General features: G+C 69.3%; 71 protein-coding genes and 22 pseudogenes. 45 read left to right on the top strand and 48 right to left on the bottom strand.

Features of this window, described 5'->3' with window-relative positions; translation table 11 throughout:
* Positions 1–362: 362 nt before the first annotated feature.
* The 3 genes and pseudogenes from ACFWV2_RS28230 to ACFWV2_RS28220 form a co-directional block, all read right to left on the bottom strand.
* Positions 363–1529 (bottom strand): LGFP repeat-containing protein, encoded by a 1167-nt coding sequence (locus ACFWV2_RS28230; RefSeq protein ID WP_384409065.1) that lies wholly within the window; start codon positions 1527–1529, stop codon positions 363–365.
* 306 nt (positions 1530–1835) lie between these two features.
* Positions 1836–2063: pseudogene (locus ACFWV2_RS28225) on the bottom strand (transposase family protein); the annotation flags it as partial.
* 60 nt (positions 2064–2123) lie between these two features.
* Positions 2124–2893: pseudogene (locus ACFWV2_RS28220) on the bottom strand (transposase).
* Between the two features lie 89 nt (positions 2894–2982).
* Between ACFWV2_RS28220 and ACFWV2_RS28215 the strand changes: the two are divergent.
* Positions 2983–3432, top strand: a pseudogene (locus ACFWV2_RS28215) (IS5 family transposase); the annotation flags it as partial.
* 8 nt (positions 3433–3440) lie between these two features.
* Here the strand turns inward: ACFWV2_RS28215 and ACFWV2_RS28210 are convergent.
* Positions 3441–3611, bottom strand: a complete 171-nt coding sequence (locus ACFWV2_RS28210; protein WP_384409063.1) for a hypothetical protein — start codon at positions 3609–3611, stop codon at positions 3441–3443.
* A gap of 362 nt (positions 3612–3973) precedes the next feature.
* Between ACFWV2_RS28210 and ACFWV2_RS28205 the strand changes: the two genes are divergently transcribed.
* A complete protein-coding gene (locus tag ACFWV2_RS28205; RefSeq protein ID WP_384409077.1) occupies positions 3974–4192 on the top strand; it encodes a GlsB/YeaQ/YmgE family stress response membrane protein in 219 nt (72 codons plus the stop codon).
* Positions 4193–4507: 315 nt separating this feature from the next.
* Here ACFWV2_RS28205 and ACFWV2_RS28200 read toward each other — a convergent pair.
* Positions 4508–4637 (bottom strand): annotated as a pseudogene (locus tag ACFWV2_RS28200) (IS5/IS1182 family transposase); the annotation flags it as partial.
* 75 nt (positions 4638–4712) lie between these two features.
* Here ACFWV2_RS28200 and ACFWV2_RS28195 point away from each other — a divergent pair.
* A pseudogene (locus ACFWV2_RS28195) lies at positions 4713–5105 on the top strand (ATP-binding protein); the annotation flags it as partial.
* A 387-nt stretch (positions 5106–5492) separates the two neighbouring features.
* Here the strand turns inward: ACFWV2_RS28195 and ACFWV2_RS28190 are convergent.
* The 4 genes and pseudogenes from ACFWV2_RS28190 to ACFWV2_RS28175 all read right to left on the bottom strand — a co-directional run bounded on the left by ACFWV2_RS28190 (position 5493) and on the right by ACFWV2_RS28175 (position 8995).
* On the bottom strand, positions 5493–6026 hold the full coding sequence (locus tag ACFWV2_RS28190) for a GNAT family N-acetyltransferase (protein WP_384409060.1): 534 nt from the start codon (positions 6024–6026) through the stop codon (positions 5493–5495).
* 505 nt (positions 6027–6531) lie between these two features.
* Positions 6532–6944: pseudogene (locus ACFWV2_RS28185) on the bottom strand (transposase); the annotation flags it as partial.
* 111 nt (positions 6945–7055) lie between these two features.
* Positions 7056–7598, bottom strand: coding sequence for a GNAT family N-acetyltransferase (locus ACFWV2_RS28180; RefSeq protein ID WP_384409058.1), 543 nt, complete (start codon positions 7596–7598; stop codon positions 7056–7058).
* A gap of 416 nt (positions 7599–8014) precedes the next feature.
* Positions 8015–8995 (bottom strand): MerR family transcriptional regulator, encoded by a 981-nt coding sequence (locus tag ACFWV2_RS28175; protein WP_384409055.1) that lies wholly within the window; start codon positions 8993–8995, stop codon positions 8015–8017.
* A gap of 94 nt (positions 8996–9089) precedes the next feature.
* Here ACFWV2_RS28175 and ACFWV2_RS28170 point away from each other — a divergent pair, with 94 nt between their 5' ends.
* The 7 genes and pseudogenes from ACFWV2_RS28170 (at position 9090) to ACFWV2_RS28140 (ending at position 15564) form a co-directional block, all read left to right on the top strand.
* Complete coding sequence (locus tag ACFWV2_RS28170) at positions 9090–10610, top strand: alpha/beta hydrolase (protein WP_384409053.1); 1521 nt, start codon at positions 9090–9092, stop codon at positions 10608–10610.
* A 226-nt stretch (positions 10611–10836) separates the two neighbouring features.
* Positions 10837–11318, top strand: a pseudogene (locus ACFWV2_RS28165) (IS5 family transposase); the annotation flags it as partial.
* Between the two features lie 610 nt (positions 11319–11928).
* Positions 11929–12285, top strand: a pseudogene (locus ACFWV2_RS28160) (transposase); the annotation flags it as partial.
* 145 nt (positions 12286–12430) lie between these two features.
* Entirely contained in the window at positions 12431–12766 is a 336-nt protein-coding gene (locus ACFWV2_RS28155; RefSeq protein ID WP_384409051.1) for an ArsR/SmtB family transcription factor, read from the top strand.
* Positions 12766–13484: pseudogene (locus ACFWV2_RS28150) on the top strand (cation transporter). The gene ACFWV2_RS28155 and the pseudogene ACFWV2_RS28150 overlap by 1 nt, the downstream one beginning before the upstream one ends.
* A gap of 321 nt (positions 13485–13805) precedes the next feature.
* Positions 13806–14733: pseudogene (locus ACFWV2_RS28145) on the top strand (IS5 family transposase).
* Between the two features lie 471 nt (positions 14734–15204).
* On the top strand, positions 15205–15564 hold the full coding sequence (locus ACFWV2_RS28140) for a hypothetical protein (RefSeq protein WP_384409049.1): 360 nt from the start codon (positions 15205–15207) through the stop codon (positions 15562–15564).
* A 612-nt stretch (positions 15565–16176) separates the two neighbouring features.
* Here the strand turns inward: ACFWV2_RS28140 and ACFWV2_RS28135 are convergent.
* From ACFWV2_RS28135 to ACFWV2_RS28100, 8 genes and pseudogenes are all read right to left on the bottom strand, one after another.
* Positions 16177–16518: a tail fiber domain-containing protein gene (locus ACFWV2_RS28135; protein WP_384409047.1), complete on the bottom strand. Its 342-nt coding sequence runs from the start codon at positions 16516–16518 to the stop codon at positions 16177–16179.
* Positions 16515–16733 (bottom strand): hypothetical protein, encoded by a 219-nt coding sequence (locus ACFWV2_RS28130; protein WP_384409045.1) that lies wholly within the window; start codon positions 16731–16733, stop codon positions 16515–16517. The genes ACFWV2_RS28135 and ACFWV2_RS28130 overlap by 4 nt, the downstream gene beginning before the upstream one ends.
* Entirely contained in the window at positions 16711–17871 is a 1161-nt protein-coding gene (gene amcB, locus ACFWV2_RS28125; protein WP_384409043.1) for a cyclophane-forming radical SAM peptide maturase AmcB, read from the bottom strand. Before amcB ends, ACFWV2_RS28130 begins: the two co-directional genes overlap by 23 nt.
* Before the next feature lie 1000 nt (positions 17872–18871).
* Positions 18872–19264, bottom strand: a pseudogene (locus tag ACFWV2_RS28120) (ATP-binding cassette domain-containing protein); the annotation flags it as partial.
* Between the two features lie 406 nt (positions 19265–19670).
* Complete coding sequence (locus ACFWV2_RS28115) at positions 19671–22283, bottom strand: RICIN domain-containing protein (protein WP_384409041.1); 2613 nt, start codon at positions 22281–22283, stop codon at positions 19671–19673.
* 39 nt (positions 22284–22322) lie between these two features.
* The gene (locus tag ACFWV2_RS28110; RefSeq protein ID WP_384409039.1) at positions 22323–24686 is read right to left on the bottom strand and encodes a non-reducing end alpha-L-arabinofuranosidase family hydrolase; all 2364 of its coding nucleotides are present in this window, start codon (positions 24684–24686) and stop codon (positions 22323–22325) included.
* A 405-nt stretch (positions 24687–25091) separates the two neighbouring features.
* Positions 25092–26672 (bottom strand): sigma-70 family RNA polymerase sigma factor, encoded by a 1581-nt coding sequence (locus tag ACFWV2_RS28105; RefSeq protein WP_384409037.1) that lies wholly within the window; start codon positions 26670–26672, stop codon positions 25092–25094.
* 942 nt (positions 26673–27614) lie between these two features.
* A pseudogene (locus ACFWV2_RS28100) lies at positions 27615–28065 on the bottom strand (IS5 family transposase); the annotation flags it as partial.
* Positions 28066–28151: 86 nt separating this feature from the next.
* On the opposite strand from ACFWV2_RS28100, the pseudogene ACFWV2_RS28095 reads away from it, so the two are divergent.
* The 8 genes and pseudogenes from ACFWV2_RS28095 (at position 28152) to ACFWV2_RS28060 (ending at position 35059) form a co-directional block, all read left to right on the top strand.
* Positions 28152–28959 (top strand): annotated as a pseudogene (locus tag ACFWV2_RS28095) (IS5 family transposase).
* Positions 28960–29177: 218 nt separating this feature from the next.
* Positions 29178–29480 (top strand): hypothetical protein, encoded by a 303-nt coding sequence (locus ACFWV2_RS28090; protein ID WP_384409075.1) that lies wholly within the window; start codon positions 29178–29180, stop codon positions 29478–29480.
* Positions 29481–29519: 39 nt separating this feature from the next.
* Positions 29520–29914 (top strand): annotated as a pseudogene (locus tag ACFWV2_RS28085) (hypothetical protein).
* Positions 29915–30337: 423 nt separating this feature from the next.
* On the top strand, positions 30338–31066 hold the full coding sequence (locus ACFWV2_RS28080) for a TnsA-like heteromeric transposase endonuclease subunit (RefSeq protein ID WP_384409073.1): 729 nt from the start codon (positions 30338–30340) through the stop codon (positions 31064–31066).
* Positions 31067–31154: 88 nt separating this feature from the next.
* Positions 31155–32702 (top strand): hypothetical protein, encoded by a 1548-nt coding sequence (locus ACFWV2_RS28075; protein ID WP_384409035.1) that lies wholly within the window; start codon positions 31155–31157, stop codon positions 32700–32702.
* Positions 32588–33136 (top strand): Mu transposase C-terminal domain-containing protein, encoded by a 549-nt coding sequence (locus tag ACFWV2_RS28070; RefSeq protein WP_384409071.1) that lies wholly within the window; start codon positions 32588–32590, stop codon positions 33134–33136. The genes ACFWV2_RS28075 and ACFWV2_RS28070 overlap by 115 nt, the downstream gene beginning before the upstream one ends.
* Positions 33133–34200 (top strand): AAA family ATPase, encoded by a 1068-nt coding sequence (locus ACFWV2_RS28065; protein ID WP_384409033.1) that lies wholly within the window; start codon positions 33133–33135, stop codon positions 34198–34200. The genes ACFWV2_RS28070 and ACFWV2_RS28065 overlap by 4 nt, the downstream gene beginning before the upstream one ends.
* Positions 34184–35059, top strand: coding sequence for a TniQ family protein (locus tag ACFWV2_RS28060; RefSeq protein ID WP_384409031.1), 876 nt, complete (start codon positions 34184–34186; stop codon positions 35057–35059). Before ACFWV2_RS28065 ends, ACFWV2_RS28060 begins: the two co-directional genes overlap by 17 nt.
* Here ACFWV2_RS28060 and ACFWV2_RS28055 read toward each other — a convergent pair.
* From ACFWV2_RS28055 to ACFWV2_RS28040, 4 genes are all read right to left on the bottom strand, one after another.
* Complete coding sequence (locus ACFWV2_RS28055; RefSeq protein WP_384409029.1) at positions 35056–35640, bottom strand: DinB family protein; 585 nt, start codon at positions 35638–35640, stop codon at positions 35056–35058. The genes ACFWV2_RS28060 and ACFWV2_RS28055 overlap by 4 nt on opposite strands.
* A gap of 433 nt (positions 35641–36073) precedes the next feature.
* Positions 36074–36619, bottom strand: coding sequence for a hypothetical protein (locus tag ACFWV2_RS28050; protein ID WP_384409027.1), 546 nt, complete (start codon positions 36617–36619; stop codon positions 36074–36076).
* 361 nt (positions 36620–36980) lie between these two features.
* Positions 36981–37610 carry a hypothetical protein gene (locus ACFWV2_RS28045; protein ID WP_384409025.1) on the bottom strand — a complete coding sequence of 210 codons (630 nt, stop codon included), beginning with the start codon at positions 37608–37610 and terminating at the stop codon, positions 36981–36983.
* 265 nt (positions 37611–37875) lie between these two features.
* Positions 37876–38943 (bottom strand): erythromycin esterase family protein, encoded by a 1068-nt coding sequence (locus tag ACFWV2_RS28040; protein WP_384409023.1) that lies wholly within the window; start codon positions 38941–38943, stop codon positions 37876–37878.
* A 561-nt stretch (positions 38944–39504) separates the two neighbouring features.
* Here ACFWV2_RS28040 and ACFWV2_RS28035 point away from each other — a divergent pair.
* Positions 39505–40320, top strand: a complete 816-nt coding sequence (locus ACFWV2_RS28035) for a S1 family peptidase (RefSeq protein WP_384409021.1) — start codon at positions 39505–39507, stop codon at positions 40318–40320.
* An 885-nt stretch (positions 40321–41205) separates the two neighbouring features.
* Here the strand turns inward: ACFWV2_RS28035 and ACFWV2_RS28030 are convergent.
* Both ACFWV2_RS28030 and ACFWV2_RS28025 read right to left on the bottom strand, forming a co-directional pair.
* On the bottom strand, positions 41206–41397 hold the full coding sequence (locus ACFWV2_RS28030) for a hypothetical protein (RefSeq protein ID WP_384409019.1): 192 nt from the start codon (positions 41395–41397) through the stop codon (positions 41206–41208).
* Positions 41398–41547: 150 nt separating this feature from the next.
* Positions 41548–41688 (bottom strand): annotated as a pseudogene (locus ACFWV2_RS28025) (AAA family ATPase); the annotation flags it as partial.
* 231 nt (positions 41689–41919) lie between these two features.
* Between ACFWV2_RS28025 and ACFWV2_RS28020 the strand changes: the two are divergent.
* Entirely contained in the window at positions 41920–42183 is a 264-nt protein-coding gene (locus tag ACFWV2_RS28020; protein WP_384409017.1) for a hypothetical protein, read from the top strand.
* A gap of 179 nt (positions 42184–42362) precedes the next feature.
* Here ACFWV2_RS28020 and ACFWV2_RS28015 read toward each other — a convergent pair whose 3' ends face one another.
* Entirely contained in the window at positions 42363–45836 is a 3474-nt protein-coding gene (locus ACFWV2_RS28015) for a colicin E3/pyocin S6 family cytotoxin (RefSeq protein ID WP_384409015.1), read from the bottom strand.
* Between the two features lie 527 nt (positions 45837–46363).
* On the opposite strand from ACFWV2_RS28015, the gene ACFWV2_RS28010 reads away from it, so the two are divergent.
* Entirely contained in the window at positions 46364–48445 is a 2082-nt protein-coding gene (locus ACFWV2_RS28010; RefSeq protein ID WP_384409013.1) for a trypsin-like serine protease, read from the top strand.
* A gap of 244 nt (positions 48446–48689) precedes the next feature.
* Positions 48690–49516: pseudogene (locus tag ACFWV2_RS28005) on the top strand (IS5 family transposase).
* On the opposite strand, the gene ACFWV2_RS28000 reads toward ACFWV2_RS28005, so the two are convergent.
* Positions 49497–49619: a hypothetical protein gene (locus ACFWV2_RS28000; protein WP_384409011.1), complete on the bottom strand. Its 123-nt coding sequence runs from the start codon at positions 49617–49619 to the stop codon at positions 49497–49499. The pseudogene ACFWV2_RS28005 and the gene ACFWV2_RS28000 overlap by 20 nt on opposite strands.
* Positions 49616–49900, bottom strand: a complete 285-nt coding sequence (locus ACFWV2_RS27995) for an Imm10 family immunity protein (RefSeq protein ID WP_384409009.1) — start codon at positions 49898–49900, stop codon at positions 49616–49618. The genes ACFWV2_RS28000 and ACFWV2_RS27995 overlap by 4 nt, the downstream gene beginning before the upstream one ends.
* A gap of 640 nt (positions 49901–50540) precedes the next feature.
* Here ACFWV2_RS27995 and ACFWV2_RS27990 point away from each other — a divergent pair.
* Positions 50541–51281 carry an NUDIX hydrolase gene (locus tag ACFWV2_RS27990; protein WP_384409007.1) on the top strand — a complete coding sequence of 247 codons (741 nt, stop codon included), beginning with the start codon at positions 50541–50543 and terminating at the stop codon, positions 51279–51281.
* 461 nt (positions 51282–51742) lie between these two features.
* Here the strand turns inward: ACFWV2_RS27990 and ACFWV2_RS27985 are convergent, their stop codons facing one another.
* Entirely contained in the window at positions 51743–52333 is a 591-nt protein-coding gene (locus ACFWV2_RS27985) for a TetR/AcrR family transcriptional regulator (protein WP_384409005.1), read from the bottom strand.
* A 122-nt stretch (positions 52334–52455) separates the two neighbouring features.
* Here ACFWV2_RS27985 and ACFWV2_RS27980 point away from each other — a divergent pair, with 122 nt between their 5' ends.
* Together ACFWV2_RS27980 and pip are read left to right on the top strand one after the other, a co-directional pair.
* A complete protein-coding gene (locus ACFWV2_RS27980; RefSeq protein WP_384409003.1) occupies positions 52456–53796 on the top strand; it encodes an erythromycin esterase family protein in 1341 nt (446 codons plus the stop codon).
* Positions 53797–54104: 308 nt separating this feature from the next.
* On the top strand, positions 54105–55067 hold the full coding sequence (gene pip / locus ACFWV2_RS27975; protein WP_384409001.1) for a prolyl aminopeptidase: 963 nt from the start codon (positions 54105–54107) through the stop codon (positions 55065–55067).
* An 85-nt stretch (positions 55068–55152) separates the two neighbouring features.
* Here the strand turns inward: pip and ACFWV2_RS27970 are convergent.
* A pseudogene (locus tag ACFWV2_RS27970) lies at positions 55153–55326 on the bottom strand (IS5/IS1182 family transposase); the annotation flags it as partial.
* A 99-nt stretch (positions 55327–55425) separates the two neighbouring features.
* On the opposite strand from ACFWV2_RS27970, the gene ACFWV2_RS27965 reads away from it, so the two are divergent.
* The 4 genes and pseudogenes from ACFWV2_RS27965 to ACFWV2_RS27950 all read left to right on the top strand — a co-directional run.
* A complete protein-coding gene (locus tag ACFWV2_RS27965) occupies positions 55426–55839 on the top strand; it encodes a hypothetical protein (protein WP_384408999.1) in 414 nt (137 codons plus the stop codon).
* A gap of 476 nt (positions 55840–56315) precedes the next feature.
* Positions 56316–57330: pseudogene (locus ACFWV2_RS27960) on the top strand (transposase); the annotation flags it as partial.
* A 375-nt stretch (positions 57331–57705) separates the two neighbouring features.
* Positions 57706–59421, top strand: a complete 1716-nt coding sequence (locus tag ACFWV2_RS27955) for an ABC transporter ATP-binding protein (protein WP_384409069.1) — start codon at positions 57706–57708, stop codon at positions 59419–59421.
* Positions 59422–59978: 557 nt separating this feature from the next.
* A pseudogene (locus ACFWV2_RS27950) lies at positions 59979–60146 on the top strand (ATP-binding protein); the annotation flags it as partial.
* A gap of 44 nt (positions 60147–60190) precedes the next feature.
* Here the strand turns inward: ACFWV2_RS27950 and ACFWV2_RS27945 are convergent.
* Positions 60191–60487 carry a WhiB family transcriptional regulator gene (locus ACFWV2_RS27945; protein WP_384408941.1) on the bottom strand — a complete coding sequence of 99 codons (297 nt, stop codon included), beginning with the start codon at positions 60485–60487 and terminating at the stop codon, positions 60191–60193.
* Positions 60488–60858: 371 nt separating this feature from the next.
* Positions 60859–63231, bottom strand: a complete 2373-nt coding sequence (locus ACFWV2_RS27940; RefSeq protein ID WP_384408997.1) for an ATP-binding protein — start codon at positions 63229–63231, stop codon at positions 60859–60861.
* A 343-nt stretch (positions 63232–63574) separates the two neighbouring features.
* Between ACFWV2_RS27940 and ACFWV2_RS27935 the strand changes: the two genes are divergently transcribed.
* The 4 genes and pseudogenes from ACFWV2_RS27935 to ACFWV2_RS27920 all read left to right on the top strand — a co-directional run.
* Positions 63575–65023 carry an RICIN domain-containing protein gene (locus ACFWV2_RS27935; RefSeq protein WP_384408995.1) on the top strand — a complete coding sequence of 483 codons (1449 nt, stop codon included), beginning with the start codon at positions 63575–63577 and terminating at the stop codon, positions 65021–65023.
* Positions 65024–65339: 316 nt separating this feature from the next.
* Positions 65340–65546, top strand: a complete 207-nt coding sequence (locus ACFWV2_RS27930) for a hypothetical protein (protein WP_384408993.1) — start codon at positions 65340–65342, stop codon at positions 65544–65546.
* Positions 65547–65755: 209 nt separating this feature from the next.
* Positions 65756–65983 carry a hypothetical protein gene (locus ACFWV2_RS27925; protein ID WP_384408991.1) on the top strand — a complete coding sequence of 76 codons (228 nt, stop codon included), beginning with the start codon at positions 65756–65758 and terminating at the stop codon, positions 65981–65983.
* A 375-nt stretch (positions 65984–66358) separates the two neighbouring features.
* A pseudogene (locus ACFWV2_RS27920) lies at positions 66359–66511 on the top strand (IS481 family transposase); the annotation flags it as partial.
* 47 nt (positions 66512–66558) lie between these two features.
* On the opposite strand, the gene ACFWV2_RS27915 reads toward ACFWV2_RS27920, so the two are convergent.
* The 6 genes from ACFWV2_RS27915 to ACFWV2_RS27890 all read right to left on the bottom strand — a co-directional run bounded on the left by ACFWV2_RS27915 (position 66559) and on the right by ACFWV2_RS27890 (position 75111).
* The gene (locus tag ACFWV2_RS27915) at positions 66559–68484 is read right to left on the bottom strand and encodes an acyl-CoA synthetase (protein WP_384408989.1); all 1926 of its coding nucleotides are present in this window, start codon (positions 68482–68484) and stop codon (positions 66559–66561) included.
* Between the two features lie 175 nt (positions 68485–68659).
* On the bottom strand, positions 68660–69892 hold the full coding sequence (locus ACFWV2_RS27910; RefSeq protein ID WP_384408987.1) for an amidohydrolase: 1233 nt from the start codon (positions 69890–69892) through the stop codon (positions 68660–68662).
* Positions 69889–70671, bottom strand: a complete 783-nt coding sequence (locus ACFWV2_RS27905) for an ATP-binding cassette domain-containing protein (protein WP_384408985.1) — start codon at positions 70669–70671, stop codon at positions 69889–69891. Before ACFWV2_RS27905 ends, ACFWV2_RS27910 begins: the two co-directional genes overlap by 4 nt.
* Before the next feature lie 35 nt (positions 70672–70706).
* Positions 70707–72545, bottom strand: coding sequence for a dipeptide/oligopeptide/nickel ABC transporter permease/ATP-binding protein (locus tag ACFWV2_RS27900; RefSeq protein WP_384408983.1), 1839 nt, complete (start codon positions 72543–72545; stop codon positions 70707–70709).
* 128 nt (positions 72546–72673) lie between these two features.
* Positions 72674–73702, bottom strand: coding sequence for an ABC transporter permease (locus tag ACFWV2_RS27895; RefSeq protein ID WP_384408981.1), 1029 nt, complete (start codon positions 73700–73702; stop codon positions 72674–72676).
* Positions 73699–75111 carry an ABC transporter substrate-binding protein gene (locus tag ACFWV2_RS27890; protein ID WP_384408979.1) on the bottom strand — a complete coding sequence of 471 codons (1413 nt, stop codon included), beginning with the start codon at positions 75109–75111 and terminating at the stop codon, positions 73699–73701. Before ACFWV2_RS27890 ends, ACFWV2_RS27895 begins: the two co-directional genes overlap by 4 nt.
* A gap of 262 nt (positions 75112–75373) precedes the next feature.
* Here ACFWV2_RS27890 and ACFWV2_RS27885 point away from each other — a divergent pair, with 262 nt between their 5' ends.
* Entirely contained in the window at positions 75374–76438 is a 1065-nt protein-coding gene (locus ACFWV2_RS27885) for an Lrp/AsnC family transcriptional regulator (RefSeq protein WP_384408977.1), read from the top strand.
* Between the two features lie 615 nt (positions 76439–77053).
* Here the strand turns inward: ACFWV2_RS27885 and ACFWV2_RS27880 are convergent.
* Entirely contained in the window at positions 77054–77587 is a 534-nt protein-coding gene (locus ACFWV2_RS27880) for an SMI1/KNR4 family protein (protein WP_384408975.1), read from the bottom strand.
* 1635 nt (positions 77588–79222) lie between these two features.
* Here ACFWV2_RS27880 and ACFWV2_RS27875 point away from each other — a divergent pair.
* Positions 79223–80566: a polysaccharide lyase family 1 protein gene (locus ACFWV2_RS27875; protein ID WP_384408973.1), complete on the top strand. Its 1344-nt coding sequence runs from the start codon at positions 79223–79225 to the stop codon at positions 80564–80566.
* Positions 80567–81106: 540 nt separating this feature from the next.
* Here ACFWV2_RS27875 and ACFWV2_RS27870 read toward each other — a convergent pair.
* The gene (locus ACFWV2_RS27870) at positions 81107–81718 is read right to left on the bottom strand and encodes a CGNR zinc finger domain-containing protein (RefSeq protein ID WP_384408971.1); all 612 of its coding nucleotides are present in this window, start codon (positions 81716–81718) and stop codon (positions 81107–81109) included.
* Positions 81719–81804: 86 nt separating this feature from the next.
* Between ACFWV2_RS27870 and ACFWV2_RS27865 the strand changes: the two genes are divergently transcribed.
* The 3 genes and pseudogenes from ACFWV2_RS27865 to ACFWV2_RS27855 all read left to right on the top strand — a co-directional run.
* Positions 81805–82581, top strand: coding sequence for an MBL fold metallo-hydrolase (locus tag ACFWV2_RS27865; RefSeq protein WP_384408969.1), 777 nt, complete (start codon positions 81805–81807; stop codon positions 82579–82581).
* 117 nt (positions 82582–82698) lie between these two features.
* Positions 82699–83784 carry an LLM class flavin-dependent oxidoreductase gene (locus tag ACFWV2_RS27860; protein WP_384408967.1) on the top strand — a complete coding sequence of 362 codons (1086 nt, stop codon included), beginning with the start codon at positions 82699–82701 and terminating at the stop codon, positions 83782–83784.
* 290 nt (positions 83785–84074) lie between these two features.
* Positions 84075–84128, top strand: a pseudogene (locus ACFWV2_RS27855) (hypothetical protein); the annotation flags it as partial.
* Positions 84129–84576: 448 nt separating this feature from the next.
* Here ACFWV2_RS27855 and ACFWV2_RS27850 read toward each other — a convergent pair.
* On the bottom strand, positions 84577–84888 hold the full coding sequence (locus ACFWV2_RS27850; RefSeq protein WP_384408965.1) for a hypothetical protein: 312 nt from the start codon (positions 84886–84888) through the stop codon (positions 84577–84579).
* A gap of 278 nt (positions 84889–85166) precedes the next feature.
* Here ACFWV2_RS27850 and ACFWV2_RS27845 point away from each other — a divergent pair, with 278 nt between their 5' ends.
* Positions 85167–85550, top strand: a complete 384-nt coding sequence (locus ACFWV2_RS27845; protein WP_384408963.1) for a VOC family protein — start codon at positions 85167–85169, stop codon at positions 85548–85550.
* Positions 85547–86422, top strand: a complete 876-nt coding sequence (locus ACFWV2_RS27840; RefSeq protein WP_384408961.1) for a sigma-70 family RNA polymerase sigma factor — start codon at positions 85547–85549, stop codon at positions 86420–86422. Before ACFWV2_RS27845 ends, ACFWV2_RS27840 begins: the two co-directional genes overlap by 4 nt.
* A gap of 360 nt (positions 86423–86782) precedes the next feature.
* Here ACFWV2_RS27840 and ACFWV2_RS27835 read toward each other — a convergent pair whose 3' ends face one another.
* From ACFWV2_RS27835 to ACFWV2_RS27825, 3 genes are all read right to left on the bottom strand, one after another.
* Positions 86783–86920, bottom strand: a complete 138-nt coding sequence (locus ACFWV2_RS27835) for a hypothetical protein (RefSeq protein WP_384408959.1) — start codon at positions 86918–86920, stop codon at positions 86783–86785.
* A 290-nt stretch (positions 86921–87210) separates the two neighbouring features.
* A complete protein-coding gene (locus tag ACFWV2_RS27830) occupies positions 87211–88536 on the bottom strand; it encodes a hypothetical protein (protein WP_384408957.1) in 1326 nt (441 codons plus the stop codon).
* A gap of 657 nt (positions 88537–89193) precedes the next feature.
* Complete coding sequence (locus tag ACFWV2_RS27825) at positions 89194–89334, bottom strand: hypothetical protein (RefSeq protein ID WP_384408955.1); 141 nt, start codon at positions 89332–89334, stop codon at positions 89194–89196.
* A 206-nt stretch (positions 89335–89540) separates the two neighbouring features.
* Here ACFWV2_RS27825 and ACFWV2_RS27820 point away from each other — a divergent pair, with 206 nt between their 5' ends.
* The gene (locus ACFWV2_RS27820; RefSeq protein WP_384408953.1) at positions 89541–89705 is read left to right on the top strand and encodes a HupE/UreJ family protein; all 165 of its coding nucleotides are present in this window, start codon (positions 89541–89543) and stop codon (positions 89703–89705) included.
* A 378-nt stretch (positions 89706–90083) separates the two neighbouring features.
* On the opposite strand, the gene ACFWV2_RS27815 is transcribed toward ACFWV2_RS27820, so the two are convergent.
* Both ACFWV2_RS27815 and ACFWV2_RS27810 read right to left on the bottom strand, forming a co-directional pair.
* The gene (locus ACFWV2_RS27815) at positions 90084–90380 is read right to left on the bottom strand and encodes a hypothetical protein (protein ID WP_384409067.1); all 297 of its coding nucleotides are present in this window, start codon (positions 90378–90380) and stop codon (positions 90084–90086) included.
* 343 nt (positions 90381–90723) lie between these two features.
* Complete coding sequence (locus tag ACFWV2_RS27810; RefSeq protein WP_384408951.1) at positions 90724–93045, bottom strand: Orn/Lys/Arg decarboxylase N-terminal domain-containing protein; 2322 nt, start codon at positions 93043–93045, stop codon at positions 90724–90726.
* A 561-nt stretch (positions 93046–93606) separates the two neighbouring features.
* On the opposite strand from ACFWV2_RS27810, the pseudogene ACFWV2_RS27805 reads away from it, so the two are divergent.
* Positions 93607–94212: pseudogene (locus ACFWV2_RS27805) on the top strand (sigma factor-like helix-turn-helix DNA-binding protein); the annotation flags it as partial.
* A gap of 451 nt (positions 94213–94663) precedes the next feature.
* On the opposite strand, the gene ACFWV2_RS27800 reads toward ACFWV2_RS27805, so the two are convergent.
* Positions 94664–94990: a cupin domain-containing protein gene (locus ACFWV2_RS27800; RefSeq protein ID WP_384408949.1), complete on the bottom strand. Its 327-nt coding sequence runs from the start codon at positions 94988–94990 to the stop codon at positions 94664–94666.
* 623 nt (positions 94991–95613) lie between these two features.
* On the opposite strand from ACFWV2_RS27800, the gene ACFWV2_RS27795 reads away from it, so the two are divergent.
* Positions 95614–95838, top strand: a complete 225-nt coding sequence (locus ACFWV2_RS27795; RefSeq protein WP_384408947.1) for a transposase — start codon at positions 95614–95616, stop codon at positions 95836–95838.
* A 665-nt stretch (positions 95839–96503) separates the two neighbouring features.
* On the opposite strand, the gene ACFWV2_RS27790 is transcribed toward ACFWV2_RS27795, so the two are convergent.
* Positions 96504–97481 carry a LysR family transcriptional regulator gene (locus ACFWV2_RS27790; protein WP_384408945.1) on the bottom strand — a complete coding sequence of 326 codons (978 nt, stop codon included), beginning with the start codon at positions 97479–97481 and terminating at the stop codon, positions 96504–96506.
* Between the two features lie 202 nt (positions 97482–97683).
* Here ACFWV2_RS27790 and ACFWV2_RS27785 point away from each other — a divergent pair, with 202 nt between their 5' ends.
* Positions 97684–98502, top strand: coding sequence for a S1 family peptidase (locus ACFWV2_RS27785; protein WP_384408943.1), 819 nt, complete (start codon positions 97684–97686; stop codon positions 98500–98502).
* A gap of 615 nt (positions 98503–99117) precedes the next feature.
* On the opposite strand, the gene ACFWV2_RS27780 is transcribed toward ACFWV2_RS27785, so the two are convergent.
* On the bottom strand, positions 99118–99414 hold the full coding sequence (locus ACFWV2_RS27780; RefSeq protein WP_384408941.1) for a WhiB family transcriptional regulator: 297 nt from the start codon (positions 99412–99414) through the stop codon (positions 99118–99120).
* Between the two features lie 488 nt (positions 99415–99902).
* Here ACFWV2_RS27780 and ACFWV2_RS27775 point away from each other — a divergent pair, with 488 nt between their 5' ends.
* Positions 99903–100595: a hypothetical protein gene (locus tag ACFWV2_RS27775; RefSeq protein ID WP_384408939.1), complete on the top strand. Its 693-nt coding sequence runs from the start codon at positions 99903–99905 to the stop codon at positions 100593–100595.
* Between the two features lie 81 nt (positions 100596–100676).
* Here the strand turns inward: ACFWV2_RS27775 and ACFWV2_RS27770 are convergent.
* The coding region (locus ACFWV2_RS27770) for a transposase (protein WP_384408937.1) at positions 100677–101069 on the bottom strand (393 nt) is incomplete at its 5' end.

Genomic DNA, 101069 nt, shown 5'->3' with positions numbered 1-101069 from the left:
CAGCACCGGGATTGCAGCCGAGACGGACGATACCTGAGCCCGACCATCACGCCTACCTCACCGCACGCAAAGATCAACTTTCGCAACAGGCCCTAGGACCTGTCCGGCCGATCAAGGTCGCGTCCCAGCAGGCAGAATGCCCTGGGTGGATGCCCTAAATATTGTGGATGCCCTAAATAAGCATTGAGCATTTTCAGCTTCCACCCGGGCGGGTGGAAGCTCGCCCGAAGTTGACGGCCGACCGATCAGCGGGATCGCGCTTGGTTTCGCTGGCTGCTGCCGCAGCTCTGTCACCCGATCGGTGGCCGTTCTGAAAGAGCTCATTCACTACCAGACCGCATCCACAGGGTGCTCGCCGTGCGTCACGGTCGTCGGCAACGCACTCCAGCCGGCTCTACGATGGTCCTATTATTGCCGTCCGTGACCGTGTGCCAACCGGTCTCCTCGCATTTGTAGGGCTCTGGGTCGCCACCGACAAGCAAGGTAAGTGCTGTAAGAGCCCCAACGGCAGGAAGTAGAATTAGCTGTATGAAATCTTGAGCGCCTAGTGCTGTTGTGATTTTATAAGTGAATTCGCACTGTTCCCTCAATTGCGGCCAGCTATTTTTGATTGCGGCGTCAATCCCGGATTCTTTCCAATCTTCGTCGCGAGAGTCGAAGGTCGTAGTGCCACCCACGTGACCTTCATGGATCTTAACAAGGGCCTGATCCGTTCCTGGAATTTTCACGACTATGCCGTAGGTGAGGTGGGTCCCGAGGAACCCACCGTTATGTACATGGCCATGGAAATGGAACGAACCGGCGGCCGTAAGGGTAATTTCAGCCCATCCGTCGAGCGTATCTTGTGTAATCCGAGGGAACCTAAGGATGCGCCGCTCAGGGAACTCGACGGGGGTATCTGAAATCCACGCGATGGCGCCGAACTCAAAATGGCTGATCCGCCCAGTCTCTTGCGTATCCGGGTCTGTCCAGTCCATTTCGTCGGTTACGGGGAATCCCAAGTAGCTCGATTCTCCGCCGAGTTCCAGCCATCGACGCTTTACGCCGCCATAGATTGCGTGAGCATCCGTCGCCGGGGACCAGTAGATGGAAGTGTACTGATCGGCGCCAGCGTCCGGCTTCCAGAAATCGTTGTAGCACCCTCTTCCATGCTGGGTGGAGGTTTCGTTGGTCACTGGGTAGCCGAACGCTTCCGCGCCTAGAGCTTGCCAGTGCGCACGTATCCCGCCGCGCACCTCAAAAGCCCCGGTAAGCGGGTGCCAGTATATGGATCCGAACTCAAAGTGACTAAAACCACCGGTTCCATCTCCAGTGACGGCCCGACCACTCACGGGAAATCCGAGAGGCCCCTCCGCTCCCCCCAGTGCGAGATACCGTTCGTAAATCTCGTCAAATACCCACCACGCCCCCAAATCTAGGCGCCAATATATGGCTCCGCGCTGGTGCTTTTGCACAAAACCTCCGGCCGGGCCCAAAGGCTCAATGTTGCCGACCCTATCGCCCGGTGCGCCGTTCAGAATTGTATACATCTCGGGTATTTTCCGTTCGGCGGTGACGCGCACATTCTCTACTTGTAGGTCAGGTCGCCATGGTCGAATGGTAGGCATTGTGCACGGCCTCCTCTTAACAACTCCCCGTATCTCAACTATCGTCCCGTTCCGCGACCACTGCAAACTGGACACACGTATGTTATGAGTCAACAATATGCGGACACGGATACAGCAGATAGGCATTCGTTTGCCGGGCACCCCCGGCGGGGGGCAAACCTCAACGGCGGCCGCATCTGTGTCCGCTCCCAGCGGTCATGGCGAGGCCCCTCTCTCAGTGAGCCTCTTTCATCCTGAATAGATGCAGGTCAGCAGTGTGTGGACGGCTTGGACGATGGTGCTGATGCGGCGGGTGGAGCATCTGGCTCGTCGGAGGATTCGCCAGGACTTCAGCTGTGCGAAGGCGCGTTCACCGGGAGCTCTCAGCCGTGCGTGGTCGCGGTTGAGCTGCTGGTAGTGCTCGGGCTGTTCGCGGTGGTGGTAGTACGGGGTGCGGACGGTGGCGCCGGCGCCCTGCTAAAGGTTGTTGCAGAAGGTCCGGTTTCGGCAGGCTGAAGTGGCGCCTGACCTGCTGTTTCACCGTGTCATGGCGAGGTTGTGCATGGTGGCGACGGCCTGGACCGCGTGGTGGAGGCCGTCTCCTTTCTGGCGGCAGTCGCGAAGGATCTTCCAGTTCTTCATCCGGGCGAAGGTGTGCTCGACGCGGGCACGGACGCGTCGGTGTTCGGCGTTGTCTTCCTCCTGACCGCGCAGGAGGGGCCGACCGGCTCTCTTGCGGTGCGGGACGATGAGGCCCGTGCCGAGGTAGGCGCCGTCCGCGATCACCGTCGTCCCGGCCGCCGTGGCCGGCAGGCCCGACTCCCGCCATACGTGGGCGTCGGCCTTGTTGCCCGGCGCGGGCCGGGCCGCGGCGATGACCAGGCGGCTGTCCGCGTCGATGATGACCTGCACGTTCGCCGAGACCGGTAATTGCGGGAGGAGGCTCCCACGGTCCGGTCGCGGACCGGGATCAACGTTCCGTCCACGATCCACAGCCGGTCCACGTCGGCGACCGGCCGCGGGGCCGGCTCCAGGGCCAGCAATGGACGCAGGCGGTGGATGACTCGGCAAACGGTGGCCGGGGAGATCCCGAAGAGTGGGGCGAGCTGCCGCATGGTGAGGTTGGTCCGGTAGTAGACGGCCACCAGCAGCACCCGGTCGGCCAGCGGCAGGCACCACGGCCGGCCACCACCGGGACCGTTCCCGCCCCGCTCCTTCACTACTTTCACCAGCTTCGCGAACCGGTCGATCCGCAAGCCCGTGAACGTCTCGACCCACAGCGGCTCAGCCCGCAACACCCCACCCATACCGGGAAAATGCCCGGAACTGAGCCTTCTGCAACACCCTTTAGGCCGTGTATCGAAAGTGGATCTTGAGCTGTGAATGATCACATTTCATGGGTCGGGGAGATCTCACGGATGAGCAGTGGGCGGCGCTGGAGCCGTTATTGCCAAAAGGTGCCAGGGCGGGACGGCCGCCCGTCTGGCCTCGGCGGTGGTTGATCGACGGCATACGGTTCCGGGTCCGGACCGGTGTTCCGTGGCGGGACGTGCCGGTTGAGTACGGACGGTGGGGTCGGGTGTACGACCTCTTCCGCCGGTGGCAACGGGACGGAACCTGGCAGCGGATCTCCACCCGGCTCCAGTCCCTGGCCGACGCGAAGGGCGCGATCATGTGGGATTTGAGCGTCGACTCCACGGTCTGTCGCGCTCATCAGCATGCGGCCGGTGCCCGCAAGCGGGGCGACCTGCAGAAGGAACCGCCGGGCGGTGTCTTCGCCGAGCCCGGAGACCATGGACTGGGAAGGTCGCGCGGCGGGTTCACCACCAAGCTGCACCTGTCCGTCGAGCAGGGTCAGAAGCCCATGTCGACCGTGATGTCGAACGGCACCACATCACCCAGACGCAACTCCCACGACATGACGTCCTGCGCCATCAGACCGGGAAGCGGCAGCGGCAACGCCGTGGTGATCATCGGAACGGCACCGCGGCTTTCCTCATGGTCGATGATCCATGTCTGCTTCACGGGGAGCAGCTCTGCCCCTGTTCACCAGCCCTCCATGCATGACAGGCCGGCACGCCTCACGTACCTCAAGGTCAGACTGTCGATGAGCCCAAGTCTGAAGAACAGACAGCAGGCGTGGCCCTCCCGCTCCCGGGGATCCCCGCGGGGCGTAACCGGGCGCTGTCCGACTTCGCGACGTCCCAGGATGTCTCTCGGACCGTGGACCGGCAGGACTCCGGTGTCGGCAGGGGACGTTTGCCTGGACGAGATCGGCGCAGACGTTGACCTAACACGGTCTTTATGTGACGAAGGAGAGAGGCACCAGGGGCATCATCCCGTGGATCCTCATCGGTCTGATCGCCGGCGCCATCGCCAAGGCTCTGATGCCGGGCAAGGACCCCGGCGGCATCATCATCACGATGCTCATCGGCATCGCCGGCGGCCTGCTCGGCGGCTGGCTCGGCAAGGCCATCTTCGGCGTCGACTCCGTCGACGGCTTCTTCGAGATTTCTACCTGGATCGCCGCGGTCGTCGGTTCCGTCATCCTCCTCGCGCTCTACCGCCTGGTCACCGGCAACCGACACTCGCACCGCCACGCGTAACCCGCCGAAGGCACCAGCCTCCTGCAGCCCTCGACGGCTCCTCTCCTGTTTCAGCGGGATGGGAGCCGTCGGCATGTACAACCCCGCCCCGGACACCGAGGAACGGTTCGACTTCACGGAAGTTGTGCCAGAACCCGTTCTCGTGGACAAAGCCAGGCTGCGCAAATTACGGGGCGGGGGTGTAGTGGACAACGGTCATCTGGCACGGGCCGCCGGCGTAGACGTTGATGGCGTCGATCTCGCTCTGGTCGGCGGTAAGGCCCTAGCGGAGCTTGGTCGCGGTCCACTCGGCGAGGTGGCGTTCGGGGCCGGCGGCACGAGCGGGATGCCGGTGGCGTCCGTGATCAGGTGGTGCTTGCTGCCGTCCTGCCCCGGTCGACAGGGCTTCGTCCCGTCTTGGGGCCCCCTTTAACGCCCTGATGTGGGAGCCGTCGGCCGCCGCTCGCGCCCACTCCGCGAGCCGGTCGACGGCGTCGGCGCCGTAGGCCCGGATCGCCGACTCCCACCATCGTTCGCGCGCAAGTCCCACATGCTTATCGCGCTGGGCACCGAGGCCGCGATGAAGGGCTACCGCGTCCGCTACACGCTCGCCACGAAGCTGGTCAATGAGCAGGTCGAGGCCGCGGACGAGAAGCAGCTGAACAAGACGATCGCCCGCTACGGCCGTGTCGATCTCCTCTGCATCGACGAACTCGGCTACACGGAACTCAGCCGGCACGGCGCCGAGCTCCTCTTGCAGGTCCTGACCGAACGCGAGGAGAAGAACAGCGTCGCGATCGCCTCCAACGAGTCGTTCGGCGGCTGGACGAAGACGTTCACCGACCCCCGACTCTGCGCGGCCATCGTCGACCGGCTCACCTTCAACGGCACCATCATCGAGACCGGCACCGACTCCTACCGCCTCGCCAGCACCCGAGCCCGAGCCGCAGAACCCGCCAAGGCCGGCTCACATCTGCCGCCGCTGCCTGACTCGACGGCCCGCCGCCCCGACGGGCGGCCGGCCGTCCCGTGTCGGCGTGCGAGTCAACGTGTACCCCCGAGTACAGCTGACGTGCACAGCGTCGTGCGGATTGACGATGAGACGGGCGGAGACAGGTGCGACGCTTCAGACGACCGCGATCCGATCACCGGGCTCGGCGAGACCCATGAGAACGGCCCGCCCGGGCACCGTGATGTTCCGTCCCCAGCACCCTGGCGTGGAGTGTGTGCCGCATCCGCTTCTGCCTGCCGACGCGAATGGGAGCACCTGTCGCCAGGCGGCACTGCACGGATCCGTCCGCAAGGTCAAACGTCGGGTGTGTCAGAGCCGTCTCGTGGTGAACAAGGTGGTCCCGTGTACAGCGTCCACTTCCATCCGATCGGTCTCGGTGAACCCGACCTTGGCCAGCACTCTGCGAGAAGCAGTGTTCCAGTCCCAGACGGTGGCCCACAGCCGTTCGTACCCAGACGATCGCGCCCATTCCAGAACCGCCAACGAGGCCTCGGTCGCGTATCCCTGACGCCAATTTCGGCGTAGCAGCTCGAATGCCAGTTCCGGTTCCCCTACCGATCCTCGCCCGCTGTCGACCAGCCCGCAATAGCCGATGACGTCACGAGACGCCTTCCGTTCGACCGCCAGCAACCCGGTCGACCACACCTTGTTGGTGCGGATCGAATCCTCGAGCTCCGCGACCGTGGGGTGTCCGTCCGCGTCGATTCGGCGGTGCGGCGGCACTCGTGGATCACGTTCGGTCCACAGTTCACGCTGGACGACAGCCTCGTCTACCCGCCAAGATCTGAGCAGCAGCCGACTCGTCTCAAGTAGAACCTCGCTGCCCGGCGCGCCAACAGTCATGACAGCAACCATCTCACGGGCGAACGAGCTGTCGTGCCACGGGGCATGGCGCCGATCGTAGACGCTCGATATGCGGGACAACCGAGATCCATCCCTGAGCGTCGCCTTGGGCCTGTGCACGTTCGGCTGTACCCGGTGGGACACCTTGACCTGTTGCGCCGACATCCCGCTTCGCGGACACGGCAATGCCGTCATTTCTCCTCGACATCTCCGAGCTCGTTGATCACTAACTGCCTGCAGAAGCCGTCGGACGAGGACCGAACCTTCGGCGGCGCACTGGACGAGGGCTGCACCGAGACTCCCCGCAGCAGCAACATCGGGGTACAGCTCGGGATCGGGTTGGAGTGGCTGCCGGGACGGGCCAGGTTGTTGAGTCACCCCGACATGATCACTTTTGTTGAGTCCGCAACCAAGTGGGGAGTGAGAGGCGGGCCTGGAGAAGTTCGAATTCCTCATCAGCCGTACATCCTCCGGCACCACTCCGGTGCGCCTATAGGGGCCTGAATCCGTGTCGGTCAACGATCAGGTGGTGCTTGGAGCCGAGGCGGGCGCAGTCGACGGGCGAGGGGCCGACGCGATCCCCCCTTTGAGGGCCCGGACGTGCGACCCGTCCACCGCGCAGTCGTCCCGGTCCAGCAGGTCGGCGCGGCGCAGCTCGGTCAACAGGGCAGCGTGCAGGCGTGGCCAGACGTCGGCCTCGGTCCAGTCCCGCAGTCGGCGCCAGGCCGTGACCCCGGAGCAGCCCACGGTCTCCGCGGGAACGTCGCGCCAGGCGACACCGGTCCGCCGCACCTACAAGACGCCGGCGAGTGCCGCCCGGTCCGGAACGCGAAGTCAGCCGGGATACCGGCGGCGCCATTCCGGAGCGGGCGGCAGCAGCGGTGCCACCCGCTCCCACAGGTCGGAAAAGATCAGCACGCACCCAGCCGAGGGGAACAGCACCGTGCGCGCCCCGCCTGGACGGGGATGGGGGCGGTGGGGACGCGACAGGCCGGGAGGCGGCCGCCTGGCTAGGACGTGTCCGGGCGATCACGAAATTGTCGGCGGCAGCTTCTTCCTGAGGACGATGCTGTCGTAATTGGTGACGTCCCACCGCCAAGTACCGATCGGCGCGTAGCCTCGCCGGCGATACCAGTCGACGAGGTCTGTTGCCTGCGAGGAGGTGTCGATGACGGCCTGTGTGGATCCGAGGGCAGCAATGCGTGACTCTGCCAGAGCCAGCAGCCGTTGTCCGAGACCGGTTCCTCTCTGCGATGGCTCGACAGCCAGTTGCCAGAACGAGCCCCCACCTGCCGGCGCTGGGTATCCGGCCGGAGTGGTGTGCGGAGCTGACACGGTGACGGTACCGACCAATACCTTTCCGTTCATCGCAACCCAGCACTCGCCCTTGCTCAGGCGATGCTGTGTGTCCTGCGCCGATTGGTAGGAGGCGAAGAAGACCCGTCCGGCAGCAGCGTGGTCCGCGTAGGCGCGATGGAGCAGAGACGTGAGCTGCTCCACCGAGTCGCCGTTGCCGAAACGCCTGACCTGCACGGTCGCAGACGGGCGTGCTTCCGTCGAGTTGATGTTCATCCTGGCAGTCAAGCGCACTTCTGGGATCTGTCGAGCTCAGTCACGTGAGTGGTTGATCAGGACGTAGTTCCCAGGCGCCGTCACGGCCCTTGCCACCGGTCTCGACTGCCGGCGGCCAGGCCGACGCCAGAACTTTCAGCAGGGGGCAGTTCTCAACCCTGCACTTTCCCGACAGCCGTCAGGCAGTGGTTCGTAGGGACGGGAAAGTTGCTGGTCAGCCGGGGTAAGGCATAGGGAAGGTCAGGCTGATGCTCTCCGCCTCCGGGCCCTGGGCGACGTCGAACGTCACGGCCTGGCTCTCCTGGAGTGGGCGACCAGCTCGGGCAGGTCCATGCGTTTCGTCGGGGCGTCATGGGTGACTGCCACGCCCGGGCGGTAGCCCCGCCGATCGGCGCCCGGCGACGTGCTGGACCTTGTCAGTAAGTCTGCCCGTCTGAACACCTCGTCGCGAGCGTTGCTCTCAGGTCCGCGTTGAGTGCCTTCAGGAGCCAGTCGTGCGCGGACCCCGGGGTCGGCTCGGGGTGGCTGTCGGGAGCGTTGATCACCTCGGCTGTCAGGTCCCAGTACCGGTCGATGCGCGGATCGGCCGCGAGCTGGCCGACCAACATTCGGCGGAAGGCCGGTGTGTCGTGGGTGCCGTACGTGCTCGCGTACGCGTCTATGAACCCGTCCAGCGCCTCACCGGAGCAGGGCTGCGCACCCTTGCGTATCTCCGCGCTCGCCAGGTCGTACGCGTGGGCCAGCCCCGTGTACAGTGCAGACGCTTCGCGTGCCCCCGCAGCGCTGTGGGCTCTGGGCTGGCATGGGTTGCTCTTGCCGCACGGCTGGGTCACGAAGGCGTGTAGCCGGGCGAAGGCGAGGACCTGGCCCGGCCGTGGGTCGTCGGGCGGATGCGGTATCGCCCTCTCCAGGAATGCGGTGACGGACCGGGCGGGCATCCGGGGCGGCAGCCACGCACGCCAGAAGCGGGCCAGTGAGGCGGTGCTGGGTGGGGTGGTGAGCGACCCGACCAGGCGCAGTATGTCGGGGCGTTCGGTTGGCGGGCATTCGTGTACCAGTCGGAGCGCGGCCTCGCGCCAGCGCAGAGCTGCGAGCTCGGTGCCTAGCACGTTCAGTCGGTCGGTGACGGCGGCCTCCAGCACGTCGGGCGCGCCTCCAGCGTCCTGTTCGTCGAGGATGCGGCGCACGTCGGGAAGCGGCAGGTCGAGGCCCCGCAGGGAGCGGATCAGGCTCAGGCGCTCTGCGGCGTCCGGAGCGTATCGGCGGTGTCCCCCGGTGCTGCGGGACGCCTCCGGCAGCAGTCCGCGGTCCGAGTAGAAGCGGACGGTCTCGACGCTGACGCCCGCGTGTTCGGCCAGTTCACCGATGGTGCACAGGCCGTCGTGCGACGAGAACACTTGAACCTCCCTCAGGGGGAGTTCTTACGGTACCGGCGAGCGCTGCCGGGGAATCAGGGCCGGCGTGCGGAGGACAGCGTGACGAGGAGGGACCATGACTGTATTCGTTTTGGTGGCTGGGGCGTTCACCGGCCCGCACGTGTGGCGGGACACGGTGGCGCGACTGACCGTGGAAGGCACCGAGGTGCACACCGTGGCACTCACCGGGCTCGGTAAGCGCCCGGAAGTTCCCGGTAAGGCCATCGACCTGGAGACCCACATCGCGGACGTACTCGCGGTGATCGACTCGGTGAGGGAGCAGGCCGGCAGGGAGATCGTGCTCGTCGGCCACGACTACGGTATCCACCCGGTGCTCGGCGCGGCTGACAGGCGGGCGGAGTCGATCGCCCGGATCGTCTACCTGGACGCCGGTATGCCGCGGGACGGCGTTCCCGCCCTGGCTGCCGTGCCCGACCGGCGCCTGCGCAAGGAGTTGTCTGAGCGCGCTGCCGGAAGCGGGGAGCGGGTTGCGGCCGGTGAGCTGCCGCCCCCGGCCCGGGATGAGTGGTCCCTCTGGGGAAGCACCGCGGGCCTCTCCGAGGCGGCGCTCGCCGCGCCCCAGCCGCTGGGCACGCTGCTCCAGCCGCTGCGCCTAACTGACGCCGTGGCCGCCGTGCCCGTGACCGGGGTGCTGTGCACCGGCAACGGGCCGGGCATGGAGATGCTTCAGATGATGGTGGACGTGGGTGATCCCGCCCTGCGTGCCCTGGCCGAGGCGCGGGTGCCCTTCCTCGAACTGCCGACTGGGCTCTGGCCGATGCAGTCCTGCCCCGACATGCTGGCCGATGTCTTGATCGAAGCCGCGTCCGGCGGGGGCCGAAGGCTGACCTTCGGCGGGACTGACCGACCGCCCGCCCATCTGCGGCCGTTCCTCCTCGATGTACCAGAACGGCCACGCGAGCGGACCGGGAACACCGATCTGTACCTGCCGGACGGCCCGGGCCCGCACCCAGCGGTCGTGTTCGTGCACGGCGGTCCGGTGCCCGCCGGGGCACGGCCCACGCCCCGGGACTGGCCGACCCTGACGGGATACGCGCGCCACGTTGCCGAGCTGGGAGTCGTTGGCGTGACGCTGGACCACCGCCTGCATGCCGTGACCGATTACGAGACGGCCGCCGCGGACCTGGCCTACGCGGTGGAGCGGGTGCGCGCCGATCCGCGGGTGGACGCGGGCCGGATCGCTCTGTGGTTCTTCTCGGGCGGGGGCCCGCTCACCGCGGACTGGCTGGCGGCGCCGCCGACGTGGCTGCACTGTGTGGCGGCGAACTACCCGATCCTGTCGCCGCTGCCTGGTTGGGGAATGGTCGACACCCGCTTCCACCCGGTCCGGGCGCTCGCCCACGCCGGCCAACTGCCGGTGGTGCTGGTCCGGGCGGGGCGCGAGAGCGGCGAGATCGCCGCTACGGTCGAGGAGTTCCTGACCGAGGCCCGGCGATGCGGGGCGAACGTCGAGATCATCGACGTACCGGACGGACGTCACGGCTTCGAGACGCTCGACCCGACCGACGAAGCGCGCGAGGCCGTGCACCGCGCGGTGGGCTCAGTACTGGCCCGCCTCAAGGCCAAGGGGCCCTGACCGTCTCGGGGGCTTTGGTCTACGGCCACCAAGATGACCGAAGGATCGGACCTGCGCACGAATTCGCCACTGGTCACCCATGCCGAACCACGGGCGCGGCATCGCCGCGGAGGCGAAGGAGAAACCGGCTGCTCAGTCCGGTCGGTGATCACCCGCTGGCGGCCGGTGCCCGCAAAAGGGGGATCTGCAGGTCGAGCCGCCCGGCGGCGTCCTCGCTGAGCCCGAAGACCACGGGCTCGGACGCTCGCGAGGTGGACTGACTACCAAGGTCCACCTCGCGGTTGAGCAGGCCCAGAAGCCGATGTCGCTGGTGATCACGGCTGGGCAGCGCGGGGATTCCCCGCAGTTCCAGGTCGTCCTGGGCCGCATGCGGGTGCCCCGGCTCGGCCCGGGACGGCCGCGCACCCGGCCGGACAGGGTCCGCGCCGACAAGGCGTACGGCTCCCGCGCGAACCGCTTCTACCTGCGCAAACGCAAGATCTTCTGCACGATTCCGGAGAAGCGCGACCAGATCGCCAACCGCAAGAAGCGCGGCTCCCACGGGGCCGGCCGCCGAAGTTCGACCAGGATGACTACAAGGAGCGACACGCGGTGGAGTGTGGGATCAACCGCCTCAAGCGCCACCGCGCGGTCGCCACGAGATACGACAAGCTCGCCGTCCGCTATGAGGCGACCGTACTGGTCGCGGCCATCAACGAGTGGCTCTGATAGGGCCGTCGGTCCTCATGCCGGACCGGCGCCGGGCATGATGAACCCCATGACCACGCCGAGCGCCGACTGGATCACTGTCACCGCCTACGAGAACCTGCCGGGCTGCCTCCGGCCCATGGCGGCTGTCCGCGCTTGACTGCGCGAACGGGGCATCGACTGGATACCCTTCGACCAGACCGAGGTCCGTTGGGATCTGGCCTGTGGTGTCGGTGCCGACGGTCGGTGGCACGGCTGGTTCGACATCCACATCAACGCCGACGCTCTGCGACGCCATGGACTCCACCCCGACCAGCCGACCGCCCGGGTCGCAGCCCCCTGCCCGCCCGGCTGGTGGCACGCTGCAGCCGAACGTCACGCTCGTTGGTGATCCACTTCTGAAACAGGCCCTAAAAGAGCGTTTTGTCCCGGCGAGGGTGCTACATCGCAGTTCAGGTGACGGACTGCTTCGTGTCGGCTGGGGCATTAGAGGCCTCTTGTGGCAGGTGAGGCAGATGACGGCCTTCGAGAGCCCGTTTCGGTCCCTTCGCTCCTGTCTGATCCCAGCACGCCCCCGGTCACGCCGCTTTGCGCCCTGTGGCGGGACGGCGGCCATCGGTACTACAGAAACATGCCTCGTAAGGAGCGGCCCTATCCGAGTGACCTGTCCGATGCCCGTTGGAAACTGCTGGAACCACCTCTGACGGCCTGGCGGGCCGAGCGAAGAGGAAAGGGCCTGGACATCGGTCGGCCGCACGAGCACGATCTGCGCCGGATCATGGACGCCATCCTCTATGTCGACCGGACCGGGATCCCGTGGCGGTACCTGCCGCAAGACTTCCCTCCATGGGAAACCGTCTACGGGTACTTCGCCGCATGGCAGAAGGATGAGGTCTTCGACCAGCTCAGCGGTCTCCTGCGACGCCTGGTCCGGAAGGCCGAAGGCCGGGATGCCGAGCCCAGCGCCTGTGTCCTCGACGCCCAGAGCACCTGACCTGCCCAGACACGACCTTCTGCAACACGCTTTAAAGAGTCTGGACTGATTGCCATCGAAGTTGGACCGCTGCGAAGGCAGCAAACGGCTCTGACAGCTCAAGGTTTCATGAATTCAGCCATCCGTGTACTATCGTGGTGTGCTGACTCTCGCTGCTGACATCGAGGTGCTGGCGCGGTTCGGCCGCGCCCTCGCCGACCCGATCCGCTGCCGGATCCTCCTTGCCCTGAGCGAGGCCCCGGCACACCCCGCCGACCTCGCTGACAGCCTGGAGATCTCCCGGACCCGACTGTCGAACCACCTCGCGTGCCTACGCGATTGCGGATTGGTCGTCGCAGTCCCGGTGGGCCGGCGCACTCGCTACGAGCTCGCCGACGAACGCCTCGGGCACGCGCTGGACGACCTGCGCACCGCCGTGGTCTCCGTTGAAGCCGATAAGACGTGCGTCGACGCGGGCGAGATGGGCTGCTGCTGATGACCGCGGAGATATCCATCGGCATAGGCCCCTCCCCGGCCCGCCGCGACGTCCTCGCCAAGCGGATACGGCTGCTGGTCGCGGCCACCATCACCTACAACGTGATCGAGGCGATCGTCGCCCTCACCGCCGGGACGATCGCCTCCTCCACCGCGCTGATCAGCTTCGGGCTCGACTCGGTCATCGAGGTCTCCTCTGCCGCCGCGGTCGCCTGGCAGTTCTCCGCCCCCGACCATGCCGTACGCGAGGCGCGCGAGCAGCGCACCCTGCGGATCATCGCGGTGTCGTTCTTCGCGCTCGCCACGTACGTCACCGTCGACGCCGTCCGCGCGCTGGCCGGAACCGGGGAGGCGGAGCGGTCGTTCCCGGGCGTCATCATCGCCACCCTCTCGCTGGCGGTCATGCCGTTCCTGTCCGCCGCCCAGCGCCGCGCCGGACGCGAGCTCGGCTCCGCCAGCGCGGTCGCCGATTCCAGGCAGACGCCCTGTGCACATACCTGTCCGCCGTGCTCCTGGTCGGCCTGATCCTCAACGCCACCCTCGGCTGGTCCTGGGCCGACCCGACCGCAGCCCTCGTCATCGCCGCCATCGCCCTCAAGGAAGGCCGCGACGCCTGGCAGGGCAAGGGCTGCTGCGCACCCACCGCCGCCGCGGTCCCGGTCGCCGATGCCGAGGCGGACGCCTGCGGCTGCCGCCCCGGTTGCGACCGCTACAGCTGAACCGCCTGCACCGAACACAGCAAGCCCCCGACGAGTGCCTGGCCGGGGCCCGCCGCCCCCTGGGAGTCCCGGCACGAACCGGCCGGTGATCACTTTGATGGCAATCGGTCCAAGCCCCCTGTCACCGGGCATCCGCGACGCGGAGGCCGGCCAGCTCCGCGAAGCTGGCGGCGCCGATGACCATCGTCATGCCGACGAGGGCAGACAGCCGCTTCGGGGGTGCGGGCCCGCCTCGAAGCTTTGCACCCCAAGGACGGCTCACCTAGGCGATGTTTCTCGGATCTCCTGACGTGCGTGGGGTGTTGGGGTCAGGCTGTCTGTATGGGCCGTGGGGATCTGACGAATGCGGAGTGGGACCGGCTGGAGTCGTTCTTGCCTCCTGGTGGGGCCCGCGGGGGCCGGTGGAGTGACCACCGCCGGGTGATCAACGGGGTGCTCTACCGGGTCCGGACGGGCGTGCAGTGGAGAGATCCTCCGGAGCGGTTCGGGCCGTGGGAGACCGTTTACAAACGCCATCGCCGCTGGTCAGCGGATGGAACATGGACGATGCTGCTGTCGCGGATCCAGGCGGCCGAGGACGCCGCGGGCCAGATCGACTGGGACGTCTCGGTGGACTCGACTGCTGTGCGGGCCCACCAGCACGCCGCCGGCGCGAGGAAGGCGCCGGCGGCCGCGGTCCCTCAAAAGGGGCTCACTGGGGGGACAAACCAGGTCGATCCGGTGTTGAGGAAACTGACGGTCCGGCTGGAGGAAGTGGTCAGATCGGCGAGTGTCTGGGACGTTCCCGCGGCGGATTCACCACCAAAATCCACCTTGCCGCCGACGGGCGATGCCGGCCCCTCGCCCTCGTCCTGACACCCGGACACTACGGTGACGGCCCCCAGTTCGAGCGAGTGCTGGAGCAGGTCTCCGTGCCCCGTATCGGAGTCGGCCGGCCCCGGACCCGGCCCGACCATGTCCTGGCGGACAAGGCCTACACCTCTCGGAAGAACCGTCGTTACCTGCGACGACGCGGCATCCGGCACACCATCCCAGAACGCCTCGACCAGCAGAGACACCGCAAGAATCGCGGTTCCCGAGGCGGCCGTCCCACTGGCTTCGACAGCAATACAAGAAGCGCAACACCGTCGAACGCGCAATCAACCGCCTGAAAGGCTTCCGCGCCGTCGCCACCCGCTACGAGAAACGCGCCTACATCTACCTCGGCACGGTCACCCTCGCAGCCCTCGTCATCTGGCTCCGAACATGATCCGAGAAACAGTGCCTAAGGCAAGATGGGTCGCGTGCTCGGCGTACGCCGTGAAGCGCGCTTACGGCGTACCCTCGCTCGCGCGCCTTGTGTTCATGCGGTTCTCAGCGGCGAGGCCACGCTCCGAGCAACGTCACGCCGTCGGTTGATGCGGCTCGGCCGGACGAGTGACAGCAGCCATCGCGAGCTGCTATCGGAGGGGGTCGGTGTTCCAAGATCAGTACTTTCGCCGTCTCCGGCGAAATGTGCATCGACCACGTCTGTGCCGTGCGATCGAATCGACCACGGCTGTTCGAGGAGTTCCACCCCATGCGTTCACGTGTCATCGCTGTCATGGCCGCCGCGCTTGCGGCCACTGCGGCTTTCGCGCAACCCGCCCACGCCGCCCCACTGGGGAACGGGGTCTATCGGTTCGCGGCTCTCCAGGACGGCAAGTGCTTGGTCTGGCCCAAGACACACGGGAGCATCGGCATGGTGTCGCTGGGCGACTGCACGGACACCGCGTCCACCTCGGCGAACTGGCAGGTACAGCACCTCCCCAGCGGGATGATGGAGATCTCCCCGCAGGGCTCGAACCCACGCACGTGCATGAAGGTGACATCGGAGCACCGTGTGGCGGTCGCCAGCTGCGGTGAGACGTACGCCGAGTGGACCGTCTCCTACGGCTCCGCCGGTCCCGGCAGCGTGGTGTGGGCCGACATCGAGCACACCCCCAACGATCATTCCGGCTCATACGGAAAGCTGGTGGACAGTCCCGACGCGATCGCTCGAATCATCGTCAAGCGGGCCCCCATCGAGCCGCACTACTGGGGATTGCAGCCGCCCAGCTAAGAGCGCGCGGGGATCACCCGCCCCGGCTGACCGGCCGGGCCTGCCCGGCACTACCGAGCGCCACGGAACAAACACCACCAACGAGTACTGCCTACATCAGCCCCTAGCATTCGCCGACCAGGCCCGCCGTGAGCTGCTCGCTCGGCGTCTCTGTTGTCCGGGCCAGGGCGTGAGGGCTGACGGTAGTAACTATGTGCGGGTTGTGGATCTCCTCCCTCTGAGAGAGATGCTCTCGGCGCACATCCCGCAGACAACCCGGGCCCGTACGAACCCAGGTCCGACGAACCTCCGATTCCGGAGCAGCGCCCGGGATGGGTGCAGGGCCAGGCCAAAGACTCTGAGCGAGGCTTTCGCAGTACAGGAGGAATGTCGCCGCCACCCCGAGATCGCCATTGGTGGCGGCCCTCCGGGCCACGTCCATCATCGCCAGCCCGTTCTACAGCGGGCCGCCCTCGGTTAGTGGCAGTGGCCACATCGCCCTCGCCTCCCTGGGCGCGGTGACCGTCACCGCGACTCCCGCAGCCACCTCCTGCGGCTTCTACGAGACCAGCCTCCTGCCCCGGCACGCCGCAGCGCGGGCCGCCTCTGGGCGGCCCGCGCTGAGCAGTGGCTCTACGAGTCGCGGGCGGAACCGTCCCGCAGTCGGGCGACTTCGGTCTGCAACTGGCGTACTTGGCGGTGCAGGGCCTGGATGGCTACCAGCAGGACGCCGGTGGCGTCGACGCCGGGGATGCTGCGGCCGTCGGCGCTGAGGCCGAAGGTTGCTTGCCAGTCCTGGGCCATCGGGCCGAGGTGCCGGACGTCGTCCGGTTCCCAGTGGTAGCGCCAGGTGCTGACCGGCAGCGCTGCCACCTTGTCCAGGATGTCGAAGCCGTTGACCGTGACCGGATCGGCCACCACCCCTTCAGTGGCCTGCCCTTGTCCGGACTGGTCCAGGCGTGGAGCAGTTGTCACCGGGTCCAGTCCACCGCGAGTACGTCCCGCTTGAGGTTGCGGTCGCTGAGACCGCCCAGGAGGCCGCCGCCGAGGCCGCCGACGAGGCTGGCGGTGTCAGGGCAGTCGGCCACCTGCTCGGCAGGAGCGGCGAGTTCCACCCGGCTGGCGTCGATCCGCTCGGTGAGCGAGGTGGTGGGGTCGGTGGGCTGGTCAGCGGCGGGCGTGTTCTGCATGTCGCAGGATTCCTTCCATGAGACTGATCTTGCTGGTTCGGCAGTAGGTGGTCTCGGTGGCATCCAGCCGTCCGGTCTCGAAGTACTTGTTGGCCGCCTGACCGCCGCGGCAGTAGGCGAAGTACTCACAGCTCGAGCGGCAGGCGGAGACACCGTTGAGTGCTTCGGCCACCCACGGCACGTCTGAGGCCTCGGCCATGAGGCGGGCCAGCGGTGTGCGCAGCACGTTGCCGGCGGTGAAGGGGCCGTGGCGGGGTGAGGAGAATCCGGCGAGGTCGGGGGCCATGGGGACGAGTTCGCCGTCGAAGGTCACCATCGGCAGTGCGTTGACCGGTCGGGCGGCCCGCTCGTGGGCGCTGCCGGCCAGTTCGGCGCGGATGTAGCTGTAGGCCTGTTCGAACTCGCGGATGCGGATCACGGGATCGGCCTGCCAGCAGGCGGCCAGCGTCTGCCAGAAGGCGACCACTGCCTGCCCCGGCTGTTGGCCGGCCATGTCGTTGACGCCCTTGTGCTCGGCGAGGTTCACCCCCAGGCTCGCGGCCCCGGTCTCGCGGGCGAACCGGTACAGGGCTACTGCGCTGTCCGGCGTCGGATCGGCGACGACGCAGATGAGGCCGAACTCGATGCCCGCCCGGCGCAGCATGTCCACACCGCGCAGTGCCTTGTCCGTGCTGGCCCGCCCGCCGCGGTCGACACGCGCCGCGTTGGCCTGGCCGGGACCGTCGATGCTCACGCCCACCTGCATGCGGGCCTCGGTGAACAGCGCGCACCAATCGGCGTCGATCAGTGTCGCGTTGGTCTGCACCGCGTGGGTGACCGGATACTCACCGCCCGGGCCGAACCGCTCCATCAACGCCCGCAGGTGCGCCTGCCCGGCTGCCAGCGGCTCACCCCCGTGCCACACCACCGTCACCGGATGCCGCCGGCTCCACTCGCGTACGGCGACGGCGACCGCGTCGGCGACCTCCACCGGCATCAGCCTCGCCACCGCGCGATCGGGCAGGTAGCAGTAGGTGCAGTCCAAGTTGCACAAGGTGGTGGGCTGCATCAGGAGCGCCGGAGCCGTCCGCGCCAGCCGAACCGGACCCCCAGCACCTCCAGCCTGCGGGATACCCGGCACCTCGCCCACAACAGTCATGGCCGACACTGTGACCCAGTACTGCGCGACCCGCACACGTCAGACACCCGTTCACCGCACTCACTCACCCCATCGAGTGGCCCACCAGAACCAACAAAAGGAGATGCGGGCAGGACGGTGGGCTGGAGAAAACCGACCGCCCAACCCAGGCGCGGAAGCGAGATGGCAACGCCGCCCGCCACTTCGCCGGATCCCTCGCGGTGCGGAACTGACCAGGCCACCTGACGGCAGCAGTCCCGCTCTCGGCCCACGTCCACAGCGGAAGCGGGGCCGGCGGGCGGTCCGCAGCAGGCGCGAACGCGGCGGGCCGAGGCGGAGCGTCAGGGGCGGGCGCGTGAGGGACTGCCACGCATTCGCTGGTGAGGAGCGCGGCGAGGGCGGCGAGGAGGATGCGGCGGGGGTGCATGGGGTTCACGCTGCCGCAGCGCGGGGCACGGTCTGGGGACGTCGCGGCTTGGTCCACCGTGACGAGAGAGCGGGGGTGGACTTCCTACGTCAGGACAACGTCGGCTGAGCCAGCCCTTCCCGACGGTCCCTCCGCGGGCACCGCCCTGTACGCCGTGACCATCACCGTGCTCGGCAGCGTCCTGCTCCACGGCCTCGGCTCGACGCCCCACGCCCGCCTGCTCACCGCCCCTGTCTCCGCCTCCCCGGTCAGCCCGGAGAAGGTCCGCTGAGCGACCAGGTGACGCCTCGGCTGCCTGGAGGAGGCCGGCGAAGGTGTTGCGCGCCACCGGCTCGCCGAGGGCCGTCATCGTCCAGGCGCCGCCGGCGCGGGTCACCTCCGCCATGACCAGCGCCGTGTGGGGCCCATGGTCGTCCGCCCTGTTCAGCGGGACCCGCTGGTCCTTGGCCATGGGTATGGGCATGGGGACTCCAGGTGAGGTGGCGTACAGAGCGTGCAGGAGCGAACCGCCTCGTGACGCGGGCGCCGTCCTCAGCCTCACCCGCCCTCTGGTGCGCGCCGGTACCCGACGGCTGTCCGGCGCCACTTCGCCACTCAGCAGGACTGCCCCCGGCGCATGGCGGGGGCAGCCCTGCTGAGCACTCCACTCACACGGCGGGGCGCTCGGCCGGGACCAGGGTGCTGGGTCGCTGCCAGCTGTGCGTACACCTCGTCCCTATCCACCAGTTCCCTATGGGTGCCGATCGCACGGACCGCGCCGGCGTCCATGACGACGATGCGGTCCGCGTCCGTCACCGTGGACAAGCGGTGCGCCACCACCAGGACGGTGGTCTCGCGTGCCGTCTCGGCGATGACGTCCCGCAGCGCCAGCTCGTTGACCGCGTCGAGCTGTGAGGTCGCCTCGTCCAGGAGCAGCAGCCGGGGCCTGCGCGGCAGCGCGCGGGTGATCGCGACGCGCTGGCGCTCACCGCCGGACAGCTTCGAGCCGCCCTCCGTAGTCAGCCGCGTACCTCGCCGGCGACGTGCGGCATCGGCCCGCACGAGGGCCGACGGGCGGGGTTGGGCTCCTTCTCGTGCGTGCGGTGTGTCATGCCACCGGCCTGGAAGTCTGAGCGCTCCGTCGACCATCCGGCGATCGTCGGGTACACCCCCGCCAAGTGGCTGAAGCCGCCTGCACCCCATGTGACCAGAGCGACCAAAACCGGTGAAGAAGGTGGCGAGGATGACTGGACGGACGCCGGGGCCTTGCGCAGCGGAGGCCGCACGCCAGCACTGAGAAGACAGCAGAAAACCGCCCTCCGACCGAGATGTGGCACCGGTCAGGAGAGCGGTTTGCCGATATTGACAGAGCGTCAGCTCGTGCGTCGGACGCGCGTCTGCTCCGGTGTCGGGGTCAGGACGGGTCGCCGTACTGGAGTCCGCGTCCGTTGGTACCGACATACACGCGGCCGAAAGTGTCCGGGTCGCCGGTGACGACGCCGACGCCTCCGATGGCGCCCCACTGGTGGGCGTCATCGTTGACACGGAGCCAGGTGGCGCCCTTGTCGGTGGAGCGGAAGACGCCAGTGACGTCCTTGACGGTGCCGATCAGGTAGAGGGCCTGGTACGAGGCGCCGGGTGCGGCCTTGCCGAAGCCGAGGGCGGAGGCGGACTGCACCGTGGTGAGCGTGGTGAAGGTGCGGCCGCCGTCGGTGGAGTGCAGCAGCCCCTGGCCGCCGCCGGCGATCCACAGGTCTCCGGCGATGCCGGGGACGGCAGTGAGCGGGCCGGCGGGCAGGCCGGTCGCCCGGGCGGTGAAGGTCGCCCCGCCGTCGGTGCTGGCGTGCAGCGTGCCGCGCGACAGGGAGTAGAAGGTCCTGGCCGAGAAGCGGTCGGCGATGACGACGGCGTCGGTGCCCAGTCCGCCGACCCTCGACCAGTTCGCTCCCTTGTCGGTCGATCGGTACGGGACCTGGCCGGCCTGGGTCCAGACGATGGTGGAGCCGTCGGCCGCGAGCGCGACGCGGCCGTCCTGGGCGCCTGTCACCGGCTCGGCCTTGAAGCCGTTCCAGCTGCTGCCGCCGTCGGTGGAGTAGGCGCCGTCCTGCGCGCCGCCGCAGCCGACGCGGACCATCATCGAGGGCGTGGACTGGGCGAAGTCGATATCCGTGCTGTTGGTCATCATCGGATTGCTCAGCCGCCCGGCCGGGACCTTGGTCAGGTCGTCGTGGCGGAAACCGCCTTGGTCGCCCATGGCGGTGACGACAGCGGCACCCCCGGGCGGGGCGATCGCGTCCATCAGCGCGGTCTCCTCAAGGCCCCGAGCCCCCGCGGTCCAGTGGCTGGTGCCGCCGTTGTCGATGGCGTTGGCGTCCTTGCTGCGCCAGATGCCGTTGCCAGTGCCGTACAGCACGTGCCCGGAGTCGAAGGGGTCGATGGCCAGGGCGGTCATCCAGTGCCCGGTGTGGGTACCGACGTACGGAGCGGCGGAGGCGTTCCGCACCGACTTGTCCGCCAGTGCCTTCCAGGTCGTGCCGCCGTCGGTGGTGCGGTAGATCTCGTCCTCGGGCCACCAGCGGTCGAGGGTGGTGACCATCACCGTGGACGGCTGGCGCGGGTCGACGGCCAGGCCGGAGAACCCGTATGAGCCGCGGGACGGAGTGATGTCCTTCCAAGTCCCACCGGACGGCGTGTGCTTCCAGACCGAGCCCGCCGTCACGCCGTTAGGCCCGAGAGCGTTGGTGTACGTCAGGTACAGCGAGCCGTCACCGGAGAGCACGCCGTGCTGCGGCAACTGGCCCGTGGGCTGGCCGGGGACGGCCTGCCAGGTGCTGCCGCCGTCGGTGGAGCGGTACAGGGAGGTGGACCTGTCGGCGACGCCGATGTAGATCGTCCTGCTGCCGCCCGGGCCGTACGTCACGAAGGAGATGCCCGCACCGTCCTTGACGGGGAACGAGGAGACCTGCCGCCACGTCGCACCGCTGTCGGTGCTACGCCACAGTCCGTTCCTACGGGTGCCAAGGAGCAGGGTGCGGTTGTCCGAGGGGTCGATCACGAGCCGTTCGCCCGCCCCGCGGCCGTCCTCGTTGCCGCCCAGCTTGAACGGCAGGTCGGTGCGCTGGAAGGTGCGACCACGGTCGGTGCTGCGCAGGATCGCGCCGTTGCCGGCCCACTCGCTGGTGTAGGTTCCGGCCGCGAGGTAGAGCCGGTCGGGGTCGACGGGGTCGGTGGCCACCGAATCGATGCCCAGCAGGTTCCAGTCCTTCTCGCCGAGCCAGTCGGTCAGCGGGATCCACTGCTCGGCCGCGGCGTCCCAGCGGTAGGCGCCGCCCATGTCGGTACGCGCGTACAGCAGACCCTTCTCCCGGGGATTGAACACCACCCCGGTGACGTAACCGCCGCCGACCACCTGGGCGTTCTTCCACGCGTACGGTCCGGTCCCGTTGACCGGGGCCTCGGACGTCTTCACCAGCTTCCACTGCTGGTTGGTGCTGCCCTTGCCGTGGTACTGGATGACTGCCGCGCCGTCGGCCGGGGAGCCTCCGGAGACGTCCAGGACCTGGCCGCTCCTGCGGGAGGTGAAGGTGACGGCGTCGGAACCGCTCCCCTCGTCGATCCGCCACTCCTGGGAGGTGGAGGAGCTGTCGGTCTGCTGCTCGGCGACAGCCGCCTGGGCGGTCGAGCCGCCCGCTATGCCCAGCACCTTGCCGCTGTTGCGATTCACCAGCTCGTAGTAGCCGTCTCCGGTGGGGCGCAGTCTCCACTGCTGGTTGGCGGTGTTCTGGTCGGTCCACTGTTGGATGCGGGTGCCGTCGGCGGTCGAGAAAGCGTTGACGTCCAGCACCTTGCCGCTGCGCACGGAGACCAGCTTGTAGTGGGCATTGCTGTCGACCGTCGCGGCCTGCGAGTCGTCCTGCACGAACAGGAGGTACGGCACGACGGTGGCGGGCACACCGAGCAGCAGAGCGGTGGCGGTCCTGCGACGGCGGTGACGTCCGCGGCGCCCGCCGTTCGTGAGGTTGTTCATGGGGGGTGTTTCTCCTTGTGCAACCGTGGGTCGGGCAGGTCAGCGCTGCAGGGTCAGGACACCCGGCCGGTACGGCAGCTGGTCGTAGGGTCCGCCCGCGGTGGGGGCCTTGCCCTGGTACAGGAACTGCAGGTTGCAGGGGTCGATGGTCATGGTCTGGTCGGGATCGCTGCGGACCAGGTCTCCGTGGCTGATGTCGTCGGTCCAGGTGGCACCACTGTTGGCCTTGCCCGCGAAGGGGTTGCTTTCGCTGCCGGCCTGCGGGGTCCACGCACCACTCAGGCTGGAGGCGCTGAACGAGCGGAAATAGCGCCGCTCGTTCGCGCCCCGGGCCTCGACGATCATGAGGTACTGGTTCTGGCCCTTGACCTTGTAGACCTGCGGCGCCTCGAAGAGGTTCTTCGCCGTGTCGCTCATGACCGTCGTGTACGACGAGCCGAAGTTGCCGGGGAAGTTCCCGATCGGCATGCTCGCCCGGTAGATCTTGCCGTTGTCACCGGCGAAGAACAGGTACATGTTCTTCTCGTCGCCGATCAGGGTCTGGTCGATGGGGCCGGTCCCGGATTCAGTGCGGGAAATGCTGCCGGTGAACAGTGGCTGCGGCGCGGACCAGCCGTTGGGGTTGGCGGGGTCGCTGGACGTGCGGTAGCTGAAGGGCGAGGCACCCCACTGGTACGCAAGGACCCAGATCTTCTTGGGTGCGAAGTAGAACAGTGTGGGCGCGACCGCGTTCTGGCTCATCCTGGTCTGGCCGGCCGATGCCATGTCGGACCAGTTCGTGAAGGGGCTGAACCCCATCGAGCCGTACGCGGTACCCGACGCGCTCGACGCGTAGACCAGGTGCTTGCCGTTGTGCATCACGTGGGTGAAGTCCTTCACCGCGGCCCACCCGTTCGACGGCTGTGCGAGAGGCCCCGTCGAGCTCCACTTGTACGTCGATGGAAGAGCACACGTGCCGGCTCCCGTCCCGGTCGGGCCGGTCCACTTCTGGTTGCCGACGGACGCGCAGGTGTACAGCTGGATCGTGGTGCCGTTCGCGGTGGCGGCGCCGACGGCGTCGAGGCACAGCCCGGACTGGACGCCGGTGATCGAACCGTCGGTATTGATGTTCCATTGCTGGTTGGCGCCGCCGTTGCAATCCCAGACGATCACCGAGGTGCCGTTGGCGGTGCCCTTGCTCTTGGCGTCCAGGCACTTGTCGCCGTGCACCTTCAGCTGCTTGGCCGCGGTGTAGGTCCAGCGCTGGCCCGCCTGTCCACTGCAGTCCCACAGGCGCGCCCGGGTGCCGTTGGCGGTGGCTGAGCCGGGGATGTCGACACAGCGGCCAGAGGCAACGCCCTTGATCTCCCCCGTACCGTCGGTCGGCTTGCCTGGGGTGGTACCGGAGCCGGACTGGAGAGCGTTCACGACGGCGGTGTACGCCGGCTTGGGCTTGCCGCCGCTGTCGAACAGCAGCGGGCTCTCGCCGCTGCGCCAGGAGTCGCTGTCACGGACGCCCCACACCGTGATGCCGGTGCATCGGGGCACGGACAGGCAGGTGTTGACCGTGTTCGCGTACTGGGTGGGTGATGCCAGGGCGATGTCCAGCTCGGTGATCTGGACGTCGACGCCCAGGGCGGCGAAGCTGGCCAAGGTGGTCTTGAAGCTCGCCGGCGGGCCGCCCGGCCCGAAGTGGCTCTGGAACCCGACGCAGTCGATGGGCACGCCGCGGGACTTGAAGTCCTTGACCATGCGGTAGACGCCCTGGGTCTTGGCGTCCGACCAGTTCTCGATGTTGTAGTCGTTGTAGCAGAGCTTGGCCGAGGAATCGGCCGCCCGGGCGGTGCGGAACGCTTCCTCGATGAAGCCGTTGCCCAGCACCTGCTGGAAGACCGAGTCGCGGAGCCGGCCGCTGCCGCCGTCGGCGAACGCCTCGTTGACTACGTCCCAGGCGTAGATCTTGCCCTTGTAGTGGGTCATCTGGGTGGTTATGTGGTGGTTCATCACACTGCGCAGTGTGCTTGCGTCGCGGATGGAGCCGACCCAGGAGGGGAGCTGCGAGTGCCAGACCGTGGTGTGGCCACGCAGCCGCTGACCGCGTGCCAGGGCACGATCGACGATCCGGTCTGCGGGGCCGAAGTTGAAGCGGCCGCGGGACGGCTCGATGGCGTCCCACTTCATCTCGTTCTCCGGGGTAATCATGTTGAACTCCCGGTCCGCGATCGCGGTGTACGCGGAGTCGCCGAGCCTGCCGGCGGCCACGGCCGTGCCGAAGTACCTGCCCGAGGGGGCAGCCTGGGTGCCCAGGCCAGCGGCTCCGGCAGAGCTGGGGAGGAGCGTCACGACGCCGGCCACCAGCGCCGTGGCCGACAGTCCTATCGCCCATGTCCGGCGTCGCCGGCGGAGCCGGTGCAAGCCCTTCATGATTCTCCTCGGGGGCCCTGCGTCCCGGTCGCCCGGAGTTCGTGGATGTGCTGCGTCATGGGAGGAACTTTCTTCAGGGGATACGTCAGTGGGGGACGTCGGGACCCAGCCGCGCCGGCATGTCATGACAGGCGGTGGGAAGGACACCCCTGAAGTGGAGGCTTCCGAGCTCGCGGTCTCGTAACAGAAAAGTCGCGCCGTCCGCAGGATTGCCCAGTGATGCATCTCGCAGGCAGAAAGCGTTATGCCGGACGCCGTGACCTGGTCGCGCCCGTGGAAGAGGGGCGCCGCACCGATCTGCAGTGAACGCCGGTCATGGCGTGGGGCAGGAACCGTGGGGGATCCGGCTGGAGGAGCACCAGCTGTGACTGTGCGACTCGGTCGGGATCGCCCGAGGAGTGGTGCTCAGGCCCCGGGGCTGCGCACGATGTAGGAAGCCTGGCCGGCGAAGGCCCGCGTGCCGTCGGAGCCGTCGAGCCAGATGCCGCCGTCGCGGTGGCGGAGAACCGATCCCGGATAGTTGCGCGCGTGCAGGGTCACGGACCCGGCGACCGCCCCGGGACGGGGACAGAAGGTGGCGTCTTCACGGAACAGTGCGCTGCCGTCGTCGGTGCTCAGCCGCAGCCGCAGGTAGTAGTGGCGAAGATACCGGCCGTCTGCGGCGCGGAAGGTGACGCACCGCGTGTCGGCCAGTCCCCCGACGACCGTGAAGGTGACCCGCTGACGTGCCTGCGCGCTGCTGGACGCGGCGACGCTGCCGAGCGTCGCGAAGTCGCCCGTGTACGTGACGAACAGGCCAGGACTGTCCGCGGACTCCAGCGACTGTGCGCCCAGCGGAACGGTGCCCGCGACGGCGGACGGGCCGACCGAGGGCGGGCTCACCGGGGACGGACTTGTCGGGGACGGTCCCGCCGAGGTAGTGGTGCGCGACGGAAGGGGCGTGGGAGTGCCGACCGTGGGAGCGGCAGTGGCGCCGGGCAGACGAGGCGCCGGATCAGGCCAGGTCGCATAGGTGGCGGTCCCGGCGATGAGCACCGCGCCGGTCGCGAGGCTTACCAGCGGATGAGCGGTCACCGTCTGGAGTTTGCCGATCAGAGCGCCGTGTAGACCGCCTCCCCCCGTCGCCGTGCCGACGGCGACGGGGGCCGCGGCCAGCCCGGCGGCGCTCGCTGCCGTACCCGACAGCAAGCCCTTGGCGGCCAGCGCGGTGATCAGTGCGGCCGGGACGGCCAGCGTCGTGAGGCTGAGGGGGAGGAGTTCGGCCGGAATCCGTTCCGCCGACGCCGCCGTGCAGACCGGGCAGTCACGTGTGTGCCGCGCGATCCGCTTGCGCCACACCGATGCACGGTGACCGTCCCAGCCGACGACGGTCTCCCCCAGCTGCGGACAGCGCGGGTCGGCCTCCAGCGCGGCGACGATCGTTCTGCACAGTTCCAGCTGCTCCCGCATGCGTTGGAGACGCACTCCGACGTGAGCGACCGTGAGCCCCGTCGCGGCGGCCATGTCCTCCCGGCTGAGCAGGCCGGCGCATTCCTGCCACCACAGTGACAGCAGCACCCGATGGTCCGGGTCGAGCCACCGGCCGGCTTCGACGACGCGACGGCGCTCGTCCGAGACATGCAGCCGCAGGATCGCCGTGTCCACAGGCTCGGCGCCGGCGTGCGGTATCCGGCGTGCCTCGTCGATGACCGTGGTCCGGTCGGCGGACACGTGTTGCCGGTGCCAGTGGGTATTGATCTGGCGGAGCGTGATCGACACCAGCCAGGACCGGAAGCTCTCCGGAGCGCGCAGGTCAGGCAGGTCGCGCACCACGCGCAGCAGGGTTTCCTGAACGACGTCGTCGACGTCCGCATGGCCGCTCAGCGCCCGCCCGACGATGTTGTAGACCAACGGCAGGTACGCGGCGATGAGCTCCTCGCACGCTCGATCGTCACCGGCCTGCGCCGCGACGACCAGCCCCGCGTGGTCTGCGTCCTTGAGCCCCATTCCCACCTTCTCCAGGGGAGCGATCCGCCAGTACGGCGGCACACCCTAGCCGCGACGAAGGCATACGGCCAAAGCCTGCGCCTCGGGCGGACGGTCTGGCCCGTGCCGACATGGAAGGCCCGGTGCCCGGGGGTGTGTCCGGCCACTCGGCCAACTCGCTGACGACCCATTAACTGATCGTTTCAAAATAGCGACATCCGACCCTGCTGAATGACGTCGGATCGGGGCTGCACCCACGCTGCTTACCGGGATCGAGTCGAGTCCTTGCGGAGGAGCTCATCTGCAGTGCAGGACTGGTCAAGATCCAGGACAAGGCAGATGCTGAAGCCTTGGTCATCACGCTGGACCTGGCCTTGGAGGTCGCACCAGCTGGCCGAACTGTCAGCGTTCACCAACACGACGAACGACTCTCCTTCGGTCGCCGAGTCCGAGGCTCCGAAGCTCGTCGGCGGGCCGTGCTGCGCCCAGAACTGCCACGTACCAGCTATTTCCGTAGGGCACTCGTAGTCGGGGACGGCATGCTTGATTCCGCTTGCCGAGAAGCTATGTCCAGCTGACACGTGCACTGTGGCGCCGTTGGCATTGCTCCAGTCCCCGACGAGATCGGCCTGCTGGATCACGGCAGCATCGCCGCCGGCTCCAGCGCATGATGTGCACGCAAGAAGCAGAAATCCGAGGACCGTGGCCAACTGTCCGAAGGACCTGATGAGAGGGCGACGCATCCGGCCATCTGACATCAGCGTGGACCGGCCGCCTCGGCCTTTTCCGGTTGGGGCCAGAGCCCCGTGTGCTGAGTCCATGCCACCCTGCCCGTTCGAGACCGCTCACTTCGTGCGCCCGGTAGTCGCTTCTGAAGGAAGCCGAGCACGGCCGGAGCCACCCTTCCACACGTTTTGAATATGTTCAATTAGCGATTCCCGCTGAACCCGCTCAGGGCTGCAGTCAAAGTTTCCGCAGGCAGATGATGCTGCAAGCAAGCTCGAGCAGGCCGTGGTGGAGGTCAGCTCGGCGCTCGTAGCGGATGCCAAGCCGTTTCAACTGGTGCAGCCAGGAGAAGGTGCGCTCGACCACCCAGCGGCCTGGCCCAGTCCGGAGCCGTGGGCGACGCCGCGCCGGGCTATCAGCGGTTTGATGCCTCGCTGCCACAGCAGGCGGCGGTACTTGTCGAAGTCGTAGCCCCGGTCGGCGTACAGCCGCCGGGGTTTGCGGCGGGGGCGTCCTCGCAGGCCCCGGATCGGCGGGACGGCGTCGAGCAGCGGCAGGAGCTGGGTGATGTCGTGCCGGTTGCCGCCGGTGAGGGTGACGGCGAGGGGGTTCCGTGTCGGTCGACGATCAGGTGGTGCTTGGAGCCGGGGCGGGCGCGGTCGACGGGCGAGGGGCCGACGCGATCCCCCCTAATCCAGTGCTTAACTGATCGTTTCATAGTGAGTTCACTGCAGGGGGTTGGCGGCTTGGCTTGGTGGCGGCAGAGTGTTGCGGGTGTCGGATGATCTTGTGCCTGATGACCTGTGGGAACGCATCGCTCCGCTGCTGCCGCCCCGACCACCGCGGCGCCATCGGTATCCGGGGCGGCTGCCGGCGGACGACCGTGCGGCCCTGCGGGGCATCGTTTACGTGCTGCGCAAGAACGTGAGCTGGAGAGACGTACCTGCCGAGCGGACAGGGTGCAGTGGAGTGACCGCCTGGCGGCGCCTGCGGGACTGGACCGAAGCCGGCGTCTGGCCCCGCCTGCACGAGGTCCTCCTGGCCGAACTACGCAAAGCCGGTCTGCTCGACATGGACGATGCCGCGATCGACGGCTCGCACGTCAGAGCGCTGAAAGGGGGGCTCACACCGGACCTTCGCCGGTCGACCGCGCGAGGCCGGGCAGCAAGCACCATCTGATCGTTGACCGGCATGGCACACCCCTCGCCGTAACCCTGACCGGCGGAAACCGCCACGACGTCACCCAGCTGACACCGCTGCTGGACGCGATCCCCCGCATCCGAGGGCTCCGCGGGCGCCCCAGGCATCGACCGGGCCGGCTGTTCGCCGACCGCGGATACGACTACGACAAGTACCGCCGCGTCCTGCGGACCGCGGCATCACACCCAAGATCGCCCGACGTGGCGTCCCGCACGGCTCCGGCCTGGGCAAGACCCGCTGGGTCGTCGAGCGGACCTTCGCCTGGCTCCACCAGTTCAAACGCCTCCGGATCCGCTACGAGATACGCGCCGACCTCCGCCTCGGCCTGCTCCAACTCGCCTGCAGCATCATCTGCTTGAGGCGCCTGCGAACCTCATTCTGAAACGATCAGTTAGTAACTGGGTGGGCGCCGAGACGGAGCCCATTCGCCCAGCTCACGTTGCTGCCAGCATTCGAGAGGCACGGGATCAAGGCTGGGATCCAACCCGGGTCGGTTCTCCGTTTCAGCTCGACCGATCTACAGGATTCATCGCTCAGCCATGAGACAACGCGGCGTAGGCGTCACATCTGGCCCGGCATCATGGCCTGGTGACCACATGGATGCGCTGCTACTGGGACGAGGAAGACACCTGGTTCTACTTCGAGGTCGACGCCGAAGGCTGGGCAATCCGGCAGGTCGAACTTCAAGGGCCTGAGCTGACCCCGATCACAGCTGCCTCCCTCGCCGAGTGGCAGCGGGCCCGCGACGCAGGCCGCCTCGACGAGTACGACAGCAGGTTCGGGATCACAGCCGAGCTGCCCGTCTCGGAATGGGAAGGCCACGACCCCGAACAACTCACCTCCGAGGAGTTCGAGGAAGTCTGGGGGTCTGCCCGTCGCCAGATCGCATCCCGGCCCAGCTGACCTCTCGGCCCTTCGGAGACTTCTTGCCATCATCGCGACATGACCCCGACCCTTCCTCGCACTGTCCGAGCCATCGACACAGCTCATCTCCTGGACCTGGCCCAGGAGGCCGCCATGCACAGCTTCAGCCAGCGGCTCCCGGTCGACTGGCTGCGAGAGCACCTTGCTGCGGAGGCGACGCACTACCTGATCCCGACGCTCGTGCAACGGCTCACGCACCGTCCCGAGATGCCGGTGCAGTGGAGGTGCCGGCACTGCTGACCGTCAACACCGGCGAACAGATCTGGAGTCTGCTCGACGTCCTTCCCGACACCTTCGACGAGATCCCGGAGACCCTGGCCACGGCCTCCAGGAAGGACATCGTCAGCCGCCTCAAGCGAGCAGTAACCGTGCTCGAGTGGATGGAACGGATGGGTGCCGAAGCAGGTTCGTGACGCCCCTCGGCAGCAGTGCAGCCTGCTGGACAGTCTGAGGAAATGACACGACTCTGAGACAGCCGCCGGCCGGCACGTCGTGAGACTGAACAGGGATGTCCAGGTCACAACCTTGGCGTATGCAGCGAAGCGCGAGATCTTGCAGGTCTTTCTACTGTGGGATCTCATTTCCCGTGTCGGAATCTCATGGCCGATGTCGGATCCGACATCTAGGTGAGACGCCGCAGGTCATGGGGGCATGTCCTGTCGCATTGAAGCTGTCGGATTCTCAGGGCTTCTCGTTCGTGTTGTCGGATTCTCATTGCGTCGCACGCCGAGCGACGACGTTTGCCCCGTACGTGGGGTTTGATCTCAGTTTTCTGGTCCGGTTCTCGCAGTACCTGTCACGGTCGTTTCGGCAGGTACGCGGAGCCGGGGGTGGCGATGGATCTGGGTCTGGTCGATGTCGAGTGGGCTGATGCTGAGGGTGGCGGGCTGCGGAAGTCCGTGCTGGAGGCGGTGTCCCGGGTTCGGTTCGAGTCGGTGCTCCCAGTGCGACGGTTCACGTCGTACCACGGGCAGCGGCACTTCACGGGCTGGTACTGGGCGACGACGACGCAGTCGCTGGTGGGGTTCGAGTCGTGGCTGGAGCGGGACCGGGCCATGCTCCTTGACCATGACCGGCGGGTGGTGGGGCTGGCCTCGCAGCCGTTCCGGGTGACATGGCAGGGGGAGAAGCGCCGGATCTCGCATACGCCGGACTACTTCGCACGGCTGGAGGACGGCTCGGGCCTGGTCGTCGATGTCCGGCCGGCGGACCGGGTCGGCCCGGCGGACGCGGTGAAGTTCTCGGCGACCGAGGCGATGTGCCAGGAGATGGGCTGCTGGTCCTTCGCCCTGGTGCACGAGCCTGATCCGGTGGAGATGGCCAACGTCCGCTGGCTGTCGGGATATCGGCATCCACGTAATCGGGTCGGCGACGTCGCGAAGCGGCTCATGGACACGTTCGAGGACCCACAGTTGCTCATGGACGGTGTCGAAGCGGTGGGGGACCCGTTGTCCGTCCTGCCGACGCTTTACCACCTGCTGTGGTGCGGTGACCTGCATCTTGACCTGTCGGTGCCGTTGGGAGACGGCGCCTTGATCGGCCATGCGGCGGTGAGTCATGGCTGAACTGGCGCCACGCGGGGTTCTTCGGGTCGGGGACCGAATTCGGTTCGAGGGCCACGACCAGCAGATCATCGGCCTGGATGGAACGATCTTGCGGCTGCTCAGCGACGAGGGCGACACCCGTGTCATGGCTGCCGGCTACGTGATGGCCGCCGCCGATTTCGAGGTACTGGACCGTGGGCCGGAGGCGGTCCCGGAACGAGTCCTGCCGCCGTTCGCGTTGGTGGACGCGTTGCCGCCGGCGGCCGTCGAGCAGGCCCGGTTCTGGGAACAGCACGTGGTGGAAGTACTCACCGGGCTGCCCCCGGATGTTCCGGAGGGCACGTCTCCTCGGCCCGAGTACGACCCGGCCTGGCGGACGCTGATGGAGCGAGAAGCTGCGAAGGTCGCCGAGCTGGCGGCCGGCGGGCAGCAGATCAGCAAGCGGACCTTTCTGCGGATGCGGCAGCGCTACGAGGCCGAGGGGTTGTGGGGGCTGGTGGACGGCCGGTCCCGGAAACCGCCGGTGCCGGTCCCCGGCACGGGAAGGACGGACGAGCGCGTCGTCGAGGCGGTCACCGAGGCCCTGGCCGGGCAGACGGACCTTTCGACGGGGGATCGCAAGCGGCTCATGCTGCGGGCCGAGCAGATCCTCGCCGCGAAGCACGGCGAGGAAGCGGTGAAGCTCCTACCGACGAGGGCGACCTTCTATCGGCTGGTGAACAGCCTCGCCAGGAACAACGCGTCCTTCGGTTCGGCCACGGTACGCCGCCAGCGAGCGCTTCGGCCCGTGGGGCCGTTCACCCCCTCCATGGCCGCCCGCCCCGGGGAGATCGTGCAGATCGACTCCACGCGGCTGGACGTGATGGCGGTGCTGGACGACGGAGTCGTGGCCCGCCCCGATCTGACGATCGCGGTCGATGTCACGACGCGCACGATCTGCGCGGCCCTGCTCAGGCCCGCGGGCACGAAAGGCGTGGACGCCGCGGTGCTGCTGGCGAGGATGCTGGTTCCCGAGCCGATGCGGCCGGGCTGGAGCCAGACCCTTGCGATGTCGGACTCGATCCTGCCGCACCAGCGGCTCATGGCGGTGGACGCGCGGTTGGAGAAGGCCGCGGCCAAGCCGGTCATCGTCCCGGACACCATCGTGATCGACCACGGCAAGGTGTTCGTCTCCGACACGTTCTCCTCCGCCTGCTCACTGCTGGGGATCTCCTTGCAACTCGCCCGGCCCAGGACCCCGACGGACAAGGCGATCGTGGAGAGGACGTTCGCATCGATCAACTCGCTGTTCTGCCAGTACGTCGCGGGCTACACCGGCTTCGATGTCACCCGTCGCGGCAGTGATCCGGCCTCCGAGGCAGTCTGGACCTCGCTCAGCTCCAGGACCTCCTGGACGAGTGGATCATCTGCTGGCAGCAGCGTCCGCACGAGGGCCTGCGCAATCCCTATATGGCGGGGCGGACGCTGTCGCCGAACGAGTCGTACGCCATCGCTGTCGCCCGCGCCGGGTATTTGCCCGTTGCTCTGTCGGCAGAGGATTACATCGAACTGCTGCCCGCGGTCTGGAGGGCCGTCAACGACTACGGCATCAAGGTCAACTACCGCACCTACGACAGCCCCGAGCTCAACCGGCTACGGAGGCAGCCGTCCGGGGTGACGGGCAAGCAGGATCTGTGGGAGGTCCACTACGACCCCTACGACGCCTCCCGCGTCTGGGTACGGCGAAGCGACAGCCGCCGATGGATCGAAGCCCCGTGGACCCATCTGCCCATGGTCCGGGCCCCATTCGCCGACTTCACCTGGCGCCACGCACGCCAACTCCTCGCCGACCAGGGCCGCGACGACACCAGCGAGACCGCCATCGCCCAAGTCCTGGCCAAGCTGCTGCGCAGGTCGGGGAAACCGCCGGCCGGATCGGAGCAGGTCATGGCCCGCACCCGGGCAGCCCTTGAGGCCCCCACACGGCCCGCACTCCCACCGGCCCGGCCCGCCGATGCGGACGATAGCGAGAACGAGGGTCCGGAGGATGCGCCGGTCACCCCCTTCGGCGTCTTCAACCCCCTGGAAGAGGAAGGTAAGCCTCTGTGGTGACTCCGCCCAACGCCCATGATGACGAGCACAACCCTCTGACCACCAAGGACGGCTGGAAGCAGTTCGTCGATGATGCCCCGGTTTCCCCGACCATGCTCTCGCTGCGGGCCTTCATGGCCCTGACCGAGGAGAAACGGCTCGCTTACAACGAGCCCAGGCTGGACTACCACTCCCGGCTCGTGATCGTGGGCACCCCCACCGTCCGCAACGTGTTCACCACCGGGCGACGCCTGGTCCTGCTCAACCGGCACCAGATCTCCGGCCGTCGCGGGCTGATCGTCACCGGCCAGGCCGGGACCGGCAAGACGACCGCCATCGCCCAGCTCGGCCGCAACCATGAACTCCTGGTCCGGAAACGACTCGGCTCGGCCGCGGCAGGAAGACTGCCGGTCGTCTACGTCACCGTCCCGCCCCGGGCCACCCCGAAGATGCTCGCCATCGAGTTCGCCCGGTTCCTCGGCCTTCCCGTCGTCCGACAGGAGACCCAGACCTCCATCACCAACGCCGTCTGCGATCTGCTGATCAAAATGCGCGTCGAACTCGCGCTCGTCGACGAGATCCACAACCTCAACCTCGCCACCCAAGCCGGGGCAGAAGCCTCCGACCAGCTGAAATACCTGTCCGAGCGGATCCCCGCCACCTTCGTACTCGCCGGCATCGAAGTCGCCGCGAGCGGCCTGTTCAGCGGGGTCCGGGGCCAGCAGATCTCCGGCCGATACACCGTCACCGACACCGAACCGTTCGCCTACGGCACCACCGCACAGCGGCAGAACTGGCGGAACCTGATCGCCTCACTCGAAGACGCCCTACGACTGCACCGGCACAAGCCCGGCAGCCTGGTCAAACTCGACGGCTACCTCCACGAACGCACCGACGGCGCGATCGGCAGCCTCTCCCAACTCGTCTGCGGCGCCGCCCTTGAGGCCATCATCAACGGCAGCGAGGCCATCACCCGCAAGACCCTGGAGACCATCGAGGTCGACCAGACCGCCGAGGACGCCCGCCAGGAACACCGCCGCAACCGACGCCCCCGCCGCCGGAGGCCGGATGCCGACGCAGCCTGAACAACTCCACCGGCTGCCCATCGCCCTCGGCCCCGTCCACGACGAGACCCTCGGTTCCTATCTCCACCGCCTGGCCGTCGCCAACAACCGTCCCGCGAGCTTCCTCGCCCGCCTCCTGGGCCCGCTGCCGCCGGAGTTCTCCCCGCTCAGCAACACCACCGCCGGCTGGAATCCTCACTCACCCGACCGTCTGGCCACACTCTCCGGGCGTCCGACGCCCCACCTCGCCAGGGCCCTGCCCGCGCTCGCCGACTTCCTCAGCCCACACGGTCCCGGGCAGCGAACGGAACGGCTGATCAGCCGCCCCTGCCGCTGCTGCACAGCCCGCCGCAGCCCCACCGCTTCCGTGGTCATCACCCTCTCGCCCGCCCACGTCCACCTCTGCCCGCGGCATCAGCTCTGGACCCGCTCCACTCACGACATCCCGCTCGTCGCCCTGCCCGAAGTCATCGAGGCCCAGCGACGCCTCGACCAACTCGCCCGCCGTCACCGGCAGACCAGACGAGCCCTCGACATGGCGCGGAAAATCGTCGAGGACTGGTCCGCCTCCGGAATGCCGATCGACCTCGGAAATGAGTGGACCGATCGCCTTGACCGCGTCGAAGCTCTCGCCGTCAGCAAGAAGATCTCGGCTGAGGACCGCAGTCACCTCGCGGCGTTCCCCGAGATCGTGGTGTTGACGCACCTGATCCTCGACCCGCCCACAACCGCGTTCGACCCCAAAGATCTCTACCTGGCGACAACCGCCGAGCTGAGTCGACGATTCGCGCGGATCTACACCACCCTCGGAACCCATGACCCCCTCTACCGGCGCTTCTGTCTCTTCCGCGAACGAGACCTCCGTGAGGCTCCGAACTAAGCCTTGATTGGTGCGGCCGACCTGGCGGCCTGCTCGATCTTCGCGCAGTAGGCTGCACGGGCTTCCTCGTCGATCTGCTTCTCGTGTTCGGCGCGCAACCCGGTCCGGCCGTCGAGGCCCTCGCGCAGGATATCGGCGTGCCCGGCATGCCGGATGGACTCGCCGAGGACATGGACCATGATGGCGAACAGGTTCGTGTCGGCATAAGGCTCCGGCCACCATGGCACGTGGCCGAGGGCGTCGAGGGGAAGCTCGTTGATCGTCGCGTCCGAGTGTTCCCACGTGCGCCGGTAGAACCCGATGATCTGATCGCGGGTCTCGTCCTCGGTCGCCCACAGATCGCTTCCGTTGGAGTCCTGCCACCGGGGCAGCGGTTCCGGGGAAGGGCGGTCGAAGACCTCTCCGAAGTACCTGGCCTCGACGCTGGCCACGTGTTTGACCAGGCCGAGGAGGTTGGTCCCGGTCGCGGTCAAAGGCCGGCGGGCGTCGTATTCGGACAAGCCGTCGAGTTTCCAGAGCAGCGCCTTGCGGTCCCGCCGCAGTCGCCCGTGCAGGTTGTCTTTCGCGAATTCATCGATCATGCGGCATGAGCCTGCCATGGGCTGCTCATGGTCTCAAGATCCCGTACGTGGTCCGCAACGACTGGCAGCGCCGAGGCCTGGCCATGGCCGCCGCCCTGACCTGCTGCCAAGAAGCTCGCAAAACTTGCCGCGTGGGCCCCGATCCACAAGCTCGCGGGGATGCAGTACAAGGTACTTCCCGGGATCTTCGCTGCTGACTACGCGGAACGTCTGGATGCAGCACGGCGCCGCCTGAGGGAGACCATGGACAGCTTCGCTGAAGTGCATGACGGCTGAGTCACCTATCCCATCCGTCAGCACGATTCCGCGAAAGCCATGTCAGTCGAGAACGCTGAGGGCCAGCGTTCTCAATCGACGTGGCACCCCACCTGGTCAGCGGCTCGCCATCTGACAGATGCACTTCGACAGGACAGGGCAGGACAGGAGAGCCGCCCTATCCACTGCACCCGGGGGCGGCCTTGTCGAGGACTGCCAAATCGCTGGCCGACTCGGGCGTCAGACGGTAGAACCCCTGGAGGCTGACCGCGCGCTCCAGGCGGCCGTCCACCACGTACTTCAGGCCACGGGTCTGTCCTCGGCGGTTGCGCCAGGTGAGTCGTCCCAGGAGGTCACCAGGTATCGGCATGTCGAAGCGCACCGGCGTGGCTTCCACGTGCACTGCTTCCGCGCCACAGCCGTTGGCACCGAGCGCCGACCAGTCGCCGTGCCCGGGAAACCCAGGGTCCTGCCACGTCGCGGGAGCGGTGCCACAACAGTCGCGTCGTCCCACGCCGACCACTCGCATGCAGCTCACCATCAACACCTCGCCCCGGTTCACATGCAGCGCGTACACCTCATCCCCGGCGCGCGCGCCCGACCAAGCGGGAAGAGAGGAGTGGGCGCCGCTGAAGGCGATGGGTGGCCGCTCGCCCACACGACCTGCCTTGCGCAGGGCACGGCACGTGTCGTGGGTCCACAGGACGGTGAAGGCATCAGACATGCCAGGATCCTACGAACGGGCACCGACAGACTTGCTGGGGGACGGCTTCTCGGTCATCCGACGTTACCCGGCTCATCGCTCGGCCGCGCGTGAAAGGTGATTCAGCGACACGAAGTTGTGACTCCGGTGCCCGATACCGGGTGTGACAACTCGCGAATTCGCTGGTTACGGGGACGCCGTCCGACCTGGACCGCGAGACCCTATCGGACCGTCCCCGCGGGTGCGGGGAGCAGGGCGCCGGGACCATCCCGGCGGGTGCGGGGAGCAGTGCATCACCGTGCGCTTGAACACCTCGAAGTCGGGATCATCCCCGAGGATGCGGGGAGCAGTTCCACCTCTCCCGTCCTCACCGACGCCGCGCTCACGCGGCGGCGCCGCAGTCCTGCTGGGCGGCGGGGGGCTTCGAGTCGAGGTGTGCTTCGAGGTCGTCGAGGAAGTCGCCGTGGGTGTCGATCAGGGCTTGGGCGGCGGTCATGCCGGCGGCTCGGGCGCCGGTGGTGTCCTCGGCGATGAGGCGCTCGACGTATCGGTTGAAGTCCAGTCCGCGGGCGGCCGCGGCGTCCTTGCCGGCGGCGAGCGTGTCGGGTGTCAGGCGGAGCTGGGTGTCGTCGCCCAGGTTGCTGTCTCCGCCGAGGGTGAGGGCCGCGTAGGCGACGAGGCCGCCCATGGAGTGGGCGATGAAGACGAGTCGGGCTTCTCGTTCGCCGACGGCGTTGCGTCGGGCCGCGGCGTGATCCGGGTGGCTCCGCCATCGGGTGAGATGTTCGCGGGCGGTGGTGGCGAGGTTCTTGGCGTGCGCGCCGACGGGCAGGCGCCAGTCGTAGGGGAAGGTCAGGATGGCGTCGGGGTGGGCGACGTTGTTCTCGATGGCCTGTAGGAGGTGGTGGTACGGCTCGGGCGGGCCCTGCTCGCAGCAGAGCCCGACCTGGCCGCGAGGATCACGGCGGGGAGGCTGGCGATCATCGGCGCCGGGTACGAACTGACCAACCAACTCGTCCCCGAGATCACCTGAACGCGACCTCGCCCGTGGACGGGACGTGTCGCCGGGATCCTGCCAGGTGCCTCTTTCGGCCCAGTCCACGGTCGCGTTCACACTCTTTCGGCCGGTAGCAAGGGAGCGTGGGGAGCGGAGTTCGCCCGGGAGTCTTTCGCACGTCGACCGGGCGAACCTCTTCAGGTCTGGGCCGGCTCCCTCCTCCCTCAGACCTGGTCCTGCCCGACCGTCCGTCACGGAGGCGGCGGGCCGCACCCTCGTGTCAGAGCTGGTCGGCCGCCCGGACCCGGTGGAGGTGGATGAGGGCGTCGTAGGCCCGGCCGAGGGCGAGGACGGGCAGAGGGTCGGGGGTGAAGGTCGAGCCGGCGTCGTAGACCGGACGGGCCCGGTCGAGCCAGGCCCCGGCAGGTGTGGGCGCGGTCCGCAGATCGAGGTAGAAGTCCCGGTACCGGACCCAATCCAGGACGTGCTCGTTCATGCCCGGGCGCGCCGCCGGGACGGTCACCGCTTTCCAGTCTCCGTCGAGGGATGCGTCCTTGGTGAGGAAGGAGCCGCCGGCGAAGCTGAAGCCGATCGCGACATAGCCATGGCCCAGACGATCGCTCAGCACAGCGCCCTGGGTCCGCGGGTACATGTCCGGATGGGTGGAGAGGTACCCGATGTGGCCGTTGTGGGCTGAGAGAAGCATCTTGTGTCCTGTGTGGCGCTGCCACCACAGCACGTTGTCGGCCATGGCCTGATCACGCAGGCTCTCGGCGGCGGTTACCGAGGCCGGGTCTGTGAGGTCGACGGTGGCGAAGGCGAAGGTCTGGGCGATGTTCCGGGCGTGCTGCACCGTCCACGCGTAGTCGCCGCCGTCGGCCTCCTGGTGCTCCGCGACCAGGTCGAGTGCCTCCTTGGCGCGTGCGGCGTTCTCCTCTCGTTCCGCGACCGGTTTGCGGAGGTAGCCGAAGATGTCGTCGAAGGGGCGCAGCCCGCCGTACAACTCGGTGAGCCGGGGAAGCACCTCGGGGCGTGTCTTGCCGACGGACGACACCACGCGCTCGAAGATGTGGTCGCCGAGTTCGGGCGCCCCGATGTCGTCCCCCATGAAGTGGACCCGGTGGTCGGGATGGCGGCGGTTGTGCTCACGCAACCAGGCGATCAAGCTGACGAACTCCGCACGCTCCCAGGGGGATCCGGCCAGCGTCTCCTTCGCGATCGTCCGCGGGTCGCCGGGGCCACCCTGGACGTACTCGTCGATCCTCAGGCCCGCCGACCAACTCATCTCCAGAGCGAAGGTGGTGAAATCGCGTTCCTCGACAAGGTGACGGAAGACGCGTTCCTTCATGGTGAAGAACTCGTGCGAACCATGAGTGGCTTCGCCGAGCCCCACTACTTTCGCGTCACCGACCATGGCGCCCAGCGCCCGCAGGTCCTCGGTCCGGCCACCTGCCTCCGTGGAACGCAGTGGGTGAGCAGACCGCTCCAGGGATCGTATAAGGGACGATTCCCGACCCTTCGCGCCGGAGTCGGCTGATACGGCCGATGCGTCGGACGCGGCCGGTGCTGTAGATGCGGTAGCGGTCGATGCCGCTCGCGCGGCCGACGGCGCGGCAACGGCGGGGGCCGCGGACGTCGTTGCGGCGAGCACCCCCAGGGACGAGATCAACCCTCGTCCGCCGATCGACATTCTGAATCCGTGCATGCTGTTCGCTCCTTGCGTGTGCGGACCTTCCGAACCATTCCAACGATCTTGGTGTCCCATGGCGCGGGAACGCGCTGGGGTGCCCCACCGACTTCCTCCGGGGGGCACCCCCACCACATGGGGACCGCTACCCGGATGGCCCGGTGGATCTTGAACCAAGCAGGGTGGACGACCGCACTCCGATTCACGAGAGAAGGAACCCCTGTGTCCAACTTGAAGTCGGTGGTCCGCCGCATGGCACGCATCACCGCTGTCGGCGCTCTCGCCTTCGCGACCAGCACCACCCTGATGAGCGGCAGCGCCGGAGCGATCGTCAACGGGACGGATTCCACGAAGCACTACTCGTTCATGGCGTCGATCCCGGAGTCGGCCCCGAAGCACGGGCTGTACGACGGTTCCTGCGGGGCGTCGCTGATCGATCCCCAATGGGTGCTGACGGCGGCCCACTGTGTGCAGGGTGACGGCCTGGTGCTGGACGGCATCGTCCGGATCGGTAGCGACGAGCGAACGTCCGGTGGAACCGTCCGTACCATCGAGCGGACCGTCGTTCACCCTGGCTTCGTGAGTGGTGAAGGCAAGGCCGCCAACAAGCACGACATCGCACTGGTCCGCCTCGATCGTCCGGTCGACGAGAAGCCCGTCCGGATCGCGCAGCGGGCCGGGCGGCCCGGCACCCCCACCCGGGTCCTCGGTTTCGGCACCACGCTCGACAGCAAGCTGAAGTTCGCGGAGCGGTTGCAGGAGCTCAAGACGATTACGGGTGCCATCGACGAGTGCGGTCCCGGCTACGCGGACCGGACCCGGCTGTGCACGATCAGCCGTGTCCCCAAGGCCATGGCGTGCTTCGGGGACTCCGGCGGGCCGCAGCTCCAGAGGGGTCGGCACGGACGATGGGAGCTCATCGGAGCCACGTCGGGCCCCGGCGTCCCGGGGGTCGCCTGCTCGGCCGGGCCGGGCCTTTACACCAACGTGCCCGTCTACGCGGACTGGATCCGGCAAACCATCAGGCGCAACGCCTGACCCGGACAGTCGTCGAGCGGACAGCCGTCGAACCGAGGCACTCTCCCATCGACGTGGCGGATACGCCTCTGCGCTATCTCTGCCTCTGCCCGGCGACGTCGGAAACTCCGAGCGCCCCGTGAAGATTGGGCAAGGGCCGGAACAACCGCAGGCCTCCCCGGACGTCTGTCGAAGTGAAGCCCACGTGCGGCGTCCGGGAGCTGATGCCGGGCGCCGCGGCTTGGCGTTTTACCTGGTCAGCGGCTCGCGCAAAGGAGGGAAGGGGCGGGCGTATGGAGCGCCAGCGGCCGCATAGAGCGGCAGTGGTGACGCCTGGGGCCGAGGGCGTCACCTTCCGGGGCGCCACGTAGGGCCATCCCGCGGGCGGCAGGAAGCAGACGCCGGCACTACGTCCTTCCACGCGGACCTGGGATCCCATCCTCGCAGCGTGGGGAGCAGCTGTGAGGCACGGTCAACCACCCGATCAGGGTGGGATTATCCTCGCGGGTGCCGGGAGCAGTCGCCCGGCTCCAGCGCCATGTCGGGGGTGATGGGACCATCCCCGCGGGTGCGGGGAGCAGCAACGACGGCACCGCCTTTGCTAACTTCTTGACGACCTGACTGGCTTGTCAACCGCGCGGGAGGCGCCAGTGTCGCTTGCGCCTCCCGCCGTAGGCCTCACCCCAGACGGGCCGACGACCTACTTCTTGGGCTGCTCGTAGAAGTAGCGAAGCGGTACCGGCAGCACCTGGCATCCACCTTGGCTCGCGGATTTGTTGCTTCGGCCAGACAAGAACTTCATGCCCGTCGGGATCCAGAACCCTAAAGGCCCCCTCAATATCACGCGGCCCTGGCGGCAGAACGCGAACACCGCGAGAGGAATCCGACCTACGGATATCTGCAGGACTAGGGCATCTGCACCACCTGGGCGCCCGGTACCAGAACCGGAACCTGCGCCAGATGCTTCTGTTCCCGCAGAAAAACCTGCCCGCCGGTGCCTTGGTCGGCCACGACGTTCAGGCCCAGCTCGCTGAGCGGATCGAGCCTGCTCGGCCCGGCCACCACGGGCTCCCGCTCGACGAGCAGAGCCCGGCCCACCCGGCGTCCCTGCGGATCACCCGGTGCAACGTCGACACCGACGGAATCAACCCCCTGTACGTGCTGCCAACGGCACCCGGACGGGCTGCTAATCTGCTGGGCAGTCTTCAGGAAGATTGGCAGCTCTCTAGACGAGCCCGGCTGCATTGGTCAACCAGCCGCTGATTGCTGCTCCGCGCGGGCGCGGGTGGTAGCGAGGCGGTATGAGTCGGTGCCGGTCTCGGTGATGTTGCCGCCGAAGGTGAGGCGGTCCACGATGGCCGCGCAGAGGCGCGGGTCGGTGAACGTCTCCAGGCGTAGCTGAGGCCGTCGCTTCATCCAGGGCCTGTTCATGGGCGTTTGCCGTCGAGGGAGCGACAGTGAACCGGGCGACGGCCTCGGCTATATCCCGGCCCTGCCGCTGTGGGTGCCGCGTGAGCGGTAGTGGCCGTGGTGTAGGACGCGGCGAGCGGGGTCAGGGCGAGAATAAGTGTGGCCGCATTAACAGGTAGGGGTGTTTCTCCCCGGCTTTAGTCTATGTCCATGACCTCTGTAGAACCCCACGACGTTGTCTGGTCCCTGGACGGATTCGGCAAGGACGACGAGCTCCTGCGCACGCAGCACCCCATCAGCCGAGATCAGATCAAGCGCCTGCGCGAGGTCATCACTCCCGATGAGGACGACCCCTGGATGCTGTACGGATACGACGTCCCCTTGTCCGTCTGGCCGGCAGTGGACGAGATCCTCCACTGCGGTCCCCCGGACCCGGCGCTGGACTATCAGACCGGCAGTTACGCGGCGGGGTGACCGACGGCCGGTGACCCGGCGATCGCCCGTACATACATCGCGGCCCGGCGTCGTCAGGGTGACAACGCCGAGCCGCGCGGATCGCGTCGATCGGTTCCTCACGGCTTCCGGTGGCTCAAGCGCGTGCTTGCAGGCGGCAGAGACTGTCCGGGAGCCGTGTTACTTGCTCGGTATACGGCTCACTTCTCCACCTTTCGCGAGGGGTCGCGCGGCTTGGTCTGCTCCCCGGTCCGGTAGTCGAACTCGCCGAGGTGCTTGCCGTTCTTGTCGTACATCTCGACCGTGTCGTGCTGGCGGTCGTGCTCGTAGATTCGTCCCTTGGCATCTTTCCAGCGGGCGCGCAACCCGCCGCCGCCCTGGACGGGGGTCTTCTTCTTGGCTGGCTTGGCGCCCGGAAAGGCGGGCAGTCCGCCTTGGGGCGTCGGGGCGGGGCCCGTCTGCACCTTCTGGGAGGCGTTCGACCGGTCGCGGGCGTTGCGCAGAGCGACGCCGAGGCCGTCGTCGATCCGGGACAGGCCGTCAGCCGCGCCGAAGGCTCCGCCGACGACGAGTCCGCCGCTGATGGCGATAGCGGGGGCACCGGCGAAGCAGCCGACTCCGGTGAGGCAGACCGCGCCTCCGGCGACGATGCCGCCGATGCCCGCCTCGATCGCGTAGACGCTCAGGACTGTCTCGAAGGCTCCGGCCATGACGTCGGTGTTGGTGAAGATCTCGGTAGCGTAGATGCCGACCGTGTTCGCCTTCTCCTCCAGCCAGTCGGGCACCCAGCCTTCGTCGACCTCCTGCTCCTCGGCTCCCGCCTCGGCTTCCGCCTCACGCCACTCCTGCTCGACGGCGCGGAACGTTGCCTCTTCCTCGCGGTACTTCTGGACCGCGGCGGCGAACGCCTCCACCGCCGCCAGATTGGCCGCGTCCCTGTCCTTGCCCGCGGCGGTGGCGCTCTGCCGCGCCTCGTCGGCCGCCGCCCACGCGGCTTCGGCCTCGAAACGGGCGTAGGTGGCCGAGCCCTGAGCGGCGGTGGCAGACCGGACGGCACGCTCAGCGGCGTTCTGGGCCTCGACGCGGGCCTGGTTGGCGGCCTTGGCGGAGGCGGCGGCGTCGTCCGCGGACTCCTTGGCGGCCTTGGCGGACGCGGCGGCGTCCTCCGCGTAACCCTGCGCCTCCGTGGCTGAGGCGGCGGCCTGCCGTGCCGCCTCGTCCGCCTCGGCGGACGCCTTGCGGGCGATGGCCGCAACCTTGCGGGCTAGCGCGGCGTCCTGCTGTGCCGTCGCCGCGACCGCGAAGCCCTCAGCGATCAGCTCCTGTACACGGGCGCGGTGGACGGCCGCGAGCTCGTCCTGCCGCTGGGCCTTGTACTGGCCGGTCGTGATGAAGGAGTGCAGCAGGTCGGAGGGGCCGACGAGCGCCACGCGCGCGGCGGCGATCATCTCCGCGTCCTGCGGGTCCCTGTCCCTGAGCTGGGCGGCCCGGATGCGCTCGTCCTCGACGCGCGCGAGGCGCGCTCCCTCGGTGATGAAGGCGCGGTAGGCGTCGACGGAATTGGCGGCTAGGACGGCCCGGCCGCGCTCCTCGGTGATGGGACCACCAGTGTCGATGATGCGGGCGATGTGGACGCGCATGTCCTGGGCCGCCACCTCATACTGGCCCTTGGCCACGAACTGGTGGACCGCGGCGGCGTCACCGGCGAGGGCCTGGGCGGCCGCGGAGCGGATCGGAGCCGACGGGGAGTCCAGGGCGAGGCGTTCGGCGTCGGTGCGCTCGTCGTCCTGTACGGCCTTCTGCCATCCGGCACGGGCGTACGCGGCGATCTCCTCTTCCGAGCCGGCGAGGGCGACCTGCGCGGCGCTCCGGGCCCAGGGGCCGCCGAGCTTCATCGTCCGGAGGGCGAGGGGGCGCGCCTTGGCCGCGATGGCGGCCGTGTCTGCACCGGTCTGGGTGGCCTCGGCGGTCAGCGCGCGCAGGGCCGCGTCGAGGTCGCCGAGCTCCTTGGCCAGGTCGGCCCGCTGCTTCTCGCGGGCGTCTTCCTCGACCTTGAGGACGGCTGCGCGTTCGATCGCGCCGTTCGTCCGCGCGGTGAGCTCTTCCGCCTCCACCTGGCGGGCCAGGTCGTACGTGTCCTTCGCCTTCTGGACGGCCGCGCTGGCGATGTTGGCCGCGACGGTGGCGGCGGCGGCGTGGGCGGTGGACTGGGCGGCGGCGGTGGCCGCTTCACCGGCGTGAGCGGCTGCCTCGTCCGCCGCGGTGGCGGCGTTCCGGGCGTGCGTGGCGGCGCTTCGTGCCGCGTCACGGGCCTCGTAGGCGGCCTTCGCGGCCTTGGCGGCCAGTGCTTCGGCAGCCTTCGCGGCGCGGGTGGCCTCCGCGGCCTGCTTGCGGGCGAGGGCGGCGGCTGCCGCCGCCTCGTCGGAGTGGACGCCGGCGGCGTCCGCGTGACGGCTGGCGTCCTCGGCGGCGCCCGCCGCGGCGTCGGCGTTCGCACCGGCGCTGACGGCGGCGGTGGCCGCCGCGCCCGCCGCGGTGGCGGCGATACCGGCCTGGTTGGCGGCTTCCGCCGCTTCCTCCGCACCCTTGGCAGCGTTGCGGGCGTCCTCGGCGGCGCGCCGGGAGGCGCCGGCCTGGGTGGCGTCGGTGGCGGCGTTGGCGGCCGCTCCCCGGGCCCGGGCGGCAGCCTGGGACGCACCTGCCGCCGCGGCGGCGGCCTGGGCCGCGGCGTTGGCCGCGACGCGCGCCGAATTGCTCGCGGCGCGAGCCGCGTTGATCGCGGTCTCGGCAGCGGCTGCGGCCTGGCTCGCCGCGCTGGCGGCGCGGGAGGCGGCGGACGCGGCCCGCTGCGAGTCGTCACGCGCGGCCTCGGTCTCGGCCGCGGCCCTCGCGGCGGCCTCCTTGGCGAGCCGGGAGGCTTCGACGGCGCGCGCGGAGGCTTCTTTGGCCGCGGTGGTCTCCTCGCGGGCCTGACGGCCCGCTTCCCTGGCCAGGGCGGCGAGTTCGGCGACGGTGGCGTGTTCCTGGTCGCGGTTGCGGGCCACGTGCTGGCCCACGAGGAGGAACTCGCGGATGTCCTGGGCGGAGCCGTTGAGCGCGATCCGCCCGGCGGTGCGGACGTTCGGCCCGCCGATGCTCAGGACCTGCGCCAGCTGGACCCGCTCGTCCTGCTCCTGCCAGTCGTAGCGCCCCTCGTCGAGGAACGCCTTGACGTCGTCGGCGGACCCCTTGAGAGCCTCGCGGCCCTCTTCCTGAACGATCGGTCCGGCCGTGTCGATGATCTGGGCGACCCGCACCCGCTGGTCCTGCTCCAGGGGAGCCTTCCAGCCGTCGGTGAGGAACGTCCGTATGTCCTGCGGCGTGCCGGCGAGCGCGGTGCGGGCCGCCTCGATGAGGCTCTGGCCGCCGACGCTGGCGACCTGGGCGGTCGCCACCCGGTCGTCCTGGTGGGCCGCCTCCGGCGCCACTTGGTCCAGGAACCGCTGGACCTCGGTGTCACTGCCCGTCAACGCCACCTCGGCGGCGGCCTTGACCCCGGGGCCCCCGGACTTCCACAGCTGGACGACCCGGCCGCGCGGTGTCGCCGGTACCCCGTCGGCTGTGACGACGGGGGCGTCCTCCGCCCGGGCGATCGATGGCGTCGTGCCGAGCAGCCCCGCCAACAGCGCCAGCATGAGGCCGGCACGGCCGAGCGACGGGACGACACCGCGCGCCGTCCGTGACGGATGTGGTCGGCGATCTCTTCGCCTCAAAGTCAACTCATCTCGTCGTCCGGCCGGTGCGAGACGGCCGGATGCAGTCATGGTTCGTCGTACGGGAAGAAGGTGTGGTAGCGCGACGCCCGACTTTCGGTCGGCGAGCGTGCCCGCGACGCGGAATGCGGAATTTGTTCGCCGCTTGGAAACCCACCTGTAAAGCCTCACCCGACGCGGGGATCTTGCCATACCCGAGGGGTCGAGAGAGCGCGGTCCTCGCAGATGAGACCCACCCTCGCCACAACGAGACGCCGCGACGCCCAACCGCCCAAAAGGTTGCCCAGAAAGGCCGGTGATCATCGTCACCGGCAATGAGCTTGACAGGGACCGACCAACAGGCAATGTTTTTCGTGCATCTGCGCCGGCCTGCCGTAAACCTGGTCCGGCAGCAATGCCATGCCATTTTGCGGCCCTTTTTCGAGCCGCCTTCGGAAGGATTTCAACAGGTGCACCACCGCGCCACCAGAATGGCCGTCGCGACCATGGTCGTGGCCGCGCTCAGCGCTCCCCTGGCCGGCTCCGCCGTCGCCGTGGACACGCCGACCACCCCGGCGGAGATGCCGTTCGCCTTCGAGGACGGCGCCTACCCGAACGCCGAGCAGATCCTGGCGGAGGAGGGCATCAAGCTCGTCCGCGGTGACGGCAACGTCCTCCTTGCCGACTGCGATCCGGCCGTCAAGCAGATCCGCGTCATGACGGTCAAGGACGAGAGCGTCAACCGGCAGGGCACCTACTGCTTCGTCTCCCGGGCGAGCACCGGTCTGCTGACCCTGGAGCTCGACCGCGTCTTCGCGATCGACGCGGCCGACCAGCCGCTGAGTGCCAGCCTGACCGCCGCAGACGGCACCAGCAAGACCGTCACCATCGCCAAGGACGGCTACGCGAGCGTCGGCGAAGGCCAGGCGGGCGGCTCCCGCAGCAAGCTCGTGGAGATCCGGGTCACCGGTCCGAGCGGTACAGCTCCGGCTCCCACCGGTGACGCCACACTCGCCTTCACCGGCAAGCTGACGGTAGGCGACAGCAAGCGCATGTGCACCAGCGCGCTGGTCGACCCGAACTGGGTGCTCGCCGCCAAGAGCTGCCTCGCTGACAACCCGGCGGAGAGCAACACGGTGACGGCCGGGGCCCCGAAGGAGAAGACGACCGTCACGGTGGGCCGGATGGACCTGGCCACCTCCGGCGGCCACACCACCGAGATCGTCCAGCTGGTGCCGCACCCCGACCGGGACCTGGTCATGGCCCGCCTGGCCCAGCCCGCCACCGGCATCACCCCGGTCGCCCTCTCCTCCACCGCGCCCCAGGCCGGCGAGGAGCTGACGGTCGCCGGGTTCGGCCGCACCGCCACCGAGTGGGCCCCCTCCAAGGTCCACACCTCCACCTTCACCGTCGGTGCTCTGACCGACGCCGGCTTCGAACTCGCCGCCAAGACCCCTGCCGACGCCACCGTCTGCAAGGGCGACGCCGGAGCCCCCGCGCTCCGCACCGAGAATGGCAAGCCCGCGCTCGTCGCCCTCGGCAGCCGCTCCTGGCAGCCCGGTTGCCTCGGCACCGCCGCAGGGGACACCCGCGGCGCCTGGGACACCCGCACCGACAACACCCGCGACTGGATCCAGCAGACCCGCGCCCTGGCTCCCGGCTGGAAGGCCGAGACCCTCGTGCAGGCCGGCACCAGCCTCTATCAGGGCATCCGCCTGGCCGACGGCTCCTGGACCGGCTTCACCGACGTCCAGACCAAGGCGACGAACATCGGCGGCATCCGCACGGCCGCCGCGGCCGGCATCAACGCCGACACCCACGTCGTGGCCCTCAGCGGCGACGGGAAGATTTACCACACCATCCGCAAGGCCGACGGCACCTGGGGAAACTTCGGTCACGTCGGTGACGTCGCCGGGACCCTCAGCAACGTCACGCAGGTCTCGGCCGTTTCCGTAGGCAGCGACCTCCACGTCGTCGCGGTCGCCGGCGGTAAGGTCTTCCACACCCTGCGCAACGCCACCGGCCACTGGACTTCCTTCGGTGACATCGCCGGCGCTGTCGGGCCGATCGGCGCCGTGACCACCGCCGCCACCGCCAGCGTCGGCGGCGAGCTCCAGCTCATCGCAGTAAGCGGTGGCAAGGCCTTCCACACCATCCGCAACACCGCCGGACAGTGGAGCGCCTGGGGCAACGTCGCCAGCGCCGCGGGCACGACTGGTCCCATCACCTCGGTGAGCATGGCCGGTACCGGTGGCGACGCGCAGATCGTCATCGCCACCGACAACGGCACCCGCCAGTACCACGCCATCCGCAAGGCGGATCGCACCTGGGCCACTTTCGGTGACCTCAAGGACTATATGGGCACGGTCACCGTCAAGTCCCTCGGCGCCGCACACGTCGACGGCGAACTGCAGCTCACCGCCACCACCAGCGACAACAAGCTCATCCACATCATCCGCCACGCCGACCGCACCTGGACCCCGACCACCACAGTCACCCTCCAGGGCGTGACCGGCACCCTCGGCACCACCGCCATCACCGGCACCCTCTAGCAGGCCTGCCATCCCCGCCGAGCCTCTAACGGCGCGGCGAAAGCACTCATCCACGTCGAGCCCGGAGCCCACCGCTCCGGGCTCGACCCGTACACCCAGAACGCAGCTTGGTCCGGCTTCACGCCCAAGCACAGGCATCACATCTGGCCGACGCCCCACACATCAGGCAGAGGCAGCGGCTCTTTCTGCAGGTCGCCCTGCTTACACGTCGCTTCTTTTGGCGTGGTGGGTCGTTGAGCCGTGCATGACGGATCTCATCGAGCCGCTGGTGCCGGACGAGTTGTGGATCTTGTTCCGGCGGGTGGTGCCCCCGACGGTGGTGATACGTCCGCAGGGCGGTGGCCGACGCCGGGTGGCTGACCGCGAAGCCCTGGCCGCGATCATCTTCGTGGCGACCTCGGGCTGCACCTGGCGGCAACTGCCGCCGGTGTTCGGCCCGAGCTGGCAGACGGTCTACCGCAGATTCGCCCAGTGGAGCCGGGACCGGGTCTGGACCCGGCTCGCGCGTGATCCTCGACGCACTCGGAGCGCGAGGCGAGCTGGACTGATCACGGTGCGCGATCGACTAGGTCAGTCTGCGGGCCACAAAAGGGGCCACTGGCGGGACCGAATCCGACCGACCGCGGCAAGCCGGGATCGAAAATTCACCTGATCTGCGACCGGAACGGGCTCCCTCTGTCCTTGGGCATCTCCGGCGCGAACATGCACGACAGCCAGGGCCTGGAGCCGCTCGTGCGCGGCATCCCACCCATCCGCTCACGCCGCGGACCTCGGCGCCGGCGGCCGGCGAAACTGCACGCCGACAAGGGCTACGACTACGACCACCTGCGCCGATGGCTGCGCGAGCTGGGCATCCGTCCTCGCATCGCCCGCAAGGGCGTCGAGTCCTCACACCGGCTGGGCCGCCATCGCTGGGTGGTCGAAAGAACCGTGTCGTGGCTGGCCGGCTGCCGACGGCTCCACCGACGCTACGAACGCAAGGCCGAACACTTCCTCGCCTTCGTCGGCATCGCGGCACTCCTGATCAAATACCGCCGCCTCCATAGGAGGATCAAACCGAGAAACCAGTGAGCCGAGGCCGGGCATCCTCGCGTCCGAACGTCAGCACCTTCGCAAGCACCTCGCGCATCTCGTCAATGCTCTCGACGGGCACGTCGAGCACTGCCTCGATCACCCGTCCTCCAACTCCAAGTCGTCCAGACAATCGGGGTCCAGCGACACCGCGAGCAGGGTGCCCGTCAGGGCCACCTCGCGGACACAGCCATACGCCGTGCACTGGTCCGGGGTCATCACGCAGTACGTGTCGCGCCCGAGCGAGTCCTCCTGTTCGGACGGCTCACCGATGGTGCGCGTGAACAGCAGGAAGAAGCCCTCATCCTCCTCCGCCACGCCAGCCTGCATCTCACCAACGTCGACCTCCGCAGCCACCGCACGGGCCGTGAACCTGTATGTCATACGCCGGTTCTACCAGGAGCCCAACACAGCCCACGCTTCCCTCCGCCGCAAGTGCTGGAGAAGCCTCCATAAGAAACGACCTCTTATGCGGTCAGGCACGACGGCGGAGCCAGCCTCCCTGCGTGCTGGGCGAGGCCGCGCCGCCGTCAGCGCCCTGCCGGTTGGGGGCAGCTCTGGCTCCACCCGCTGCCCGTTGCCGTCGACGGAGTCCGCGCGCTCGGGGTAGCGCGGACCCCGGCGAGAGGGGCAGCAGCGGTGAGGTCCGGTCCTGTCGTCGGACCGCAGGCCGCCGTCCCTGTCTACGGGACCGGCCACACCAGCCCGACCGGCGAGCGGCACCACGCTTACAGCCCTCACCCGTCCGGGCGGTGCGCTGACTGCCGCGTACGAGACCTTGACCCTGCACGGGAGCCGACCGGAGTCGCAATCGCATCGGGCACGCGCCCGGGTCGCCACCGCCCTGGCCGCAAGCGCCGTCGGCGGAGGACGGCCAGACCCAAGTAGCGGCCGCGCTCAGCATCGCCGAGACCCTCGTCCCAGGGCGCGTAGCTCATGTCAGTTCGCCCGTTCGGACGGGCGCCGTTTCGGTGCCGTCCGTGCTCACCAGGTCGGCACCGGAACGGCACGGTTATCCTGGAGCGTGCCCAGCCCTGCCGCGGTCGAATTCCTCGCCTACGACGTCGCGTTCGTCCAGGACACGCCACCGGCCCTCACGCCGTGGGAGCGCAGCGAGGTAGACCGCCTCTGGGCGCAGACCCGCGCGCTCACCCCTGAGACATTCGACGGACCGCTGGCCGTCACGCTCGGCGTGGACAGTGTCGGGTCCGATGCGCCGGTGGTGCGATGGGCGGCGATGACGTACCGGGACCGAGCACTGCGCCGCCTGTGGCCAGCGGAACGGGTTCCGGGGTCCCTTTTCGTCACCGTTCTCCTCCCCACCGAAAGCGGCCTCGTGGTCGGCCGGGGCTCACCCACCACAGCCGCGCCGGGTCGCTGGACCCTGCCTGGAGGGGCTGCCGAACCGCCGCCGTCCGGAGCCCCTCTGGACATCGAGGTGCTGCGACGACATGCCGCCCGCGAGCTTGCCGAGGAGATCGGAATCCACGTCGACGACAAGACGCTTCGGCTCTGGGCCCTCACCCGCGGCAACCGGTTCGGCAGCCTCGGCTTCCACTTCCTCTGCCCGCGCACATCCAGCGCGCTCGTACGTGGCTTGCACTCAGAACAGTCCGTCGCGCAGGTCGGTCACGGCGTCACTCCGGAACTCGACGAGATCGACTTCGTTCCCTCACCGATCATGGTCAGCCGCCTCGGCCCGACGGCGGACTACCTGCCGCAGGTCGTCGACCGGTACTTCACCGCCGACAGGTTAAAGCGGTGAGGGAGGAACTTTCTCAAGCCGCCCACGGAGGCATGTGCCGCGGCACGCGCGGCACCATTCGCCGGGCGTACGGCGACGGGATGGGGACCAGCTCGACGCCCTCGGTCCAGAACTCAACGGTCTGTCGCCTGATGTCAGGGGTAGGCCCGTGGGTTCGCGGTGGGTTGCAGGGTCAAGCCTGGTGAATGCTTGCCGGCTGTGCACGAACTTCACGTGGGATCTCTGCCCTTCGCCAACCTCAGGACCAACGCCCGAAGGCGTTGGTCAACAGGTCGGCGCCGCGGCGCGCGGAGGGGCACCGCCCTGGCACACCGCAGCGGCAGAGTGGCGCGAGTCGTGGACCGTGCCGCTTCCCGGACCGGCGGCGCCCTCGGCGAGGTGCAGCAGAGAAGCGGCTGCAGACCGTGATGTAACAGACTGCCCGTCGTTGTCCAGATCGGGTCGCCCTGTCGATGCCCTGGCTACTCGTGTGCGTCGACGATGCCGGTGAGAGCGCGCAGACCCGCGACGATTTCAGAGGCGTCGGGAGCCTGGTAGGGGTCGGTGAGCCATTGCGTCATCAGACCGGTGAATAGGGCCATCTGCGCGGCGCCCAGGGTGCGGGTGGCGGTGTCGCTGACTTCGTCCTCGGGTGTGCCGAGCAGCAGCGCGGCGAGACCCCGGCGGCCCTGGGCCTGACTTCCGGCCAGGTAGCGGCGCAGACCATCGGAATGTTCCGCCTGGAGTAGGGCTTCGAGTGTGGCCAGCCACAGCGTCCGGTCGTCCTGGAAGGACTTGATGATCTCCGCCCACATCGCCTCGTAGCGCACGGCCGGGCTGCTTCCCGCCTCGCCGAAGGAGGCCAGTGTGCGGCCGATTCGGGTGCCCCACTCGTCGATCGCCTCGATGAGTGCGGCGTTCAAGAGCGCCTCACGGGAGCCGAAGTGGTAGCCGATGGCCGCCATGCTCACGCCGCCGGCCGCCGTCACGATGTCGCGCACCGTGGTCCGGGCCCACCCCTTCTCCTCCAGGCAGAGCCTGGCCCCCGCCAGTAGATCCTCGCGATTTCCCATGCCGGGAACGCTACCCGATGCATTGAACATTTGCATGAGGCGTTCGACTCAGACGTTCGTCTTGTGCAAGCGCCCAAATTTTGAGTACTGTCGTGCCGTATCCCACCAGTCGAGGAGACGCCATGAGCCACGCCCGCCCCGTCAGCCGCCGCCGTCTACTCAGCCTGGCCGCAGCCACCGTCGTCTCTTCGGGGTCCCTCGGCGCCGGCACCGCCGCAGCGGGGAGCTCCTCGGCTGCTGAGCCGGTCGACGCCCTGAACCGCGGGGCGCGGCCCCTGAGCGACCTGAAGGCGCTCGGCCGCATGGTCGGCGACGCCCACGTCGTGGGGCTGGGCGAGGCCAGCCACAGCGCCCACGAGTTCTTCACACTCAAGCATCGAGTCTTCCGACATCTCGTCGCCACCAAGGGCTTCACCACCTTCGCCCTGGAGGCGAGTTGGAGCACCGGCCTACGCCTGGACGCCTACGTCACCCGCGGCATCGGCGACCCCGTCCAGATCATGCGGGACGAGTTCCAAGGGCAATACACCTTGTGGAACACCAAGGAGTACCTCGACCTGATCCTGTGGATGCACCGCTACAACCTCACCCACCCCGACCGGCCGCAGCTGCGGTTCGTGGGCAACGACCTCGGCTACGCCGGACCCGACGCCTTCGATCACGTCACCGACGACCTCGCCACCCACCGCCCCGACCTGGCCGAGCGCATCAGCGACCTCTACGCCGGGCTGAAGCCGGCGACCGGGACACAGGCGGGACCGTGGATGCTCGCCCAGCTGACCAAAGAACTACCGGCACGCCGGGCCGAGGCCGACCGGGCCGACGCAGCCCTGGCACTGCTCCGCAACCACGGCCGCCCCCACACCATCGACCGCGACACCGATCGGGCGCACGCCTGGGCCCTGCAGAACGCCACCGCCATCGCCCAGAGCTACACCGCCTACGCCTTCCCCGACGAACAGTTCCCTGAGCGCATGCGTTACCGCGACCGGGCCATGGCCGCCAACACCGCCTGGTGGCTGCAGCACAAGGACGGCCGCATCCTGCTCGCCTCCAACAACAGCCACGTCGCCTACACCAGCGACAACCCGGACGAGTTCCCGGAGCCCACCGGCGCCTTCCTGCGCACCCAACTCGGCCCGGACTACGTCAACATCGGCCTGACCTTCAACCAGGGCACTGTCAACGCCCTGCCCGACTTCACCGCCCAGCCCCAGGAGTACACCGTCACACCGGCCCCGCAGGGCCACAACGAGCACACCCTCGACAAGCTCTGCCACCGCGACTTCACCATCGACTTGCGCACCGCGCCCCCGGCAGCCCGCACTTGGCTCGCCGCAGCCCGCCCCACCCGCTCCTACGGCCTGTACTGGTCGACCGATGACCCGGCCACCGCCCTCGGCCACTCGTACGACATCCTCATCCACCTCCATCAAGTCGAAGCCGCCCACCTCCTCCGATGACTCGAAGACGGAGAACCGAGCTCCGAAAGAAGTCGGCGACGATTGACCACACCCGGCTCTGTCAGGCGGGTGTCGGAGGACTGGCAGACCAGGGCGGCGCCCAGCTGGATGAGCAGACGCTGGGCGCGGGCGACGCGCTCCTCGTCTTCGTCCAGCGGCACCTGGGTGGCCTGGGGCGTGCGGAACTCCTTTCACGGCAGCGGGTGGCCGAGCGCCCAGCCCTGCCGATCGTGCAGGTGCCGGTGTCACCTCGGCCGTGTTGTCTACTACAAGGCCTTGTCCACATTTAGCTGCCGGGAGATCCGAAAATGAGCGAGCTGTACCCACCGCTCGAGCCGTACGAGGAGGGGATGCTCGATGTCGGCGACGGCAACCTCGTGTACTGGGAGGTCTGCGGCAACCCTGACGGCAAGCCCGCACTCGTCGTCCACGGCGGTCCAGGATCAGGATGCGGGACCGGGGCACGCCAGTACTTCGACCCGGACCGCTACCGGATCGTCCTGTTCGACCAGCGCGGCTGTGGCCGCAGCACCCCCAACGCGAGCGAACCCACGACCGACATGCGGTACAACACCACCCAGCACCTGATCGCCGACATGGAGCGGCTGCGGGAGCATCTGGGTATCGACCGCTGGCTGCTGTACGGCGGCTCGTGGGGCTCCACCCTGATCCTGGCCTACGCCGAGACGTACCCGGAGCGGGTGTCGCAGATCGTCATCGCCGCCGTCACCACCACCCGGCGCTCCGAGATCGACTGGCTCTACCGCGGGGCGGGCCGGTTCTTTCCCGAGCAGTGGGAACGCTTCCTAGCGGGAGCTGGCGGCACATTACGTGACGGTGACATTGTCGCGGCCTACGCACGCCTCATGGAACATCCCGACCCCGCAGTACGAGAGAAGGCCACAGCCGACTGGTGCGCCTGGGAGGACGCAGTCCTGTCCGGGGAAACGAACGGCACCTCCCACCCCTACGGCGACCGCCCGCCGACCGAGCAACTGGCCCTGGTCCGCATCTGCTCCCACTATTTCTCCCACGGCGCCTGGCTGGAAGAAGGCGCACTCCTGCACGACGCACACCGGCTGGCCGGCATCCCGGGCGTGCTGATCCACGGCAGACTCGACCTGGCCGGCCCGCTCGACACCGCATGGGAACTCGTCCGCGCCTGGCCCGATGCCGAGCTGACCATCGTCGACAACGCAGGCCATCTGGGCAGCGACACAACCCGCGCCCATGTACTCAAGGCACTCGACCGATTCGCTCGCCAGGAATGAGACCAGACCGAGCAGCGAGTCGCTGACACCTCACGTGTCGCCCGACATCTTCATCCGTCTCGGTGTTGTGCGGATGTGTGAACTACGCGGCCACCAGCAGGGCACGGTCCTCAAGCGGCAGGCTCCACGGCCGGCCCTTGCGGACCGCGTCCGCACCATGGCACCGCAGAACGGTCACCAGCTTCCCGGACTGCCTCGGGCTCAGCCCGCTGAACGGGGCTACCCAGGACGGCTCCGACGCCGTGATCACACCAGCCACGGCCAGATCGTCTCATCTTGATCACGCTGCGGGGCCGCCAGCCTCGGACGGGACACATCTCGGTCGCCCGGACAGATTCGGCATGAGAGCCTCACGCCCGTGGCTACCGAAACCGAAGTGGCAGCGCTGTTGCACCAGCGCGGCTGGCGGACGGCATTCACCGTCGCCGAAAGGGTGAACGCGTGGGCCGCCCTGGTGAGCGTCATTGAGCGTGGCTACGGCGACGACATCTACGAGTACACCAACGACCTCTACTGCCGAAACTGGCTGCACGAGGCGTGGCTCCTACTGGACGACCACATCGTCCAGCTCTGGACCCCGCGGATCAAAGCCGTGGACGACCAGTACAAGGCCGCGATCGTCGACGACGACGGCCAAGCACTCGATCAGTTCCACAGGCTGCCCAGCCCCGACCTGTGGTGGTGGCGGCGACACCCCCACATCCTTACCGGAGACCTCGGGCGTTCACTTCGCTCGGCCGGTGCCATCGGCACCGACCCGGACACGGCATGACCCTCAGCCTCGTGGGATTACGGGACAGCGCTTAACTTGATCTTAACGCTGGGCCGTTGGCCAGCCGCTGAATGGGGTCGAGGTGATCTCAGGCCGCGTGGGAGCATCTCGGCATGCGCCTGGTAGCTGATGGAGCCACGCCGACCTCACGGTTGGTACTGGTGAAGGACCTCGAGACCGATGACGGGTATGCCTTCGAGCTGGCGAGCCCGCTCTTCCTGGCTGCCGGTGACCGAATCGCTTTCGAAGACGGCAGGCTTGTCGTCGTGCGGGCCTGGGGAGAGCGGTTGTCGCCGACCGGTGACTGGTCCACTCGTTGTGGGCCCGGATCTCTGCGCCGCCGGTAGAAGCCGTTCCTCGAACGGTGGGTCGTACTTGATCCCTCGGTTCGGTAACCGCCGCACGCGGAAGCGGCCTTCGTCCGAACATGTGCTCCGACCAAGGAACACACACGGCCAGCACGAAGGCCGTGAGGATTGAGTCTGCTGCATCACGATGCCCGGCGAGTGCCGCTGGCCGAACTGTCGCGCTTCCGGGGCGAGTTCCACTCCTGTCTCACCGCTCGTTCGGACGCCCTGTTCGAGCTGGCGGTCGCGGTTCTGTGCGGGGACGGGCCGGTGAGATCACTGGCCGAGCTGTCACTGGTGGGCGAACACCGCCGCGGTCACGGAGGGCTCTACGCCGCCCTCGCCCAGGGCCGCATCGATGTCGACCGGATGCGACAAGCCCTGGCCTCGGTGCCGCTGCCACGAGCCACCGACGGCCGGCTGGTCCTGGCCGTCGACGTCACCTGCTGGCTACGGCCCGACGCTCACACCTCACCGCAGCGGATCCTGTGCCACACCTACGGCCGGGGCAAGGACCAGCACATCCCCGTTCCCGACTGGCCCTACTCGATCGTCTGCGCGCTGGAGCCCAGCCGCAGTTCGTGGACCGCGCCGCTGGACGCCCTGCGTCTGGCACCGGGGGACGACACCGCCACCGTCACCGCCCGGCAGCTGCGCGACCTGGTCGAGCGGCTGATCACCGCAGGTCAGTGGCAGCCCGGGGACCCGGATGTCCTCGTCATCGCGGACGCCGGATACGACGCGCCCCGGCTGGCCCACCTGCTGCGGGACCTGCCGGTGCAGGTGCTGGCACGGATCCGCTCGGACCGTGTCCTGCGCAGGTCGGCACCACCGCGGGAGCCGCACACCAGGGGTCGTCCGCCCCGGCACGGCGGCGAGTTCGTCTTCGGGCAGCCCGGCACCTGGGGCACCCCGGACACCGAAACCGTCACCGACACGCGTCTCTAAGGCACCGCTCTCGCCCGGTCCTGGGACCGGCTCCACCCCAAGCTCACCCACCGCTCGTCCTGGGCCGCGGCCGACGCCACGCTTCCCATCGTCGAGGGGACCGTGATTCGCCTGGACATCGAGCACCTGCCCGGCGGAGCCACCCCGAAGCCGTTCTGGCTGTGGTGGTCCGGAACCGATGCCACCGCAGAGGACACACCGGAGGTTGTGCGGCGCTGGACGGGCCGGCCGAGTGCGTCACAGGTGTGGGTGAGAGTGCGGCCGTTGACGGTTTAGATGGCGTCGGGGCGGCCAGCACGTGGAGAGCTGACACGGCTGCCTTCCTCAACCGCAGGGCCTCTCACCGCGTCTGGCTTCCTTGGAGGTTCACATCACGGCCCGTACCCTCCCGGCCCGGACGTACATTGATGCTTCCTCCCGCCCGGGCGAACCCCGCCCCCCACCCGGCACAGCACGACAACGAGGAGCATGCGTGGCCATCACCACAGAGTCCGTCTCACCCACCGAGCCCGCACCGCTGGACCGGCCAGCGAACGACGAACCGACCGAAACCGCCACGCCCGCCTGGCGCATGCTCCTGGGCTACGTACGTCCGCACCGTTGGACGTTGCTCCTCGGGGCGGTGCTGTCGCTGGTCACCGGAGCCACCGGGCTCGCGCTGCCACTGGTGGCCAAGTTTCTCATCGACGCGCTCTCCGATGACCGTCCGATCGCCGGGGCCCTGCTGCTGATGTCGGCTCTGGTCGTCGCCAACGCGGGGATCGGCGCGCTCGGCGGGTACGTCCTGCAGCGAACGGCGGAGTCGGTCGTCCTCGGCGCGCGGCGCACCCTGTCGTCGTATCTGCTGCGACTTCGCATCGCGGCCGTGGACCGCAGTGAACCCGGCGATCTGATGGCCCGGGTCACCTCGGACACGACCCTGCTGCGTGAGGTCACTACCGACTCCCTGGTGGGTCTCGGCACCGGGGGGCTGACACTCGTCGCGACGCTGGTGATGATGGGCGTGGTCGACCCGGTTCTGTTGGCGGTCACGCTCGGCGTCGTGGTGGTCGCGGGAACGGTGATCGGTGTCTTCGTGCCCCGTATCAACAAGGCCAGCAGGCAGGCACAAGACGCCGTCGGGACGATGGGGGCATCACTGGAACGCGTCCTCGGCGCACTGCGCACCATCAAGGCGTCCGGCGCCGAGCACCGTGAGGAGCAGGCCGTGCACGCGGCGGCCGAGGAGTCCTGGCGCCAGAGCCTTCGAGCCGCCAAGTGGTCCGCGCTGGCCGGTAACACGGCCGGCCTTTCCATGCAGATCGCGTTCATCACCGTGCTCGCGGTCGGCGGCGCCCGGGTCGCCACCGGCGCGATCGATGTGGGAACGCTGGTCGCCTTCCTGCTGTACGTCTTCTACCTGATGTCACCGATCCAGCAGGTCGTCGGCGCCGTCACCCAGTACCAGGCCGGAGCCGGCGCCCTGGCTCGTATTCGCGAGGCTCTGCAGTTGCCGGCTGAGCCGTCCGCCGCGCCCGCGCCGCTGCCCGAACCCGGTGCCGAGCCTGCCGCGCTGGCCTTCGAGGACGTCAGGTTCCGGTACTCGGACGATCTGCCGCATGTCCACCACGGCGTGACCTTTTCCGTACCTCAGCGAGGCATGACGGCCTTCGTCGGTCCGTCCGGCGCGGGCAAGACAACCGTCTTCTCGCTCATCGAGCGGTTCTACGACCCGGAGGCCGGACGGATCACCCTTGACGGCCGCGACCTGAACGCCTGGGAGATACCCCAGCTCCGTTCCTCGATCGGGTACGTCGAACAGGACGCGCCCGTCCTCTCTGGCACCCTGCGCGACAACCTGCTGCTCGGCAACCCCGGCGCCGGCGAGGACGACGTACTGAGGGTGATGGGGACCACTCGGCTCGACGGTCTCGTCGAGCGGCTCCCCAAGGGCCTGGACACCCTCGTGGGCCATCGCGGGACGAAGTTGTCCGGCGGCGAGCGTCAGCGCGTCGCCATCGCCCGCGCGCTGCTGCGCCGCCCCCGGCTGCTCCTGCTCGACGAGGCCACAAGCCAGCTCGACGCCGTCAACGAGGCCGCGCTGCGCGACACCGTGACCGAGGTGGCCCGCACCACGACCGTGATGGTGGTCGCCCACCGGCTGTCCACGGTCACCATGGCGGACCGTATCGTCGTCATGGACGCAGGCCGTGTCCGGGCCGTGGGCACGCACCGCGAACTCATCACCGCCGACCCGCTGTATGCCGAGCTCGCCGCCACCCAATTTCTGGCCACAGCCGGCAAGTGACCTCTACGAGCCGCCCGCCGCGGCACCCGGTTCGCGTGAGGCTCCGCCCCGGTGATGGGCGCGGTGGCAACTTTGGTGCTGGGCGGCTGGTTCGGCTAACAGCAGTGGATGGAACCGCTCGAGGGACATGTGCTGCGCGCATACGACGCGACCAGCCCTGCGAGCATCACGCCATCCCCCGAGAACGTGTTCTCCCCCGCGCGCGGTGGCGTTCGAGGAGCAACAGGACATCGAGGGGTGGACCGAGGACGTCTACCGGGTAGAGGTCGCCTCGGCCCTGCGGGGCACCCCTGCGCGGAACCTACCGTCCGAACAAAGGACACCGACCTTGAGCCGACGGCCCGCGCGGCAGAGGACCGCTTATGGTCGACTCGGCCGAGGCGCAGGCGGGGAAGGCCGTTGTCGCAGAAGGCGGCCACGGAACAGGAGGCCGCGATGCCCTGGCGTGACACTTGGGCGGCCGCACCGTCAACGCCGACGACAAGCCACCCTCCCAGGACCCGGCCGACCACGTCGCAAGCACCCGAAACAGCTCGCCTCCCAGATCAGCCTGACCACTGCACCGTCCGCGCTCAACCCGTGCCCGACGACGGCTGCCTCCCAGGTCCTGCACCTCAAATCTCCCCTTCGGGCGGTGGGGAGAGACCTTCTCGGATGACGTTGTGGCCGCCGCGATGATCGACCGCTTGGACCACCATGCCGAGGTCCTCACGCTGACCGGCGCCCACCGCCGGGTTTCAAGAAGCCTCGGGCGGGTGATGGCGGGTGCTCAGCTCGCGCGCGACTGGTTTTGTGTGCAGCGGGCGTCATCGAAGACCTGCCGCCAGGAGACGACATCAGGCCTGCGGCGGAGCAGCGCACGGCGCTCGCGCTCGGTCATGCCGCCCCACACACCGAACTCGATCCGGTTGTCCAGGGCCTCTGCCAGGCACTCGGTGCGCACAGGGCAGCCGGTACACACCGCTTTCGCACGGCTCTGTTGTGGGTTGCCCTGGACGAACAGTGCCTCCGGATCTTCCGCCCGGCAGGCAGCGTGCTCAACCCAGTGTTCTTCCCCGCTCGGCACCTCTGCCCTGCCCTCCGCCTCGCAGCCTGCTCCCCCGGACAAACCTCTGTTCTCCCCCGAACCCCGGTTGATGCGTAGGTAGCCGCTGCATGCTGGGCCGGTCGTCCACTCTGGTGTCCCTGCAGCCGTTCCCGGTTCCGTACCGGTGCAGGGCGGGGCGGGGGCAGCGGCAGGTGACGTTCCAATCCCGGGTGAGCCGCAACGGCAACCTCGCTGACGCTTCGGCGGCCTGTGGGATCGAGGAACGGTCGGTGTCGTCATTTATGGGACCGACCGTAGAACCTCCACCTCGATTGAGGTCAACGTCCTGGTGGGATGTTCGCCAACCGCCCCAACGCGGGCGTAGGCAAGACACCGCCTCGGCGGTGGCGCTACCGGCTCCCCACGTGTCCCGGGGCGCGGCCGGGAGCCATGTCGCCGTCCAGGGCGTCGAGTTCCCCGACGGCTTCCAGCTGGCGGGGGTTGTTCAGGCGGATTAGACCCTCGCGCGCGGCGGTCAGTGTCTCGCGCGCCTCCACGTGCCGGGCGAGGTGGCGCAGGGCGATCCCGAGGTCCAACCGGGACGGCTCGCTCCAGGCGGGCATCCGCGCCGCCTCGAAGTGTGCCAGCGCGTAGCGCAGGGGGCTTTCCGCCTCGTTCCACCGGCGCAGGGCCACCAGGTCGTTGCCGATGTGCTGGCGGGTCGAGGCCAGGTAGAGGCCGATCAGCTCCTCCGGCTTCCCTGGTATGCCGGCCCGGCAGATGGCCTCGCTGCGCCGGTGGATGACCAGGGCCTCGGCGGCGCGGCCGACCTGGCGCAGTTGCTGGCCGAGCGCGTTGAGGGCGCTGAGTTCGGCGAGGCGGCTCTGCGCGCAGCTCTGGCCGGCCAGGTGGGCGGCGGACTCCTGGAGCCGGGTGATGGCTTCGTCGGTCCGTCCGAGGCGGGTCAGTGCTCCTGCCGCATAGCCCAGGGCCCAGCCGACCTGGAGCTGGTCCCCCACCTCACACGCCACTTCGAGGGCGGCTTCCGCCGTCGGGAGGGCGGCGGCCGGGTCGTAGACGCACTGGTTGTAGGCCCAGGCGAGGTAGTTGAGGTGGACCGCCTCGTCGCGCCTGCTGCCCAGAGCGCGGGCGGAGTCGACGGCACGCCGGAAGACCTCCACCCACAGTTCCCAGTGCAGGGTGCGGTCGGAGAACCAGTGCATCGCCTCGGCCGCGTCGATGACCTCCTGGTGGCGTCCGGCCGCCTGCACCCGGCCCAGGGCGGCGAGCCACTGGGCCCGCTCGGCCTCCAGCCAGCCGTGTGCCTCCTCGTTGTCGCGGGGCGCGGTGGCCGGGTCGGGATCGTCGCCGGACGTGTCCCGGTGATCGGCGTCGAAGCGCAGCGCGGCGGCGGTGGCCCGGCGGAGCATCCATCGGGCGGTCCGGTCCTCCGCAGTGGCGATGTCGGCGGGATCGTCCTCCTCCGCCAGCTGTTCGGCGGCGAACAGCGCGAGGAGGTCGTGGAAGCGGTACCGGTCGGCGGTCGGGTGGGGCTGGAGCAGCCCGGCGCCGGTGAGGGCGTCCAGGCACCGCGCCGCCAGGCGGACCGGCAGCCCGGCGAGCAGCGCCGCGGTGCGGGGGCTGAAGTCGGGGTTGGCGGCGAGCGAGGCACGGCGAAACACGGTGCGGGCCGAGGGGTCCAGTTGCCGGTACGAGAGGGCGAAAGCGGTCCGGACCCGGAGCGAGCCTGCTTCCAGTCCGTCCAGGCGGCTCTCATACGCCGCGAGCTGGGTGACGAGCTTGCCGATGCGTTCGGCGGGCCTGGAGGCCAGGCGCTGCCCGGCGATCCGTACGGCCAGGGGAAGGTGCCCGCACAGGTGCGTCAGATCGCGGGCCGCCTGGGCCTCCTCCCGGACCCGCTCCGGGCCGATGATGCGGCCGAGCAGTTCCACCGCTTCCTCGCGGCGCAGAAGCGCCAGGTCGGCGCGGTGCACCGCTTCGAGGCCGGCCAGGCTGTTGCGGCTGGTGACCAAGGTGAGCGACGGGCCGTGGCCGGGCAGGAGGGGGCGTACCTGGGCCTCGTCGGCGGCGTTGTCGAGGAGGATGAACGCACGCCGGTCACGGAGCACGGAACGCAGCAGGCCACAGCGGTCGTCGGTGCCGGCCGGGACGGCCCCGGCGGCAACCCCGAGGGCCTGCAGCAGCCGGGCGCAGGCGTCGCGCGGAGGGATCGGCCGAGGGTCCATGCCGCGAAGGTCGACGGCGAACTGCCCGTCCGGGAAGTGCGGCGCGAGGGCGTGTGCGGCGTGCACGGCGAAGGCGGTCTTCCCCAGACCCGGCTGCCCGGAGATCACGGCGACCGGCGGGTGGGCGGGGTCGAGCCGTTCGGCCAGCGTCCGCAGCCGTGCCAGGGCGGGAGCGCGGGCGGTGAAGTCGTGCAGGTCGCGGGGGAGCGCGAGCGTGTGTAACGGGGCCGGCCCGGTGTCCGTGCTGGTGGTCCGGGTGCCGTGCGGGGCGGCCGGCGCGGAGCGGGGTCTCGGGCGGCCGGTGCCGGCGGCCCGCTCCAACTCCCGTGCGCCCGCCGCATCCAGCCCCAGCGCAACGGCCAGCGCCTCCACGGTGCGGCGCTGCGGCCCCCGGGACCGGCCGCGCTCCAGGTCCGACAGCGCCCGGACGCTCACCCCCGCGGCTTGCGCCAGTGCCTCCTGGCTGAGGCCGGCGGCCGTACGCAGCGCGCGCAGCCGCCCGCCGAACCCGGCCTCGGCCGGTGTGCCGGTGCCCATGACTGTGTACCCCCGGGGTCGGTGCGGTGCGGCAGGCGGTCGAACCCACCGGCAGAAGTATGCAAGACGGTAATTCTGCCGGTGGAACCGCCTGGTCCACGCCATATCCAACGTGTTGGCTTGGGGTGACCCGGGGCGCCGGCCGACCGACCACTTCGCGCGCCCCGACCACCGACACCGACCACCGGTCGCTGGAGCGCGTCCTTCCGCGCCCGGCGACCGCCTTCACGTGGGGAACACGGAACACGACATGCGTACAGAAAGCGCCCGTGCCGTCACGGCCGACGCCCGGGGCCCGGTGCCTCGCCCGGGACCTGTCCATTGGAGCCGTCTGCTGCGCCTCTTGGCCCTTCCGGTCCTCTCGCTGCTGTTCCTGGCCGCGATGCTGCCCGCCCCGACGACCGCGGCGGCAGCCACGACCAAGTACGGGGACGCCCGCCTGGACCAGTGGTCGTGGCTGACGACGCACAACTCCTACGCGTACGACGGCGTGAAGCTCATACCGCCGCGGAACCAGTCGCGCAGCGTCTCCGAACAGCTCGATGACGGCGTCCGGGCGTTGATGTTCGACACCTACGACAAGAAGGTGTCCGGGCCGTTCGGCGACGAGGCCGTGATGCTCTGCCACTCCATCGTCTGCTACGACTTGTTCGAGCGGGAACTCACCCGGGTCGTGGACTTCCTGAAGAGGAACCCGCAGGAGGTCGTGACGATCTTTTTGGAGAACTACGCGAGCCAGGAGACGCTGACCCAGGCCATCGCGCGGGTCCTGGAGGCCAAGGGCGCCGAGGACCTGCTGTTCCAGCCCTCATCGACCGGTTACGACATCGACAAGCACAACTGGCCGCTTCTGCGCAGCATGGTGGCCGACAACCGACGTCTGGTCGTCTTCCAGGACAAGTGGGCGGACGACATACCTGTCACCTCCCCGTCGAATGCGAACGCCGAGTACGGGCGCCTCATGTACACCTGGAAGCGCACGGTGGAGACCGTCTACGACTACGACGGCAGGCCGAGCGGCTGCGCGTCCCGCAACGACAACCCCGTCGGGTTGAACCCCATCCCCAAAACAGCCCTGACCCCGCTGTTCACCATGAACCAGTTCGACTCCAGTTCGTTCGAGCCGGAGAAGAAGGCTCCGGGCGACAACGGCAAGGCGCTCAAGACCCGCATCGACAAGGACTGCCGGCCCGCCGCGGGGCGGAACCCGAACTACGTCGCCGTGAACTTCTACCAGCACAGCGACACCGCCGGTGTCACGCCACTGTCGGTGGTCAATGAGCTCAACCGCAACACCCACGTGTTCGAGCCGCACCCGGCGCTGTGGACCGTGAACTCCAACAAGCAGTACGTCGGGCAGATCAGCGGCAAGTACACCGCCTCCAACAGGTGCATGGTGCGCGGTGACGAATTCGAGGACGGGGAAGGAGGGCTGGTCACCCAGCGGGCCTGTGCGTACCCGGCGCCCAGCAGCCACCAGTGGACCGCCACCCCGCCCTCGTACGACGGGAAGGGTTTCTACTGGATCAAGGCGGGGAACGGCTCCTGCCTCACCGTTCCCTACAACAACGGCACGCCGCCCGGCAATGGCACGCAGCTGTTCTGGTGGCCCTGCGAAACCCGGTGGTCCTCCGGCAGCCAGCTGTGGAACGTCATCCCGGCGGACCAGTACGGAGGGGCGCGCGCCTACTACTTCGTCAATCAGTGGACCGGCAAATGCCTGACGCTGGACCCCGCGACCACGGGTGCGAGGGCCGGCAAGGTGACGCAGGCCGCCTGCCCGAGCCGTTGACGGTTGCACAGAGCCGTCACTGAAATCCGCACCGAGGGCCGTCTCAGGGGGAAGGTCGGCCTTCGGTCGGAGACGGCCGTAGCCCTGGAGGCGTACACCGTTCAGGCCGTGGACGGACGACCCGGCAGGGGCCCGCTGCCTAGCCTTTGCGGTACGAATCGACTGCCCCGCGGCGCTGCCGCCGCACTGCTCGGTCTGTCCTTCGCCCTGCTCGGTACGGGCATCGCCTCCCGCGCCCCGGCCACACCGGTGGTCCCAGCCGCCGAGGCCGCCCGCGTACGCCTCCAACTGCCCGCCCCGGCCCGGTGGTGGCCGGATGGCCCCGTACATGACCAAGGGCGAGGCACAGATCTTCATCGACGACCGCCAGCTGACCGACGTCGTGTCCGCCGCGACGCTCAACGGCACCCGTACCCACGCCCGTCAGGCCGCCGCGCCCGTGCGCGGGAAGTTCCCGCTCGTGGTGCTGTCACCCGGGTCCACCGTCTGTCACCCGGGTTCACCGTCAACCGCTCCACGCTGACCCTGCTCGCCGAGGAGCTGGCGAACCAGGGGTACGGTCGTCGCCGTCGCCCATGCCTACGCCTACGCCTACGCCTACGCCTACGCCTACGCCTACGCCTACGAGACGGTCGGCACCGCCTTTCCCGGTGGGCGGCTTCCCACCTGGTCGCCGGCGACAAGATCCAGCCGGTTCGGTACGGGGCGGTGCCCCGGGGCCGGTCGGAGGACATGTCCTTCCTCCTCGGCAGGCTCCTCGCCTACAAGCGCCCCGCCTGGCGGCACGCCCGCATGATCGACCGCGAGCGGATCGGCATGGCCGGCCACTCCATCGGCGGCGCCTCCGCCGCGACGATCATGGCGAGTGACCCGCGCGTCCGTGCCGGTCCAGCATGGACGGCTCCGGTCGGCAATGGCCGGCGCTCCCCCCTCGCCAACTTCCAGGCGCAGCCGGCCTGAGCTCCGCGGCCCGGCCCTTGAGGGACGACACCCTCTTCCCCTCGGCCATCGCGTGGAAAAGACACCTCATGCAGTTGAGCCGTCAAGCCGCCGCCCCATCGCGTCCGCAGAACCTCGGCCCAGTCGCCGGCTTCCAGACCCGGATCCTCCCACCGTGGCACCGGGCTGGGAGCCGTCTCGATCAGGTGCGCGAGCGTCCAGGCGACGCCGTAGCAGTCGTCGGGTGGCCGACGATGTCAACCCGGCTGCCCACGGGAAGGTCCTCGGGGTAGGCCGTCTCGAAATGATGGGCACGCCCGTCGGGGACTCGGCCCCGCCCGCATCCGCCCGATCCTGGGCTCGCCCGCATCGGCCCGATCCTGACCTCGCCACCACCTCGACCGTCTGGCCTTCATCGACCGCCCGACCGGCATGGTGATCCGCCGCTACGAACGCGACCGCCCCGGCGAACTCATCCATGTCGACGTGAAGAAACTCGGCCGGATCCCCGACGACGGCGGTCATCGGACGCTGGGCCGCCAGGCCGGCGGCGTCACCCTGGTCCGAGGGAACGCGAGGGAAAGGCCGGGGATTCGTCAGTGGCCGGGGTCGGCGAACGTCCAGTCCAAGCCGTACGGGGCGAGTCGGACGGAGATGTGGTCCCGCAGGCCGGGTGATCTGGTCACGGGGGGAAGGGTGACCGTGGTGCGACCGTCCGCGACGGCGCAGTGAATCTGCTCGTGCCCGATGCCCGTGCCGAGGTCGGCCAGGGCGAGGGCAACGGCGCGGCGGGTGGCGTCAAGGCGTAGGGGGATCTTCGAGGGTTTGCCGACGTCGGTCAGCGGCAGTTCGGGCAGGACGACGACGTCCTTGGGGGTCGCCGCACGCTCGGGTATGTGCTGTGCGGCGAATGCGACCAGCTCGTCGGATCCGATGGCGCCGGTTCCCGGGGCGAGGGTGACGTAGGCGACGGGCACTTCGCCGGAGTGCGGGTCGGGGCGGCCGACGGCGCTCGCGCCGGTGACGGCCGGGTGCGCGAGGAGCGCGTCCTCGATGACGGCGGGGTCGATGTTGTGGCCGCCCCGGATGATCAGGTCCTTCGCGCGGCCGAGCAGAGACACGAACCCGTCGGGATCCACCCGGGCGAGGTCGCCGGTGTTGAGCCAGCCGAGGCGCACGGTGCCGAGGGTGTCCAGATGTGGGCCTCGGGCGTCGCGGTCCACGACGTAGCCGGGGAAGACGGTGGGTCCGCTGACGGCGAGAACGCCCGGCTCTCCTTGCGGCAGGTCGTGCCACTCACCGTCGCCGTCGATGCGGACGGTCTTGACCCGCACGTAGGGCAGACGCTGGCCGGCCGCTTCGGGCCGGCTGTGTTCGCCCAGGAAGCTCCGGGTGGTCCCGCAGGTGGCCTCGGTCAGTCCGTACCCCTGGCACAGGGGTACGCCCGTGTGGTGCTCGAACGCCTCGCGCACGGTGGTGGTGAGGGGGGAGGCTCCTACGACGGCGAAGCGGAGGGAGCTGATGTCGGCGTCGACCGGTATCCGGGCGAGCGCCGCGTAGACGGTCGGCACCGCGGACAGAGTGGCGATGCGGAAGTGTTCGACGATCTTCCAGAAGTGCCGGAAGAGCGCCGGCTCGCGGTATCCGAGCGGCCCGGCCCACACACTGTGCCGGCCACGCAGCAGGGGTGCGAGGAGGGTGACGACCAGGGCGTTGACGTGGAACAGCGGAAGGCCGGCGAACACGACGGAGTCGGGTCCCAGCATGTTGTTCGCCGCGATCATCCAGGCGTCGGTCACCTCGTTCGCGTGGGTGTGCGCGGCCAGCTTGGGGGCGCCCGTGGTGCCCCCGGTGTGGAAGTAGGCGGCCAGGTCGCCGGCCTGGGGAAGCACGACGCCGGGATGGAGCTCGGCCGCCCGGCCGGTGACCGCGAGGTGCAGATAGCCGACCTCGACCCCGTCGACCGGTTCGAGGGCGGGCGCGGCATCGGGCGCCCCGACGGGACGCAGCGCGAACAGGGCGGTGCAGCGGAGCGACGCGGCGACGGTCCGGGCCGACCGCCATGCGTCGGGGTCGAGTTCCGGTCCGGCAGCGACCAGGATCCGTGCCCCGCTCAGGCGCAGGAGCCGTTCGACGTGCTCGGTGGTGAGAGCCGGGTTGACGGGTGCGGCGACACCTGTCAGTTGGGCGGCCAGGAGTGCGGCGGGCAGCAGAGCGGTGTGGGGCGTGAGCAGGCCCACCGCGGTGGTGCGGCCGACGCCGTGCGCGTGGAAGAGGTTGGCGACGCGGTGCACCTGATCGCGCAGCTGGACGAAGGTGACGGCTTCGCCGTGCGACCAGCGTTCCGCGTCGGGCAGGGCGGTGAGAGCCGGCCGGTCGGGCCACAGTTCGGCGGCGCGGACCAGGAGGTCGTAGGTGGAGCAGGGCAGGCCGCGGTCCTGGAGCGGGACGGACTCGATCGTCTTCAGGTCGCCCGGCTCGTCGTATGCCGGCCAGAGCGGGTCAGTGTCAGGGGCGTTCACGGGAAATTGCCTTTCGGGTGGTCTGACGGAGCGGGAAGGCGCGGGGCAGGTGTGCCGGTGGCGGGCGGCCGGGGCGATCGGTGGACCGGGGTGACGAGTCGGTGCCCGGGTGTGGGGCTCGACGGGTGAGACGGGCCGAGGTGGGACACCAGTACCTGGGCCGTGGTCGCGGAGTTCAGTGGGCGAGGCGGGTGAGGGCCGCGGCCACCATGGCCTGGACGCCGGGGACGATCACGGCCGGATCAGGGGTGAAGAGCGGGCTGTGGTTGCCGGGGACGTTTCCGAACTTCTCCATCAGGTCCGCTCCCGGTGCGTCGGCCCAGAGGCCGTCCGAGGTCGCCGGTACGTGCCAGAAGTCGTATGGAACCCCGTCGGGCGCGAGCAGGGAGAAGTCCTCGCTGCCCATCGCCGGCCCGAAGTCGAGGACGCTGCCCGCGCCGAACAGCTCGGTGTGGACGCCGGCCACCTCCCGGTCGAGGGCCGCGTCGTTGACGGTGACCGGGAACGCGTTGCCGACGGTGATCTGCGGTGGCCTCACGCAACCTGCCGCCGAGCACTCGCCAGCCACGATGCGCCGGATGCTCGCCATCAACTGCTCCTGCACCCGCGGCGACTGGCTGCGGAGGGTCAGGCCGAGACGGGCCTCGGCCGGGATGATGTTGTTCTTGCTGCCCGCGTGTATCCGGCCGACCGTAAGGACGGCCGACTCCTTGGCCGGGATCTCCCGGGCGACGACGGTCTGGAGTCGGGCGACGACGTAGGCGGCCGTCACGATCGGGTCGACGGTGGCCTCGGGACGTGAACCGTGGCCACCGGTGCCGTGGATGACGATGTCGACGTCCGCGGCGGCGGACATGGTTAGGCCGGGGGTGTGCGCGTAGAGGCCCATGGGGCCGGGGGCCACGTGCTGTCCGAAGACCGCGTCGGGGCGCGGGAAGCGGGTGTGCAGTCCGTCCGTGACCATGGCCCGTGCGCCTTCGCCGGTCTCCTCGCCAGGCTGGCCCACGATCACGAGCGTTCCCGACCAGGTGTCGCGCCCGGCGACGAGCGTCTCGGCGGCGCCCGCGAGCCAGGTGACGTGCAGATCGTGTCCGCAGGCGTGCATGACACCGTCGTGTTCGGAGGCGTACGTCAGGCCGGTGGCTTCCCGCACCGGCAGGGCGTCCATGTCGCCACGCAGCATGACGGTGGGGCCGTCGCCGTTGCGCAGGACGCCGACGACCCCCGTCCCTCCGACCCCCTCGGCCGTCTCGAAGCCTGCGGCGCGCAGCCGTGCGGCGAGCTTCTCCGCGGTGCGGTGTTCCCGCATGGACAGCTCGGGGTGGCGGTGCAGGTCGCGGTAGAAATCCTCCAGTTCGGCAGCCCTGAGGTCGGCGGTGAGGTCGCGGGTGAGGCGGGCTGCGGTCATGCGGCACTCTCCGTGTCGGTAGGGTTCGGCACGCTCGCGAGCAGTCGGCGGGTGTACGGGTGGGACGGGGCGCGGTAGACCTCGTGGCACGGGCCGTGTTCGACGAGGTCGCCGTGCCGCAGCACGGCGACCTCGTCGCTGACGTGCCGGACGACGGCCAGGTCGTGCGAGATGAACACCATGGTGAGGTCGAGGGTCTGCCTCAACTCGGCCAGTAGGTTGAGGACTTCGGCCTGAACCGAGCAGTCGAGCGCGGAGGTGATCTCGTCCGCGATGACGACCTCGGGTTCGACGGCGAGGGCGCGGGCGACGGCGATGCGCTGTCGCTGGCCGCCGGAGAACTCGTGCGGGTAGCGGTCGGCGGCGGAGGCGTCCAGCGCCACGGTCTCCAGCCAGCGCGTCACGGTCGCCGCGTGCTTCCTCGTGTCGGCGCGCACCGGGTCGACGGCCTCCGCGATCGCCCGGCCCACGGTCATGCGGGGGTTGAGAGAGGCGTACGGGTCCTGCGAGACTAGCTGGATCCGGCGTCGCGCGGCGGTGAGGTCCCGGCCCTTGAGTCCCGAGAGGTCCCGGCCGTCGAGCGTGATGCGGCCCGAGCGGGGCCGGTTGATGCCGACGATCGTCTTGGCGACAGTGGACTTCCCCGAGCCGGACTCGCCGACCAGGCCGAGTGTCTGCCCGGCCCGCACGCCCACCGACACGCGGTCGAGGACGGTCCTGGTACGCGAGCCGTGTCCGAAGACCACGGTCAGGTCCTCGACCACGAGCTTGTATGTCATGCGGGGGTCACCTCCAGGGGCGTGGGGCACGGCGGTCACGCGTTGTCCCGCGCGGTCGCGGCCGGCGTGTCGGACGCGACGGCATGGCAGGCCACGCCGTCGCGCGGCGCCGGGAGTTCGTGGGTGCATCTCTGATAGACGAGGGGGCAGCGGGCGGCGAACGCGCAGCCTGCCGGGCGTTCGGCCGGGGCAGGGGGCCGTCCCGCGATGGTGGTGAGCGGCCTGCGGCGGCTCGCCTCGTCCAGGACGTGGTCCTCGTGGTCGGCGAGGCGCGGGGCGGCCGTCAACAGGGCCCTGGTGTAGGGGTGTCTGGCCCGCCCGGCGCGAAGGTCGCGCGCAGAGAGCTCTTCCACCACCCGGCCGGCGTACATCACCGCGACCCGGTGACAGAGGGTGCCCACGACGCCGATGTCGTGCGAGATGAACAGCATGCCGGTGCTCCGGCCTCGGCTGATCTCGCGCAGCAGGTCCAGGACTTCCGCCTGGACCGTCACGTCGAGGGCGGTCGTCGGCTCGTCGGCCACGATCAGCTTCGGTTCCGGCAGGACGGCGGAGGCGATCATCGCGCGCTGCCGCATGCCGCCGGACAGTTCGTGCGGGTACTGCCGTACGACGGTCTCCGGGTCCAGGATGCGTACCTTCTCCAGCGCCTCGACCGCTCGGGCTCGCGCCCGGGTCCTGCTCACCCCCTGGTGGGTGCGGAGTACCTCGGTGAGCTGGCCTCCGATCCGCAGGGCCGGGTTGAAGGACGCCGACGGGTCCTGGTAGACGATGCCGATCTCGGTGGCCAGGCGGCCCGCGTCGACCTGCCCGGTGTCCGGGTCCAGGTCCAGGTCGTCCAGGGTGAGGCGGGCGGCGTAGGAGGTGAGTCCGTCCGGCAGCAGGCGGGCCACCGTCATCGCGGTGAGCGACTTGCCGGAGCCGGATTCGCCGACCAGGCCGACGATCTCGCCGGGCATGACGTGGAAGGTGACGCCGTCCACGAGCCTCGTTCCGTCGGGCAGTTCGATGGTCAGACCGTCCACGGTGAGCAGCGCGCCGTCGGGTGCCCGGCGGGACGGCTCCGGGCGTGCGGGCCGCCGGGTGGCCGTCCTGGTCACCGGCCCGCCACGGGGGTCGGCGCCGGCCGCGAGCCCGTCGCCCACGAAGGAGGCGAGGATGCCCGTGCCGGTGATCGCGACGGCGGGTCCGATCGCCTCCGCAGGGTTGGTGTACAGCGCCTCCAGACCCGTGCTCAGCAGTGCGCCCCAGTCGTACTCCGGTGACTGCACGCCGAGCCCGAGAAACGACAGGCCGGACAGGGCGGTCAGGACCTGGGCGAACGCCACCGACAGCAGGACGAGCAGGGGTCCCGAGATGTTCGGCAACAGGTGCCGCGCCAGCACGCGGTGGGGCGGTACGCCCATCAGCCGTGCCATCGACACGAAGTCCCGCCGGGCCACGGAGGCGGCCATGTTGGCGGTGAGCCGGGCGAAGGCGGGGCAGCCGCCGAGGCCGATCGAGACGACGGCCGCTGTGGGTCCCGCGCCGAGGACGGCCGCGACGACGAGCGCCAGGATCAACGCCGGGTAGGACACCATCACGTCGATGAGGCGGAGCCCGGCCTCGCGCAGCCGTGGCCCCGACACCCACACCGCCGTGCCGAGCAGGATGCCGGAGGCTCCCGCGATCGCGGTGGCGGCCAGGGTCATCACCAGGGTGAGCCGGGTGGCGACGAGGGTGCGGGTGAGGACGTCTCGGCCCAGGGCGTCGGTGCCGAGCCAGTGCTCGGCGCTGACGCCCTCGCGGGCGGCGCCGGACAGCGCGCTCGCGTCGCCGTCCCAGACCAGGGGACTGATCACGGCGAGCACGGCGATCAGGGACAGGCCTGCCACCCCGGCCCACAGCGCCGGGTTCCGGCGGGGAGAGCGAGGGGGTGTGGGCCGTGAGGATGCGGAGTTCGGGGATGCGGGACGTGGGGATGCCGCGTGCGGGGGCGCGGGGCGCGGGGATCTCGTACGCATCAGCGACCGTCCTTTCCGGCCAAGGCGCGCGGGTCGAGCAGACCGAGCACCACGTCGACCACGAGGTTGAGGAGGGCGGCGAGCAGCCCGAGGACGAGGACGCAGCCCTGGATGACGGGGTAGTCGCGGGCCAGGATCGCCTCGACGACGCGCTGGCCCATGCCCGGCCAGGCGAAGATCGACTCGACGATCACGGTGCCGCCGAGGAGGGAGACGAGGATGAGCCCGCCCAGGGTCAGGGTGGCGGTGAGCAGGTTGGGCAGGGCATGCCGGGTGTACAGCGTGAGCGGCGGCAGTCGGTGTCCGCGCGCGGTGCGCATGTAGTCCTGGGCGAGTACGGAGGCGGCCTCGCGGCGCACGATGCGCGCCATGATGCAGCTTCCGGGCAGGGCGATCGCCGCTACGGGCAGGACCAGGGAGGTCAGTGTCTCGGCGCCCGCCGCGGGGAAGGCACCCAGGGTGACCGCGAAGACGAACACCAGCAGGGTGCCGATGACGTACTCGGGGGTCGCGCCCACCAGCGAGGTGGTGAACGTGAACGCGCTGTCGGTACGGCGGCTTCCGCGCACGGCGATCGCAAGGCCCAGCGGTACGGCGACGAGCAGCACCACCACGATGGCGAGGAGCGCGAGTTCGGCGGTGAAGGGCAACTGCGTGGCGATGATGTCGGCGACCGGTTCACGCGTCTGGAACGACAGGCCGAGATCGCCGTGGAAGAGTCCGCCCGCGTAGTCCGCGAACCGGGTGGACAGGGTCTGATCGAGTCCTAGTTGGCCGCGCAGCCGTTCGATGTCTTCGGGAGAGGCGTCGACGCCGGCGAGCACGCGGGCCGGGTCGCCCGGGATGAGCTGGACGATCAGGAACGTGACGACGACCAGCGTGCTGGCGACGGCGACGAGACCGGCCAGTCTGCGCAGCAGGAAGGTGCCCCACGGGCCGAGGGCGAGGCCGCGGCGGGTCGCGGACCGCTGCGGGCCCGCGCCCTTCCTGGCCGCTGATACGGGGGCGTGCGCCGGTGTCGCCGTCACTCGGCGATCCGCAGCGTGGCCGGGTCGAAGGCGCCTGCCGGGGTGGCGGCAGAGATGCCCGCGCGGAAGACGTAGTGGACATTGACGGTGGCGAGCGGCACCACGTCGTTCGCGTGCAGGAGGGCCTTCTGGGCCTTCTGCCATGCGGCGCACTTGGCGTTCTGGTCGACAGTGGTGGTCGCCGCGCCGTACCCGGCGAGGAACGCCTTGTTGTCGACGGCGCCGAAGTTGCGGCCCTTGGCAGGTTCTTCTCCGATGAAGTGGACGCCGCCGCGCGCCAGCTGTCCGTAGATCATCGGGAACACCGTGAGGTCCCAGTTCCCCTGGTTGCCGGTGACCCGCGTGGCCCAGGTGCCGTTGTCGGCGTTCGTCAGCTTCACGTCGGCACCGGCGGCGCGCAGCGCCTCCTGGACGTAGGTGTTGCCCGCGCCCTGAGCGACGGCGTTGGAGCCGACCAGCTCGATCTTCACGCCGTCGAGGACCTTCTTCGCGGCGGCCGGGTCCGTCTTCGTCAGGAGGGAGGCGTCGGTGGAGACGCACAGTGCCCTGGCGTCCACGTACGAGGTCATGACCTGGCCCGTGTCGCCGAAGACCCTGTTGAACGCGCGTGCGTCGATCGCCTGCGCCACCGCCCTCCGGATCTCCGGGTCGGCGCCCGGATGGCCCTCGCGCTGGTTGAAGGCGACGAAATTGCGGATGAGGGGAGCCGCCGCGATCGTGAAGCCGCCCCTGCCGAAGCGGGCCGCGTCCGGTCCGGTGAACGCCCCGAAGTCGACGGCCCCCGTCTGGAGCTGGTTGGCGAGCGTCGACTCGTTCTTCACGACCGACACCTTCAAGGTGCCCGCCGGCCTGCCCGCGGGCATTGCCGCGTACCGCGGCCAGGCGTCGAAGCCCTCGCGCAGCTTCAGCTCGTACGTTGATCCGCGCTCGGACCCCACCAGCTCGTACGGACCGGTGCCCGCACCCCCCACGGCGCCTGTGCCGAGCCGGTCCCCGGCGCTGAGCCCCGGAGAGCAGACGACGCCGGTGGTGGTGTTCGCCAGGCCCGGAAGGAGCTCGCCCCACGGAGCGGCAAGTCTGACGCTGACCGTGCCGGCCTTGTCGTCGCCGGTGATCGTGGTCCCGGCGCCGGTGTTACCCGGACCGAAGGTCATCGCGGCACCCGCCGAGGACGTCCGGTACCGGGTGAGGGAGGCTGCGACCTGCGACGCGGTCAGGGGCTTGCCGTCCGAGCAGGTCACACCCTTCTTCAGGGTGAACGTCACGCCGGTCGGGGACTGATCCCACTTCGCCGCGATCCGGGGCACGATCGTGCCGTCGTCGTCCTGGCCGACGAGCGTCTCATACATCAGGCGGCCCACGACATAATCGCTTGCCGCCCGCTGCTTGATCGGATCGAACGTCGTCACGTCCGATGTGAGGGCCAGCCTGACGGTCCCCCCGCCCCGGGCGCCGCCCGCGCCGCCGCCATCCACGGAGGGGTTGGATCCGGTCGTACAGGCGGAGGTGAGGAGCGACACGGCGGCGACCGCTATGGCGCCGCTTAGGAACCGGGGACAGGACATGGTGAAACTCCGGGGAGGGAGGAGGCGGTGTGAGGTGGGCTCCAGGATCCGCCCCCTTCCGGTTGCACCCCGGAATTGCAAGAATCCGTGTTCGGAGGTGGACCTGATGCGGGAATGCGCAACAACCGCGCCCTGGGCGACGACCACGACTGCCCCCGGCTCGACACTGGACGAACTCGACCTGGAGCTGATCACCGCCCTCCAGGTGGCTCCCCGCGCTCCCTGGTCCCAGCTCGCCGGCCCTCTCGGCGTGGACGCGGCGACCCTCTCGCGACGCTGGGCCAGGCTCAGGGATTCGGGAACGGCGTGGGTCACCTGCTACATGGGCGCCTCCCAGGTGGCGTACGGCGCCCTGGCGCTGATCGAAGTCAACTGCCTGCCGCGGGACCGCGAGGCCCTCGCCGCCGAGTGCGCCCGGCATCCACAGGCGCTCAGCGTGGAGATGGTGGCCGGCTCCAGTGACCTGCTGCTCACCGTCGCCGCCCGTCACAGGGCCACGATGGTCGACTACGTCCTTGCCCTCGGCAAGATCCCCGGGGTGACCGGCACTCGCACCCACCTCGTGCAATTCCTGCACCGTGAGGCCAGCCAGTGGCGGTTCGACTCGCTCTCCCGGGACCAGCAGCGCGGCCTGCCCGGCCCCGGGGCCGGGCCTCGACCCGACCCCGGTCCCATCACCTCGGAGGAACGCCGTCTGATCCTCGCGCTCGCTCCCGACGGCCGCCGCTCCCTCGTCTCGCTCGCCGCCGAGCTCGGCCGGCCCGAGGCGACGGTGCGGCGCCTACTGGCGGGAGTCCTGGGCAGCGGCAAGGCGGTGCTGCGTTGCGAGGCCGCCCAGCCGCACACCGGCTGGCACACCAGCTTCACCGTGTGGATGAGTGTGCCTCCTGCCCAACTTGCCAGAGCCGCGGGGGAACTGGCGGCCCTGCGCGACACCCGCCTGTCCGCTTCCACGGCCACCGAGGCCAATCTGCTCGCCGTCGTGTGGGCCCACGGAACCAACGACATCGCCCGCTACGAAGCCCGCCTCGCCGCGACCATCCCGGACCTGCGTGTCCTCAACCGGGCCGTCACCCTGCGCTGGGTCAAGCGGATGGGCCGCATGATGGGGCCCGACGGACGCAGCCAGGGGTGCGTGCCGATGGACGTCTGGGCGGACCCGCACGCATAGGCCGTGCGCGAGGGGCAGGGGCGGGCCGCGACCCATCCGCCTCCGATCCGCCGGACACGCGCAGGGCCGTCAGCGGTCGTTGCCGCTGACGACGCACCTTCCGGACTGCGGAGCCGGTCGGGTTCTCGGGGACGCGCCGTACCCGTGGTGTCCCGGAGGTCGCCCAGTGCCGACCGAGTTGTTCGACGGCTGCCTGGAGGGTCGCTCCGTCGGTGGCGGCTGTCCAGGACGATCAGGCCGGCTCGCTGACGTGGATGGGGTCAATCGGTTCCATGCCCGCCAGTGCGCCCCTCGGTGGTGGTGGAATCGGGGGGCGTTGCCCGGATCACCTGGACGGGTCGAGTTCCGTGCGACTGTGACCCGGCGTACGGTCCACGCGAGAGGACGATCGTCAGCGGTTCTACTCTGCCGGGTAGCCGAGCGGCCCGTGCTCGGCGAAGCGGTCCGCCGCGCGGGTCGACCCGGCGAACTGGAAACGGAAGGTGAGCCAGAACCTCTCTGGGAACAGCGTTTGGCGACCGGTTCCGGAGGCAGGTGGTGATCACCCGGCTCACGAATCGCGATGAGAAACGACGGCACTGTCGTGTCCACGAACGTGGGACGGCCAGCCTCTCGTCAGAGCGGCCGGCCGTCGAAGGGGTCACCGGAGCCGGGCTTGAACGTCGTGCCGAGGTCGTACTGTGCGATCCCGAAAGGTTGAAAATCGGCATCGGCAAGGACGCGGTAGAGGAACTCATAGGTGGACATGTCATACCGGCACCACTCGCCGTCCTCGGGCCGCGCAAGGACGGGGTAATCGCCCGGCCGCTCGGCATCGATCAGCCAGAAGTACCCGTCCGCCCGTTCGGTGGAGCCCCAGGGCACCAGCCCCTTGCTGCCCGGCGCGTAGATCGCGTAGGGATCGACGGCGGAGACGCTCCCGAGCTCGCTGTCCTGGTCGACCGACAGCCAGACCCGCCACTGTGACAGGAAGTCGAACGCGCGGCCCTCGTCGTGCCCGAGAAAGCAGACGGCATCACTGAAGACGCCGCCGCCGAACGCCTCGTAGAGCTCCTTGTAGTCTGCTGGCAGCGGAATCCCCAGCTCTCCCTCGATCGCCGCCCAGTCGACGGAGATTCCGAGCGGCTCCCACCCGGTCAGTTCGATCACTCGTTGAACCCACATACAACAATCTTTTAGCACCGGTCTTCGTTCCGTTGTCCCTCAACCCCCTGGACGTGCGCCTGATCCACCGTGACCTCGCCAAGGACATCGCCTAGCGCTGACCCCCGTTGGATGTACCAGCGCGCCTGGATCGGCAACGAACGCCCGACCCCGCTCTTCGACCTCGCCACCAAGCCTCTGGTCGGCAAGAAGGTGGTGCCCGGGGTGACCGTGCTGGAGCGCCTTGTCTCCGGCACCCGCGAGCGAGCCGAGAAGCGCCTGTGGGCCACCCTCGCCGCAACCCCGACCACTGGGGCAGGCCGCTCGTCTGCAGCAGCTGGTCGTCGTGCCTGCGGGCAAGCGCCTGTCCGAGCCGGACCGGCTGCGCCGCTCGCCGCGCGACATCTCCGCCGACGGGGTCGGTAATGCCCTGGAACGCTACGAATTCCTGCGCGCTGTCGGGGGCAGGCTTAGGACCTGGACGTGATACCGCCGGGACGGCTGCGGGCGCTGGTGCGGTTCGCCAAGGTCGCCCATGGGAGCCGGGCTAGGAGGCATCTGGGCGCCTCCTAGCACCACCCCGAGACCGAACATCCGCTCAGCGGCCTTCCTGTCCTGGTAGTCATGTGTCCGGCAGGCGCCATCGCAGTACCGGCGCCCGACTGCCGCTCTCCGGGCAGCCGGCCCCCGCAAACGGCGCAGCAACGGACCCGGGCCACGGGTCACGACGGTGCCCTGGCCGCAGGGCACGGGGTCAGCGGCCGTACATTCTCCTGCACCACTCCGGTGCGCCCATAGGGGCCTGAATGCTTTGGGCTTGGCGGCAGATTTCGCGCATCTGCGGGGCCTGCCCCGTCGTCGGCTGCCGACGCGGGGTGGTCTTCTTCGGGCTCCGGCGGGGCTTGGCGGCCCTCCTGGCGGGGGCCTTGATGGTCTTCCTCTTCGTGCTCTTCGTGGTCGCGGGCCGCTTCGTCGTCGGTGCGGTCCGGCCGGCGGGCTTGGCTCCGCCGGACCCTACGGCCGGGCGCGCGGCGGCCGGGCCGGCGGGCGCAAGCGCGGCGGGCCGGGGCGGAGTGTCAGGGGCGGGAGCGTGAGGGACAGCCACGCCTCCGCTGGTGAGAAGCGCGGCGGGAACGGCGAGGAGGATGTGGCGGGGGTGCATGGGTTCACGCTGCCGCAGCGGGGATACGGTCCGGGGACGTCGCGGCCGGGTCCACCGTGACGAGTGACCAGGCAGGACTTCCGGACGGCCGCGGAACGGCGGGCGCGCACCCGACGGTCCGGGCAGGCGACGCGAGTTTGCGCCGATCGGCGTGGCATCGATACGGCGCAGCGCGGAGAGCGGGGCGTCGGTGGTGAGGCGGGTGACGTACTCGGGCAGCGGGTCGTCGGCGGCGTTCTGCTTCGCGAGCGGAGGCGAGGCTGTCGAGGATCAGGGTGGACTTGCCGGATCCGCTGTTGCCCAGCGCTTCCCGCAGTGAGGCGTAGCTGATCGGATCGGGTAAGGCGACGTGGAGGCGAACTCGGGCGACATTGAGCGGCGGGACATGCGGAGGAAGATTCTCCGGGCGCGGCAACCATTCGCGGTTCGGCGGTCACTGACAGGGCGTAACTCCGTTCTTCTCTCTGTAAGGAAGCCCCGTGGCTGCTCGCTCCCATCGCCGGTCCCTCCGTTCCCGTCGTGCCGCCGTCATCTGCGCGGCTGTCGTGGCCGCAGGCGTCGGCGCTGGTGTTGTCGTGATGAACGCCAATGCCGGGACCGTCGACCTGTACCACCAGACGCTCACCCCCAAGGACGGCTGGGCATCCTCCGGTACGGGGACCACCGGTGGCACGAAGGCCGACGCCGCCCACACCTTCTCCGTGTCCACCCGTGCGCAGCTCGTGAAGGCGCTGGGACCGGTCTCCGACACCACGCCCCGCATCATCAAGATCAACGGCATGATCGACGCCAACACCGATGACAGCGGCAAGAAGCTGACCTGCGCGGACTACGCCCTCGGTACCGGCTACTCACTGTCGGCCTACCTCAAGGCCTACGACCCGGCCGCCTATGGCCGCTCCAAACTGCCCTCCGGCACCCAGGAGACGGCACGCGCCGCCGCCCAGGCCAAGCAGGGTAAGAACATCGTCTTCAAGGTGCCCGCCAACACGACACTTGTGGGCGTCCCTGGCACGAACGCCGGCCTCACCGGGGCCATGCTCCAGATTCAGAACGTGGACAACGTCATCGTCCGCAACCTGACCTTCGCCGCCACCGAGGACTGCTTCCCGCAGTGGGACCCGACCGACGGCGACGACGGCAACTGGAACTCCAACTACGACTCGGTGTCCCTGCGCGGCGCGACCCACGTGTGGGCGGACCACAACACGTTCACCGACGCGCCGCACTTCGACACCGCCAACCCCAAATACTTCGGCCGCGAGTACCAGATCCACGACGGCGCCCTCGACATCACGAAGGGATCCGACCTGGTGACCGTCTCGCGCAACCAGTTCACCAACCACGACAAGACGATGCTGATCGGCAGCAGCGACACCGACAGCGTCGGCAAACTGCGCGTCTCCATCCACCACAACGTGTGGAAGGGCATCATGCAGCGCGCCCCGCTGGCCCGCATCGGCCAGATCCACATCTACAACAACTACTACGACGTGACGCCCCTCAACGGGTACACGCCGCAGTACAGCATCAACTCCCGTGCCAAGGCCCAGGTCGTCGCGGAGAACAACCACTGGAAGCTGCCGTCCGGCGCGAAAACCGCCAAGCTCCTCAGCGGTGACGGCACCGGCTCGGTCAAGGGCTCCGGCAACCTCGTCAACGGAACGGTGACCGACCTGGTCGCCGCCTACAACGCCGCCTCGTCCAAGGACCTGAAGACCACGGTCAACTGGACCCCGACCCTCACGACGGGCCTGGAGACCTCGGCGGGCAACCTGCCGACGTCGCTGGCGACGACGACAGGGGCGGGCGTGCTCAAGTAACACCTGAGACACGCGAGGGCCGGGAGACCACGAGCCGCCGGCCTTCGCGTACTCGTGCCGCGTGATCCGCCGCGCCACGGACTGTGAGGGGCCCGGGATGCGTTCCCGGGCCCCTCACGGCGTCTGCCGGGCATCAGCCCACAGGACGGTTCACGCAGGCCGCATGACTTTGTTCTCGGTGGCCAGAAGCATAAATGCTCCACGAGCGGCCCGGCCGCTACCTGTGGTGCCACCTCGACGGCTTCGGTCGAAGGGTCCGGCTGCAGCCCCGCCAGTGCTCGGCGACGCGACCCGGTCGAAACGGGCGGCATCTCCTGGGCGAGAGCCGGACCAGCCGGGCCACGTGCTGGCGGCACCAGGATGCCGGATATCGCCGGTTGGCCCCCGTGTAGTCGCGCCGGCCCCGGTCCCGGCAGAACCGGATCGGCAACACGGCCGGGCGCCGCGACACCGGGGCGATGTTCACACGAGGTGGTGGCCTGCGCAGCCCGGCTGCGCCGGGGGCGAGTGCTGTCCTGCCGGGCCTGCGGTGTGGCGTTGTTACCGCGTCGTGGTGCGGCGGGCGTAGGCGCGGGCGGCGCGGGCTCGGTCGCCGCAACGGACCGAGCACCAGTGGCGGCGCCCGGCACGGAGCAGGTAGCGGTTGCAGGGGGTGGAGGGGCAGGCCGTCAGCCGTTCGGCGTCGGGCCCTGTGAGGAGGTCGGCGGCGTCGGCGGCGAGGATGCCGAGGGCCTGGTCGACGATCTGGTCGATGGGGTGCGGGGAGGTGCGGTGCATGCCGCGGATCGCATCCCAGCTGAGCGGGGAGGCGGTGGGGACCCGGGTGAGGGCGTCGTTGACGGCCGCCAGCGCGGTGGCGGGAGCCGGATGCCCGCCGATCTGGGCGGAGAGCAGGGCGCGTACCTGTTCGCGCAGGGAGCGCAGGCGTGCCGCGCAGATCTCCTGCAGGCCCGCGTCCGCAGGGGCCAGGTCGTGGTCCACCAGCCACTGGTTGGCGCCGGAGGGCGTGCCCAATACATCGAGGAACTGGCCGCCCGGCAGAGCGATGGCGCTGTTGGCGAGGTCGAGCGCGGGGTAGCGCTCAGCGCCCGGTGCCGACGGCAACCCCGGGCCCACTACGTCGACGGTGCTGGCGGTATTAGTCTCACTCACACATCTCACGCTACAGCTTGCTTTCATCCGTGACAAGCGCCTATGGTCACGGATGAAAGACAATCTATCCGTGAGGTGGTTTTGTGATGACAGCACCCGGTGCGTACAGCGAGCAGGTCCCCATCCGTGTCTTCGGCGGTCCGACCGCCCTCATCGAGTACGGCGGGCTGCGGTTCCTGACCGACCCGACCTTCGACGCCCCCGGCACCTACCCGTCGGGGCTGGCCAAGACGGCGCCCGCCTCCGCCGCGCCGGCTGATCTGGGCCGTATCGATGTGGTGCTGTTGTCGCACGACGAGCACGACGACAACCTCGATGCCTCGGGCCGGGCCGTGCTCGCCGATGCCCCGCTGACCCTGACCACGCCCAGCGGCGCGGGCAGGCTGGGCGGAACCGCACGCCCCCTCAAGGACTGGGAGTCCATTGAGCTCGACCGCCCCGGGGGCGGCACGATCACCGTCACCGGCGTCCCGGCCCTGCACGGTCCCGGGGCACGCGCGGACCTCGAACCCGTCGTCGGCGAGGTAGTCGGCTTCGTCCTGAGCGGTGACGGCCTGCCCACCATCTACGTCAGCGGCGACAACGCCCAGCTCTCCCTGGTCCGTGAGATCGCCGACCGGTTCGGCCCGGTGGACACCACCGTGCTGTTCGCCGGCGCGGTCCGCACTCCCGTCCTGGACCGCGCGCTGCTCACACTCGACAGCGCGCAGGCCGCCGAGGCCGCCCGCATCCTGGGCGCCCGCCGCATCGTGCCGGTCCACTTCGACAGCTGGGCCCACTTCACCGAGGGCCGCGACGAGCTCGTCGCCGCCTTCGCCGCCGTCGGGCTCACCGACCGCGTCGACTTCGGCGTCCGCGACTGAACCACCTGCGTCGCACGCGGACGCCTGACAGCCAGGCGCCGGCCGACAGGAACTGCCACGACCGTCGGTCGGCGCCCCCGCGCGCCGCACACCTCGAAACCGAAGGACCACACGACCATGTTTGACACGATCCGCGGCACGCGCCACGGCTCCGCCCCTGCCGCCCTGTCCGTACTGGACTCCGCCATGACCGGCACCGGCCAGACCGCCGCACAGGCGCTGGCCGGCAGCATCGAACTCGCCCGGCTCGCCGACCGGCGTGGCTTCACCCGCTACTGGATGAACGAGCACCACGCCATGCCCGGCGTCTCCACCTCCAGCCCGCCCGTCCTGCTGGCCCGGCTCACCGCGGAGACCAGCAGGCTGCGGCTCGGCGCGGGCGGGATCATGCTGCCCAACCATCCCCCGCTGGTCGTCGCCGAACAGTTCGGCATGCTCAACGCCCTCGCCCCCGGCCGTATCGACCTGGGCCTGGGCCGTGCCCCGGGCACCGACCCGGTCACGGCCACCGCCCTGCGCCGCGGCGCGAGCGACGCCGAGGACTTCCCCCAGCAAGTGGCCGAGCTGCTGCACTTCCTCGGCGACGACTTCCCCGACGAGCACCCCTACGCCGACCGCGTATACGCCGTCCCGGGGCCCGCCCAGGACCGGCTCAACGGTGCCACCCTTCCCACCGGCCGCCTGCCGGTGTGGCTGCTCGGCTCGTCCGGCTACTCCGCGCAACTCGCCGCCCGGCTCGGCCTGCCGTTCGCCTTCGCCGCACACTTCAACCCCCACGACGTCGTCGCCGCCCTGCGCCTGTACCGCGAGCGGTTCAGCCCGTCCGAGGCCCTGGCCGAGCCGTACGCACTGGTCAGCTTCACCGTCGCGGCATCCGAAGACGAGGAGGAGGCCCGCCGCCAGGCCGGCACCCTCGCGCACGCCATGCTCCGCATGTTCCAGCGCAAGTCCTACCTGCTGCCGTCCCCCGAAGAAGTGGACGCCTACACCTACAACACCCAGGAACGCCAGGCCGTCGACAACTGGCTGACCCACATCCCGCACGGCACCCCCGAGCAGGTCACCGCCCACCTGAACCAGGTCCAGCGGGACTCCGGCGCCGACGAACTCATGATCGGCAGCGTCGGCCACTCCGCCCAGGCCCGGCTGCGCTCCACCGAGCTGATCGCCGACGCCTACGGCATGTTCGACAGCCCGCAGTAACGGTCGAGTTCAGCTCTGGAGAGCCCACAAGGCGACTGCGAGCACCGGAGGTGAGGAAGCGTCAATGTCGCTCGAGGCCCTGGCGCAGCAGCCCGCCCCGGTCCGACCCCGACGGTGTGGTCAACGAGGGTACTCCGCCGCGGCTGGTGTCGATCTCGCTCTGATCGGTGGCAAGGCCTCAGCGGAGCTTGGTCGCCGTCCACTCAGCCAGGTAGCGGCAGGTCGCGCCCGGGGCCGGCGGCATTCACGTCGCCCGGTCCCGGTCAGCCTTCTGACGGTTCGCCCGCGCCGTGAGCCGGGTTGCCGAGGCCGATGCCCTCGTCGTGGCCACCCCCATCTACAAGGCCGCATACTCCGGCTTACTCAAGACCTTCCTCGACCTGCCGCCCCATCACGCGCTGGCCGGAATCCGGTGCTTCCCCTGGCCACCGCGGCAACCCGGCCCACGTCCTCGCCCTCGACTACGCGCTGCGCCCGGTCCTCACCTCACTCGGCGCCCGGGTCTGCCAGAGCCGGTTCGTCCTGGACCGGCACATCACGACCGCCCCGGACGGCGCGATGGCCCTCGACCACGACGACGAGAGGCAACTGGCCCACATCACCGACCAGTTCGCCCGCGCCCTCCGACCCCGCCCACACCTGGCCGCCGCCTGACGACCACCGGACTGCCCCCCGCCCGGCAACCCTCCACCCCGGCCCACTGGGGATCTCCCTCTCGTCTCGTACGGGATGGGGATGCCCGGGGCAGGCGAACTGGTTTGGACGCCGATGTGCGCCTGTCCCGGGGCGGGTCTACTGCTCGATGTCGCCGTCGTCGGCGCGGGCCCAGCTGTACGGCTCGTTCCAGCGGCCGGCGGCCGTCGCCCTCCCGCCGAGCTCCCAGCCGAGCCGGTAGCCACGCCCCGTCCAGCCGTCCAGCCGTCCGGCCGCCTGCAGGGGACCCCGAGCCCGGCCTCCCCGCGGCGGCGGCCCGGTCGTAGACCTTGTGGGCGATCCGTACGGCAGGGCCGCGGCTGTCGGCGTGGCGGTGAAGACGTGCACACCACGCAGGCCGGCGGTGTTCCTTATCGGGACGTCGACCTCGTAGAGGGGGAGCAGGGGCATGACGTCCAACTTCTTTCGTTCTTCTCGCTATGCAGCGGACCTCGCACGTCGCGAATTCCTGTAGGTCCGTACTTCTGATGCCCTCTGCCCGTGGTACGTGGCCTCCCAGGGACGGCAGAGCGAGACGAAGCCGGCACGATGCTTCTCAGGTTTCAGCGGTGAGGCGTGTTCCGTTTCCGCCCCCGCGCACGGGTCTTGTTACCTTCGCCCGTCGGCACTCGTCATGAGAGCGACGACCGCCCACGAACGGTCGCATCAACGAGTGAATCGAGAGCAGGATGCTGAACAAGATCATGTACGTGACGATCTACGTCACGGATCAGGACCGCGCGCTGGAGTTCTACACCGAGGGACTGGGTCTGGAAAAGCGGCTCGACTTCCCGGGGCCCGACGGACGGTTCCTCACCGTCGGCGTTCCCGACAGCCCGGTGCAGATCATCCTCTGGTCCCACGCGCCGGCCGCGGGACAGCCGGGCGGCACGGGCGCGCCCGGTCCGCTGATCCTCGAATCCGAGGACCTGCGGAAAGACTTCGAGATCATGCGCCGGCGTGGGGTCGTCTTCGAAGAGGCCGAACCCGTGGACTATCCGTTCGGGGTCCGCGTCGAGGCGGTGGACCCGGACGGCAACCGGGTCTCGCTCCGTCAGCAGCGAAAGCCGTGACCCCCCAACCGTCGGGCCTTGTGACCGAGGCGTTCGAAGCCCAGCGCGATCGGCTGCGCGCCGTCGCGTACCGCGTGCTGGGCTCGCACGCCGACGCCGAGGACGTGGTCCAGGAAGCCTGGATGCGCCTCGTTCGTCAGGACGCGGCGACCATCGGCAACCTGGCGGGCTGGCTGACCACGGTGGTCGGCCGAATCAGCCTGGACCTTCTGAGATCCCGCCGAACCCACCCCGAAATCGCCTACGAGCAGGAGTTCGCGAGCCTCGTGGTGATACCCGATGATGGCCCCGCGCCGGACGAGCAGGCGGCGCTGGCCGATTCGGTCGGCCTCGCCCTGCTCGTCGTGCTCGACTCGCTCACCCCGAGCGAGCGCCTGGCGTTCGTCCTCCACGACATGTTCGCAGTCCCGTTCCACGAAATCGGCCGGATCCTGGGCAAGTCCACCGCCGCCACCAAGATGGTCGCAAGCCGCGCCCGCCGCAAGGTCCACGCCGCGGATCCGCCGACGGGCTCCGGCCGCGAGCACCGAGAGGTCGTCCGGGCGTTCGGTGCCGCCGCCCGCAGCGGCGACTTCGAAGCACTGTTGCGTGTCCTCGACCCGAACGTGGAGCTGACCGTCGACACTTCCGACGGCGTGGTCGTCACCCTCGGCGCCACCAAGGTCGCCTCCGGGGCCCGCATGTTCTCCGGCGAGGTCGCCCGCCAAAGGCCCGTGCTGGTCAACGGCAACCCCGGCCACATGTCCTGGCGCCCCGACGGAACCCCTCTCTCCCTCATCGCCTTCACCGTCACCGAAGGCCGGATCACCGGCATCCACATCGTCGTCGACCCGGCCAAACTCGCCCCGATCCATCTGCCCGCCGAAACCTGAGCCGGTGTCGGGCGTCATCCCACGGCGGAGCCGGGGCCGACCCGGGCCGTGATCGGCTCGCTGTGGCCGGGCCGCGTGGCTCGGGTCCGCTCGCAGCGCACATTGTGCACTCCGGGCTCGACCTTGACGGTGTTGCTGTCGCCGCTCTGGACATCGACGCACCAGACGCCGTCGACGACTCACCCGCGCACGCCATATCGGCACGGGCTACCGGGACCCTACGGGACAGGCACAAGGGCCGTACCAGGATCGGCGGGACCGCTGCAGAGGCGGTGCCGGGCCGGCCGAGGCCCCGAGGGTACGGGGATGCGCCCCGCTTGTCTGCACTACGGCGTGCCTGTGGGCCAGGGTCTTTGCCTGTCAGGCGGCTCGGGCGGCTACGGAGCCGAAGACGTCGTTGAAGGGGTGGGCGCGGTGGGTGCTGACGAGGTGGTAGGCGCGCGCTTGAGTGGCGCTGGGCGTGGTCGGTGTAGTGGAGGACTTCCGCCAGATCGACACGGGCTACGGGGACCCTATCCGTCCTGAACGGGCGCGGTCCCGGGATCGGCGGGTCCTCCACCGAGACGCCGCCACCCGGGCCGGGGCTCCAGGGGTACGAAGGCAGGGTCGGGGCCCGGCCGCCGGTGGCGGCGACCTCGGCGGAGCCGGGCAGAGCAATCGCGCCCTCGCCGAGGAGCGCGCCGGCAGGCTCACACTCGTGGCCGACAGCCCGGACAACCCGAAGCTGGTCTACGGGAGGGAGGCCGTCCCGCCTCTAGGCGAGAGCGGGACGGTCGGGGGGCGGGGTCTCAGAAGATCAGGTTGTAGGTGTTCCATCCGCCGCCGACCAGGGTGCGCGTGGGGCCGGGGACGAGACTGTACTCCCAGGGGGGCAGGGACTTGCGCATGCCCTGGTAGAGCCAGAGTTTGCCGGCGCCATCCCGTGCGACGAGGTCGGGGTACTCGTCACGTCCGATTTCGGACGCACCGGCGAAGGCGGTGTAGGTGTTCCACCCGCCGCTTACCCGCTGCCGCGCTTCGAAGGGCGGACCGGGGATAATCCCCGTGCGGTCGTACTTCCACAGCACGCCGTCCTTGTCACGGCCCAGAACCCCGTCGTGGGCGCCCGACATGGTCAGAATGCTGTAGGTGTTCCAGCCGCCGCCCACCCGCTGCCGCGGTTCGAACGGAGCGCCGTACCCAGGCTCGTAGCGCCAGAACACGCCGTCCCTGTCCCGGGCGACCAGACCGCCGTCGCCGACGCCGACGAGGGCCGTGTAGGCGTTCCAGCCGCCGCCGATCCGCTGGCGCGGGGCGAAGGGCGCGGAGGGCGTGCCGGTGCCCTGGTAGTACCAGAGGACACCCGCCTTGTCGCGGGCGACGAGGTCACCCCGGCCGGCCGCCGTGGCACTCCTGACCGGGGTGACGGCGGTGTAGGCGTTCCAGCCACCGCCGACCCGCTTGCGCGGCGCGAACGGCCTGGTGACGTCGCCCGTGCCCTCGTACCGCCACAGCACGCCGTACGCGTCCCGCGCGTGTACGGTGCCGCGCTGCCCCGGTGGAGGCGTCCCGGGGACGAAGTCGAGGCCGACCGTTCCCTGAGCCACCACCGCGCCCGTGCTGTCTTTCAACTCGACCCGGGCTTCCTTGTCGACCAGGGCGAGCGCGGTCCGGTCGGCGTCCAGGGTGACCGTGTAGGCGAGGGTGCCTGCGACGGTCACCGTCGGAAGGTCGAGAGACGGGGGATCGGCGTCCTGCGTGTCGTGCAGGTAGGGCATGTTCCACCGGCACGCGCCGTACGCGACGCCGTTGACCGCGCAGGTGGAGCGGATCACGTTCTCGCTCACCGGCGGGCTTCCCGCAATCTCGAAGAGCTTGGTGAACAGCCGGAGGACCCCGGTGACCGGCCCCTGCACCCCCGCCGGCAGTGAGGCCGTGAACCGCAGGGTCACCGCTCCTTCCTCACCCGCCGGAACGGCCAGCGGACCGCCGTTCTGGACGACCGTCCCGACCTCCGTCGCCGTCGTGACGGCGGCCGGCATCGCGGGCGCGGCGAACGCCGGCGATCCCCCGAGCGTCACCGGCGCCAGTGCGGCAACCAACGCCGCCACCACTGCCGTACGCACACGTGCCACGAAATCCCCCTCGCCCCCCCGGATACCGAGGGACCTGATGCTGCCGGAAGCGCCGACCCGCGTCCCGTACACCCGTTTTGACCCGTGACACCGCGAAAGGTTGTACGAGCCCTCCAGCTGAACTTCGAAGTGCACATCACCACCTTCGACACGAAGACGGACGCCGACGACGACGTGCTCCCGGGCCCTCTGACACGCTGACGGCACGGCGTGAGCATGCGAAGGGGCCGGCGCCGGGGAATCACGCGCCTGCGCCGGCCCTATGCCTCGAGTCCCCTGTCGGGCGGCAGCCGGGTCAACTTGCAGCGGTGGTCACGACGCACCTACGACACCGGTATCAAGGTCACCGACAGCGACATCGACGCCTTTCCCATGCACCGGCACCGCTTCCACGGCGACGGGAACTACACCCTCCGCCCACAACACCACGACACGATCGGCGCGGCCGAAGCCCCGCGGCCGGCCGGGAGCCCGCGGCACCTCTCCGGACCTCACGGGTGAGCTGTGCGTAGTGCTGCCGGACGGCGGCGATCTGCTCGCGGTTGCTGGAGCGCAGCTCCTCGCGCTCACGGGCGGGCCGGCCTGGGCCGCGCGCGCTTCTTGGATGACCGCCTGGTTCGGGTGCGGCCTGGCTTCCTCAGCGGCGATGCGGGCCCTCTAGGCGCCGACCGCGCCTTTGACCGCCTCGATCGCGGCCTCTCCTCGTTGGACCAGTCGTGCGGCTCCAGGGGCGTGCGTGAGGGAGATTTCGTTGCTGGGTGTGGCCATGATGAACTCCTTCTCGAAGGTGTTGATCATTGTGGTAGACGAGACGTTCGCAGGGGCGGATCTTTCGCCTGGGTGGTCAGTTCAGGCAGGGGTTGCCCGTGGTCTGGGCAGCCTCTTCGCCTTCGGCTACAGCGTCACTCTCCTGAGTGCCCCCCTCGCGGGCTGGCGTGTGAACCCGGTGCCCATGGACGTCGTCGTGGCGCTGAGCCTGGTCTTCGCCGCGTCGTGGGGCTGCTGTGGGGGGCGGGCGCCGCTGGTTCGCCCCCGCCGTCGCTTGTTTCGGCCTCGTTCACGGCTTGGGTCTGACTACCAGGCTGCAGGACCTGAACCTGCCCGACGACGGGGAGGCTGCGCGGGTGCTGGCGCTCAATGTGGTGTGGGGCACGGGCAGATGGCCGTGATCGCCGTCTCCTCGCCCTGGCCGCCGGGGTCCGTCGGCTTCCGCCAGGGCTGCGTTCCGCAGAGCGCGGAATCGGGAGCGCGCAGGCCGCTCTGGTGGCTGCGATGTGATGGCCGCCGCAACGTTGGTCGTCCTGGGCAGCCCGTCGGAGACGGCGCAGGGTGGGGGCAGCTGTCAGGTCCGCAAGCGTACCGATTCGTTCATCAGTGACTCCGGACACCCGACAGACTTCACTGAAACCCGGCAGTCGGGTAGGCGGGGAGGACGAGGGGGAGGCGCCCACGCGTGACAAAGCCGCGCGCGGCGGTCCCCGACGCCAGAAGAGGCCCGGGGACCGCTGGTGCCCAGGAGGAGCCGTCGAGGCAGTCGGCTCCAGGGGTCAGGTTCGCGCGATCAGGGCGTAGCGTTCGTCGGTCACCGTCTGGCCCCACAGGGCGGCGTTGGCGCTGAGGTGCTCGATGTGCAAGTCGCTGGCGAGCGGGCGTACCGCATCGGCCAGCTTCTCGGCGGTGATGCCCCCAGACCAGGGCAAGGCCTCGGCCCCGGCGACGTAGGGCACGTCTTTCTGGCCGACCTCACGCCAACGGCCCTCGATGAGGATCAGCAGGCCGCCGGGGCGCAGGCGCCGGGCCCACTCGCACAGGGCGGCGTGCGGGTCGGGCAGGGTCCACACCAGGTGGCGGCAGAGCCTCCGGCCAGGTCAGGCACCAGGCCCCCGACGGCCAGGGCGAGACAACGTCAGCTGGCATGCGATGGAGTCCCACGGCAGCGGTCCCGCCTATCAACCTCGCACCTCATGGCTGTGGCCCGCGGCGGCGAGAACCGAACGCTGGAGTCCGGCCGGCTCCAGAAGCTTCCACTTTTCTTCACGGGCGCCGACAGGGTACGGCCAGCGCGGGCCGTTACGCCGGGCCCAGCCGTGGCGGCGTACAGATCTCGTCACCGGCCGGGTGACCGGCCCGGTGCCCCAGCGTCTGGACGGTGCCCAGAACGCCGGGGGTGTGGTTGACGATACGAAATCACTGCTCCTGGCGCAGGCATTCGATCAGGTAGTCGCCTGTGCGCGGTTCAAGGGTGACGCCGTGGGTCTCACTGTGGAACCCGGGGAAGCGGCGGTCGAAGTCTTCCAGCGCGCGGAGGTAGCGCAGCAGGGGGCCGTCGCTGGTGCCGGTGGATTCTCCGGGCATGAGGACGGGGATGCCGGGTGGGGTGACGGTGACCATGGCGGCGGCGACGCGGTCGGCGGCCTTTCCCACCGGTACGCGTTCGGTGCCGCCGCGGATGAGCTGCTGATAGCAGTACTGCGGTGGCAGTACGGGCTCGGGCAGGTGGCGGAACGCGGCGTCGAGTGCGTCGATCAGTTCAGCGCGGGTCAGATGTTCGTGCATCTGTCGGCACAGCTGTTTGAGGGTGAGCCCGGTGTAGCGGTCGGGGTACTCGGCGGTCAGGGTGGGCAGTACGCGCTCTAGCGGTGCGTCGTTGTCGTGGAGGGCCTTGAAGTCCATGAGGGCGTCCATGAGGGTGCCCCATTTGCCCTTGGTGATGCCCATGGAGAAGAGGATCAGCGTGCTGTAGCTGTCGGTCTTCTCCACCACGATTCCGCGGGTGGCGAGGTAGGAGGTGAGGATTCGTGCGGGAATGCCCAGCTCGGAGCGCTGTCCGGTGGCGGTGACGCCAGGGCAGGTGATGGTGACCTTGATCGGGTCGAGCAGGCCGTAGCCTTCGTCCAGTCCGGTGAAGCCGTGCCAGTCGGCTTCGGGTTCGAGATGCCAGCAGCGCGGCTCTTGGCTGAGTACGGAGGCGGGGACGTCGGTGAAGTCGATCCGTTCGCCGGTGCGGGGGTCGGTGATGGTGTCTGGCTGCCATACGCCGAAGAACCATCCTGGCCTGTCGCCCGCCTCGGCGATCCGGCGTCCGGTGGTCACGACGGCCTGTCGGAAGCGGATGGCCTCGGTGATGGCCTCGTCGATCAGTGATCGGCCCGGTGCGCCGTCCATCATGGCCGTGGCCACGTCCAGCGAGGCGATGCCCGGGTAGAAGGGTGAGGTGGTGCCGTGCATCATGAACGCTTCGTTGAACCGGTCGTGCTCGACCGGTGCCCGCGGCGCGGACTTCACATGCACCATCGCAGTCTGGGACAGGGCTGCGAGGAGCTTGTGGGTCGACTGGGTCGAGAACACCGTGGGCCGCACCTCGTCGTCGAGAGCGTCCGGGCCGACCGCCATCCCGTACCGGCCCTCATAGAGCGGATGGAAACGCGCGTAGGCGAACCACGCCTCGTCGAAGTGCAGGCGCGGTGTGCTGGGCGCGAACTGACGGGCGGTGCGAACGGTGTCGTAGCACAGGCCGTCGTAGGTGGAGTTGGTGATCACCGCGTACTGCGCCTCGGAAGAGACGGCGCCGGCCGTCAACGGATTCGCCGCCACCCTTGCGCGCACTGCCGCCGGCTCGGTGTGCGCCGGCGGCAGCGGCCCGGCCAGCCCGTATCCGTTGCGGGTGGGCACCAGGTAGACGGGGCGGGCACCGGAGATCACCAGGCCGTGCAGGACGGACTTGTGGCAGTTGCGGTCCACAAGGGCGATCTCGTCGCGGGTGACGCTGTAGTGGCCCACCATGCGGTCGGCGGTGGAGTCGCCGTGGAGCACGAAGTAGGTACGGTCCGAACCGAAGACGCGGGCCGCGTTGTTTTCGGCCTCACCGATCGGGCCGGTGTGCTCGAACAGGGATCCCAGATCGCCGACCGAGATCGACAGGTCCGTGCGGAACAGGCGCTCCCCGTAGTAGTCGAAGAACTGCCGGCCGACCGGGGATTTCAGAAACGCGACCCCGCCGGAGTGTGCCGGGGTGTGCCAGGAGTACTCGTGCGCCTGGTCGAAGCGGCGGAGCGCCCTGAAGAACGGCGGCAGCATCTCCTCGTGGTAGGCGCGAGCTGCGGAGGCCACCCGCCCCGCCACGAAAGCCGGGGTGTCCTCCAGCGGCCAGAGGTACCCGGAAACCACCTCCGAGACCCACAACGGCAGCTGCTCGAACGCCCGATCCGCATCCATCTCGTGTGACATCACCAGCAGCACCGGCAAGTCTTTGAACCGTCGCTCGATCAGCCGTAGAACCGCCGCACCACCGCTCTCCTTACCCAGACCAACGCCACCGGGCAGGTCCCAGGCCACTACCGCCCCCGCGAGCCCCGCCTCCGTCTGCAGGACGGCACGGGCGTCCTCGGCCTGGGAAGCCCACCGCACCTCCAAGCCCTGAGCTGCCAGTTCCTTACCGATCCTGGCCAACTGCTCGCCGACGCGGACCGGCCCCTCGGGTACCGCCACAAGGACCGCACCGTTCATCATGCCCAGCACTCCTACCGATTCCGGGGATGCCAACGACGCTCAGTGTCCTCGTGGCGAGAGGCCGGCCGCCGGTATACAGAACCGGATCGCCTGAACGAGTGATCAACAACCTCTCCTCCCCAGGCCACCACACCCAGGCCTCACGGCACAGCTCGTGCTGGACGGCCGCCAAGTGGCGCGGCTTCGGGGAAACTCAGCCTCCAGCACGTCCAGACCGCCTCGTAAGACCAGGCCGAGTGGGCAGACTGACGCAGGAGCGGTAGATCGTGAGGCGCCAGCTGACCAATAGCGGGGACAGGTCGAAAAAAACAGACACCTGCCGCGCCGGCCTCCCCCGACTGCCCGTATGTCGAGGACCGGGCGCCCGACCCCATCGTCGAACGGCACCACATCCCCCAGACGCAGCTCCCACGGCATAACGTCCTGAGCCATCAGACCGGGAAGCGGCCACGGCAACACCGTGGTGATCACCGGAACGGTACCGCGGCTTTCCTCATGGTCGATGACCCAATGTCTGCTTCACAGGGAGCAGCCCTACCCCTGTTCACCAGCCCTCCATGCATGACAGGCCGGCACGCTTCACATACCTCAAGGTCAGACCGCCGACGAGCCCGAGTCCTTCTCACAGGTGCGGAAACAGGCCTGCCCGTCGCCGACCTGCGCTACCAGGCCACCTCCGTTCAGCCCGGGTCGGCCAAGGCGTTCTTGTCCACCGTGGTCAACCGGAACTCGATCGATGTCCTGCGCTCGGCCCGCGTCCGGCGGGAGAAGTAGGTCGGGCCGCGGCTCCCCGAACCGCTGGTGTCGAACCCGTACGAGGATCCAGCGCGGTCGGCGGAACTGGCGGACTCGCTGTCCATGGCGGCTCTGCTCCTGCTGGAGAGGCTCACCCGCTCGAGCACGCGGTCTTCGTGCTGCGGGAGGTGTTCGCCCTTCGGCTTCCCGGAGATCGCATCGGCTGTGGGGCGATCTTGGGCGGCGTGCCACCAGCTCGCGGTACGGGCGCGCCGTCACATGGAGGCGGGCCGGCCCCGGTTCGAGGCCGACCGGCAGGAGCACGAGAAGCTCGCCGAACGGTTCTTTGACGCCTTCCGGGAAGGTGATGTCGAAGGGCTGGCCCAGCTGTTGGCCGCCAACGTTCCGATGATCGGTGACAGTGGCGGCAAGCCCCGCCATTCAAGCCTGTCATCCTAGGGTCCGGGCACGTGTCCGGGCGCGACCTTCCGCGACCGGGACGGCCAGGTCCTCAGCGCCATCCCAGGACATGACCTGGGGGAATGCGGGTGCGTTGCCTGCCTGGCCGCGTGTGAGGACAAAGGCGAGCGGAAGGCACCCCCGCTCTGAGGCCGCGAGGGCGCCTCCCGCACCACCCGCTGGAACAGCTCCCACAGCGCATCCGGCACCAGCCGCTCAGCGATCCCCATGATCTGTCGCGCCTACGACTTGCTGGAGCGATCGCCCCCGCTTTGGCGTCCCCTCCTCCGTGCAAAGAGGCCCGGGAGCGGGCCGGGTGCTCCAAGACCCCCCTGCCGGGGACGGCATCCGCCGCCATGTGAACAGGGGCGTGCCTCGCGCACCCGCCCACCGTCGTCCGCGTCATGACCGCCCCTTCAGCGAATCACTTCGTCGCCCCGTGGGGGTACAGGACGAGCAGGCGGCAGCCGGTCTGGGACTGCGGCCAGTGCACGCTGCCTTCCTGTGCCGTGATCAGTGTTCCGGGGCCGTGGACGCGCTCGCCGTCGTGGAACTCTCCTTCGAGCACGAAAAGGATCTCCTGATTCTCGTGGATCTCCTTGCCGAAGGCGGCGCCGGGGGCGAACTCGATGAGCATCGCCGACAAGGCGCTGTTGTCGTCTCCCTCCCGCAGCATCTTGACGGCGATGCCGTCAGTCACCTGCTGCTGCGGCGCCTGGTCGACATGGGCTACCTCGAATCCTGCGAGCATGAGATGGATTCCTTTCTGGCTGTGATTGGAGTCAGCTTGGGGTGTGTTCAAGGGACGCATGTGTTTCAGCTCGCTCCCCTGCCAGCCGCTGCAGTCCTTGTGGTCCTGGATCGGGTCATCGGGGGCCGGGAGGGCTGCGGAGGTGCATCACGGTCTCGGCTCGGAGATGAGCCTGAGAGCCGTTGGCGGCGGCCGCCTGTGGCGGTGCCGGGCAGGGAGAGTCTCGTGGCCTCAACGAGGAAAATCTGAGGACGGTGACGGTTCCATAGACGACATCACCCCAGATGGCGGGGTGAAGATGGAGTCACAGTGGGAGATTTCCCCGCGGGTGACGGCGTACACGCTCCGGCAGACCCGCGCGGAATGGGCTCTGATCGAACCGCTGCTTCGCCTGCCGGTCTGCCAGACCAAGTTCGGCGGCCAGCCGCAGAAGTGGCACCGACGCGATCCGCCACCTGGTCGACAACGGCGTCAAGCGGCGGGCGCCTGCCAGCTGACTACCCGCCGTGCCAGACCGTCTCCTACCACTTCGCCGCCTGGGGCCGTCGCGGCGTCATCGCCTTCCTCGGTGACCAACTCCGTCGGCAGATCCGCACCGGCCAGGGGCAATCCCCCCTTGGCCCGTGACGTCCACCGTCGACTCACAGTCGGTCAAGAATGCTGAAACCGTCTCCAAAACCACCCACGGCTTCGACGCCGGTAAGAAGATTAACGCAGGCAAGAGACACATCGCCGTCGACACCCTCAGCCTGCCCGTGATGATCACGGTGAAACCCGCCGACCGGACCGACGGCGACGCGGGCGGTTGTCCCACTCGTGTGAAGGCTCGATGCCGTCCCATCCCATGACGGCGCGGACGGGCTCCACCTCGAACGCGTCGTCGGGCGTGCCCGGGTGGGCCTGGTTGAGGTGCTCACGGGCCGCGTCGCACAGGGTGTCCGCAGGGGTGCCCAGGGCGGCGGCCGGACCCGTACGGCAGCACACCAAGCAGCGGGCCTGTACGAACGCGGCACGGTCGAGAGAGAAGAGGGTCACGTCCCGCCCGACGAGCCGGGGCACGGTTGAGAAACGCGCTGTGCCCCCGCACCGAGGTGCGGGGGCGGCGGCCAGGGAGTGCTCCAACGCCCAGTCGGCTCACCACTGGCTGCTGCCCCGGCCCGGCCCGAAGGGGCGCCCGGCACAACCCTCGTCGTCCAGAATCCCGGCGGCGGCTGCCCCCGTGGCCGTGCCAGCAGTGCGATCACAGATGAGGCCTGCACAGCCTGAGAGCACGTAGGACCTCGCGGCCTGGGACACAGACCGAGCTTCTGGCCAGCGGCTTTCGAGCAGTCTCACGGCGATGGCACCGGGCTCGGTCTCAGGAGCCGTGGCACATCCTAGGCGCGCTATCCGCGCCCGCGGGATCTGCCGACCGACCGGGCGCTGGCCTCGGCAGCCTCGGCTAGGACCCCGGCAGGTCGCCCCTCCGCCGTGATTGCGCTGCTGGGCGGGTGTGTGTCGGCCGGGGCGGCTGTCAGCGCGGTGATGGGGCGGGAATCGGCGGGTCAGCCGGGGGCCCGGTAACGATGGCGAGGGGAGCCATCGCGCGGTAGGCCGGCACCTGCTCGACCGCCTCCCCGTAGGCGGCGACCAAGTCTTCGTGGACGGCGTCAAGCTCGGCTTCGGTACGCGCCGCCAGCAGCCAACTCCACCCGATCGGATCACCCTCCAGGCGGCGCGGTACCACCCCGTCCCAACCGGTTGAGGTGGCCTGGCACACCGTGACGGCCTCACCGGTGGCGACCAGCAGGGCGGTCGTGGTGTAGTCACCGTGCAGCAGCCGCGGTGTCAGCCCGGCCGCGAGGAACGCGCGGTACAGGCTCTCCCACTCACCGTCGGCGGTCCGGTCCATCATCCACCGCTCGTCCGCCAGGTCCTCCAGCCGTATGACCTCGCGACCGGCGGCCGGGTGGTGTTCGGCGACGGCCAGGAACCCTGGCTCGCGTTCCAGCACGACGCGGTGTCGCAGTCCGGGCGGGAAGCGCAGATGGGTGCCTTCCATCTCGTGTACGAATGCGACATCAAGCTGGCCCGCGGCCACCATCCGCAGCAGCGCGTTGGAGGACACGTCGGTCTGGAGGGCCGGTACGGCTTCGGGACGACGGCCGCGCAGTCGACGCACCCAGCCGGGCAGGATGCGGCTGGGGGTGGCACCGATGCGCAGGTGTGGCGCCTGAACGGCGCGGGCCGCAGCGGCCCGCATCTCGGCGGTCAGGCCCGTCATCTCCGCCAGCAGGGGGCGGGCCCGGGTGAGAAGCTGATGCCCGAACCCGGTAGGGCGGCAGCCGTCCGGCTGCCGGATGAACAACTGCCCGCCGAGCGCCCCCTCGATCCTGCGCAACTGCGCGGTCAAGGACGGCTGGGCCATCCCGAGCACGCGTGCCGCCTTGTGCAGGCTGCCGGCATCGGCGATGGCGCACACCACCCGCAGATGCCGCACCTCCAGCTCCATGGCGGGAGCGTAGGGCCACGACGCGTATAGGCCAAGACTACGCAGGAAGAAACCTCGGCCCAGGCCCGGCGGTCGGCACCGAAGTCCGCCCTATAGCACCGGGCTATCAGGGGATAGCAGCCTCCACATCGACGCCCCGGTCAGCTCACACTCATCTCCTCCGCGTCGCTTCCTGCGACCGAACAGCAAGGAGACCCCCCACATGAAGGCTCCCATCCTGTCCCTGCGCACGACCGCATGCGCCCTCGGCCTTGCCGCTGCCGCCGCCCTCGGAGCTGTGGGCGAGACCAACGCGGCCACGGCACCGGCCGGCGCCCCCACACGCATCACCACTGCACCCCCGACGAACGGCGGCTACGCCGCAGTCACCGGAACGACGGCCTTCTCCCCGAAGACGAGCAAGGCCCAGCCCATCATCGGCGGCGGCGAGATCCAGGCGCAGACGTACCACGCCCGCGTATTCCAGAACGGTCGAGGAATGTGCACCTCCACCCTCGTCACCTCCCGCTACATCCTCACCGCCAGGCACTGTGTCGATCAGCCCGGTCAGTACGCGTTCCGTATCGGCAGCACCTACGCACAGAGCGGTGGGACCACCGCCGCCGCCTCCCAGATCACGCTGCACCCGTCGGCGGACCTCGCGATGGTCCGGCTCGACCGGACCGTCAGCAACACGCCCGCACGCATCGCCACCGGGTACCCGCAGACCGGCTCCTACGTGTCCATCTACGGATGGGGCGCCACGTGCGGCCCCATACAGAACGAGGCATACTGCCAGTCGCCCGTCCTGAAGACCGCCACCATGCGCATGGCCGGCCTGGCCACAGACCTCCACGGTGGCACCGCACTCCACCTCGAAGCGGTCAACGGCGTCGGAGCCGGCGGCGACTCCGGCGGTCCCGCCACGACCGGCGGCACCGTGGTCGGGGTGGCCTCCACCAGCGACCGGCAGACCTTCACCCGGTACACCGCCACCGCCCCGTACGTCAACTGGATCCAGTCCGTAGCGGCCAACGGCTGACCCACGCGCGGGGCACGAGACAGCTGCCCGGCACACCTGACATCACCACACACCACGGGGCCCGATCCGCATCCGAGCGGGTCCGGGCCCCGCAGTGTCACATCCGGACGAGCGACCAAGGGGGGCTGCTCACCGGAAGAACCCGCCGGCGAAAGGGCTGTCCCTTATCTGGACAGCGTCCCCTTGCCGACGCCGACTTCCATCGCCCCCTCCCGCAGCCACCCAGATGACCACGGAACGGTGGCGGATTCGGCTTGATGCGTCGGGGCAGGGGAGTTTCCGCCCCACCCGTAACGGTGGGAGGGGGCCTGACTTCTCTGCATCAAGTCATGCCGGGCCGTCGTGGGCTGCCAGCCCGGCCGGGTTCTCCCACTCAGTTCACGGGGCCCTCATCCACACCCAGTGACCGACCAAGCAGCCCGGCCGGGCTGTCCGGGGCCGGGGCCGCCGACCGCAGAGGCGGCTTGGGGGTCCGCGACGCAGGTCGGCGTAGAGCCGTGCGGTCACACCCGGCTCCCCGGAACGCGCGGTACCCGCGGTCTCTCTGAGTTCGGCAGAGTCCACGACCACGGCGCCGTCGGGTATCGAAAGCCTCGGGCGGGTGATGGCGGGTGCTCAGCTCGCGCGCGACTGGTTTTGTGTGCAGCGGGCGTCATCGAAGACCTGCCGCCAGGAGACGACATCAGGCCTGCGGCGGAGCAGCGCACGGCGCTCGCGCTCGGTCATGCCGCCCCACACACCGAACTCGATCCGGTTGTCCAGGGCCTCTGCCAGGCACTCGGTGCGCACAGGGCAGCCGGTACACACCGCTTTCGCACGGCTCTGTTGTGGGTTGCCCTGGACGAACAGTGCCTCCGGATCTTCCGCCCGGCAGGCAGCGTGCTCAACCCAGTGTTCTTCCCCGCTCGGCACCTCTGCCCTGCCCTCCGCCTCGCAGCCTGCTCCCCCGGACAAACCTCTGTTCTCCCCCGAACCCCGGTTGATGCGTAGATAGCCGCTGCATGCTGGGCCGGTCGTCCACTCTGGTGTCCCTGCAGCCGTTCCCGGTTCCGTACCGGTGCAGGGCGGGGCGGGGGCAGCGGCAGGTGACGTTCCAATCCCGGGTGAGCAATTGGTTGTGGGTGGCGGCGGATTCTTCGTCATGTCGGCGTTGCGATTGCCCGTAGTGGAGCGCCTTGTGCCGTTCCGGGACGGAGGCCGGTGCTTCCCGGTCGGAGGTCCGCCCCGGGTGAGGGCGTCGCACCGCTTGGCTCCGAGGCTCACCGAGGCGAATGGACGGCCTGGGCACCGGCGGGAACAGGGACATGCGTGGGGGCGTTGTGGGCTGTTCCGCCCGGATGGGGGCCTGCGCCAAGTAGCATCCGGCAGCAACACCTATCCCCTTATGAGGAGTCGATTGCATGCCCGACGAGCCGGTCAGCACCTCGATTCAGACCAAGTACGCGGAGCAGCTCGCCGCTGATCTTGCCACCAACCAGTCGGAGCAGGCCACTCTGATCGTTCGGCTGAACCGGCTGAAGGAGGAGGAGAAGTGGCTCGCCACGACGTTGGAGTCCCTGCCCTCATCCTCCGGCGAGCCGACGGGTGAAGGCGTTGCGGCTGACGCCGGGACGGGAGATGTCGCCGTGCCGCAGCCGAGAGTCAGGGAGACTACGGTCGCCGATGTGTTGAAGAAGGCGCCGCCGAGGAAGACCACCGCAGCCAAGCGTCCGGCCAAGAAGGCTGCGGCAGCAAAGTCTGCTGCACAGAAGCCGGTCGTCAGGCAGACCACGCCGGCGGCGAAGAAGGCCGTGAAGCCGACAGGCCCCACGCTCGGTGAACTCCTCAAGGGGCTCCTTGCCCTGCAGCCTGGTGAGCCGAAGAAGGTCAGCGAGATCAGCGCCGAGCTGAAGACAGCTCACCCCGAACGCGCCACATCGGAGCAGACCGTCCGTAATACGCTGGAAAGGCTGGTGAAGGACGGCCTGGAGAAAGACACGCGCCAGGGCCTCGTCCTCTACACCTGGCCCGCGGCCGAAACCACTGCCTCTGCCGCGGTCGCAGAGCAGGCGAGGAACGAGGAGCCCGCCAAGGCGGCCCTGGCCGGAGTCTGACCAGCGCGGCCGCAGGAGGCTGTCGCGGGCGCAAGCGCCGTAGTAGCAGGAACTCGGTCAACGCCGGTCCTGTGCGGCCGCCTAGGTCCTGTCTGACAAAGGATCTTGGATGGGTTCGCGGAGCCAGAGGATGAGTGAGGCGAGGTGGACTCCGGCCTTGTAACGGGCGGCGAGTTTGTCGAAGCGGCTGGCGATCGCGCGGAACTGCTTGAGTCGGTTGAAGCAGCGTTCGACCACGTTGCGGGCCTTGTAGAGCTCGCGGTCGAAGGCCGGCGGTCTGCCGCCGGCCTTCCCTCGCCGCAGGCGGTTGGCCTTCTGGTCCGCCCGCTCCGGGATCACCGCCCGGATGCCTCGCCCGCGCAGGACCTGGCGGATCGCCCGGGACGAGTACGCCTTGTCCGCGATGACCGCGTCGGGCCTGCGGCGGGGACGTCCGGCGCCGGTGCGGGGCACCCTCAGCTCGTCCATGACCGT

It is taken from the genome of Streptomyces sp. NPDC058671 (genome assembly GCF_042716475.1).
Lineage (GTDB): Bacteria > Actinomycetota > Actinomycetes > Streptomycetales > Streptomycetaceae > Streptomyces.
Note: the sequence above shows the minus strand (reverse complement) of the source record. Positions and strands in the feature narration are given on the sequence as shown.

Coding starts and splice junctions, on each gene's coding strand:
- ACFWV2_RS28230 (WP_384409065.1), bottom strand. CDS start 1,529: ATGTATACAATTCTGAACGGCGCACCGGGCGATAGGGTCGGCAACATT.
- ACFWV2_RS28205 (WP_384409077.1), top strand. CDS start 3,974: ATGCCGGGCAAGGACCCCGGCGGCATCATCATCACGATGCTCATCGGC.
- ACFWV2_RS28190 (WP_384409060.1), bottom strand. CDS start 6,026: ATGACTGTTGGCGCGCCGGGCAGCGAGGTTCTACTTGAGACGAGTCGG.
- ACFWV2_RS28180 (WP_384409058.1), bottom strand. CDS start 7,598: ATGAACATCAACTCGACGGAAGCACGCCCGTCTGCGACCGTGCAGGTC.
- ACFWV2_RS28170 (WP_384409053.1), top strand. CDS start 9,090: ATGACTGTATTCGTTTTGGTGGCTGGGGCGTTCACCGGCCCGCACGTG.
- ACFWV2_RS28140 (WP_384409049.1), top strand. CDS start 15,205: ATGGTGTCGCTGGGCGACTGCACGGACACCGCGTCCACCTCGGCGAAC.
- ACFWV2_RS28130 (WP_384409045.1), bottom strand. CDS start 16,733: ATGCAGAACACGCCCGCCGCTGACCAGCCCACCGACCCCACCACCTCG.
- amcB (WP_384409043.1), bottom strand. CDS start 17,871: ATGACTGTTGTGGGCGAGGTGCCGGGTATCCCGCAGGCTGGAGGTGCT.
- ACFWV2_RS28115 (WP_384409041.1), bottom strand. CDS start 22,283: ATGAACAACCTCACGAACGGCGGGCGCCGCGGACGTCACCGCCGTCGC.
- ACFWV2_RS28110 (WP_384409039.1), bottom strand. CDS start 24,686: ATGAAGGGCTTGCACCGGCTCCGCCGGCGACGCCGGACATGGGCGATA.
- ACFWV2_RS28105 (WP_384409037.1), bottom strand. CDS start 26,672: ATGGGGCTCAAGGACGCAGACCACGCGGGGCTGGTCGTCGCGGCGCAG.
- ACFWV2_RS28090 (WP_384409075.1), top strand. CDS start 29,178: ATGCGCTGCTACTGGGACGAGGAAGACACCTGGTTCTACTTCGAGGTC.
- ACFWV2_RS28080 (WP_384409073.1), top strand. CDS start 30,338: ATGGATCTGGGTCTGGTCGATGTCGAGTGGGCTGATGCTGAGGGTGGC.
- ACFWV2_RS28060 (WP_384409031.1), top strand. CDS start 34,184: ATGCCGACGCAGCCTGAACAACTCCACCGGCTGCCCATCGCCCTCGGC.
- ACFWV2_RS28055 (WP_384409029.1), bottom strand. CDS start 35,640: ATGATCGATGAATTCGCGAAAGACAACCTGCACGGGCGACTGCGGCGG.
- ACFWV2_RS28050 (WP_384409027.1), bottom strand. CDS start 36,619: ATGTCTGATGCCTTCACCGTCCTGTGGACCCACGACACGTGCCGTGCC.
- ACFWV2_RS28040 (WP_384409023.1), bottom strand. CDS start 38,943: ATGAAGGAACGCGTCTTCCGTCACCTTGTCGAGGAACGCGATTTCACC.
- ACFWV2_RS28020 (WP_384409017.1), top strand. CDS start 41,920: ATGACCTCTGTAGAACCCCACGACGTTGTCTGGTCCCTGGACGGATTC.
- ACFWV2_RS28015 (WP_384409015.1), bottom strand. CDS start 45,836: ATGCTGGCGCTGTTGGCGGGGCTGCTCGGCACGACGCCATCGATCGCC.
- ACFWV2_RS27995 (WP_384409009.1), bottom strand. CDS start 49,900: ATGACATACAGGTTCACGGCCCGTGCGGTGGCTGCGGAGGTCGACGTT.
- ACFWV2_RS27985 (WP_384409005.1), bottom strand. CDS start 52,333: ATGGGAAATCGCGAGGATCTACTGGCGGGGGCCAGGCTCTGCCTGGAG.
- ACFWV2_RS27980 (WP_384409003.1), top strand. CDS start 52,456: ATGAGCCACGCCCGCCCCGTCAGCCGCCGCCGTCTACTCAGCCTGGCC.
- pip (WP_384409001.1), top strand. CDS start 54,105: ATGAGCGAGCTGTACCCACCGCTCGAGCCGTACGAGGAGGGGATGCTC.
- ACFWV2_RS27955 (WP_384409069.1), top strand. CDS start 57,706: ATGCTCCTGGGCTACGTACGTCCGCACCGTTGGACGTTGCTCCTCGGG.
- ACFWV2_RS27940 (WP_384408997.1), bottom strand. CDS start 63,231: ATGGGCACCGGCACACCGGCCGAGGCCGGGTTCGGCGGGCGGCTGCGC.
- ACFWV2_RS27930 (WP_384408993.1), top strand. CDS start 65,340: ATGGCCCCGTACATGACCAAGGGCGAGGCACAGATCTTCATCGACGAC.
- ACFWV2_RS27925 (WP_384408991.1), top strand. CDS start 65,756: ATGTCCTTCCTCCTCGGCAGGCTCCTCGCCTACAAGCGCCCCGCCTGG.
- ACFWV2_RS27910 (WP_384408987.1), bottom strand. CDS start 69,892: ATGACCGCAGCCCGCCTCACCCGCGACCTCACCGCCGACCTCAGGGCT.
- ACFWV2_RS27905 (WP_384408985.1), bottom strand. CDS start 70,671: ATGACATACAAGCTCGTGGTCGAGGACCTGACCGTGGTCTTCGGACAC.
- ACFWV2_RS27885 (WP_384408977.1), top strand. CDS start 75,374: ATGCGGGAATGCGCAACAACCGCGCCCTGGGCGACGACCACGACTGCC.
- ACFWV2_RS27865 (WP_384408969.1), top strand. CDS start 81,805: ATGACAGCACCCGGTGCGTACAGCGAGCAGGTCCCCATCCGTGTCTTC.
- ACFWV2_RS27860 (WP_384408967.1), top strand. CDS start 82,699: ATGTTTGACACGATCCGCGGCACGCGCCACGGCTCCGCCCCTGCCGCC.
- ACFWV2_RS27850 (WP_384408965.1), bottom strand. CDS start 84,888: ATGCCCCTGCTCCCCCTCTACGAGGTCGACGTCCCGATAAGGAACACC.
- ACFWV2_RS27845 (WP_384408963.1), top strand. CDS start 85,167: ATGCTGAACAAGATCATGTACGTGACGATCTACGTCACGGATCAGGAC.
- ACFWV2_RS27825 (WP_384408955.1), bottom strand. CDS start 89,334: ATGATCAACACCTTCGAGAAGGAGTTCATCATGGCCACACCCAGCAAC.
- ACFWV2_RS27810 (WP_384408951.1), bottom strand. CDS start 93,045: ATGATGAACGGTGCGGTCCTTGTGGCGGTACCCGAGGGGCCGGTCCGC.
- ACFWV2_RS27800 (WP_384408949.1), bottom strand. CDS start 94,990: ATGCTCGCAGGATTCGAGGTAGCCCATGTCGACCAGGCGCCGCAGCAG.
- ACFWV2_RS27790 (WP_384408945.1), bottom strand. CDS start 97,481: ATGGAGCTGGAGGTGCGGCATCTGCGGGTGGTGTGCGCCATCGCCGAT.
- ACFWV2_RS27785 (WP_384408943.1), top strand. CDS start 97,684: ATGAAGGCTCCCATCCTGTCCCTGCGCACGACCGCATGCGCCCTCGGC.
- ACFWV2_RS27775 (WP_384408939.1), top strand. CDS start 99,903: ATGCCCGACGAGCCGGTCAGCACCTCGATTCAGACCAAGTACGCGGAG.